Annotated in this window: 63 protein-coding genes, 5 pseudogenes and 1 riboswitch; of the genes and pseudogenes, 8 read left to right on the forward strand and 60 right to left on the reverse strand. The window is 41.9% G+C overall.

The features are described from left to right. Nucleotides 1–474 precede the first annotated feature (474 nt). The 28 genes and pseudogenes from AB5217_RS18385 to AB5217_RS18520 form a co-directional block, all read right to left on the reverse strand. The gene (locus AB5217_RS18385) at nucleotides 475–1,665 is read right to left on the reverse strand and encodes an OmpA family protein (protein ID WP_032844272.1); all 1,191 of its coding nucleotides are present in this window, start codon (nucleotides 1,663–1,665) and stop codon (nucleotides 475–477) included. 183 nt (nucleotides 1,666–1,848) lie between these two features. Next, on the reverse strand, nucleotides 1,849–4,218 hold the full coding sequence (locus AB5217_RS18390; RefSeq protein ID WP_032844273.1) for a GumC family protein: 2,370 nt from the start codon (nucleotides 4,216–4,218) through the stop codon (nucleotides 1,849–1,851). 16 nt (nucleotides 4,219–4,234) lie between these two features. After that, nucleotides 4,235–5,032, reverse strand: a complete 798-nt coding sequence (locus tag AB5217_RS18395) for a polysaccharide biosynthesis/export family protein (protein WP_032844275.1) — start codon at nucleotides 5,030–5,032, stop codon at nucleotides 4,235–4,237. A gap of 19 nt (nucleotides 5,033–5,051) precedes the next feature. Further along, nucleotides 5,052–6,215 carry a glycosyltransferase family 4 protein gene (locus tag AB5217_RS18400; RefSeq protein ID WP_050486390.1) on the reverse strand — a complete coding sequence of 388 codons (1,164 nt, stop codon included), beginning with the start codon at nucleotides 6,213–6,215 and terminating at the stop codon, nucleotides 5,052–5,054. Then, nucleotides 6,212–7,291 (reverse strand): glycosyltransferase family 4 protein, encoded by a 1,080-nt coding sequence (locus tag AB5217_RS18405; protein ID WP_230596392.1) that lies wholly within the window; start codon nucleotides 7,289–7,291, stop codon nucleotides 6,212–6,214. The genes AB5217_RS18400 and AB5217_RS18405 overlap by 4 nt, the downstream gene beginning before the upstream one ends. Nucleotides 7,292–7,336: 45 nt before the next feature. Beyond that, the gene (locus AB5217_RS18410) at nucleotides 7,337–8,470 is read right to left on the reverse strand and encodes a glycosyltransferase family 4 protein (protein WP_032844277.1); all 1,134 of its coding nucleotides are present in this window, start codon (nucleotides 8,468–8,470) and stop codon (nucleotides 7,337–7,339) included. Beyond that, nucleotides 8,467–9,720 carry a hypothetical protein gene (locus AB5217_RS18415; protein ID WP_032844278.1) on the reverse strand — a complete coding sequence of 418 codons (1,254 nt, stop codon included), beginning with the start codon at nucleotides 9,718–9,720 and terminating at the stop codon, nucleotides 8,467–8,469. The genes AB5217_RS18410 and AB5217_RS18415 overlap by 4 nt, the downstream gene beginning before the upstream one ends. 12 nt (nucleotides 9,721–9,732) lie before the next feature. Next, nucleotides 9,733–10,749 (reverse strand): glycosyltransferase family 2 protein, encoded by a 1,017-nt coding sequence (locus AB5217_RS18420; RefSeq protein ID WP_210404097.1) that lies wholly within the window; start codon nucleotides 10,747–10,749, stop codon nucleotides 9,733–9,735. Then, a complete protein-coding gene (locus tag AB5217_RS18425; RefSeq protein WP_032854298.1) occupies nucleotides 10,746–11,612 on the reverse strand; it encodes a beta-1,6-N-acetylglucosaminyltransferase in 867 nt (288 codons plus the stop codon). Before AB5217_RS18425 ends, AB5217_RS18420 begins: the two co-directional genes overlap by 4 nt. Then, nucleotides 11,609–12,487: a beta-1,6-N-acetylglucosaminyltransferase gene (locus tag AB5217_RS18430; RefSeq protein ID WP_368117377.1), complete on the reverse strand. Its 879-nt coding sequence runs from the start codon at nucleotides 12,485–12,487 to the stop codon at nucleotides 11,609–11,611. The genes AB5217_RS18425 and AB5217_RS18430 overlap by 4 nt, the downstream gene beginning before the upstream one ends. Next, nucleotides 12,480–13,418 (reverse strand): capsular polysaccharide synthesis protein, encoded by a 939-nt coding sequence (locus AB5217_RS18435; RefSeq protein WP_229115759.1) that lies wholly within the window; start codon nucleotides 13,416–13,418, stop codon nucleotides 12,480–12,482. The genes AB5217_RS18430 and AB5217_RS18435 overlap by 8 nt, the downstream gene beginning before the upstream one ends. Further along, nucleotides 13,415–14,347 carry a glycosyltransferase family 8 protein gene (locus tag AB5217_RS18440; protein WP_032844282.1) on the reverse strand — a complete coding sequence of 311 codons (933 nt, stop codon included), beginning with the start codon at nucleotides 14,345–14,347 and terminating at the stop codon, nucleotides 13,415–13,417. The genes AB5217_RS18435 and AB5217_RS18440 overlap by 4 nt, the downstream gene beginning before the upstream one ends. A gap of 81 nt (nucleotides 14,348–14,428) precedes the next feature. Beyond that, nucleotides 14,429–15,214 (reverse strand): glycosyltransferase family 2 protein, encoded by a 786-nt coding sequence (locus AB5217_RS18445; protein WP_032844284.1) that lies wholly within the window; start codon nucleotides 15,212–15,214, stop codon nucleotides 14,429–14,431. Next, a complete protein-coding gene (locus AB5217_RS18450) occupies nucleotides 15,189–15,752 on the reverse strand; it encodes a serine O-acetyltransferase (protein ID WP_032844287.1) in 564 nt (187 codons plus the stop codon). Before AB5217_RS18450 ends, AB5217_RS18445 begins: the two co-directional genes overlap by 26 nt. Continuing rightward, a complete protein-coding gene (locus tag AB5217_RS18455) occupies nucleotides 15,752–16,735 on the reverse strand; it encodes a glycosyltransferase family 2 protein (RefSeq protein ID WP_032844289.1) in 984 nt (327 codons plus the stop codon). The genes AB5217_RS18450 and AB5217_RS18455 overlap by 1 nt, the downstream gene beginning before the upstream one ends. Nucleotides 16,736–16,746: 11 nt before the next feature. After that, nucleotides 16,747–16,932, reverse strand: a pseudogene (locus tag AB5217_RS18460) (DapH/DapD/GlmU-related protein); the annotation flags it as partial. 31 nt (nucleotides 16,933–16,963) lie between these two features. Then, a complete protein-coding gene (locus AB5217_RS18465; protein ID WP_210404099.1) occupies nucleotides 16,964–17,371 on the reverse strand; it encodes a hypothetical protein in 408 nt (135 codons plus the stop codon). Next, complete coding sequence (locus AB5217_RS18470) at nucleotides 17,361–18,860, reverse strand: lipopolysaccharide biosynthesis protein (protein ID WP_050486391.1); 1,500 nt, start codon at nucleotides 18,858–18,860, stop codon at nucleotides 17,361–17,363. The genes AB5217_RS18465 and AB5217_RS18470 overlap by 11 nt, the downstream gene beginning before the upstream one ends. Then, on the reverse strand, nucleotides 18,850–20,100 hold the full coding sequence (locus tag AB5217_RS18475) for a CDP-glycerol glycerophosphotransferase family protein (RefSeq protein ID WP_032844290.1): 1,251 nt from the start codon (nucleotides 20,098–20,100) through the stop codon (nucleotides 18,850–18,852). The genes AB5217_RS18470 and AB5217_RS18475 overlap by 11 nt, the downstream gene beginning before the upstream one ends. A gap of 11 nt (nucleotides 20,101–20,111) precedes the next feature. Then, entirely contained in the window at nucleotides 20,112–20,993 is an 882-nt protein-coding gene (locus AB5217_RS18480; RefSeq protein WP_309559737.1) for an NAD-dependent epimerase/dehydratase family protein, read from the reverse strand. Then, nucleotides 20,994–21,128: a hypothetical protein gene (locus AB5217_RS18485; RefSeq protein ID WP_309559738.1), complete on the reverse strand. Its 135-nt coding sequence runs from the start codon at nucleotides 21,126–21,128 to the stop codon at nucleotides 20,994–20,996. Then, complete coding sequence (locus tag AB5217_RS18490; protein ID WP_032844299.1) at nucleotides 21,125–21,841, reverse strand: IspD/TarI family cytidylyltransferase; 717 nt, start codon at nucleotides 21,839–21,841, stop codon at nucleotides 21,125–21,127. Before AB5217_RS18490 ends, AB5217_RS18485 begins: the two co-directional genes overlap by 4 nt. 30 nt (nucleotides 21,842–21,871) lie before the next feature. Continuing rightward, a complete protein-coding gene (locus tag AB5217_RS18495) occupies nucleotides 21,872–23,443 on the reverse strand; it encodes a formyltransferase family protein (RefSeq protein ID WP_080706891.1) in 1,572 nt (523 codons plus the stop codon). Between the two features lie 5 nt (nucleotides 23,444–23,448). Continuing rightward, nucleotides 23,449–24,144: a WbqC family protein gene (locus AB5217_RS18500; RefSeq protein ID WP_032844291.1), complete on the reverse strand. Its 696-nt coding sequence runs from the start codon at nucleotides 24,142–24,144 to the stop codon at nucleotides 23,449–23,451. Between the two features lies 1 nt (nucleotide 24,145). Then, a complete protein-coding gene (locus AB5217_RS18505; RefSeq protein ID WP_032844302.1) occupies nucleotides 24,146–25,261 on the reverse strand; it encodes a DegT/DnrJ/EryC1/StrS family aminotransferase in 1,116 nt (371 codons plus the stop codon). A 92-nt stretch (nucleotides 25,262–25,353) separates the two neighbouring features. Beyond that, nucleotides 25,354–25,863 (reverse strand): annotated as a pseudogene (locus AB5217_RS18510) (UpxY family transcription antiterminator). Between the two features lie 162 nt (nucleotides 25,864–26,025). Then, nucleotides 26,026–27,003, reverse strand: coding sequence for an NAD-dependent epimerase/dehydratase family protein (locus AB5217_RS18515; RefSeq protein ID WP_032844293.1), 978 nt, complete (start codon nucleotides 27,001–27,003; stop codon nucleotides 26,026–26,028). A gap of 10 nt (nucleotides 27,004–27,013) precedes the next feature. After that, entirely contained in the window at nucleotides 27,014–28,129 is a 1,116-nt protein-coding gene (locus AB5217_RS18520; protein WP_070782940.1) for an MraY family glycosyltransferase, read from the reverse strand. Nucleotides 28,130–28,533: 404 nt separating this feature from the next. Here AB5217_RS18520 and AB5217_RS18525 point away from each other — a divergent pair, with 404 nt between their 5' ends. The 3 genes from AB5217_RS18525 (at nucleotide 28,534) to AB5217_RS18540 (ending at nucleotide 32,536) form a co-directional block, all read left to right on the forward strand. Beyond that, nucleotides 28,534–29,418, forward strand: coding sequence for a helix-turn-helix domain-containing protein (locus AB5217_RS18525; RefSeq protein WP_032845373.1), 885 nt, complete (start codon nucleotides 28,534–28,536; stop codon nucleotides 29,416–29,418). A 657-nt stretch (nucleotides 29,419–30,075) separates the two neighbouring features. After that, the gene (locus AB5217_RS18535) at nucleotides 30,076–31,305 is read left to right on the forward strand and encodes a site-specific integrase (protein WP_004311259.1); all 1,230 of its coding nucleotides are present in this window, start codon (nucleotides 30,076–30,078) and stop codon (nucleotides 31,303–31,305) included. Nucleotides 31,306–31,324: 19 nt separating this feature from the next. Then, complete coding sequence (locus AB5217_RS18540) at nucleotides 31,325–32,536, forward strand: site-specific integrase (protein WP_004311260.1); 1,212 nt, start codon at nucleotides 31,325–31,327, stop codon at nucleotides 32,534–32,536. 64 nt (nucleotides 32,537–32,600) lie between these two features. On the opposite strand, the gene AB5217_RS18545 is transcribed toward AB5217_RS18540, so the two are convergent. Together AB5217_RS18545 and AB5217_RS18550 are read right to left on the reverse strand one after the other, a co-directional pair. Further along, nucleotides 32,601–32,894, reverse strand: a complete 294-nt coding sequence (locus AB5217_RS18545) for a helix-turn-helix domain-containing protein (RefSeq protein WP_004311261.1) — start codon at nucleotides 32,892–32,894, stop codon at nucleotides 32,601–32,603. Nucleotides 32,895–32,906: 12 nt separating this feature from the next. Beyond that, nucleotides 32,907–33,110, reverse strand: a complete 204-nt coding sequence (locus AB5217_RS18550) for a helix-turn-helix domain-containing protein (protein ID WP_032849094.1) — start codon at nucleotides 33,108–33,110, stop codon at nucleotides 32,907–32,909. A gap of 301 nt (nucleotides 33,111–33,411) precedes the next feature. Here AB5217_RS18550 and AB5217_RS18555 point away from each other — a divergent pair, with 301 nt between their 5' ends. Together AB5217_RS18555 and AB5217_RS18560 are read left to right on the forward strand one after the other, a co-directional pair. Next, the gene (locus tag AB5217_RS18555; RefSeq protein ID WP_005651720.1) at nucleotides 33,412–33,576 is read left to right on the forward strand and encodes a hypothetical protein; all 165 of its coding nucleotides are present in this window, start codon (nucleotides 33,412–33,414) and stop codon (nucleotides 33,574–33,576) included. Nucleotides 33,577–33,771: 195 nt separating this feature from the next. Further along, nucleotides 33,772–37,323 carry an Eco57I restriction-modification methylase domain-containing protein gene (locus tag AB5217_RS18560; protein ID WP_032845370.1) on the forward strand — a complete coding sequence of 1,184 codons (3,552 nt, stop codon included), beginning with the start codon at nucleotides 33,772–33,774 and terminating at the stop codon, nucleotides 37,321–37,323. Here AB5217_RS18560 and AB5217_RS18565 read toward each other — a convergent pair. Next, nucleotides 37,295–37,981 (reverse strand): annotated as a pseudogene (locus tag AB5217_RS18565) (transposase); the annotation flags it as partial. The gene AB5217_RS18560 and the pseudogene AB5217_RS18565 sit on opposite strands and share 29 nt — an antisense overlap. 232 nt (nucleotides 37,982–38,213) lie before the next feature. Here AB5217_RS18565 and AB5217_RS18570 point away from each other — a divergent pair. After that, nucleotides 38,214–38,387 (forward strand): annotated as a pseudogene (locus tag AB5217_RS18570) (transposase); the annotation flags it as partial. 3 nt (nucleotides 38,388–38,390) lie between these two features. Here AB5217_RS18570 and AB5217_RS18575 read toward each other — a convergent pair. From AB5217_RS18575 to AB5217_RS18605, 7 genes are all read right to left on the reverse strand, one after another. Continuing rightward, a complete protein-coding gene (locus AB5217_RS18575) occupies nucleotides 38,391–40,583 on the reverse strand; it encodes a hypothetical protein (protein WP_004311265.1) in 2,193 nt (730 codons plus the stop codon). Nucleotides 40,584–40,585: 2 nt separating this feature from the next. Further along, nucleotides 40,586–42,787, reverse strand: a complete 2,202-nt coding sequence (locus tag AB5217_RS18580; protein WP_032845369.1) for a HEAT repeat domain-containing protein — start codon at nucleotides 42,785–42,787, stop codon at nucleotides 40,586–40,588. Nucleotides 42,788–42,793: 6 nt separating this feature from the next. After that, on the reverse strand, nucleotides 42,794–44,968 hold the full coding sequence (locus AB5217_RS18585) for a HEAT repeat domain-containing protein (RefSeq protein ID WP_005651733.1): 2,175 nt from the start codon (nucleotides 44,966–44,968) through the stop codon (nucleotides 42,794–42,796). 30 nt (nucleotides 44,969–44,998) lie between these two features. After that, nucleotides 44,999–46,561: a DUF6850 family outer membrane beta-barrel protein gene (locus AB5217_RS18590; protein WP_004327091.1), complete on the reverse strand. Its 1,563-nt coding sequence runs from the start codon at nucleotides 46,559–46,561 to the stop codon at nucleotides 44,999–45,001. Nucleotides 46,562–46,584: 23 nt separating this feature from the next. After that, a complete protein-coding gene (locus AB5217_RS18595; RefSeq protein ID WP_004312956.1) occupies nucleotides 46,585–47,856 on the reverse strand; it encodes a DUF4876 domain-containing protein in 1,272 nt (423 codons plus the stop codon). A gap of 13 nt (nucleotides 47,857–47,869) precedes the next feature. Next, nucleotides 47,870–50,740 (reverse strand): TonB-dependent receptor, encoded by a 2,871-nt coding sequence (locus tag AB5217_RS18600; protein WP_004311273.1) that lies wholly within the window; start codon nucleotides 50,738–50,740, stop codon nucleotides 47,870–47,872. Nucleotides 50,741–51,650: 910 nt separating this feature from the next. Further along, entirely contained in the window at nucleotides 51,651–53,531 is a 1,881-nt protein-coding gene (locus AB5217_RS18605; RefSeq protein ID WP_004327093.1) for a carboxypeptidase-like regulatory domain-containing protein, read from the reverse strand. A gap of 987 nt (nucleotides 53,532–54,518) precedes the next feature. Between AB5217_RS18605 and AB5217_RS18610 the strand changes: the two genes are divergently transcribed. Then, nucleotides 54,519–54,680 (forward strand): hypothetical protein, encoded by a 162-nt coding sequence (locus tag AB5217_RS18610; protein WP_153862836.1) that lies wholly within the window; start codon nucleotides 54,519–54,521, stop codon nucleotides 54,678–54,680. A 108-nt stretch (nucleotides 54,681–54,788) separates the two neighbouring features. Here AB5217_RS18610 and AB5217_RS18615 read toward each other — a convergent pair whose 3' ends face one another. The 3 genes from AB5217_RS18615 to AB5217_RS18625 all read right to left on the reverse strand — a co-directional run bounded on the left by AB5217_RS18615 (nucleotide 54,789) and on the right by AB5217_RS18625 (nucleotide 56,502). Further along, nucleotides 54,789–55,577 carry a ParA family protein gene (locus tag AB5217_RS18615; protein WP_004311277.1) on the reverse strand — a complete coding sequence of 263 codons (789 nt, stop codon included), beginning with the start codon at nucleotides 55,575–55,577 and terminating at the stop codon, nucleotides 54,789–54,791. Nucleotides 55,578–55,669: 92 nt separating this feature from the next. Next, nucleotides 55,670–56,056 carry a DUF3408 domain-containing protein gene (locus AB5217_RS18620; protein ID WP_008766285.1) on the reverse strand — a complete coding sequence of 129 codons (387 nt, stop codon included), beginning with the start codon at nucleotides 56,054–56,056 and terminating at the stop codon, nucleotides 55,670–55,672. A 29-nt stretch (nucleotides 56,057–56,085) separates the two neighbouring features. Further along, on the reverse strand, nucleotides 56,086–56,502 hold the full coding sequence (locus tag AB5217_RS18625; RefSeq protein ID WP_004327094.1) for a DUF3408 domain-containing protein: 417 nt from the start codon (nucleotides 56,500–56,502) through the stop codon (nucleotides 56,086–56,088). Between the two features lie 121 nt (nucleotides 56,503–56,623). Between AB5217_RS18625 and AB5217_RS18630 the strand changes: the two genes are divergently transcribed. Beyond that, nucleotides 56,624–56,833, forward strand: coding sequence for a hypothetical protein (locus AB5217_RS18630; RefSeq protein ID WP_005829337.1), 210 nt, complete (start codon nucleotides 56,624–56,626; stop codon nucleotides 56,831–56,833). Between the two features lie 583 nt (nucleotides 56,834–57,416). Here the strand turns inward: AB5217_RS18630 and AB5217_RS18635 are convergent. The 19 genes and pseudogenes from AB5217_RS18635 to AB5217_RS18720 form a co-directional block, all read right to left on the reverse strand. Beyond that, a complete protein-coding gene (locus AB5217_RS18635) occupies nucleotides 57,417–57,983 on the reverse strand; it encodes a DUF2284 domain-containing protein (RefSeq protein WP_004289236.1) in 567 nt (188 codons plus the stop codon). Next, entirely contained in the window at nucleotides 57,980–58,738 is a 759-nt protein-coding gene (locus AB5217_RS18640) for an ABC transporter ATP-binding protein (RefSeq protein ID WP_004289235.1), read from the reverse strand. The genes AB5217_RS18635 and AB5217_RS18640 overlap by 4 nt, the downstream gene beginning before the upstream one ends. Further along, on the reverse strand, nucleotides 58,735–59,715 hold the full coding sequence (locus AB5217_RS18645; RefSeq protein ID WP_004311292.1) for a FecCD family ABC transporter permease: 981 nt from the start codon (nucleotides 59,713–59,715) through the stop codon (nucleotides 58,735–58,737). The genes AB5217_RS18640 and AB5217_RS18645 overlap by 4 nt, the downstream gene beginning before the upstream one ends. Then, nucleotides 59,716–60,855 (reverse strand): ABC transporter substrate-binding protein, encoded by a 1,140-nt coding sequence (locus AB5217_RS18650; RefSeq protein WP_004289233.1) that lies wholly within the window; start codon nucleotides 60,853–60,855, stop codon nucleotides 59,716–59,718. 11 nt (nucleotides 60,856–60,866) lie between these two features. Next, nucleotides 60,867–62,945, reverse strand: coding sequence for a TonB-dependent receptor plug domain-containing protein (locus AB5217_RS18655; protein ID WP_004311295.1), 2,079 nt, complete (start codon nucleotides 62,943–62,945; stop codon nucleotides 60,867–60,869). Between the two features lie 18 nt (nucleotides 62,946–62,963). After that, the gene (locus AB5217_RS18660) at nucleotides 62,964–64,064 is read right to left on the reverse strand and encodes a YncE family protein (RefSeq protein WP_004293828.1); all 1,101 of its coding nucleotides are present in this window, start codon (nucleotides 64,062–64,064) and stop codon (nucleotides 62,964–62,966) included. A gap of 28 nt (nucleotides 64,065–64,092) precedes the next feature. Then, nucleotides 64,093–66,183 (reverse strand): lipoprotein, encoded by a 2,091-nt coding sequence (locus tag AB5217_RS18665; protein WP_004311297.1) that lies wholly within the window; start codon nucleotides 66,181–66,183, stop codon nucleotides 64,093–64,095. A gap of 14 nt (nucleotides 66,184–66,197) precedes the next feature. Continuing rightward, the gene (locus AB5217_RS18670) at nucleotides 66,198–67,979 is read right to left on the reverse strand and encodes a PKD-like domain-containing protein (protein ID WP_004293827.1); all 1,782 of its coding nucleotides are present in this window, start codon (nucleotides 67,977–67,979) and stop codon (nucleotides 66,198–66,200) included. 64 nt (nucleotides 67,980–68,043) lie between these two features. Next, nucleotides 68,044–68,961 carry a DUF4465 domain-containing protein gene (locus AB5217_RS18675; RefSeq protein WP_004289228.1) on the reverse strand — a complete coding sequence of 306 codons (918 nt, stop codon included), beginning with the start codon at nucleotides 68,959–68,961 and terminating at the stop codon, nucleotides 68,044–68,046. Between the two features lie 154 nt (nucleotides 68,962–69,115). Then, nucleotides 69,116–69,308, reverse strand: a riboswitch (cobalamin riboswitch). Between the two features lie 386 nt (nucleotides 69,309–69,694). Further along, a complete protein-coding gene (locus AB5217_RS18680; RefSeq protein WP_004289226.1) occupies nucleotides 69,695–70,024 on the reverse strand; it encodes a hypothetical protein in 330 nt (109 codons plus the stop codon). Between the two features lie 46 nt (nucleotides 70,025–70,070). After that, nucleotides 70,071–70,964, reverse strand: coding sequence for a phage integrase SAM-like domain-containing protein (locus AB5217_RS18685; protein ID WP_004289225.1), 894 nt, complete (start codon nucleotides 70,962–70,964; stop codon nucleotides 70,071–70,073). Nucleotides 70,965–71,393: 429 nt separating this feature from the next. Then, entirely contained in the window at nucleotides 71,394–72,236 is an 843-nt protein-coding gene (locus AB5217_RS18690; RefSeq protein WP_230595574.1) for a tyrosine-type recombinase/integrase, read from the reverse strand. A 96-nt stretch (nucleotides 72,237–72,332) separates the two neighbouring features. Then, entirely contained in the window at nucleotides 72,333–72,485 is a 153-nt protein-coding gene (locus tag AB5217_RS18695; RefSeq protein WP_309559739.1) for a hypothetical protein, read from the reverse strand. A 325-nt stretch (nucleotides 72,486–72,810) separates the two neighbouring features. Then, nucleotides 72,811–73,797, reverse strand: a complete 987-nt coding sequence (locus AB5217_RS18700; protein ID WP_371260299.1) for an IS4 family transposase — start codon at nucleotides 73,795–73,797, stop codon at nucleotides 72,811–72,813. Nucleotides 73,798–73,871: 74 nt separating this feature from the next. Further along, nucleotides 73,872–74,033: a DUF4372 domain-containing protein gene (locus tag AB5217_RS24975; protein ID WP_371260297.1), complete on the reverse strand. Its 162-nt coding sequence runs from the start codon at nucleotides 74,031–74,033 to the stop codon at nucleotides 73,872–73,874. A 343-nt stretch (nucleotides 74,034–74,376) separates the two neighbouring features. Further along, entirely contained in the window at nucleotides 74,377–75,363 is a 987-nt protein-coding gene (locus tag AB5217_RS18705) for a DUF4973 domain-containing protein (protein ID WP_032845105.1), read from the reverse strand. Nucleotides 75,364–75,382: 19 nt separating this feature from the next. Then, a complete protein-coding gene (locus AB5217_RS18710) occupies nucleotides 75,383–77,395 on the reverse strand; it encodes a RagB/SusD family nutrient uptake outer membrane protein (protein WP_032854301.1) in 2,013 nt (670 codons plus the stop codon). 8 nt (nucleotides 77,396–77,403) lie between these two features. Next, a complete protein-coding gene (locus tag AB5217_RS18715) occupies nucleotides 77,404–80,460 on the reverse strand; it encodes a SusC/RagA family TonB-linked outer membrane protein (protein WP_032845103.1) in 3,057 nt (1,018 codons plus the stop codon). A 29-nt stretch (nucleotides 80,461–80,489) separates the two neighbouring features. Beyond that, a pseudogene (locus AB5217_RS18720) lies at nucleotides 80,490–81,128 on the reverse strand (DNA-binding protein); the annotation flags it as partial.

Below are 81,128 nucleotides of genomic sequence, written 5' to 3' on the forward strand. Positions count from 1 at the left end.
AAGCAGCATAGCCAAAAGAAAATATAGCAGAACTGTAAAATATAAAAGAGGTTGTGCCAACGTTTTGACACAACCTCTTTTTGCCTATATCCGGTATATCCTTCCCAATATTTATTAGGAAACACGTCCAGATTTGTTATAATATTATATCGTTCAAGTCATCAATTTCATATTCTTTTATCTGTTATTTATTAAAGTGAATGCCTACACTCATACTACAAAGATACAACATTTAAGAGCGTTTGTCAATAGCCTGACGAACTTCTATCAGAAAAATAAAAAGAAGCACCTTTCCCCACCGGGAAAGATGCTTTCACACAAACAAAACAAACAATAGTTACTATCTTCACAGACCGTATATTATAAAGTGACCCTTATAAGAATACACTTTATAATTTTATCAGATGCCTTGCATCTTAATTCTACTAGCGGGTTTATTTAATATGGGTTCATTTCAATTCACTCACCACAAATTTATTTAATCACTGTTATTACAGCACGGCTCACTCGGGGATCATCATAATACATATTATCCACTCCTCCCTCATAAGTCACTCTCAGCTGTGAAGTCGGAACTCCGAACTCTTTAACCAAACAGTTATAGACAGCCTCTGCACGGGCCTTGCTCAATCGCTGATTAAATTCCTTAGTACCTGTTCCTTTATCACAATAACCGATAATCGTGTAAACCGCATTCTTATTCTTTTTCATCAATTCAGCCTGGAAGCCGAGATTGACACGAGCTTCATTGCTCAATATACTTCTTGATATTTGGAAAGTAATCAAACAAGGAGCTGCAAGAATACTGGTTTCCACCACTTTCTCCGGAGTTTTGTTGGAAGCCACCACCAGTTCGTCTTTCAAACGGCTGTTTTCTTCATTCATAGCATTCAACCGTTCACGCATACTGCGCAGTTCTTCATCACTAAACGTAATAGTCTTAACGGTACTACGTCCCCAAGTACGTTTCGGGAATTTATAAGTAATACCCAATGTCACAGATAATAATCCCTCTTCCTTACGCCCGCCGATTTCACCGTCAAATTCATCCTTAGTGGCAGTACCGCGTACATCCAGATTCAAGTCGAACGCAGAACTCAGGCGGAAAGAATTAATCACCCCCAGACTGGCATTAAAGTTACGTGCACGCGGAGTTTCCCAAGTAAGAATCCAACCCACACCAACATAAGGAGTCACAGACCAAAAGCGCTTCTCATTATAACCACAAAGCAGATTAGACGCATTGAACATCACATCCCCGTGAATATTCATAAAGTCGAATTTCTGTTCGTCGAGCCATTGAGAGGCATCATAGACTTTGCCTGTAGAGTGACTTCCGTTTTGAGTGGCCCCTTTGATAGACAATCCACCATACATAGCCCGCACACCGATACCCGGCGTGAACCATTTTCCAAAAGCAATATCCAAAGCAGGACTAAGCCGGTCGCCAAACGCCATCTGCACATTATGGTCACCGAAATACATCTGTGCACCACCCCCGACACTAACAAACCAATTACTCCAGAACCGATTTGTCTCTACCTTATATTTATCAGCATTTTCAACGATTGTAGTTGTTGTTGTAGATTTTGAAAAGTCTTCCTGTGCATAAACGGTAATTCCCATTAACAACAATAAGACAGACATAAGAATATTTTTTTTCATAAATGAATCTTTGCTTTAATTTTCAATATAATCTGATATTCATCGCAAAGAACGAGCTTTTTTTCCATTTTCTCACTAGCAAAAAATGCGATAATACTCACAATTTATACAGAGAAATCCTAAAAATCAGCCGAATAGCCATGAAACAGTCAAAATGGCTCTCCCTGATGCGAATTTATAACATTACCTTTTCATCCTTTTTTTCATCCGGCTCCACCATCCGCTCTTTTCCACATCAATACCGTAGCCATATCCGTAACCATACCCGTAACCTCTGCTACCCTTCTTCGCACCATTCAATACAACTGCCAGATTATTCAATCTATGTTCCTGATACAAACGCTCCAGTTCCGGTAACTGGCGACGATCAAGCTTTCCTACACGTACGATAAACAGTGTCAGGTCGGAAATACGATTCACAACGGAAGCATCCGCCACTACTCCGATCGGTACATTATCCACGATGATATAATCATACCGTCGTCGAAGTTTGACAATCAACTCATCCAATCGTCTGTTCAATAATAATTCAGTCGGATTAGGAGCAATTACCCCGATAGGAATCAGGTCAAGTCCTTCGCCAAAGGCATCATGCAAGATTATGTCATCTGCACTAACCAACGGGTTAGAGAGATAGTGAGCCACACCTTTCACCCGTTTGGCATGAGCAAAATGGCTCAATCTTCCTTTCCGCAAATCCAAGTCAATCATGATAATTTTCTTCTCCGCCTGCACCAGGCTGGCAGCAAGGTTAACGGAAACAAATGTCTTACCCGCTCCCATATTGAAAGAAGCCAGTGTAATCACTTTTTGCTCCTGTGGTTGTGATATCATGAATCCCAGATTGGTACGAAGAATCCGGAATGCCTCGGACAATGGGTCAAGTCCCCGCGCACGTACCATCACTTCCTGTGCATCAGCTTCTGTCTTTGACACTTGTGGAATATCCGCCAAGAAAGGAGCACTGACAGAAGCCTCGATTTCTTTCCGGCTATGTACCCGGGTATCCAGCACTAAGATTAATAACAGAACAACAGTAGGAACAATCACTCCGCAACCCGCTCCCAACAGAACCTTATTATACTTATTGGGCGAGATCGGAATGTTACTTCCCGAAACCGGGTCCAGAATTCTCGCATTGTTATCCACCATCGCCTGATTCAAAGCATTCTCCTCCCGTTTGTTCAACAAAAACACATACAAGGATTCCTTAACTTTCTGCTGACGCTCTACAGACAGCATCTCCCGCTGCTTGCGGGGTACTGCCTGCACTTTCTGACGCACCCGGTTCTCCTGCACCGTATAATCATTCTTTTTCTGCTTCAGACTGGCAGACAGATTATCCAATGCCCGAAAAATATTCTGTCTCATCGTCTGCATGGACCGGTCCAACTCCTGCACGACGGGATTATTACTACTGCTGCCGCTAACCAACCGGTTCCGTCGCAACAATGTTTCATTGTAACGTGCAATTTGACTCTCTATATTGATGTCCGTCAGTCCGATATTACCGGGTATCAGTTCCTCCTCCTTACCGGAATCCTGTAAATACTGACGGATAAACGTTACCAACTGCAACTGGGTATCCAGCTCCTTTATCAACAATTCATATTGCCGGCTATCCTGTATATAAATGCCTGCAACCGTATTAATATCAACTCCGTTATTCGCTCTTTTCAAGTCTTCGATATCAGTTTCCACACTCCCCAGTTCATGCTCAATGATCTGCAGACGTTCTTTAATAAACTCCGCAGTATTCACTGCTATCCGATTTTTGTCCTTAATGGCCTCCTCATTATACACGGTAATCAACATATCCAGAATGTCAGCTGCACGAACCGGAGACCAATCATCCATAGTGATACGTAAAAGGGCTGCATCTCCACTCATTTGCCTGATTGTCAAGTTAGACAGCCAGAAAGACACCATATCTTCCTGCGGATGACTAATCACTTTGACAGCCCGTTCCATCCAGTCTCCTCCATAATTTTCGGCAGCAAAAACAACTAGTTTTCCTAATGCCGTATGAACAGTATCGTTCAGGTTTACCACCCGTCGCAATTCTGTTCCTTTCGAGAATTCTGCCAATTCCACTTGTTGCTGATTTTTAGGAATCACAGACAAAAAACACCTTTCACCCGGTATTGCATCCATAAAAGCCACGCGTATGGGAGCTTCTGTATATAGTTCCCTGGGACGTAAACCGTCATAAACCATATAACTCACATTCGCCTGCAGGCGATCAATCACTTTCCGCATCAGCTCTTTCGATTTAAACTGAAGGATTTCACTTGCCACATTAATCTGCCCCATAAAGTCATTGGAGCCATACAACTGCATCGCAGACCGCGAATTGGTCGGTGTCTTAATCATTACAATCGCCACGCGACTATATACAAACGGAGTCTTACAATAAAAGTACCAGAAACATCCCCCGAACAACAGAATAGAAAGAAAATACCATTTCCAGTGGGCAATCAGATACATAAAAACATCCACAATATTGACAGACTTTTCTTCCTCTGTCAGAGCCAGTTTCCTCTGTTTTTCCATATTTTATAATTGGTAATTACTTTAATAGAACGGCAATGGTTGTAAGCAGACTAAGAATAGACAGTCCGAATGAGTAGAACCCAAGTGTACGCCGTTCTTTCGTAGAAGCTTCCGCATACTTGGGATGCACATACACAATATCATTCTGCTGCAAATAAAAACAGGGAGAATAGAATATATCCGACGAGCGGACATCATGCATATACATCTTACGTTCATTGCCCTCTTCACGGATGACCGCCACCCTGTCTAAAAGTGCATTGGACGTTACTCCACCGGTTCTGGTGACAGCTTCCAACAAAGTAATCCGGCTATCGTCAATCCTCAAGACTTGCGGACTTTTCACTTCGCCCATGACGGTAATCTTTATATTCAAAATATCCACAAATACCAAAGGATCACTAATCAAATTCTCTTCAACCAAACGACTCTTTATTAAAGTACCCACCTGCTTGCAAGTCAAATCCACCACTTTCAGCTTTCCCAGAATCGGAAATTCGATATATCCATTCAAATCCACCGTATATCCTTTCTCCTGTTTCTGGTTATTACCGGTCACCGCCACATCTCCATTAGACGTCACTTGAAAATTGCCTACTGTCGAAATATTAAAAGGCACGGTCAGTTCCGGATTTCTCGAATTGACCACAATACTAATCCGGTCATCCCTCTGAATCCTCATTTCCGGTTGCTGATTCATCGGATAAGAAATATCTTCTTTCATATCTTCCAAATAAACGATTCTCTTGGTATTGATGCAGGAAGTCATCAACAGTGCTGCCAGAAACAACACTACATACATGTTCTTTTTCATACTATTATTTTGTTTTTCTTTATGGTTTCGTAGTGAGATGATATTGGTTCTCTATCCGGACATCATTGTTGCTCAATATCATCCGGTAAAGATTCAGGCAGAGTTCCGTCATCAGCTCTTTGGTAAACATCGTTTCATACCGCTGCCGGGCTCCCTGTGACAATCTTTCGTACAAATGACTATTGGAAAGAACGGTCGCTATCGCCTCGGCCAACGCCTCGGCATCTCCCGGTTTTACATTGATGCCGGAGAACCTGTCCATATTCACCCAATTGACTCCAGATTCAGGGATATTCATAGCAATCACCGGTTTGCCGCAGGACATTGCTTCAATCTGCACAATACCGAATGCTTCTGTTTTCCAGATAGAGCTTAGACAAAACAGGTCACAAGCACCAAAATAATCCGGCAAATGCTGATCGTCGATAAAGCCCAGCAACTTAACTTTATCCGCAACTCCCAGTTCGTTAATCAATGCCTGCAAGTTTTCCCATAATGGTCCTTTGCCTCCGATCAATATGACATAATCATCGGTTAACTGGCGAGCTGCCCGTATCAGATATTCGTAACCTTTATATTCTACCAGACGCCCCAACGAGAATATAATTTTCTTGCCGGCATATTTTTCCTTAACTTGCTCTACCCGTTCGGGAATGGGTTTCATCTTATCCACTCCAATAGGAATACTAGTCACTTTATATTGTATTTCTTCCAGAAAAGGAGATTCCCTTACGTAGACCGGTGTTGTACCGACAATCACTTCCGCTCTGCGCAACAGCCATTTTTGCAAAGGATCATATAATTTCAATAACATCTTCTGTTTCAATATATCACTATGCCAGTGCAATACTACCGGTCCTTTATAACCGGACAGGAATAATGCCAAACATGCCATCGGGTCGGGATGGTGAATGTGAATAATATCATATTCTTTCCGTATCTTACGCAAGCGGTAAATCATGGCCGGAGCCAGCATAGTAGCCGCCACTTTTTTCCACGTGGGTACACACAATATACGTGCATATTTATTCAGCGACAGACTTTTCGGTCGCTGTTGTTCTGCCGAAGCACACAGCATATCGCAATGGACCTGTCTCTGTGACAATCCCACCGTGATATCATACATCACTTTCTCCACTCCACCTCTGATCGGGTAGAACTTACCTATTTGTAGTATTTTCATTTTGATACAGATTTTATAAAGTCAAATAATTCTTGCCAAGACAAGGCACAAGAGAAACGTTCCCCGGAAGTACGAACACTAGCCAGAAAAGAGGTGTCACCTCTCCACAACCGCTTCATCTGTTCTTTCAGTAGTTCAGGAGCCGACAGACTAAAAAATGCAGTCCGCTCACTTCCGCTAGCTGTTTCGCGAGCATAAGGCAGATCAGCCAAAAGCATCGGTTTGCCAGTGAACATAAATTCGGAAATGGGCAATCCCCATGTTTCCACTCTGGAGGGAAACACCAAACAATCTACTGCATGATAGTAGCCGAAGAGTTTTTCCTTACTCATGAATCCGGCAAATTCTATTGAACTCACAGAGCCATACTTTCTATGCAGCCACTTTGAATATTTATTCTCCTGCCCATTAATGGTCAGGACAAGTTTGAATACATCTTTCCCAATTTCCTGTTCCAAGAGAGAAACAGCCTCACAAACGAATTCAAAATTCTTATGACAATCGGGGGTGGAAGCATAAAGGAACGTGAAACAAGATCGTTCTATTCTCTCCGCAACAACCCGACTTTCTTTATGTTCCGGTGGAGCCACTATGAATTTTTCTTCTTTTACCCTCAGTAACCGACTCAATCCGGAGCGTAGCCACTCTTGCTGCACAATCAGGAAATCATTCCGATGCACATTGATCCGATAAGCGAAACGGGTGAATAAAGCAAATAAGACAATTTTATAATCAAACCGGAAATCCCTCCAGTTCCACTTATAAAAAGGGAAAGAAGTCTGGCAGTACACAACCTGTCGTTCAGCTCTCACCCTCGGAGTCGTATCATGAAGAGAAATCCACAGATATACGGGCGCTATTCTCACGGAAATCCGGTTCATCGTCACATACTCACACCACAATCTCCGACTCCAGCCTTTGATAATATCCGGCATTTCAATGTACCGGATACCCGGATAGTCTGCCAGTTCCCTCTTATGCACCAACGCAATGATCCGGTAATGACCATCAACCGCCAGCGTAGAGAGATAACATAAACAATCCCGTAATATTGTCAGTGTCCCCCCTTTCCGCAAACTAACTGCCGAAACAACAATCGTTTTTTCCCGTCACTCATCTATTTATATTGTCAAATTATTGAACAAACCTATCCATCGCTGCATGATTTTCTCTTCCGAAAATGCTTTTGAATGATGATATGCACTTAGTCCCATACATCTGCGCAATTCATCGTCTTCCATTAGTCTCAACATCCTATCGGCTAACATTGGAATGTTTCCTTCTGAAACCAGAAAACCATTCTCTCCTTCAGTTATTACGTCTTTCGGACCACATTTACAAGTAAAAGAAACAGTAGGTAATCCGAATGACTGCGCTTCGAGCAATACCATAGGCAGTCCCTCATAACGGGATGACAGTACCAGTAAGGAGGCACGTCTGTACTCATCTTCGATATGCCGGGTAGGTGGTTTCAAAAAAACACAATGTTCCAATGCGTTTTCTTTAATCTGTTGTTGGAGACGGTTCATCCATTCTCCGTCTCCAATAATATCCAAGGTCCATTCAGGTTGGAAACTGTGAATAATTCTCCAAGCGTCTATCAGATAATCAAACTCTTTCTGATAACCATAGCGTCCAATGGCAATCACTCTCCGGGCTGTCAGAGATGATATATGAGATTGGGGAACAGAATAAGTCAGCGCATTCGGAATGACTGTAATATTGGATAGATTCCTCCAATATGACTGATCTTCGGCAGTCAGTACAACAAAACAGTCATACTTCTTCACTGTCCTTTCATCCATCCAACTTCTCCACCGGTCCACTAGTCTCCAGATTCCTTGGCGTCCATACTGCCGACGTTTGTAACGGGAAAAGTGAATTTCCAGGATTTTCCGACTGCCATCATTCATCTTCCATAATAAAGAGGCGTCATTGCAAAACATGGAGACCGCAATATCCGCATTTGTCTGCTTCAGGCATTCCGACAGTCTCTTTCGATGTTTCCATTGTTTGAAAGGATAATGAACCAGTTTATTCAAGAACGATTTTCCGTTATTTTCCTCATAGTTTATACCTAAATCGTGACATCTAATACGTCTGTCCAAATCGAAGAAAGGTTGTTTTCCACGTTGGTCAGTAGTGATAATAACGACTTCATATCCATGAACGGCCAAATAATTGGCTTTATTAGCCAACACTCGTTCCATTCCTCCGGAATTATAAGTCCCGGCTATGCAATAAACGATTTTCATTCACTTTCCTCCCAAGGTAACTCCTGTTTCCTTTGCCAATCCAAGCAATAAAATAAAGCGTAAATAAAGAAAAGATCAGTCGCTACTTTCATCCATATAATGAAGCTCAAGGCCAAAAGAAAAAAAGATAACAACCGGAAAAAAGGAAACTTGCAGGCAAATACCCAAGCATTATACACAAAAAAAGCGATGAATGTCCCGAATCCGATTAATCCGCAATACAAGATAAAACGACAATAACCGATGTCGGTACTATACACAAAATTGGCAAACAAACCTGTCCCTATCAGCCAACCCTTCAAATTTTCCGGCCAAATCCACATCACGGTGTTCAATTTATCGGTTGAATCGGTCCTCAATTCTCCTGTTTCCACCCAGTTGAAAAAAGCCTCAAAAGCAAATCGGATATTCCTGTAGAAAAAGGGATCATGCTCATATAGATAAACACCCAATATAATGAATGTAATCAGCATCCCTCCCAGAATAGAATAAAGCCTGAAATAACTCCGGCGGATAATCAGACGAAAGATCCCTGTGGAGCATATCAAATACGCAATTCCCAGTAATAGCCCGACAGATGTGGTGCGAGAAATCATGTTACCAATGACTGCTATCACAAAAAAAGCAAAGAGGTAAACAAAGACTTTCCACTTGGCCTGTTTCACATCTTCATTCTCACACAAAAGGTAAGCTATTAGAAGCAATACAATGGAGAAACGTACTCCGGCAGGATCCAGTGCAGCACCAATGCCATACAACCTCCTCACTTCCTGAAAAAATTCCTGTCCCTGGGAGACATAAGTATCTACTAAAAGTTGGAATGCCGGAAACCGGTCTATCAAAATAGCCAATATGCATTGAGAGACACATACAAATGTCAGATAGCCTGTTAACAGACTTAATGTTGCTTTACCATGAAGCATACGTATAGCAAAACAAACAACAAAGGCTCCTCCCAACCAGGTAAAAAAAGAAATAAAATAAGTCACATAGGAATAATCGTCTGTATGGTTATAGTCGGCAGCAATAAAACAGATAAAGGAAAAAACAAAAGCAAAGATTATAGCGCCCAGCAGTTCTTTCGAGAAGGAGATCTTATGCCTCCGGCATCCTTGAAGAACCACCAGAAAAACACCGGTCATTGCCAATGCCATTTTAGTGTTCAGTTGGGGTAAAACAGCAAAGCTGAATGGAAAGTAGTATCCGCTCACCACCATTGATATGAATAACATAGCTAAAACACGAGCCATAGTCCCACTATATTATTTATAAATAATACCATAAATGAATTTGAATACGATCCGATAATAAAATTGCAGCCCCCGGAAGCATCGCTTCACCGCCATCCATTGCAGTAAGCGTGTTCTCACAGGAAGTGTTTTGTTCTGCATTATATATCTATTAGCTTCAGGAAAACATTCCAGCCACTGCTCATAGCGCGATTTATCATCCGTGATGAGGAGAGGAAGCTTGATGTTCAACTTAAGGAAGGAGATACAGGATGGCAACACATCAGCATATAAAGAAGAATGAATATATTTTTCCACCTCATACACATTGCCGGCCACCTGTTCTATATGTTTCTGCGAGTAATTTTTTGTCAACGAACTCAAGTTACCTTGCCGGTAATGATAAAAGGGAATATGAATTATGCCCACTTTCTTTGCACATACAAATAATTTTATCATCACCATCATATCTTCCCCCATATTCATACCCTCTATAAAGCGGATTTTATTCTCCACATATAGAGAACGCCGGACCAAAAAAAGCCATAAGTTCCACCGCATAATCCCACACATCATATTCCGTAAAGCCTTTGCAGGAGTGGTATATGCAGGCTGTTCCATATATCGTTCATTGGACTCAAAAGTCAGATACCATTCGTGTCCTGTTATATCCCAGCCGTGCTCCTCTGCTTCATTCACTAAACACTCCAATGTATCCGGCTCTATAGAATCATCCGCATCTACATAATAGATATAATCCCCTGTTGCACGTTCCAAAGCTGTATTGCGTGCTGCCGCTACCCCCCGGTTTTCTTCATGGCGCAGGATACGGATTGTGAAATCCGGATTCGATTGCTGCTCTACATAGGACATTAGGATATGTAAACTTTCATCCGTACTACAATCGTCTACCAGTAGCAGCTCCAAGTTTCTGTAAGTCTGTCTGTCTAAGGACTCCAAACAGTGAAACAAGGTGGCTGAAGCATTGTACACAGGAATAATCACCGAAATAGTCATAAGTTGCAGTCTCTTATCCAATTCGTCTTTCATTTCACAATCTCATTTAAAATCCGGTTGACCACTCCAATATGTTTGCCGCCAAACTTCCGGGCAAACAAGGCATCCGAACTCATCAATTTTTCAAAATCCCGGTCCTGCCATTCTTCCAACCGGTTGTCTTTCCATCCGATCATCCGTAAACAGCCGCGCCCCTCATCATTGATGTTATAAATTCGGTCGCGAAAAGGTGAATTCCAGCAAATAGTCTGCACAAATATCTCATCCGAACAGAAAGTGTGGCTATAAATCCGCATGACTTCCTCTTGTTGCTGCAGCAAGTACCCGACCAGTTCGGAACTGATACTTAGCCACTGTGTCCCTTTCTTAAAATTAACGTCCTTGTTTCGCCGGATTCGCAACAGAAACTGCATACGAATCCATCCGGCACGCAAGACTTTCCTGCCGATAGACAAGCCTCCTAGTGTATCCTTAAAATGCTCCGGAAACAAATGCCATCTCCGGACCTTCCGATCAATTTCAGTCGTCATGTCTCCTTGATAATATCCGATAAACTCTTTTCCCTTGTTTTCTACAAAGAAACGATGAATATAGTCTTGCGATTTAAGAGGCATATCAACCCCCGACAACAAATGATAATAACTATATCTACCGGATTGGCAGGCCGCCTCAAACAATGCATATTCTGCTTTTACCACGCTTATATCTCCCCAACGGACATCAATACGCTCCGTCAAAATAAAGAGTCCGGCATGGAGCGGCTGAAAGACCGGATAATTTTCCAATTTTCCATCAAAATGGATATAGATGTCATTCCGTTCGTCATCAATAGACTGTATCAATCGCTCCAGAATGACAAACTCATTATGAGCAAGAATTAAATAGGCATGTTTCATCCTTTCACATCCGCTAGTATATGATTCAATATCTTATCGACAATATCCATATCCATGTGACTGACCTTGCGGGCAAAGAGACAACCGGAGTTCACCAGTTCATCATAGTCCGCCAATGTATAAACACGCGGATTAGCCCCTCCCTCAAAATCACATTTCAATAATCTGTCATCATAGTATATCCGATCTTTCAAATATGAATTCTCCAGTTCCGAGGGGATAAAGAACTCATCACCACACAAAGTAAAACGATACTTCCGCAAAACATCCTTTTTAATCTGCAACAGATAGGTGATACAATGATGGGGTACACTTACCCAGTTGGAAGCATTTACATACAGTTGATTCCTGTTCCGAAAAATTCGCAATTCCCTCTGGATACAGATGGAAAATCGCCACAATAATTGATTCAATCTTCTTATAAATAAAACTTGATGCATGAAATTCTTCATAAAGAAGTTATACCGCCGGATTTTAAGTGTAGTCTGATAATCCGAATTAGGGACGTGCATCAACACTACTTTGTTTTTAAGTCTTAAAAAGTATTCGTGTATATCATTTTGAGACTTTAAGGGTAGGTGTACCCCCGAAAGTAAATGATAATAATGGTATTCACCACGTATACCGGCTGTTTCGAACAATAGATATTCCGCTTCAATCTGCGAACAATGTCCCCATCGAATATCAATTCTTTTTTCGAGTATATATAGATTCGAGTAGTGAGCAGTCAAAGATGGACAGTTTCTTACTTTCTTGTCAAAATGAATAAAGATATCATTCCGTTCATCATCAATAGCCTGAATCAACTTATTCAAAATATCAAATTCATGATGGGCTATTATCAGATAAGCATGTTTCATCGGACAATTATACATTCCGGTTCAATTTTAAGATGAGTTTCAAACGTGTCACAGCTGCATCGTCGAAATAAGCCATCTTGTGCATACTAGTTAGTTTCATTGCTTCCCCAAATGATATACGGTCATAATTCCCATTGATTTTAGTCTGTATAATATGTGGGATGCAGTCGTTTACTATAGGACAGTTCTCACTGGGACAATATTTAGTTATCAGTTCATGAAAAAGAATCTGAAAAAAGAAATAATCCGGCACTGAATCCTGTGTCTCCCAAAAATAAAGTAATAAATCTGACAAGATTGAAATAACCTTATTTTCTTTTTGAGCGAAGATTATACTATTCAATACCCTCACTTTGAAATCGGATTCCCAACCAAAATAATAGGCAAAGGCATTCTCCCAATAATCTTTATCTTTTTCATCATCAGACCGTTGAAACATAAAAAAATCGAGTTTCTCATACTTTCCCGGAAGCCTGTTTGTCAACAGAATAGTTGCATCCAACCATACACCGCCGTATGCCTTCAATAAAGCTACCCGAAGCAAATCAGAAAAAAATGTACGATTAAATTGTGCATTCTCCCGCTTTTGACGAACGAAGTCAGGAAAGTCCAGATACTCTGACAGGGTAGTATCCGTCAGACGAATAACCTGATAATCTGCTTTATGCTTGTCTACAGAATCAAAGCAGATTCGTACTATTTCAGGTAAATCATCACTGTCGAGACCCTGTCCCCAGTATTGCCAGATTACTTTCCTGGTATCTAATTCTTTTTTAGGCTTCAAGGCATACCTTTCTATTGTTTCGTTGTGATAAGCGTCAATTATAGGTGTCCAGAAATCTGCCACTTTCTTGTGCTGTTTCAGGATAGACGTTTTACGCTGCACATTCCAGAGTTTTACAGGAATGAACCGTTTGGCTACTCTCATTAGAGTTCGTGCTTTCATCGATATTTCAATTTACGATACAATGACTGAAAGCCATTTATCATCAAAGTTCCCAAAGAAGTTCCATAAAGTCCGGATAAGAAACGAATCTTCTTGTTTATCTGCCACTCTTCTTTTATTTCCTCTGGTAATTGTTCATAATATTGCCACCATAACTGGAATTCCACAGTAAAATGATTCCAAGGTTTAGCTCCGGTATAATGTACCGTACCGTGCTGATGCACCTCTATCCAGTCCTGTTCCGTATACTTCTGTAGGAAGAATCGCTTATATTGTGGCAGATAAAAGGTTCTGATGCTATTACAATAAGGTGGCAAGCCTAATATGCGTTTTTTACAAAGCTGATTTAATACATCCTGATCGGGAAATTCGAGATAATCCGCTTTTGAGGCTTCTATAAATTTCGCCACCATATCGTCTCTTCGCATCAGTTCAAGGTTCATTATCAGAAAACCGGAATTAATATACTCCGACGGGGCACAACCTATCGCTTTCAAATGTTCGATTTGGAAGTCCGCAGGAGCTTCGAATACAGCGGCTAAATAATGTGTTCCTAATTCTGTGGAATAATAAAGCCGGGCTAAATCATTACGGACAATCACATCACAGTCTATATACATCACTTTCTCATATTCCGGTAGCAAGTCCGGAAGCAAAAGACGATAGGAAGCTGCTTCCGTGTATTTAGTATCGACATATATATCCTGTAATCTTCCTTTGAGATTTACAAAGGAGTAGCAGGCACATTCCCCACCTATCTGTTGAATCTTTTGTTTCAAACGTTCAGGCAATTCCTCGCTCAACAGACAGATGATGTGTAGTCGGACTTCCATTTGCATATTCTCAAATATGGAGTAGAGGCAAGTCGCGGCAGGAACAAAATAATTAGGAGTAAAAGCAACCACTAACGGAATCATACCGGTATTCATCTTACTATACTTATCTTACTTTATTTAGTTTAGTCTATTCAACTTAATCAGTTTCTTATGCTCTGTTTATCTCGGTTGTCTTCAATGAGTACTTACCAAGCGTTTAGTCAGAAATAGGAGTAAGCGGTATTTCCTGCTACCTACTTTTAACCTGTTCACCAAGTCCAGAAGTTCATCTGCCTCTATATATCCTAAATAACGGAACTCATTCAGCACTTCTCTCTTTTCGCTATCCGCGTTCTCATGATTGGATGAAATTCCATCGCATCCATAGTAGCAGACAGGCAAATCGACCTTTTTGTAAGTCCGATGATTAACCACGATCTCATAGAATATCTGTTCATAATCGGCGACTATCTGAAAAGATTCATTATATGGACGTAATTGAAGCATGCTCGTACGAATAAACAAGGATTGATGGCATACAGAGAAACGTTGCATGAAGAACAAGACATCTACCGTTTGCGGTGCATCCCATTCCGCCATTCCACCCGCATACTTCAACACTGCATTGCCACAAACAAAATCCGTATCCAAGCAAGGAAGAACTTTCTTCAATGTATCCTTTTCATAAAAGGTATCTCCCGAGTTAAGAAAAAGACAATACTCCCCCCGAGCCACGGAAATTCCTTTATTCATAGCATTATATATGCCATTGTCTGCTTCACTAACCCAATAAGAAATATATTCCGAATATCTCCGGATCACGCAGGCACTACTATCAGTGCTTCCACCATCTATCACAATATATTCCACTTCTTCCTCAAAGGCATTCCCCAGCATCTTTGCATTACCCACAACCGACCGAATCGTCGCTTCGAGTTGCTTGCTATGATTATAGTTAATCGTTATGACAGAAACTTTCATCACTCTTTTTTATGATACTAGCCGGAACTCCGGCAACCACCACTCCGGGAATTAATACCGACTTTGTGACAACGGCCCCGGCACCAATTCTCACTCCATCTGCAATGGTTATCCCGCCCAGAATTTGTGCGTTCTGACCAATATCCACATTATCTCCAATAACAGGAGAGTCATCGGGTAGGACACCTTTACTTCCAATGCAGCAGTTACCATGTATGGTACAATTCCTGCCGATACGAGACTTTGGATTGACAATAATAGAACCATAATGATAAATCTTCAATCCCACACCAAAGCAACCCGCATCAATGAAAAAACCGAGACGGACACCCAGAATGTTTTTTTTCCGGAAGAAATAGTATCTCAATAGCTTATTTTTTTTATAATTCGTATAGTATTCCTCTTTCCGAAGCATGCGTACATATTTCCGAATCCAATATTGTTCCGTTCGCAAAAGGTAATCCAACAGATATCCTTTTGAAAAAGGGGAAAAATAATCCATTCGGTCCGAAGCAAGATATTCTTTTAAAGTCATCATTATAGATAGCGTTTCCACAGTTTGACATAAAGAGCCAACATATTATACATGTCATGTGATACCATTCCATTGAACAGCCTCATCTTCTTTCCTTTCAAAAGGTATTTCTCATCATAAAAAAGATCTTCAATTAAAGGACTGGTACATGATTTTCTTAGTGCCTTTTTTATACCAGAGAAATTATCTTTTGCCAAATGCATGATATACCTGTGATAGAAATAAGCAATAGCACTAAGACGCGTACGAGTCAGATCTAAGGAATATCTTGTTTCAAGACTGGAATAGGTACTTACCAGACATTTCAGTGTGCGTTCTAAATGTTCATAAGAAATTGCCTTTTGAGACAAGTGTTCGCCCATGTGATGTACATAAACGTATCCGGCATAAGAGGAAGTCCTCACTGAGCGAACATACAATAGATACTGGCTTACCCACAAGGTGTCTTCTCCCGAGTACAAGCAGGTATCGAAAAACAAACGGTTCTCTCTTTGAATAGCTGACCGATACAATCGACCAAAAGGCACTGTAAGCTCCGGATAGATGTATTTTGACAAACATTGCCTTATTCCATGCTTCCCCACAAAATAACTATCATCAAATAGATAACTACTACCTGTCGGTTCGGCAAGAGTAGAACATTGAACCAAATCGCAGTCTCTGTACTTCATTAATTCTTCCAAATACTCGCTTTGCACATAATCATCCGAATCAATAAAAAGAAAATGAGTTCCATTATGTTTCTCAAGTCCCAGATTTCTGGCAGCACTGACACCCGAGTTCTCCTGATGAAAGACTCTCACCCGGTGGTCTATCTGAGCATAATCATCACAGATCGCTCCTGAAGCATCCTCACTTCCATCATTTATAAGGAGAAGTTCTAAATCTCTATACGATTGAACCAGAATACTATCAATGCATTTCCTTAGATATTGTGCCGAGTTGTATATGGGTACAATGACAGATACGAACGCCTTATTTTCCATGCTATTCAAGTTTATACAGTATAAAAAGCATTTTCTTTAATCACTTTTGCCGGAACTCCTGCTACAATCGCATGCGCCGGAACATCTCTAGTAACAACAGCACCCGCTGCAACAATAGCTCCTTCTCCGATGGTCACTCCTTTCAATATGATAGCAGACATACCAATCCAAACATTATCTTTTATAATGATCGGGGCGGACATCTTATTTCCTCCGATTATCTGATGATTATCCGAATCTCTGATGATTATCCGAATCTCTGATGATTACATTCTCGGAAATTAGGACCTGATTCCCTACCTCAATGTGATGAAAACAATGTAGTTTGGAGTGAAAATTGATATATCCGGAACCTAGGATCAATCTGCCTCCCGGCAATACTTCCACAGTTGAGCCAACTACATCAAAATTTCCTTTCACTATTAACTCCGAACCGGTGTGAAGTATAAGCCGTCCTTTCTCCTGCGAAGGAATCTTTCCTGTCCATACTTTGCCGACCATCAATTTATGAAGAGGAGACACCTGATACTTACATCCTTTTTCACGATACAGAATTCCGTGCCTGGTGACATAAATACCAGGGTGGACGTATTCCTGGTATTTCCTGTATATTCCAACAATGAAACTAAGCATCATTTTCCATCCTTTCCTGATTGTTCCTTATTCTGTTTTTATAAAAATTCCCTAACATGTGCTTTATCAGCAGATACATCTCATCCCGCTTTATTTTTAATAATAACAGATAGATAAACAAACTCATCGAGCCTCCCAATATCATCTGCAGACCGGCAGATAAAGAACTATATGTCAGCAGATAAGCAGGTATATTAGCCAGAAGAGCTAGAAACAGGTAAGGAAGAAAATCTGTCAACTGTTCCCAATATCCGACATGAAACAGCTTTCCGGTATAATAGGTATTGATAAAAATAGCAATCTGAGTATATATCACCATTGCCCAGCACATTGCCATGATTCCCCACGAAGCACTGAACAAAATCATAGTAATGGAGATGATCTTTTTCACGACCTCTAGTTTTAAGAATAAATCTGATCGCCCCTTAACTTGTAAAAGGGATAAATTGATTGTATTCACAAAGGAAAACATGGAGGAAAAACATAAAACCATCATAATCGGGACACATGGCAGCCATTTATCTGTAAGCAAGAAAACAACCATAGGTTTGGCCAACGCAGCCAGAATGGCCATTCCACCGAATATAAAAGCCGCACAAATCCTGATGTATTTCCGGTAAATTTCAATCAATCGCTCATCTTCATTCTGCAATCTTGATAGAATAGGAAAAACGACCTGCTGTAATACTCCCATTATATTATCACTTGGAAAATTTACATAGCTTTGAGCTCTGGTGTAGTACCCCAGAGAGGCAGAAGAATGAAACTTCCCGATTATTAACGGGGATAACTGGGCATACATAGTATTCAACCAACCGGACAACATCAATTTACTCCCATAACCAAACAACTCCTTAAAAGAGTTCATGGAAAATACCCATAATGGCTTCCAGGAGGAAATCCGCCAAAGATAACCGCAATTCACCAAAGAAGCTACAATCCCCTGACATACCAGCGACCAGACTCCATAATCATTATAAGCCAAGAGTAGTCCTATACTGCCTGAAAGAATAGTAGCCAATATGTTACCTATAGCGATGTCCTTAAATCTTAACTGAAAGTATAGAATATTACTATGCACTGAACATAAAGCTCCTATCGGTATCGTCAGGCAGGCAATTCGAGTTACATCTGTCAATAAAGACTGTTTATAAAAACCAGCAATAAAAGGTGCACAACAAAACAGAATGCCATATACCAGTAGACTCGTCACCAGATTATAATAGAATACGGTAGAACAATCAATTTCCGTGCGATTCAACTTACGTATCAGAGCTGAACCGAAACCACAATCGATAAAGGACCCTGTAAACGCAGTAAATACCCCAAGCATCCCTAGCATACCGTAATCCGACGGTAAGAGCAGCCGGGCCAGAATGAGTCCTAAAACAAAACTAATCCCTTGTGAAGAGAAGCGTCCGATCGAGGCCCATTTGACACCAGAAAATCCCAAAGAACGGATTTCGCTATTTGTTTCTGTCTTATTCTGCATAATGTCCTGTCCCCAGAATGGATTGAATCATATTTTCCGCTGCTGATTGCTGATGCGGAGGTACCAGATAGGATTCAAAGAAAGCCTTTCTTTTTTCCAATAGATAATCAGAGCCTCCCAAAACAATATTCTCAATAAAGTGCCGGATATCCTGAATATCCGCCCCTTTATAATGCAGCGCATAAGCCTCCTTTGCAAAGGAGTTCATCATTCCAGTATGCTCTTTTCCATTGATGAGATACATCACCGGTTTCAAAGTATGATGATATTCTATCGTAAAAGAGCCACAATCATGAATCATTGCGTCCGAAGTCATGAATAAGTCAACATACTCACCAATCTCCAATTGGGTGTTCGGCTGTTTTTCCCATTCCGAGTAATACCAGTCAGTCTTTTCTTTTCCCCAGGAGGAATAATCATACAGTTGGCTTTTCAAAAGCGGATGTGGTTTAAAAGCCATTTGAACTGGTAAAGAGGTCGTTTTCACAAAGTCCAGAATTTCTTCTGCTATGGATAAGAAAGTGGAATAATTCAAACATCCGCCATCAGATATGGAAAAATGAGGCGCCCAAATAATCCGCTTGTACTTTTCATCTGTTTTTTTCCATCTGTCTTCGTGATTTTCATTCAGAAACAAATCCGTAATAGGTAACCCGGTCACTACTATATTGGAAGCCGCTTCCGGATATTTCCTTTTCAAATCAGTAAAGGCTGATTCATTCTCATAATAGTTCTGCCACACCAGTTGAAAGAAATCATTCTTATTAGCCCAGTCTGCCAGAAGACTGTGAAAAGCATAATTTGTATAGCAAAACAAGGCATTCAGATTTCTACGATATAGAAAACTTTCAGGATAATAGGTATAAGGCTTCTGATAGAAAATGATATCCGGATTCAGTGCTTTCCGAATGTTAATCAGTTTGCCATTTTCATAAGGATAGCTACAAGTATATCCTTTGTTATGAAAAAAATCAAAACAAGTATCCACTCCCTCCCGTTTTAAACTCTCTTCCTTTTGCTCATCCGGCAGGACCAGGATTAACGGTGTGAATCCGGGATGCATCAGCATCGCCCTATAAAGGCTATCATTTTTCCAAGTCGCACTCTCTGCTACAGCAAATAATACTCTTATCGTTTCTTTTCGTCTGATTTTACGGATCTTGTGGTTCAGAGTACACAGATAGAGGTATTTGAAGTACCCTCGCCTGCATGAAGACAGTAATCGATGAATTTTTCTCATCAAACAGTTTTTTAGGTCTCAACCAAAGTGTTAAGTGTATGCGAAATTCCCTCTTCCAAGCTCCATTGAGGATGCCATCCCAAGTCGTTTATCTTTTCAGTAGCAAAAAAAGCCTGTGATATGATGGGATTCTCCCTCGTTTGGCCAGGTAATTCAAATACAACCTCCAATCCACCTTTCGATGCGATCATTCCTGCAAACTCGCGGATGCTGACATTCGCTTGGCTATCAGCAATATTATAGGCATTCCCATTTTCTCCTTTCAACAAGACATGGAGAATAGCAAAAGCACAATCCACAACATAACACCAGGAACGTTGTTGCAATCCGGGACTTTTCAATACGATATTTTCTCCGGCTACTACATTCCGTATAAATTGTGCATAAGCACGATCATCCTTAGGGGTAAAAAAAGGACCATAAATATGACAAGGACGCACGATAGAAGTTTCTATCTGATATTGGGAGGCATAAGATACACATAACGTTTCAGCAGTCCGTTTTGCCGACGGATAGCATGCTCTTAAAGAAAACCAGTCAAAAGCACCACTATCCTCTTCACGGAAAGGAGTACCATTCCCTTCTCCGTAAACTTCACCGGAAGAGACATACAAAAGCTTCCGCAAATGATGTTGTATTCCATAAGAAAACAAATGATCGACTCCCCCAATATTCGCCGTGATAACCCCCACCGGATCATTCTTAAATGCGCTAGGAGCAGCATAACTCGCCGCATGGATGATATAATGAAAATCCATATCAAATGGCATCGGCATTACTACATCATAGGAAAGAATAGTAAAAGCAGCCTCATCCTTATACTCTGCAAAGCAATTCTGCGCATAAACTAAATCACGTGCTCCTGCATAAAGATGAAAGTTTCTGTGCGGCAACTACATCAGTACATCCACCAATGCTCTCCCTATTAATCCCGTAGCGCCGACAATCAAAATATTCGTCTCAGCCAGAGTTTTCCACGGTAAATCGAGGTCTTTCACTCCTCTGATATCTTCATAATAAGTACTCATTTCAGCCAATCCTCTTTTGATGTCTGCATCAGAACCTTAAATATCTCGAGGTCTTCCGTAGTGGTAATCTTGATATTTCGCTCTTCTCCCGGAACGATGTGCATTTCATATCCTCCCAATTCTGCCAGAAGAGTACACGAAGATACAGAGTTCCGTATTCCTTTTTGTCGTGCTTCCTCATGGGATTTTATGATGTTCGTTAATCGGAATGTCTGGGGGGGCTGTGTCCTAATTAACTTGTCACGAGGAATACTCGTTGTTGAATAAAAGCCATCATCACTCTCCAAAATAGCCTCCCGACATTGGATTCCGGTAATGGCATATCCATACTGTTTGCAAATAGCAATATTAGAGGATATGATACCTTGTGACACCAAAGGACGGACAGCATCGTGAATCAGAACCAGATCATCTTCTTTCACACCATTCTCCTTTAATCCATATATACCATTGGCTATTGATTCCTGCCCATTACCACCACCGGGAAATATCCAGTGCAATTTTGTCACATTATACTGATGGGCATACGAATGCAAAACAGTTTCCCATCCACACAAACAGACAACTGCAATAGAAGTTATATCCGGATGTTTTTGAAAGGCCAGCATGGTATGTACAATGACAGGACAATTATTCACATGTATAAATTGTTTAGGAATATCCTGTCCCATCCTGTTACCGGAACCTCCTGCTATAATCAATGCTATATTCATCTTCCAGAAATTTGTTTTATTAGACACATACTACCTTCTTCTTTTTTTGCTTTTACTGAAATCTTCTATCTGATTCAACTCATTCACACATAATCTTTTATTCAGGAATAATCTGTTAAACCACATTCTCGATATACAGCATACTCCAAAATGACTGATGAGTATCTTTGTGAGTTTTACAAACAGACCGCATCTTTTTAGAATCAAAGTTCGCCCCATCGGACGGGAGAACTGTGATAAAACGAATAATGCCGCTTCATCTGTCCGTTCAATATCATAAATTATTCTCCTCGCTTTTATAGAGAATAATCGCTGATTATTCATATCAAGACCAGACCATACCCCAGTATCATGTACCCTGTATACAGCCATTACATCAGGCATACAATATCCTTTCCCTTTTTTCAGGAGGGTATAGAATAAAATAGCATCGATGCTCATTGCATATTTTGAATATGCATCCAAATCCAGCACCGATTTCCGGAAAACAACGCTCAATGGATGGGCTACCCATCCTCCGCGCACCAGAAAAGATAAATCAAAAGAGATTCCATCTGACAAATGAGCGATAGGAGTAATTTCATCATTCATCCTCTGTTCTTGCTGAAAATAGATTCTGTATCGATGTGAACACATCACATAATCAGGATAGCTCTCCAGAAAATCCACCTGCTTTTGTAGTTTCTGCGGGTCTGTCCAGTAATCATCTCCTTCACAAAGTGCTATATATCTGCCCTCGGCACGAAAATAATTATAGGCTTCTACCATTTTTCCTTTCGAATACTGATTCTCTGCCTGATATTGGGGTTTTATAATATCCGGAAACTTTTCCTCATACTCCCGAATGATATCCTGTGTTCCATCCGTAGAGGCGTCATCATGAATCAATATCTCTATCGGAAAAGTTCTTTCCTGCATCATAAATCCATCCAGGCATTGACGGAGATAAGGAGCGTGGTTATAAGTCAGGCAACAAATACTGACTAATGGACTCGGTTTCATATCTGAAACTGCATCTAACGCAAACCGAAGTTGTTCTTCACGGATCTTTTTTACAGCTAACGGAAGTAACTTTATTTCTTCATTGAAAACTCTCCCTCCCAATTCCCAGGCCGATTCATTTTCTTGTACGTATATTCTTTTTTGAAATATGATTTCTCCGGTGTCTATCCCTGCATTTACATAATGAACCGTACATCCGGCGTACTTCTCACGATTCTTCAAAACTGCTTCCTGCACTTTAACCCCGTACATTCCCTTACCACCATATTCGGGCAACAATGATGGATGTGTATTGATTATTTTCCGCTCCCATTTATCACAAATGCATTGAGGAATAATAGGAAAGAAACCAGCCAGAACGATCAGATTGGTATCTGGAGGAATCGCTTTGGCGAACTCTTCAAAAAAGGAATCACCTAGGAATTTCTTCTCCAAAACAATACAGGGAATATTATTTTCATTCGCTACGTTGATAGCTTTGCATTCTCTGTCTACAATTAGCAATGAGATATGATAGTCATAACTCGACTGATGATTTATTAACGAACGAAAGTTTCCCCCTCCTCCGGAAGCACACACTACGATATTAAAAGATTTCATTCTTCTCAAGATCCAACTCGATAAACATCCAACAATCTATTCACATCGTCTTTTGTATTATTCATCAGTATATCTATCATCGATAAATTAGAAACAAAATCATTCACATGCAATTGAGGATATGGTTGGACTACCGGATACACAAAATTTAATATAATACCCTGCTTCTTGAATTCTTCTTTATCATAAAGGTTCCGACCACCAATAGCGTTATAGTAAACGTCCGTACCTAGTATCTTACATATATGCATTATTTTATCTTTTCCTCTCAATGAATTGTCTTTAATAATACTTGAGGACATTAATAATTCTGTATCTATGGATAAATACTTCAATATTTCTTGAAAACTATTGGCTACAAACACCGCCAGTTGTTTATCTGGGAAAGATATAATTCTTTCCATCAATGTCATAGTCTCATCAAAGTTAATGGCTTTAGAGTAGTTCATTCGGAGCATCTTCATCAATTTCTCAAAATCATCACCTATCACTATCTCATTAAACAGCTTATTCTGGCTTGCTTTCTTCAAGGTAATCGTGAACATCCTTTTTTCTCCATTCACCAGTATATTGTTACGATTGACCCAACCACGCTTAATATAATTCACATCATCATAAACCACGTACCTATCAACGGCTTTCATTAACTGAAAATAGCCTATATAAGGCATAAAATAGGGTTGCATTATACCAAGTGTCATATTAATCTTTGTTCTCAATCACCCACAATATCCGTTCTATATCCTCCCCACTCAATCCAGAATACATGGGCAAACAGATTACCTGTTCCGCAAGTTTTGTTGCAACTAGCAGATTTTCTTTCCGCGCTGATTGTAAACTGCGATAAGTGGGAAAACTACTAATCAATGGATAAAAGTATCGCCGTCCCAATATATGATGTTTTTTCATTTTGAAGTAAAGCTCGTCGCGCGTCATCCCATATTTCTCTGCATCGACAAATATGGGAAAATAAGAATAATTATGCCGGACTCCTTCCACATCTTTCATAAAGGCAATTCCCTCTACCTTGCATAACGCTTTTCGATACATATCAGCGATATGCCGACGGTTGGAGATAGCAGCATCTACCTGCTTCAAATTTAACAGTCCATAAGCTGCTCTGATTTCATCCATCTTACCATTAATCCCCGGAGCAACGACCTCGGTTTCACCGGCAAAGCCAAAATTTTTCAGATGATCTATCTGTTTCTTGGTCTTTTCATCCCTCACAACAATAGCTCCCCCCTCAATTGTGTTATACACTTTTGTAGCATGAAAGCTTAATATACTCATATCACCAGCCTCCAATACAGACTTGCTATCCACTTCCACCCCAAATGCATGAGCCGCATCATAAATCACTTTCAAGTTATATTTATTGGCAATCGCCTGGATAGCTTCCAAATCGCAAGGCATCCCATATACATGCACCGGCATTATAGCAGTGGTCTTAGGAGTAATGGCAGCTTCTATTTTACCTGGATCCAGATTGCAGGTCACAGGGTTAACATCTACAAACACCGGTTGAATACCATTCCACCATAAAGAATGGGAAGTCGCTACAAAACTATATGGAGTGGTTATCACTTCACCGGTAATCCGTAACGCCTGTAAAGCAGTGATTAGAGGTAAAGTGCCATTTGTGAACAGACTGATATACGGGACTTTTAAATATTCAGCCAATGCTTTCTCCAACTGATCATGATAACAACCGTTATTCGTTATCCATTTGCGCTGCCATATATCTTGCAGATAGATATTGAATTCCTCCAATGAAGGCATCAAAGGTGACGTAACGGTTATTTGACTCTCATTCATAAAACTCATGCACTAATTATATATACTTCATCAACAAAAGCTGTTCCTTCAACTGTACAAAATGTATCAGGCAACCTACGCATCAAGCGTCATCATAACCTTTCTACAAAGCCGACCGGCACTTCTACCAGTGCAGCTCCCAACATATTGATTCTAACCGCCACTTTACTTTTCCCATCCATCGTCATCAATTCTCCGGTCAGCCCTGTAAGCGGACCTTTAATAACTTTCACCTATTCTCCTGGCTGAAGATGTTCGGAACACATTTCAACTGCCTGCTCCGAATAATCGAGCATAAAACGAAAACGTTCCATTTGAGAATCCGGGATTAAAGCAGGAGTACTCTCTCCACGCAATACCATAAAGCGATTCACAGAAGGAAGCCGCAGAACCTGGATATATTCGGTAGAAGCCAACCGTGCAAAAACAACCATAGGAACAACTACCCGCCGTACTTTCTTGCTACGGTCACTCCAACGATGTATCTCTTCCTGCAAAGGAAGAAAAGCTTCGAAGCCCAGTGCCGTAAGACGCTCATAAGTCTTCTTCTCCCTGTTACTCTGTACACATACCACTAGCCAGTTCCTTACTTTTTCACCCATAATAACTATTTCAATTACAACGATTCATACCTGTAAAAAGAGGTAACCTCCAAGCGCGCTCCGCTCCCGCCAGTCACATAATGGATGGCTACCTCAAAAAAACATATATTTATATTCAGTCCTTTCCGCCTGTCTTTCAAGACGAAAAGTCCAATTTGTCAATCAATAACTTTTCTTATCCTCAAAACCAAATTCATATTGCAACGTACGGGTCAATCCCTCTTCCAATGTAAAAGTTGGTTTGAAGCCAGATTCCTGCAGCCTGACAGAATCAAATTGTGTTACTGCACAGAACTTTTTTACACGAACAGAACTCACCGATAGTTTTTTCCTTGTGATCCTAGCAAACAGATCGAAACCATAACCACCCAACACCCCCAGCCAATAAGGAAAACGCACAGTAGGAATATGCTTGTTCAACGCATTTCCAACATGATATATCAGATCATTCATTGTAAAATCCGGTTTGTCAATGTAGTTGAACACGTTATATCCCTGTCTGCTATTCTCAATCAGGAAAGTTATAAAAGAAACGACATTACCGACGTATGCCATTGATTTCCGATTTTCACCAGTACCTACCATCAGAAAGCGTCCTGAAGTTATCTGACGGAGCAGGTTATATACATTCCCTCTATTATCCTCCCCAAAAATGACCGTAGGACGCAGGATATTAATATTCCAATCCTGATGAGTAGTATACCACCGCTGCAATGCACACTCCGCCTGCCATTTACTATGACCATAGTCATTAAATGGATCAGTGGGATGCAATTCTGTAGGATTGCTCTTATTCAAACCATAAACGGCTACAGAACTGGTAAATATTAACCGGGAAATGCCATTACTTTTCATCGCATGAAGTGTATTATGCATTCCCTCCACATTTACCTTGTAATAAAGTGATGTAGGAGTCACATCATCCCGGTGTTCGGCAGCCAATAAAACAACTACTTCTATTCCCACCAGCAACTCCGTCAACTTCCGTACATCAAGTACATCTGCTATTTCTGTTATGTCTGGACAGAGCTTGCTCGGTTGCTTGTCAATATTCAGCAACTTACTATCGGGAATAGTCTGCAACAGACTTATTAAACGACTTCCCACAAATCCGGAACCACCAATAATAGCTATTCTCATATCACTTATCTTAATTATTTGCTATTCCATGTTTTGCACGAATCAACTCCAACCTGTCCATCCACAAATGAAAAGCAATCCATACTATAATGTCTATAAAAATCACGATATTATTACTTATGCACTGCACCGCAATAATATTGAAGAAGCTGAATAAAAGTGCCAGAATCAGAATAAGTATCATCGCAATATGATGAGATACGCCCAGTCTTAAAAACTTGTGATGTATATGATTCTGGTCGGGCATAAAAATAGGTTTATGATGACGATAACGTATCCAGACGACACGTACTACGTCAAAAAGAGGCACTATCAATGTAGCAAAAGACAATACGATCGCTCCTTCAGAGAAAGGTTTGATCAATGGATTATTCATCGCATAACTAATTGCTAAAAAAACCATGGAAAGCCCTAATGTCAGACTACCCGTATCCCCCATAAAAATCCGCTGTTTACCTTTTGACTTACCGAACACATTATAATAAAAGAAAGGGCACAACACCCCTGCCGTGATAAAAGCAAAAGCTGCATGCAACCACGCACCACCATAAATAAACAAAAAGCCGAAAATAAGGGCACCTATCGCTACCAGTCCGGAACAAAGCCCGTCTATACCATCTATCAGGTTAATAGCATTTATTATAAAGACAGTCACAAATATTGTCAATGGAACACCAATCCAGGGAGACAAGAACGTAATCCCCAACAGACCGTATAAATCATTTATCCAAAGACCGGAAAGCGGGAAAAACGAAGCACTAATGATTTGAGCCATAAATTTCTTGCGATAATCAATCCTAATCAAATCATCCACAATACCAACCATAGACAGAATCAGCAATCCGGTCATCAATAACAGAAATTGGAAAAGTATGGTAAATGGATCTTGGGCATAGACTGTTATACCTAACTTATATATGAAAAACATAGAAACCACCAATAAACAGCATTGTATCGGAGCAAATACAACCCCACCCAAACGAGGTATAACACCATTATGAACCTTACGACTACCTACAGAATCAAACAGACGTTTTCGAAAAGCTATCAATAAAATTTGTGGAGTGATAATCCACCCCATAAAAACTGCAAAAATAAATAGTACCGCTATTAAAAAATAATTCATTTTTTCTCTCTACTTTTCTCAACAAACAAATATCCTCAAATACCTATCCTTTATTAAATATTAAATGTCTATTCAGACATTTTCCTTACATACCTTTGGCTATAGCTATCTAGTTAATCTATTAACAAACAACACATTAAGCCATATCATGTTTACCCAGACTATTCATCTCTATTTTGTAATAGAGATTAAGGATTTATAAAATAGCAGTATTTATCTGATTAATAATGATTTATATGAAGATAAGTTCTTTATATAATGCTTCATACTACAAAAACAAACAATAGGATGAAATCATTTAAATCATAATACTCTGAAAACAATTATCTTACATAATAATATACTGAACAAATTATGAAGCATATCAAACTAAGATCGCTTCTGTACTATTAAAAAAGAAGGATATGAAAACAAAACAATCAACCAATGGATTACTTTACTTTAGGGAGCATTTGTCATGCGAAAATTACATGACAGACACATCTACCGGATTCAAATATATTAAATTTGATGAGGGGACAAGCATAGAAGAAGAGTATGCTCACAAGAATTATCTTTTGTTTTTTTTAAAAGGTGATTTCTTCGTGTATTGTAATCAATACTGTAATCATAGATTTCATAGCAATGAGATGGTGATATTACCCAAATCATCCATGGTAAAGATTTCTGCAAAAGCCAAGTCACAGATGTTGGCCATGGCGTTTGATATGCCCCAAAGTAACTGCGATAAGTTGTTGTTTCAGGGTTTAACTTCTATCTGTGCGGATATGGAGTATAATTTTGATCCTATTCCTATTCGTTATCCGTTAATGCCTTTTTTAGAGACAGTCATTCATTGTTTAAAAAATGAATTGAACTGTAAACATCTGCACGATGTAATACAACGTGAATTTTTCTTTTTGCTCAAAGGTTTCTATAAAAAAGAAGAAATAGGTACTCTTTTCCACCCTATTGTTGGAAAAGAATTAGAATTCAGGGATTTTGTCATGCAGAACTATACCAAAGTAAGCAATTTAGATGAACTGATTACACAATCTAATATAGGAAGAACCAGATTCTTCATCAAATTCAAAGAAGAGTTTGGAATGACTGCTAAGCAATGGATGATGAAACAACTAAATAAGCGTATCTTGGGGAAAGTCACAGAACCGGGTATATGCGTGAAACAACTAATAGAAGTATGTAATTTCGAATCAGAGGCTCAACTATATCGCTACTTCAAACAGCAGTTCCAATGTACTCCAAAACAACTAATAAAGCGTCACCAGGCAGAAATATGTGATTTATGAGAAGAAAAATCAATACTGTATAAAAAGAGAATATTATCGTACTTTTTGATAGTGTTTATTTGCGATAAATGGCCTTATTTTGCAGTATCACTCTCATTAAATCACTGATATACTCTCTATTACAAAATAGATACGGTCCACAAATATAGATTATAAATATGAACTATGCAAAATTTAAAGAACAAATTTTCATTCTATATCATAACAAATTCGTAACAATACGATTCACCTTCGCCAGAGTCTCCTGATCGAAATCCTTCAGATATACCCTCGTCATCTCTTCTGAAGTATGCCCTAATCCAGCACTAATAATAGATATGGGGGCACCACTCTCCCTTGCCAACGTTGCCCAAGTGTGTCGGGCGGTGTAAGTAATATTTAGAAATGCAATAAAAAACAGAATGACGATAATTAAACGTAAAACGTTTATAATTAAGCATTTTGCGAGAATTGCAGAACAGACAGACCTGCAAAAGAAAACAAAATATTGCGACGTTTCAGTTACCAGACTGTTAGCCGCCTGTTTCGGAAACGACGGCAGGTAACCGAATTTTTACCGATAAGAACAAAGCGGATTTGTATTCACTGTTTCTCAATGTTTTGCATGCCAAAGGACGCTTTTCAAAGGAGTATTTTTACAACCTAAAAAAGAGCGTTATGAAAGTGGAAAAATTCAAGGTGCTGCTCTACCTGAAAAAGAGCGAGCCGGACAAGACCGGCAAAGCCCCGATCATGGGACGGATCACCCTCAACCGCACGATGGCGCAGTTCAGCTGCAAGCTCTCCTGCACCCCCGGGCTGTGGAACGCGCGTGAGAGCCGGCTGAACGGCAAGAGCCGGGAAGCGGTGGAGACCAATGAAAAAATAGAAAGACTGCTGCTTGCCGTACACTCGGCCTTCAATTCCCTCATGGAAAGAAAAAGGGATTTCGATGCCGCCGCGGTCAGGGACATGTTCCAGGGCAATGCGGGCATGCAGATGACCCTGCTCAAACTTCTCGACCGGCATAACGGGGAAATGAAGGCCCGTGTCGGTGTGGACCGTGCGCCCACCACACTCTCGACCTACCTCTTCACCTACCGCACGCTTTCCGAATTCATCAAGGCGAAATTCAAGGTTCCGGACCTTGTCTTCGGGCAGCTCAACGAGCAGTTCATCCGCGACTATCAGGATTTCATCCTTCTGGAAAAGGGATATGCCGTGGACACGCTTCGCGGCTACCTGGCCATCTTGAAAAAGATCTGCCGCATCGCCTACAAGGAGGGCCACTCGGAGAAATACCATTTCTGCCACTTCAAGCTGCCCAAGCAGAAGGAGACAACACCGAAAGCACTCAGCCGTGAGAATTTCGAGAAGCTGCGTGATCTGGAGATACCGGAAAAACGCAGGTCACATGTCATCACCCGGGACCTCTTCCTCTTCGCCTGTTACACCGGCACCGCCTATGCCGATGCGGTAAGCATCACCCGGAAGAACCTCTTCCGGGATGACGAGGGCAGCCTCTGGCTGAAATACCAGCGAAAGAAAACCGACTACCTCGGACGTGTCAAGCTGCTTCCGGAAGCCGTCGCGTTGATTGAGAAATACCGGGACGATACCCGCGAGACTCTTTTCCCGCCGCAGGACTACCACACGCTCAGGGCCAATATGAAATCCCTGCGCCTGATGGCAGGGCTGAGCCAGGACCTTGTCTACCACATGGGACGGCATTCTTTCGCCTCGCTGGTCACGCTCGAGGAGGGAGTGCCGATAGAGACCATCTGCAAAATGCTGGGACACTCCAACATAAAGACCACCCAGATATACGCGCGCGTAACCCCGAAGAAGCTGTTCGAGGACATGGACAGGTTCGTCGAGGCAACCCGCGATTTGAAACTTATCCTTTAATCCCTAAACAATCATTATCATGCGCAGTACATTCAAGCTCTTATTCTACATCAACCGTAACAAGGTGAAATCGGACGGCACGACCGCCGTCCTCTGCCGGATCAGCATCGACGGAAAGAAATCGGCAGTCACGACAGGCGTCTATTGCAAACCCGGGGACTGGGACAGCAAGAAGTGTGAAATCAAAACAGCCAGGGAGAACAACCGCCTTGCCGCCTTCCGCAGCCGGTTGGAAGAGGCGTACGGGAACCTGCTGAGGAACCAGGGAGTGGTCACGGCCGAACTGCTCAAGACCACCGTGTCAGGCGCCAATTCCGTACCGGAATACCTCCTGCAGGCCGGAGAGGTGGAACGCGAACGGCTCAGGGTCCGCTCCAAGGAGATCAACTCCACTTCCACCTACCGCCAGTCGAAGACCACCCAGCTCAACCTCAGGCAGTTCATCGAATCCCGCGGGATGAAGGACATCGCCTTTTCGGACATCACCGAGGAGTTCGCCGAATCGTTCAAGGTCTTTCTCAAGAAGGAGCTGGGACACAGGAACGGACACGTGAACCACTGCCTGTGCTGGCTCAACCGGCTCATCTACATCGCCGTGGACCGGGAAATACTAAGAGCCAATCCGATAGAGGACGTGGCATACGAGAGGAAAGAAACACCTAAACTAAGGCATATCAGCCGCAGTGAACTGAAGCGGATGATGGAAACCCCGCTGCCCGACCCGATGATGGAGCTGGCACGCAGGACGTTCATCTTCTCCTCGCTGACCGGTCTGGCCTACGCGGATACGAGGGCTCTCCATCCCCGTCACATCGGAACGACTTCGGAAGGAAGAAGGTATATCCGCATCCGCCGCGCCAAAACGGACGTGGAGGCGTTCATCCCGCTGCATCCCATAGCCGGACAGATACTGGAGCTTTACAACACCACGGATGACGACAGGCCGGTATTCCCGCTGCCGGTCCGCGACGTCCTCTGGTATGAGGTACATGGAATGGGCGTGGCATTAGGCATGAAAGAGAACCTGTCCTACCACATGGCCCGGCATTCGTTCGGGACCCTGACACTGACCGCAGGTATTCCGATAGAGAGCATCGCCAGGATGATGGGCCACACGAACATCGACAGCACGCAGGTCTACGCCCAGGTCACCGACCGGAAGATATCCTCGGACATGAACCGGCTGATGGAAAGAAGAAAGCCCGCGGCCGGCAAGGAAGCTGCAGGCTAAATAAAAACTGCCGCCGGAATCGTAAATGCAATTCCGGCGACAATCCTTAAACTTAAATACGATATTATACCAATGCAGGGTGATAGTTCTCCTCCAGCAGCCTCTCGATGTCCGACTGCCTGTACAGGATCTTCCCGCCAAGCTGGATATAGGGAATCCGTCCTTGGTCCCTGTAATCCTGCAGGCACCTGCGGCTGATCTTCAACATCCCGGAAAGCTCCCTGTCGGTCAGGAACCGTTCCCCGTTGAAGGGAGGACGGTTGTCACGGGCAAGACGTTCCACTTTTTTCTCCATGTCGTCCAGCAGGGCAAAGAACCTGCGGACACGTTCGTTCTCCTTGTCGATAATGCCTTCCATCTCTTCCGCTCTTTAAAGGTTTCCGTTCTTCCTTCTTTCTCTCACCTCCTTCTCCTTGCGTCTGATGCCGACGTAGACCATCAACTTCTCCACATCCCCGGGCTTGTAATAGAACTTGCGCTGGAGGCGGGTGAACGCCAGCCGTCCGGTATCGCGGAGAGTCTGCAGGGTACGCGGCGAGATGTCAAGGCGCAGGCAGACATCCTGGCCGTCCAGTCACTCTCCGGGTTCCTTACAGCGGTTTCTCTCATACAATCTGTCCACACGTGCGGACAGGTTCTCGGCGCGCGCCAGCATCCTCTCAAGGACACCGGCCTCGATGTAGCATATTTCCATATTTTCAACTCGTTTAAATATCAGTGCGAATATAAGGGAAGAAACCATGAGAGGCAAGCACGACCGGCACACTGGCAGGAATAGTCATGGATAGTCGGTTTTTGTCATATGGGAAGGAAAAAGAAAGCCGAAGCAGGTCTGGATCCACTACCCCCTTTGGGTATGTGAAAGGAACGTTGTGGTGAAAGAAAAAACTCCTTTTCACACATGGATGAGGCAATGCCGGAAGTCCGGCAATAAAAAATGTGGCTTCTCTATCCGGGTAAATGCCATGATTACAGACTTCTTCCTGTTCCTATACCATCAGGTCGGTTACCTTCAGGTTAACAACTTATCCAACCTGTGATAGATCCGGATGTGAAAAGATTACTTTGGCTGGCTATTACAATATAATAAGTAGAATCATGTCAAATCTACTGCTGCTATTGTTTGTTGATAATGGCTGGCAGTAGAACAAACTTTCGTTAAACCAATACGTTCATTCTTTATTATCAAGTTTTTAGACTACCTTTGTATTTTATTAACTCATTTACCAAACATTATGGGACTACTCAAACCGAATCAAGTTTTGAACAAAGCATATAGACAGGTTGCGATTGAAACAACAGATTTTGACTTATTCAAAAATGCCCTTCGCACATTGAGAGACAATATTGTGGATGGGCAAAGAGAACACACGCAAAAAGAACATTTACGTAATTTTCTGAGTGAAACGTTCTACAAGCCATACTACATGGCTCCCGAAGAAGATATTGATTTGGCTATCCGATTGGATAAAACTATCAAGTCCAATATAGGGTTATTGATTGAAGTAAAGAGTACCACCAACAAAGGTGAGATGATTTCTAATGACAATCTTAATCGTAAGGCTTTGCAGGAATTATTGCTATACTATCTTAAAGAACGTGTCAATAAGAAGAACAATGATATTAAATATCTCATCGCTACTAATATTCATGAATTCTTTATTTTTGATGCCCATGAGTTTGAACGCAAATTCTATCAGAACAAACAATTACGTCGTGAGTTTCAAGACTTTGTGGATGGACGCAAAACCAGTAACAAAACCGATTTCTTCTATACTGAAATTGCAACAACCTATATTGAGGAGGTGAAAGATAGCCTTGAATACACTTACTTCAACTTACAAGACTATCAACACCTGCTTGATAGAACAGACAGTAGCGCTTCACGCAAACTTATCGAACTTTATAAGATATTCAGCGATACACATCTTTTGAAGCTATCGTTCCAAAATGACAGCAATTCGCTCAACCGTGGATTCTACACTGAGCTGCTACACATTATTGGTATTGAGGAACGCAAAGAGAATAATAAAACCGTGATTGTACGCAAAGCTGTGGAACGGCGTGACGAGGCTTCATTACTAGAGAATACTATTAACCAACTGGATGCAGAAGATTGTTTGCGTCACATAAATGGTCGTTTGTATGGGAATGATTATGAGGAACGGTTATTCAATGTTGCAATGGAATTGTGTATTACTTGGATGAATCGTATCCTTTTCTTGAAACTGTTGGAGGCTCAGATGTTGAAATACCACAATGGAGATGCAATCTATAAATTTCTTTCAATAACTAAGATTCATGACTATGATGATCTCAACACACTCTTTTTCCAAGTGCTTGCACGTGACATGGGCAGCCGCACACACTCCATTATGCGTGATTTTGCTTACGTTCCCTATCTTAACAGTTCTCTTTTCGAGGTGACAGATTTGGAAAGTAAAACAATTAAGATAAACAGCCTTTCACAACGTACGGTACTTCCTGTCTTGGCGAGTAGCGTATTACGAAATAAAAAACGCAATCTACAAGTCAACGCATTACCCACCCTGCAATATTTGTTTGCTTTTCTCGACGCTTATAACTTTGCGAGCGAAGGCAGTGAAGAAGTGCAAGAAGAGGCTAAAACACTCATCAATGCTTCTGTTTTAGGGCTTATATTCGAGAAAATAAATGGTCACAAGGATGGTTCAGTATTCACTCCAGGCTTTATTATCACTATGTTCATGTGCCGTGAAGCAATCACCAAGACCGTGTTGCAAAAGTTTAATGGTTATTATGGCTGGAATTGTACCACCCGTATAGAACTATACAACCATATTGACAATATAGTCGAAGCTAATGAACTAATTAACAGTTTGCGACTGTGTGATCCAGCTGTTGGTTCGGGTCACTTTCTTGTGTCTGCTCTCAATGAACTGATACTCTTGAAATACGAATTAGGTATTTTGGTAGATGCTACCGGTAAGCGTATCCGCAAAGCGGACTATCAACTTGCCATTGAAAATGACGAGCTGATTGTTACCGATACCGAAGGTAATTTATTTGCTTACAACCCACTCAATGCGGAAAGTCGCCGCATGCAGGAAACTCTTTTCAAGGAGAAGCGTCAAATCATTGAGAACTGTTTATTTGGCGTTGATATTAACCCCAACTCTGTGAAGATTTGCCGCCTACGACTGTGGATTGAATTGTTGAAGAATGCTTACTATACGGCTGAAAGTAATTACACTTATTTAGAAACCTTACCAAATATCGACATTAACATCAAATGTGGAAATTCTTTGCTTCACCGATTCGCTTTGACAGACAGTATTCAGACCGTACTGCGAGAGTCTAGTATCAGCATCAGCCAATATAAGGAGGCTGTAGCTAAATATAAAAATGCCCAAAGTAAAAGCGAAAAGCAGGATTTGGAAACGTTTATAACAGAAATCAAGTCGAAACTGAAAACAGAGAGCAACCGCCGGGATGCACGATTGGTTAGATTGAACAAACGCCGCTCTGAGTTGGCAAACTTACAAGCGCCTCAACTGTTTGAACCGACAAAAAAGGAAAAGAAAGCGTCGGACAAGCGCATTGCCGATTTAAAGAAAGAAATTGCGACTTTAGAAAATATATTTGAGGAAATACGCTCCAACAAAATTTATCTTGGTGCATTCGAATGGCGTATAGAGTTTCCAGAAGTACTCGATGCCGAAGGCAACTTCTTGGGATTTGACTGTATCATTGGCAATCCACCTTACATTCAGTTACAATCTATGGGTAAGAGTGCCGATGTATTAGAATGCATGGGTTACATAACTTATGCACGCACTGGTGATATTTACTGCCTCTTCTATGAGTTGGGTATGAACCTGCTTACTCCCAATGGTTTTCTTTGCTATATCACGTCTAATAAATGGATGCGTGCAGGGTATGGTGAAGCCTTGCGAGGTTATTTCGCAAGCAAGACCAATCCTATTATGTTGGTAGATTTTGCAGGTATAAAAATATTCGATGCAATAACGGTAGAAGCAAATATTCTTTTATCTCAAAAAGCAGCAAATATTTTTAACACACAAGCTTGTTTGGTACAAGATTCGAATGGCTTGAATAATTTGAGCGATTTCGTGCAGCAACAAGGCGTGAAGTGTAACTTTGCAGATTCTATCCCATGGGTGATATTGTCTCCCATTGAACAGAGCATCAAGCAGAAGATTGAGTCTGTGGGAATACCCTTGAAGGATTGGAACATCCAAATCAACTATGGGATAAAAACTGGTTTCAATGATGCTTTTATCATTTCTACCGAAAAGCGTGATGAGATACTAGCGAATTGTCAAACAGAAGATGAACGTGTTCGGACGGCTGAACTTATACGACCGATTCTTCGTGGCAGGGATATCAAGAGATATGAATATGAATGGGCGGACTTGTGGATTATAGCCACATTTCCTTCGCGGCATTATGATATAGAAAGTTATCCTGCGGTGAAAAATTATCTTCTGTCAATTGGCATAGAGCGTTTAGAACAAACAGGAGAAACTCATATTGTTAATGGCAAAAAAATAAAAGCCCGAAAGAAAACTAGTAACGAGTGGTTTGAAACACAAGATAGCATCAGTTATTGGGAGGATTTTTCTAAGCCAAAAATTGTATGGAAAATAATCGGAAACCAAATGGTTTTTGCATATGATGCCAACAATTATGTAATGAACAATGCCTGTTATATTATGACAGGCGATCATTTGGATTATCTGTTGGCAGTATTGAATTTTCCAATAACTGAAGTAACCTTCGTGTAATCATACGAGTCTGTGATTTCCTGCGTTTACGCAGTTTGCTATAAGCAAGATAGGCACGGCGTACATCAAGATACTTGTTACGGGGACGTTGTATGTGCAAGGTCTGGCAATGTTTGCACAGATGACGATGAAGCCATACAATACCTTCCCATAAGAGTTTGGTATCAGTAGGAAAACGCAGATGACTTTCATAACAGGTGGCATCGGTCATACAGACATGAAGGTTCTCAAGATAAGGTTTCCAATGCTCGGCAAGAATGAGCTGGAGGGGCTCAACGTCAAGGCGATGCGCTAGTTCCTGACGAATTGCACTAACGATTTTAGGATTGGTTAGTGGATGAAGCGGATCAATCTGAACACCACAAAACAACTGGTAATGAATATTACCGTTTAAATGCTCAATCAGTTGTGCATCGGAAAAGTTGGTATAGGACTTCAAGACCATCAAGGCTATTTTACCTTCGGGAGAAAAATAACTTTTACGACCCAAAGCAGAGGACTTCAAATGCATTTGTCGGGCCAGTTCCGAGAAAGGAAACAGAGCATGGAGGCGACCTAATTCACTCGTTGCAAAACTTTGACGATATTTTTTTAGCATATCGAACTCGGTAAAACCTAAACGAGGTTCGATTTCTGAGATTTTTTGTATCTTTACCATGTGTTTTTATTTTAGATTACCCCCGTTTTGGCCGTCAAACCGTTTTTTGGGGGGAATGCTTAAAGATACAAAAAAGGCAACTAACTCGCAATGAATTAGTTGCCTTAAATTTTATTATTTTAGGAATATCCCTGTTTTAATGATTGGTGTCTGGAACTGGTTGAGGAGTTATACTATAGACATTTACTGAATGTCCCTGTATAGTGTCGATAATATTAAAGAAAAACTTGTTATCTCCCTATATGCCAAAGGAATGAGCGTGTCAGACATAGAAGAGGAGATGCGTGAAATCTATGAGATAGAACTGTCCACATCAGCTATTTCCATCATCACGAACAAAGTCAACCAGGCTGCTCAGGAATGGCAGAACCGCCCTTTGGATCCGGTCTATCTCATCGTTTGGATGATTCTACCTATTTTGACTTTTCAGCCTATTAATTGTTTTGGTAACTTCGTTCATTAGCTTTTGATTGGAAGTTCTAAATGTGTTAAGTTCTTTGATTATATCTGCTTTATTATAGTATAAATTATACCAGCCTAATGTTTCAGCAGCCAATATGCGAAGTTCTTCTTCTTGGCTTTCATTTTTTATAATGTTCAGTAATGGCTCAATAGCTTTAGCAATAGGTTTATTTCGGAACCTACTTATTTCGCTTTGTATCTGTTTGGTAGTACTTTCCGGACTGTCAATAAGTGCAAAATCTCTTTCAAGTCCTTTCTTTTGGCGAGGAAGGTATTCTAACAATTCATTCACATAGGAAGAATCGTAGAAAGACCAATCGGCAGCCTGTTTCTTCAATTCATTCAAAGCCATATCATGGTCGAACGTGTTGATAGCACTAAAAATTCTGAAACGATGGCGGTTTTCATGTCCGCGTAATAAATAGCTTTCTATCCATGCCGGCAACAATTCCGGATTGCAATTCTTTTCAACGTATTCCACCGCATAACGACGGATCAGTTCATAACTGTCGTTCATGGCTGTCTGCAATACATCGGCAACCTCTGTCGGATAGTTCAAAGCTAATAGGCGTAATGCTTCCAACCGCACAACGAAATAGTTCGATTCGTGGTAACTTTTCTTCAGCAACTCAACGAGACCACTATAATTTGCCATTGACAATTGACGGAGCGCCATTGCCTGCATGTCAGCCATAGGGGAATTCAGCTGTTTTTTCCAGAATGTAACATTTCCTTCCTGCGCAACTAAAGCTTGGTTGATGTCCATATCCAGCCCGGCATTATTGGTGAAGTGAAAAGTCGGGTCACCGATCAGATGATTTTCCAAGAAGCAGGTAAAACGAGTGAACTGCCCGATGCGCATACCGGCAGCTAACAAGCCGAGAAATTCATCCGGCCATTTATCTTGAATGGTGTTAACCGTACATCCCATAGTAGCAATGGTCTTACCCTTATTGAATATATAAGAGCCTACAATGTTGTCATCCAAATGGAAAGAACCGTTGAAACAAGCATCGAACAATATAAAACGCGCATTAGGAGTCAAAAGACGAATATCTTCAGTATAGATATCCATATTACGGTTTACAATGGAATCCGATTTTATTTTCTCCTCATCGAAAGCTTCCGCACACCAACTTTCAGGCACCCCATACTGCTTGGCATATTCTTTGATAGCAGCTTCACGCCCATGTTTCTTGGCGTATGAAGGCACTTTGCTTCGCAAGAATATTTTGGCATTCTCAATACTCAAATTAATACCGGAACCATTTTCATAGCCATTGATATACTGCATGGTGGGGCCACCGTGGTGATGGAATAGCATGACATCTAATCCTTCGCGCTGAATCTCGTTCAAGTATAATGGTTTCATCGGATAGCGCATGTTAAAATCATAGAACTTCACTGTATTACCCGATTTGAATATTTGCGGCAATTGCTCACGTAAGGCTATTTGCTCACCGCTCCATGCCAAAGGATCTTCAGAATTGTAACCATGGCCACGGGCCATAGTCAGTTGGTCAAATGCATTTTGCTTTGCTTTTTCGGCAACTGCCTTTTTTAAGTAATCGCGTAGCATCTGATAACGGTTCTCACCTTCTAAATGTAATGGACGGATACGGGCCGAATAAATATCCGGTGAAATATACTGTTTAGAATCAGCACGCAATGTCATATAATGATAGTCAGGTATCAAACTGTCTTGTTTAATATAATCAAATTTTAATCCGAAGTCATCATAATAACGGTCGGAAGGAACGCTTGATTTCTGCCAATTGGCTTTGGGAGACCTTTTGAAAGCCGAAGATAGATGATGTGCATCACGAATCATTGGAATAGGGATGTCACCTATAAATACGCAACCCTCCAAAGGCGTTTTCTCATTCTCATGCAATTTGACAAGTTGCTCACGAATAGGTTCGGGCCTTTTCCAATCATCAATTAGCAAGTAAGTACCTAAACCTTCTTTTTCTATACTGGTACGATAAGCATCAATTTCACTTTTCGCTTCATCATAACTTTTCTGATCGACTACAATTGCAAAAGTAGTCTTTGTTTTTATACTAGGATGTACAACTGTTTGCGCCTGCATATCCTGTAAGCACAAAGCGGTAATTGCCAAAAGGATGTATTTATTCATATTTATAAACTTAATCTTTTGATTGTCTGTTCAAGCTCTGCTTTTAAATCTTCCGGAAGATTGGCTGTTTGTTGCATCTTCTTTATTTCTTCAAGAATGTGTGGCCGTTGTACAGAATTAGTAAACCAACCTAATGCTTCGGCCATTACTACACGTACTTCCTGTGGATTACCGGCATCACGAATTACATTCAAATAATCATCCACGTGGAAATGGAATGTATAGTTACGCACATTGCGGATTGCACTGATACGTTTTGCTTCCGGTGCAGCTACATCCATCAAGGTCTGATGGACTTTTGCCTCTTGTACAAACATTCTTTCCAGGCTTCTTAGTAATCGTTTTTTCTCTTCGTTTTCATTCAAACGGTCAACTTTTGCATAAAAGTCTTCTATTGTCTTTTCTACTTTCTCTTTCGGATAAAGGCTTAAAGCCTTGTTGGCACTCATTTGTACGCGTAAGCGTTCATTATGTTCGACCAATGCTTCCACAATAGCGGGCAATAAGGAATCGTCACCTACAAATCCAGCATAAATGGCACTTTGGCGAGCTACCATTTCATAAGTATCGTTCAAACCTTCGCGTAATGCTTCGATGAAGTTGTCGTCCTGATAACGGCTCAACAACTTGATAGCTTCCATACGAACCGTATTGAAGCCACTTTCCCGGTACTTCTTCAGGAGCAACGGAGATAATTCCTTTTGGGTATCGGCGTCAGCCAGCATACGCATGGCCAAACTTTGTACATCAGCGTATGGGCTGTTTAACAAATTCTTCCAATAGGCTTTGTCATCTTTGTGTATTGTTATATCGGTACTTAAAGTATTGGCTTCGATAGGAGCAAAACGGAAAGTGGGATCACCAAACAAATGACCTTCAAGTGATACGATTAGCTTATTGTATTGCCCGGCTCGTACACCATGGGACAACAAACCAATCATTTCAATAGTCCAGCGGTCTTGCAATACGTTACGGGTATTTCCTTGTGCTACTAATGTCTGACCGTCATTAAAGATATATTGTCCTGCTATATAGTCGTTTTCGTGAAAAGAACCGTTGTAGCACGCATCAAACATTATCATCTTCGGATTAGTGGAAAGATTTCTCTTCATTAAATCTTCCGTTACGATACGTTCATCAGCGTAGTGAAGAGAGTCTGCTTCCCAGAACTTAGGATTGTCCAGGTCTTTAAAAAACACCTCATTCACTTGTCGTTTTTCCTGCATCTGAATACGTAAGGTGTCTTTGTCACGTTTTCCAACATGGGACATGACTGCATTATAAAGTGTACTCTTCAACATTTTATAACGATTATTGAAATCAGTGCATGCCAATTCATCATTAATAAGCTGCCCTGTTGGCATTCCATGTTCATGAAACATAAATAAGTCAAGGTCCTTTCGTTGCAATTCGCTGAATAACTTATATTTCATAGGGTGTTTCATTCGGAAGTTCCAATGTTTGAATCCCATTTGACGACCAAAAGCTAATGGAAAGTTCTCCATATAAGCTTTTTCGTCATCCATCCATACAATCAGGCAATCGGAATTGTAAGAAGCACCATTGAATGAGAATACCCGATCTAATTGATTATGCTTATCTGTCTTGGCAGCAGCAGCTTTCTTCAGATATGAGGCAATGGCCGCATATTTATCCCCTTCCTTTTTTTCCGGATACTTGATACGAGCTGAATAGAAAGTAGGATTTAGCCGCTGGGGACTGTCTTCTGTCAATTTGTAGTAGAAATGCTGATGATTTACTGAGTCTTGCCTGATGAACTCAAACTTTAAGTTCAGATCATCATAAAAGCGGTCGGTAGGTACGGAAGACTGATCCCAAGGAAAGGCTTTCTCATTCATTTTGAATGCAGTAGTCATGTGTTGCGCATTACGTACCAATGCGACAGGCACATCGCCGATTAAAACCAGACCTTCCAATGAAGGGCATTCTTGATATGTTTTGATGATTATCTGTTTGACTTGATCTGGATTTTGCCAGTCACCGCTGATCAGATAAGTTGCCAAACCATCATCTTCAACCGCAGTTTTGTACTGATGCATGGCATCTTTGGTATTTGCATAAGTTTGGTTATCTGTTATGATAGCAAAAGCGGTAGGTTGTTTGACCAATGGCTTTATGACTGTTGTTTGTGCATTTCCTGCCAATGGCAAAAGAAATGCCAGATATATTATTTTTTTAATCATGGCCAATTAATTTTTAAGTCTGTAATATGTACGGTCGGCTTCTTCACGAAGGTTCTCGGATAAGCTCTTATCTTTTCTCAGTTGATCGCATACCCGAAGGATGTCAGGCTTCCGATAAGAATGAGTGAACCAAGCAAAAGCCTCCAATAAACAGGTTTTTAGCTTTTCACTTTCACTGGAGTCGGTAAGTAAAGCCAAGAGGCCGTCTACACAGGCATGTGCCATATGATTTTTCAGAGAATTGCAATAAAGGATGCGCCAACGTTCGGAAGTTTCTTTGCTTAATAACTCTTTTTGCATGCTACGACTATTATTGGCATTCTCCAAAACCTTACGCATCTCCTCCTTGTCTTGCAACACATAGGTCTCAGCCATTACTTTATCAATTGCCGCCTGTACGGCTGCCTGATCAAAGACTTGAAGCCCCAAACTCACATTAAATGCCACACGCTCGGATAGGTTGTCTTCTACATAGGCTTTGATTTGCGGATAAACATACTCGTTCAGTCCCACATGTTGCATCATACGAACAGAGGTGCGACGAATAAATTCATAGGAATCCGTAATGGCCAAGTGTAAGACTTCCCGGAAGTTTTTGTCACTAATCTTCTCAAGCAATGCCAAGCAGGTGAAACGTACCATCATGAACGAGGAAGTTTCAAAAGTTTTTCTTAATAAATCAGAAATACCCGGATAGTCATTGCGATAAAGGTTGTGCAAAGCAAAATTCTGTATGTCGGCATAGGGCGACTGTAATAACTCCAACATGCGGGACTCGCTATATGGTTCTTTGAACAAAGCATTGGCATCTACCTCATTGATAGATTGAAAACGTAGAGTAGGGTCACCGGTAATGTGCGATTCGAGAATATTCGTCAATTTAGCCCATTGCCCCACTCGTGCTCCCATACCTAACAGGCCGAGCATCTCGTTTGCCATTTTATCTTGCAGTACATTGACTGAATTGGCAAAAGTAGTTACGCATTTTCCTTCCGACATGATATAACGTCCGGCAATGTAATCTTTTTCCCGGAAATCACCATTATAGCATGCATCGAAAATTACCATACGGCTATTAGGCTTAAACTCTGTAACTTCCGACAGGATAATACCGGTGCGCAGGTCTAGTAAAGAATCTTCTGCAATTACTTTGGGATCATCATAGCCTGCAATCCAAGTAGTGTCCAAACCGTATGTGTTTTTCATCATATCCAGCATTTCGTCGAAAGACTTTTTGTTGTTTTGCTTTCTACGCGCTAAACCACGATAATAGTACTTCATTGCATCTACATGAGCATTCCACCTATTAGTAGCGGGACTACCGGAAAGATATTGACGTTCGGGCATACCATGCTCATGAAAAATAGACAAGTCCAGATCTGTGCGTTTCAGCATATTAATGACATCGTCCTTGGGATAATCGCTGAAATTATAACGGATGAAACGGGCCCGTCCCTCTTTATCGAATACGCCCGGCATTTGTTCGCGAATAGTAAAGGTTTCCGGTGTCCATGCAGTCAATGAGTTAGAGTAAGAGCCATCACCTGTATAGGAGAAGAATTGGTCTAATTTATTGTTTATCTGGTGCTCAGCCACCACTTTTTTAAAATAGCGGCTGATTTGCGCATGCGGTTCTTCGCCGTTATCAACAGCTTTGACACGTGCAGAATATATGTCACACCGAATTTGCTGTGGAGATTTTATAGCCAAATTATAATAGAAGAAATTATTTTCGACACTGTCCTGTTTCAAAAAATCGAATTGTAGGTCGAAATCATCGTAGAAACGGTCGCTGGGCACTGAAGAATCTCTCCAGTCATTGTTTTTCTCATCCATTTTAAAAGCGGAAGTCATATGCTGGGCTTTGCGGAGCATTGGAATAGGGATATCACCGACAAATACCACTCCTTCCAATTTATCCTTTTTGTAGAGCTTAACAATAACTTTCTTTACATCTTCCGGTTTATTCCATTCATTGTATACGATGAACGTAGGCAACCCTTCCATTCCTAGAATCTCCTGATAGGCTTTAAGCTCGGCTTCACAAGCCTGAAATGTCCCTTTATCTGTAATTACAGCAAAAGAGGTGTCCTTTACTTTCACAGCCGGTTTAACAAATGTCTGTGCCCGCAGAGATAATATGCTGCAGAGCATCAAACTTCCAGTTATTAATTTACGCATGTTTTGTAATATAGATTTCGTTATGTAGCATTAAAAATTACATCCTAAACTTATCGATAAATGAGTACGCCCATCATAATCATAGTCAGAGGTATTTACACGATCGAATACAACTTTTGCAAATAAGTTCATACGTCTGTTTTCTCTGACTTGTTGCGAATACGTTATCGACCCGCCAATACGATAGTAATCACAGGTATAATAATTAGTCAGCCCTTGTTGTAATTCGGTTACAGTTGGATAGTCTGCATGGCTGCCACCATATACATATTCACCTCCCAGATTATTGTTATACGCAACATGAACATCTATTAAAAGCCTGCGATTCAAACTATTGCCTAAAACAAAATTTTTTTTGCCACCTAAGCCTAAAGATAAATTTTCTGCATTCTGTACAGAATTAGGCATTAAATATTCATCGTCTTGCTTGGTATAATTCACATTTAATTCTGCTTTCCAACTATATTCATTCCCGCGGTTTCTGCTTAATGCATAATTAAGAGAAGCGGTTTGTGCCTTGTACGTAGAACGGATGTTATTATATAATTCCACCCAGCCACTTTGTGATTCAGAGTTATCGCGTTGAGAAATATACTGAATACCATCGATGTTACGATTTGTATATGTGGTTCTCATATAATTGGTATAGTCCTTTCCTTCCTGAATCATCGTTAAAGAAACATGAGCAGTTTTATCTTTTACACCGGCTATTTTTTTAGGAGTCGTATAGCTCTGCTGAACAGTTTCCGCTTTTACATCGTAACTGCCCTCAAGCAGTAAATTGAAAGAGGGCATACTGAAGTTGTACTGGAGAGCTCCACCGAAACGGTCTCCAATATAATTGCTGGTTACACCGCTGCCTATTCCTTTTATGGCTGTTCCCAAACCGTATAATATATAATAGTCCTGATCCACATAAGAGTTGACATTACTCATTCTTGAGTCTTCCTTGATAGAACTATACTTGAAACTTGCACCAAACTTGTGTGAATTATTCAACTTGTAAGTAATCCCCGGCGTCAGTCCCAGCGTATAAAAACGGGTATCCACACGCGGGTCGCGCTGTTTGGCAGCTAATGTAGCTACATAATTACCTTCCAACCCCAATGCCCAATGATTACCAAGTAAAGGAGTAGCTGCACGAAACTTCAGATCGTAATATTGATTTCTCCATTTGCTTAAGTGCTGGTCTGCGACATAGTAAGGCATTCCCCTGAATGGATCGGCAATGGAGGCGTTATATCCGGCATCTGTCAGATTTTTTTGTGCAAAATTAAATGCTCCCCACACATATGCATTTTTCAGATTGATAAAGCCTTCACTGGATACACCTACGATAGCCTCTTTCTGCCCCTCTTGCGGACGGCAATAGTTTCCGTCCTGTAAGTCATATCCCAATATAACATTCGAATAATTCTGAATATCATCGAATGGCATACCGGCAGCATTCTGTGAATGAGACCATAGTCGTCTTGTTTTCAATTGTTCCATAGCGGCGGGAGAGAAGCCCTGTGCCGCTCCCACCATACTTACAAGGCAGGCTATCATTACCAGCAGGCAGCTTTTCATATAGTTCATATATTGTTTTTTCATTGTTCTGTCTTTTTAGTTAATTATTACAATGTGTGATTCCATGAAGGCATTTTTGCTCCATTACGACGCATTACAGGAACAACGCCACGTTCAAAGTCATCCGTACTGTTGTTTGTATCCTGATATATATATGTACCTGTTTCTTCGCGAATAATAGGATTACCTTCTTCGTCTGTGGACAATTTGCGAGCAATACCTAAACCGCAATAAGTAGCTCCTACCCAAGTAATACCTGCATCAAGTACACCGGGGACACGTTTTGCATTCATCTTTGACTCATTGTTTACTGCTTCAACAGCATCCAATACATATTTAATAGGTATTTTTGCATAATAAACATTGCTGTTCGGTTTGCTAAGATCTGTTGTCTTCATATTTTCATCGTTGACCGGATCCCAAGCTTCTCCTTCAGGAACACGAAAAATCACATAAGCACCTCCGAATACGGATGTCAAATATTGTGGTATACTTCCCATCTCTGCTTTTCCTTGGTAGAAAACATGTTGCATATCATAAGCTGCCTGGTCAGGGAAGTTTGGATTATTCATATTAAACTCAAACTCAGAACTACTGCCGTCTATAGGACTTTGAGGGTTATAGATGTCCAACTGATGGTTAGCGGCAAATTGAGAAATGATGCAAGATTCACCTGGCGCTAACGGATATTCGGTTCCATTTCCTGGAAATTTCCACACACGTTCTCCATATGCATAATTATTACCGTCCGCTTCCGGCCAAATAGGTAATTTAGTGGTAGCTGTACCCGGAGTTAAATTTGCGAAATAAATACCGTCCAAATACAAAATGTCAGCAGAGTTATTGTATATCTCATAGAACTGGTCTCGGAAATAGACTCCTCCTTTTTCCGGACGGCTACCGCAATAATAAATCTCCTTGAATATTAATGGGCTCACTTTAAGCCCTTGTACTTCAATATTCAATGCGCTACCATGCTTAAATAATGCCGCATTTACAGAATTGCCATTGATGTAGTATTCATTGTTTTCTGTATCGATCGCTGTACCGGATACTGTTACCGAATAAATTCCGGGGATAATTCCGTCAACTTTCACACTATTATCAGTTACTTCTTTTACATAATGTAAATCTTCATCGTAATTGTCGAACTTTACAGTCAGATCTTTCAGTGTGGATATATTTTCAACGGTAATATCCAAATATACATCCACTGTGATAGGATTCACTTCTGCTGTGCCAGACATGTCCCTGAACGAATCGCATCCTATCAAAAGGGTACTTGCCAATGTAAACAAATATATTAAATATTTTTTCATAACTTCCTAAACATTATAAAGTGAGTGATAATTCCAGCCCAAAGAAAAATCGGTTATTCAATTGAATATATGAACCCGGATTACGTTTGGATTCTCTGCGCGGATAACTTCTGAACATATTGTTGGCAAAGAAAGAAACACGTAGCATATTGCTAATTTCTTTAGTTACATTCAAGTTAAAACAAAAATAAGGACTGTATGATTCTTTTATAGCATTATTATGACTTACATTATTCAACATATATCCATATCCTGCATCCTTTACTTGCTGGGTAGTGGTATATTTCCCCTTGGGAAACATATTTACAGACGCATCTTCCAATGCTAAATAGCCCACAGGTATAGAATCGTTTCCAAATGTATTCCAATTAGACTGCTGCCAAATAGCTTGTGCTGTCATCGTAACAACAAAACCGATACGCGGGATATTGTGAGTGGCACGTAAAGTCGTTACAAATTGTTGTTTGTAACTTGCATTGCCTTCTTGAGAATAAATGGCCACCGGTTTACGGGCTGAAGCAGCATCTTCGCTATTGTCATAGAAGCTATAACCCTGACGCCAACTCTTAGTACGCATCCATGAGCCATTTATTTGGAAGGCCGTACGGATAGCATCAATACGTCCGATATTCAAATCAAATTCTAAACCTTTAGTTTCTATATTTAAATTATTAGTTGGTTTTGCATAAGTAGACAATACCGGTAGGCTACTACTAAGCTCTATCCCGTTTTCTGTGCGCTGGTATTCATTGTAGATAAATGTATTGAAGGTGTTGAAGGTTTGGCTCATTACATAACCATCCTTCAGACGCTCCTTATAAGCTATTACATTCAGATTGGTTTTACCCACTCGTAAATTAAAACCGACTTCTGCTTTATGATTTTGGGCAATCTTCAAATCTGAGTTATCTACTTGCCGAACTTCTGTGGTAGTCATAAACAAGCGCTGGCTTTCCGGAATATTTTCATTGGTAAGCTCATTTATATTGATATATTCAAAATATGCATTTTCTGGATATAAATAGAGAAGAGAAGGCATCTTTGCAGCAATACCGTAACCTCCCTGAAGACTTAATAGATTCGGAATCAAATCAATGGATGCATTTACACGTGGCGAGAAAATGCCTCCTACTACTGAGGTATGATCATAACGCACACCAGCCTGAATGTTCAAATCATGCGTACCGCTTATGGACCATTTGAAATTATCTTCCACATATGCACCAAATTGGTTAATGAAAGGAATATCCTTATAGTTACGTGGACGGAAAGATGAATTATGACCGTATTGACTACGATAAGGAGGAGTACTTGGGTCATAAGTTTTTCCTTTACCAACGTTACCGTCACTCCGGAAATCCGCACCAATCAAGATGCGGTTGTTTACATGACCGCTCGCCTTGAATAGAGAACTCGTCACTTTAGCAAACAAATTAACTTCACGACTATCGATCTCATAGTGTCCCAAATAGCTGCTTGGTAGATAAACAGCATAATGATTTATGTCTTCCGGTCCAAAATTAGTAATTTGATTACCATTGGCATCATAGATATGCTGACCTGCAAAGTTACTAAGTACCGCACCGTTTGTAGTGGTCATGGAATAAGGAGATGTAGCAGAACTGTATACGGTTTCATAATAACTGTCTTTATCCATATACGTACCTGACAATACATAGCGTAGTGTTTTTAACCAGCCCTTATTTATATTCCATGTACCATTGGTATTCAAAGTAAAACCTATATCGCGGCCTTCCGAAGCTGTTTTAGTTTGTTCATCATCAGGATTACGTTCACGTTGATCCTTACCATAAATAAAATCAAAGCTGGAATTGGTACGTAACTTATTATTAAAGAAAGTATTTGAATAGAGCAACTTTGTTGTGGCACGCTGATAGTGCTGGTAACTGGATATTGGATTATTCGTATTATAAGCATAATCTGCACTTACATTTAAAGCGCCTTTCTTTTTTCCAAGTTCAAAACCGGTTCCCATAGACACCTGATAGATATTGGGATTGGCTTTTGCTTTGACACGTAGCGGCTCACGACCAGCTTTTGTATTAATAATTACTGCTCCTGAGGTCAGATCACCATATTCAACAGAAGGGATACCACGAACGATTTGTATAGACTCTATATTTTCAGTAGAAATACTACGAACATCGGTTCCACCAGCCGGCGAGGCACCTCCGGCCAATGAAGCGGGTGTTTCCGTACCACTTAATACCGTAGGGCTCATCGCAGATAGATTAGCATTATTTGAGATGGGGGCACCATCACGAATTATTGCGGTGCCCATAGCATTCATCGGAGCTTCCGGACCACTGGAACTGGAAACTTGACGGATGTTAATCTGTTGTGCCGAACTCATATCTTGATTCTGTGAAATTCCACCTGGCATCAATGACATTACATCATATAAACTGGTCGCTTGCATATGGTCCATAGCAGAGCGGGAAATGTGAGAAGATGTGGATTTGCCTGAACGGCTGTTGGTTGCAGTTACTGTAACTTCTTTCAACTTAAAATCCTCATTCCTCATTGTAAAATTAAGAACCAAATCCTTATTTACATTTATTAAGGTGTCAATGGAGACTTTGCCCAAATATTGAATTTGCATACGAATTTTACCAGTAGGTACGTTTTCCAGTATGTATCTACCATTTTCATCAGAGGTTGTCCCTAGTGCAATTTCAGGAATAGACACAGCTGCAAATTCTAAAGGCAAACGCTTGTTGTTGTGGTCGTACTCATAAACAGTGCCTGTAAGTTTTACTTTGTAATTGTTTTGCGATTTGATAGGGAGGGCAATTCCTATGCAAATAAGTATAAACAAGTATATAATATTACACCCCAAAATACCTTTTTTCATAAGTAACATCATATTTATTAATAATGCAAAATTATATGTAAATTTTAAATTAAAACAAACCATTGTGTGTAACAAAACTAAAATTATTAAAAATACATGTTGTTTTTGTTGGTGCCGTTGCATAATCTCACAGACCTCAACCGTCTGTTGTCTAACAATATAGCAACTGCATTATATTTAGGAAAATCCAATATATATTAGTACTTTATTTAAGTTCCATACATAGTAATACGGATCTTGAGTGATTAAAAGCAAACTGCAAATCTAAATAAAAAACGGGATGGTTGTAGTTCTGATATGCTATATCTTAATACAACGCAGATAAATACTTATATTTTCATTGATAGATCTAACTAAGTTAAAAAACGGATTTTCTCCAAAATTCTTCTGATAGCTCCGTTCCAGCCTCATATTTATCGCACTTTACAGAAGCCCCAGTTCAAATATAAGGAAACTGTATCTCTCTTCGATAAAAGATCTATTTTAGGACGCAAAATTAGATATTACAAAAGATTATAAAAATACCATTTTTTTGGTATAAAAACGCATCTAATACCTATATATAGGTATTAAATATCATTGGCAATGTATGTTCCATTTCATTAAGCAAACAATTTTTTGTATAAAATACAAATAGTACTTTTTTACCCACTTAAAAAGTGCAAGAATGTATAAAAGTCCATGTGTCAGCTATAATAGGGGCATGAATAGGCATCCGTTCCATACCTGTCCCTATTTGAATCGGTCACCCCACAGTGACCGGACATTACTCACCCAATTCGGATTCTCATTACAGTAGGCAACGAAAATCTGTATCAAGTTCCAAAGCCCGAGAATCATTCCATTAAACCTGGCAGGAATTGTGACAACATGTCTGCTTGAAACAGCTACTATTATGGTATCATGCTGTATTGTTATGCTATATACCATGTTCTAAGTCAAAACTCTTTTTTTTTAGAATTGAAGGTTTAAGGCTCCATCCGAAAGTCAATATCACTTTCTCAAAATTCTTTTCTACAGCACCCTTTGTATAAGTTAGGATGTCTTTCTCTAGAAAATTTTTGAAATCAGATGAACTCATGTCTCTAAAAATGTTTATATATTCTTTTTTAAGAAATTCATTTATGGCATGTGCCGATATCTTTTTTTGCGTGCACTTTTCTATAACATATAAGTTGCTTGGTACCGGTACCATCGTGTCCAGCCCCATGAAGATATTACAGTCTACCATAAGAGTATAAGCGCCGCTCTCGGCAAGAGGTGCGGAAATGCAGTAATTGGCTTGCTCAAGCAGAGAATCCACCAGTTCTTTTGTGGAAGAACTGATACTATTGGCCAATTGTTCATATCCTCTTAGATTCAGTTGGGATATGGTCTTTTCGATAGCCGGGATGAATTTCATTCCTGGACCCAGGTTCAAATCAAATCTTTTGTAATAGACAAGAAGCTCATTCCAATCTTTGTACCGTGAAGGTTTGATGATATTTACATTGTCTATACCATGTTGTTTAAGATACTCGCCGGAGGAAAATGCATCTTCTTTGAAGGTCTGTGTGTTTCCATCCGGGAAACTTAAATAGATGGTCTTATATGTGTCTCCAGTGTTGGTCCTTGCAAAAGCTTTACATTCCTCACCTTTGAGATAATATGCTGTGGTGATGTCAAAACCATTACCGCTGGCATCATTGTCATAGCAACAATTCCACTTTACCTTATCAGATGGGAATATACGGCTTATATTCTCTATTTGGGATTTGGTGACATATCCCCCCGTGCTTATGAATGCGCATGTGGTTTCTTTAGTATAATGGTTTATTTCGTAGAAACTCATTGCGTCAATAGCGGATTCAAAGAGATATATGTCTGTAACCTTGTCAAAAGGAACAAAATTGGCCATCCAACAGCTTTGTGCCTTGTCACCACCCGTGGCAAAGGCTTTATAATTGGTATTGGTCTCTGCAAAATAGTTCCTCATTTCAAAGTTAAGGATTTCCATCTGGGAGGGTTTGCGGAATGGAAAGCCGATATGATTGTTTTTTCCTACCTGGTAGATGAACAGTCTATTGGCGAAATCCTCCACAGTCTGTGGAGAGAGCTTCCTTTGGACGGTCAAATATGGATTATCCTTTTTGATAGGACGAGGATTCCAATAATTCAAATTGGATTCAATATCATTTGGATTCAGTCCCAGCAGAGGATTGTTTACCGTTTCGGTATCTTCATTGGTGATCTGTTGAGTAGGCATTGGTACACCATCAATGACGAAGAGAGGCTGGGTTCCTCCTGTGACGGAGTTGACACCTCTGATTCTGAAAGTCATTCCGCTTGACAATGAACCGTCTGTGGGGATAATCTGTACTCCGCTGATTTTGCCTTGTAGTGCTTGCAACGTCTGCGTAGAACTACTGTTTACAATATCTTTTATATTCACAGAAGCAACGGCGGTTGCAATATCACTTTTTCGCTGGCTACCATAGCCTACAACAACCACCTCATCCATCTCTGTGACTGAAGGGTCTAGAATGATATCAAATCTTCGGTTCTTTCCGATAGTGATAGTTTTGGGCTTATATCCCAGATAACTGATGACCAGTTTTTCAGAAGGAAGTACTTTTATCGTGAACTTTCCTTCTAAATCGGTGATTACTGCATTGGTGGTACCTTCGATATTTATCGTGGCACCGATAAGAGGTTCACTCTTCTCATCCAACACTTGCCCTGAAATAGTTACTTGCTGTGCTAATGCTACAGTGAAATGTAGTATTAGAAACAATGTGCTTAATAGTACTTTTCTCTTCATAGTGCAGATATTAAAGTTTATAATAAGGATTAATACAATTAGATTTAAAATGGTAGTGCAAATAAAGCGAATTATAATATCCATGTTTTGACCTATTGTACTTTTCTCTTGACCAAATTACAGACTTTTTCTTCAAAGGTAATCGCTTTCTATTAATTTCATTTATCACCGCGTAAAATTATTCGATTGGACTTTTTATAGTGAGTATTATCATGGGGAGTATTAAAAAAGATTGGATATGAAAAATAGTATGTTAAATCATTCTGTTTTCTCAAATATGCAGTGGGGTGTGAGCGCAAGGAAAAATATCTGTAGAAATTGATAATAATGTATTTTATTCAAACTTTCCATTTATCCAAACTCTATCAGTTATCTGCACTTAAATCAGGCTTTGATATTTCAAGAGTTTGGATAAATGATTAAGGATTCAGTCTGCATTAATACCGAACATAGCAGTCAGTGAACGATTGATACCTTACGTTCGCATCGTGCGAAGTCTATTCCTTTCCACACGGTTTTGCGTCCGGCTGAAGATGCACACTCGGCTTGCGCCTTGTTCCTTTGCTGTTTCTTTATACTTGAAGTTCTACAATTCGTTTCACAAAGAATTACCCTGTGGAAGTCTGCCCGCTTTCGCGTAGGGTGACGTTGAAACCTTTATCCAGGGCATTACACCATGGCATTCGCTTTCTCCACAATCCTTTACCCGCACCTCATTCGGCCGCTCTTACAATTGGCCACCCATCGGTTATTGGCTGACGGGAGAGATACGGGCTTACCAAGTTTCGCACAAATAACTGACGACCGACTTAGACTCCGCCTATCCACCAGCAGTGCGACATCCGTGTAGCACGATGTAACAGCGTACTATCCTGACTGCTTGCCTTTTGGAATGGCCCATAAATATCCGTGAGCTAATTCATAGTCACGATGGTACGGCGATTCACTTAGGTTACTCATATCAGTCAGCTTTGACATTCTTCGCCTATGATGCTTAGGTTGGAACGTCGTTGTCAAGAGGGCTTCGCACCCGACCGTTGCCAGTCACGTACGCCTCTTCAGGCTACTATTGATGGAACAATAGGTTCAGACACGATGCTGAACAATTACTTGTGTGACCTCTTGGCGCACATTACACTACTAAGGTAATGCTTTTATAGGAGAAGTCACATCTGTAAAAAACTTATTATCATGCAATTATCTTACTTTATCTTAGGCTAAAAGCCCTTATTCAAGGTGTCTGTATCCTATCATCCGCTACCGCTCGGTATCGGATTCCTCCAGACCGATGGCATGGCATATCTCCTCCACCAGTTCAGGAAGGCCGGAGTCTTTCTCCTGACGGGGATCGGGTGGAAACAGCGTGGAACGAAAGACACCCTTACAGACAGGGTCCGCCTCCTTGTTGTAGCGGAGGGTGTTCGGAATGTGTGAGGACAGCAGCCGCAGCCCCATCCTGTGGATGACCCGGTTCCAGGCATCATACAAATTCTTCCGTCCCCTTCTATCCACCATGTTCCAGAACAGCCGGATTCCTTTCAAGTTGCAGTTCCCCTTGGCGATCAGCTCCTCTTCCAGCACCTTGGTAAACTGCAGGGAACTCTGCATGACGATATTGTCCGCCTTGAGCGGGACAAAGATATAGTCCATCGCGGCAACGGTATGAACCACCCCCTCGCTGCGGAGCGTTCCGGGAAGGTCGAAGAGCACGATATCGAAAGTCTCCCCTTTTTCGTCCATATAACGCCGCAGGTCTTCCACCCCCTTTTCCGGGTCGCTTTTGATGACCGGATAGGCAGGCTTACGGATTCTTTCGTACTGCCGGTACAGGTTCACCTTCAGGTCGTCATTTTTCATGACATTCTCCATGTCCCTCTCACGCATCAGGGCGATGCTGTGCTGCGGGGAGTCACAGTCCACAACCGCCACACGCACGTCTTTGCGGTAATGCAGGACACTGGCCAGCAGTACCGTAAAGACGGATTTTCCCACGCCACCCTTCTGGCTGGCGATGGCAACCAACAACTCTTTTTCTTTTTTCATCATACTTCTTTTTCATTAAAAGTTAAACACTATTGTTTCAGAAACAAAAATAATGCTCCCATCGGGGGAGATCCCCTGTCATGGGGGACGAGCCTTTATGACCGGCCGGGCAGGGACTCCTCCAGAATCATGTCCGTCGTTTCCCTGTATTCTTCCAGATGCCGCGAGACAAGGTGGTTGATGAACCCCTCCAGAGTGACCTTTCCGTTTCTCGAGGCTCCCGCCAGGATGGACAGTTTCCGGTGCAGGGCGGCGGGAATATGCAGCGACCGACGCTGCACGCCCGCAATGCCATGCAGGTATTCCTCCCCGTAGACGGACGGTTGCATGGGGCCATTTTTCCTTGCGGGACGTATAATGTCGTTACCGGACGTTCCACGTCTCTTCCGGGGACAGGCAGGCGCTTCCCCCATGATCTCACGGATGCGGTCCGCGTCCATCCCGCCAAGACCAATCCGCTCTTTTACGTTCTTTCCTGTCATGATATGCCTTCTTGGACAATGACAACGTTTTATCGGCGAGGTGTTCCTCCCGGCTGTCCGTCCTCATCCCAGGGACGGTAGACCTCACCGAGCAGGGAGGCGATGTCCTCCCTGTGTTCCTCCATATGGAGTTCCAACAACCGGATGATAAAACCGGAGATGCTGCCGCAGCCGGCGGCCCTGACCAGCATGGCGATCCGGCGGTGCAGTCTCCCATCAATGTAGGCGGTCTTCCACTCAGCGGCTCTGGGAGCGGGAACCAGAAACCTCCTCTTGTATTCCTCCGGACCTGTCACTTTCCCTGCCCGGACCTGACTTCCATGACTTGGTATCTCCACCACTGGTTCCAGGGATGGGGAAACGGGAGCTGACAGAAGGTTCCCCGTGAGTCCGACCCTCTCGAGAACGATATCGGAAAGCCGGTTCTTTTCCTTTTCTGAATCCATATTTTAAAATCTTAAATTATTAAATTACACAACTGGTATTGTCTCGGAATACAAAATAAAGGAAGAAGAGAACAGGATGAAACCACCTGTCACTTATAGTCATCCAAAGTCAGTTATTGTCATGATACACATGACGGGGGGGACGGAGATGCCGTTCCGTTCGGACGGTTCTTCCTATGCGGAGGCGACATCAGAGGCCCGTAGTGGTGTGGAAAAGCGAGCGGGATTCCGTTTCCTTGTCCACCGTTCCTTTTTAATCCTTATGGGCAGGCGTGAGAGCGCGCATCCGTCCGGATACGGATTCTTAAATTATCGGTCTATGGGAGTGTAAAAGTATTAATCCGTTAATGGAGAATTATGAAGGAAGACCATAAGGTGTACACGGCTACATTCTCCATTTGCAGAAGTGTAGAAGTAGTAATCCATTAATGAAGATAATGCAGAAAAACCATAAACCATATACGGCTCACTGCCGCTCTCCATTTGTAGATGTGTAGAAGTAACAATCCATTAATGGACAATAGGGCATGTAAAGGGCAGATTTCCCGTATATTCGCCTCCTTATTCCCGAATTATGGACGTAAGTCATATGATTATGGAGAGATATCCACCCTTTTATGGGGAGAGCAGCCGGCAAACACCTGATGGAAATGCCTCGTAAATCACAGGAGAATAGCCATACAATGGGCTAATACACAATAATTATTGGATAAATGTGGTCCGCTCCTGCGGACAGCAAGTTGTGTTTTCGTTTAACGAAAACAGGACGGTTTAACGGAGAATACACCGATAAACCGTTACTTATTTCAAGCTCCAGCGTCGCTTTTTACATATCTAACTATAATTCATTTGAAATCACAAAACAGATTGAACCGAATGTGGTTAGTTTGTCTGTTTATTTCATGTCCGAATCATTAGTATGCTATGTTGCAAAGTTCGTATTCATTATGAAAAAATCCGCTTACGAGAACAAGATATTCAGGTAATTTGCCATCCTTTCCCCAAAGAAGTTCGATGTTAAAAAGTTCAGAAAGCGTTTTGGCTATGTCAAATCCGAAGGCTTCGAGTGACGGACGCACTTTTTCCGGGTGTCGGCATGGTGTGCCGCAGTTACGCGTACACTCGTTATCTGAGCAGTGAAGACATTTACCTATATAGGCAAATGAACGCCCTCCATATTTCCGTTCCATATCCAATAATTCGCTCTCGATTCGTATCCGTTCCGGTAAAATGAGTTTTTGTGTATATTCAATCGGAATATCTTTGTCTTCAGGGATTATCTTCGTTGCCATAAGATGTGCATACTTGTATTGTCGGAGAAACGATTCCGTATCAAAATCAAATGGAGGACACCCCCAACTTTTACCGTAATTGGTACATTGTTTGCAAAGTTCAAGAAAATGTGGTTCGTCACGGAATTCGGCGATGTATCCTTCAACAGTGATGTCTGAAGTAAAATTTTCTACAGTGTATATACTCATTGTTTCAAAATCATTGTACCGCATAAGGAGTCGAAACGGATGTTTTCATTTTGGAAAAGTCTGTCAATGTATCCGCTTTTCTGCATTTCAGACGCGGTCAAGCAACTTAAATTCGGGGTATCTAACAATGCTATCGAATCGCACATGGACAACGCGATGTCAAGTTCATGTGTCGAGAACATGATACATTTTTTCTCGTCGTGGACAAGCCTACGAAGCAACGCCACAAGTTCGTAGCGATTAGGCATGTCAAGAAAGGAAGTCGGTTCATCAAGGAGAATGATAGGAGTATCCTGTGCCAATGCACGAGCAATCATCACACGCTGGCATTCGCCATCCGACATTTTATCCATCGTGCGGTTTGCATAAGCCTCCATTCCCACCGAAATGAGCGATTGCATGACTATCTCCTTATCTGTTTCTTGCATCCTACCTATCCAGTTGGTATAAGGAGCACGGCCTATGGCTACGACATCCTTGCACCGCAGGTTGGCGATGCGCGTGCGCTCGGTCGTGACGACAGCCAGCGTTTTTGCCATATCTTCGGTTTTCATGCAGGCGATGTCGTGCCCGTCGAGAATGATTTTTCCGGAATAACACCGGTTCAGACCGGCTATGGCGCGGAGCAACGTCGATTTTCCTGTCCCGTTTCTTCCGATAAGGGCTGTCAGTTGACCTTTTTTTATCGTGGCATTTACCTCGTGGAGCAACGAGTTTTCTTTGTAACCTATGGAAAAATGCTGTAATTCTATCATGCGGTGATGGATTTGTTGCGTAAAACCACCCATACGACGATTGGGATTCCCAATAGAGCTGTAATGGCGTTGATCGGCAAGGTGAATATTTTAGAAATGATGTCGCAAAGAAGCAATATCGATGCTCCCGAAAGAATTGTTCCGGGCAGAAGGACATGATGATCGCTATTTTGGAAAAGCATTCTTGTGACATGAGGCATAGCGAGACCTATGAAACCTATCGGACCGCAAAAAGCGGTTATCGTTCCGGCGAGCAGCGTTGTCGAGAGAAACAACAGGCTGCGTGAACGCCGAATATTCAGTCCCATTGTTACGGCATATTCCTCTCCGAACAGCAGGAGGTTAAGCGGTTTGATGGTCAGTACCGCCAACAGCAGTCCGGCAAACACCGATGGAACAAGAATCAGAAGTTGTCCGGAGGTGACGTCACCCAAAGCCCCCATCGTCCAAATGACAAAGGCTTTCAGCGATTCCTCTTTGCTGAGGTACTGCAATATCTGCACGACAGCACCTACGCCCGATGAGAACATCATGCCCAGAATCAGGATTACCATGATGTCTTTTATTCGCTGTCCGACGGCAGTTATCACGAGCAACACGACAGCCGCACCCACCCACGCTGCTCCGGCAATGCCTATTGATGAACCGATCCCGGCAAGTACCACAAGTGCCACACCGAGACTTGCACCGGAACTGATGCCAAGGACATAGGGACCGGCAAGAGGATTACGGAAGAGGGTCTGCATCTGAAGACCGCTGACCGATAAGGCAGCCCCGGCCAACAGTGCCACTATAGCTTTTATGAGGCGTATGTTGAGTACGATTTTTTCCGTGGCACGGGAACAATTTCCCCCGGTCAGTGCTGCCCATACATCGCGGATCGGAATGTTGACAGCTCCCACGGCCAAGTCCAGTAAAAAAAGACCGACCGTGAGCGTAATCAATATGGAGAATAATATAGTCGAACGGGAACGCATCTATTTCAGTTGCTTGTAATACACACACTCTTCCTGCACCAGTTCAGGATGGAATATCTTCACGAGGTCGCGGAGCACGATGTCAGGATTCACGACGGCAGACTCGTAATAGTCGTTACCCCCGGCTGTGTTGGTACGGGCGTTGTTGTTATACACCTCTCCATTTTTGAAACATCGGGTATCGGTGAATTTCGGACATGATGCCTTCAAGTCGTCAAGGGAGTTCGCCATTCCCACGTTCAACCACATGTCCGCATCCGACGCGAGCAGATATGCTTCTTCTAAGTCAATGGGGATAGAAGCGTTTCCCGTGTTCTTCTGGTAGATATAGCGGCCTCCCGCATCAGTAATCAAGCGGGCTACATAACTTTGGGTTGAAGGCATGAACCACGAGTCGCCATAGGGAACATTAAGCATAACCGAAGGAGTGCCGAGGGTACTGTCGGCCACTTTCTTTTTCAAGGCGTTGTATCTGACCGGGATTGCGGCAAAGGCTTTTTCACCCTTCTCACGTTTTCCTGTGACTTCTGAAAGCACTACCATCCATTCGGCCTTGCCGAGAGGCGACTCTTCAAGATAATCGCCGACATACATGAACGGTATGTCGAGTTCTTCGAGTTTGCTTTCCATTGCGCTTGCGCCGTTCACCCCATAGAGCAGAACGAGGTCGGGATCGAGCGAGAGCAGCAACTCGTAGTTGATGTTCCCTTCATAGCCGACATCGCCAATACTGTCGCGGCGGGCTTGGATGTCTGGGTTGGAAATGTAGTCGATTCCCGAAACGCCGGTTATACACCGGACTTCACCGATTGCGTCAAGCATGGCGATATGAGTGGAAGACATCGCCACGATACGTTTGGCGTCTCCTTTGAGTACCTGTCCTGCAAACCCTTCGGGAACCTCTTCACCGTTGCGGACGATAAACAGCCATGTGGTTACACTGTCCGCTCCCTGCCAGGGATTCCTGACGGTTATCAGTACGCTTTCCTTCCCGCCCGCCCCTTTGATGTCGAAGCCGGAGGCATATTCGGGAGCATAAAGCAGCAGGTTGAAATCATTGATTTTTGAGCTTTTGTTGTGGCAGCCTGTAAATGCCAGAGAAAGCAACAAAATCAGGCTTAAATTCTTTAATGCGTTCATATTGATGCAGATTATCGTTTACTATTTTTGTTTTTTCCGAACTTGGGTGTTATGCCGATGAATATCTCGAAATTGATGCCCGGCATGGGACGGGACAATACGGAAAGGTATTCTTCATCGAACAGGTTGTTGATGCTGCCCTTTAGCGACAGATCGGCCCATCGGAAAGAGAGCTGTTTTTCCAGTGTCACGTTATTCATGAAGTAAGGGGGCAGATAGCCCGTCAGGGTATAGTCATTACTCGACATGGTATAACGCTGGCTGTAATAACACCATTTGTAAAGCAGGCTCCATGTCCGCCATGACAGACGTCCGGTCACCGTTGCGGAAAACTCCGGCACGTATGGCAACTGTTTGCCGACGGATTGGTCTGCCGGACTCATCGGTTCGCTCTCGTTGATCGAGGGAGTCCACGAGAAAGTTCCGTTCATATCCAGTTTCCAGTCCTTTCCGAGCATTATATCAAGGTGGGCGTTGGTCTCTGCCCCGTAAGCATGTACCTTTTTGAGGTTTCTGGGGGAGAAGAATCCCTTGGTTGTGGGTAGCCAGATGATCCAGTCGTCGATGTGCGAATCGAACCAGTTGATACCACCGCTCAAAGCATATACATTTTCTTTCCCCACCGAGAACGACAACCCCACGTCGTATGTGAAGCCGTGCTCGCTTTTCAGGTCGGGATTACCGCCCGGCAGAAAATAGAGGTCGTTCAGCGTGGGAAAACGGTAGTTCCGGGAGATGGATGCTTTCGCCACGATATTGCCTTTTTTCGACAGTACCCCGTCGATGAAGAAAGCCGGGATAACCGGGGCCCATTCCGTACCGAACATATCCTCGCGAAGGACAAGCGAGGCGGCAAAACGATCGACAGGCCGCCATTTCGCAGAAACGGAACCGGAAAACTCGACACGTCCCTTGTCATACCCGACAACAGCCTTGTTACCTTCCTGCGAGATGATATTTTTGTCCGCGCTTTCCACCAAATGCTGGTGTACGGAAACACCGGCCGTGAACAGCCATTTCTCTGAAGGAGCATAATCCCCGTCCGCACTTCCGTAGAACGTGTTAATCTTACTGCGTGAGCGGGTCATCGAAGCCATTTCGCCGTTTCCCTTGTCCCGCTTGTAATCATAGGCCATCCATGTGTGTATATAGCCGCCTTTTACACCGACCTTCCATTTCTCCCGCACGCGATCCCACGAGAGGACGCCGCGAAACGTCTGCTCCCTTTGGCGGTTCTCGAAGTCCATGTCGTTCCCGTAATCCGTGCTGAGCATCGCCAGTTCCCGGTTGGAATTGATATACCAGGCGTTTAGCCCGAACTTGTCGCCTTCGCCCGTGTTATAATAAATTTCCTGCAAGACGTGCAGATCCTTATAAGCCCCGCTGCGGTTGCGTTCCGTCGGGTAATAGGAACCGATGATGTTCTTGTCCTCGTCATAGATGTTTTCCTTCTTGTCCCGGTTTCGGTATTTGTAGTCGTTGGGGGAAGAGGAATACACCACACGGGTGGAGGACTGCCAGTGTTTGTCACCGTAGGTCAGGCGGAGAAACTCGTCGAACGTGCTGAACGACCCCACTCCCTGCACGTACTGCAACCCGAACCCTTCATGGTTGGCCGGAGAAGTGGAGAGCCTGACCAGACCACCCAAGCCGCCGCCCGTTTCGTTTACCGATGACGTTCCGTGCAGCAGCGAGGCATCATCGATAAAGTAAGAAGGGATGGTGGAAAAATCCGTCATGCCCAGCATCGGGTTGTTAATGCGCATACCATTCCACGTCACTTGGGTATGCGAGGGAGAGGTACCCCGGAAAGCCACGGTGGATAACGTGGCGCGTCCGTAGTTCTTGACAAAAACGGATGAGTTGAATGTCAGCACATCGGCCATAGACAAGGCGATGTTCTCTTTCATGGCGATGGAATCGAAACGGGTTCGTTGCACGCCTATATCCTTCATAGGTCGTTTGCCCACCACCGTAACCTCCGGAATACGTAGTACCCTTTTGGTAATGCTGACGGAATTTTTCTGCTGGGCGGCAAGCAGAAAGGGCAGGCTTACCCCCACGAACAATAGAATAAGATGTCTTTTCATTTTTGTCCTCCTTCCTCGTTATTTCCAGCAGAAAGCTCCCGGAATGATTCCCACGTAAAATTCATCGATCAGCTTGCCTTGCGGCGAATAGCGATACACGATACCTTGTTGCTGGTAATCAATAGCGTCGGCCACATATACCTCCCCGTTGTTGGGATTGACCGTAAGGCCGTAGTATTTGGTGTCCCGAAACTCCAGAAAAGGCCGGACGGGAACACGGTCGGCTTCCACCGGCATTCGCCAAATATCGTTGTTGATCCAGTAAAGTGTATCCCGTGTACCGTTGAGCTGGACTTCCGAAGGCCAGTCGCCCAGCTTAAACTTGAACTGTTTCTCTACGGTGAAAGTCTCGGCGTCTATACGATAGAGAGACGGTGCCTCGTAACCGTATGGGCTGCCCTCGTAACCGCCATCCGTGATGGTCCACATCTTGTTGTATTTGTCCATGACCAGCGAAGTAGGTTGTATGCCGATGGTCAGTTCGTCCACGACCTTGTCCGTCTCCGTGTCGATTTTCAGGATGCGGTTCTGGTACGACCAGCAGTTCACATAGACGTACTTGCCGTATTGTACCATTTGTTCGGTGGAACCCGATTCCATGTCCATGTCTGGACATTCGATATAGCCGGTAATCTCGTATGTCTTGGGGTTGATGATGAAGATACGGTAGTCCCATATCTGCGTCACATAGGCTTTCTCATCCGACAGAAAATGGATATACCGGGGTGAGGTGAAACCTGTGATACGGCCCACTTCCTTGAAAGTATTGATGTCGATGGCGAAAATCACATGCGAGTTGTTCACCACGATCCAGCCTATACCGTCCCGGATAACCATAGACTGGGCCACATCGCCCAACTTGAACCCGTTGGCACGGTAAAACACTTCATTCTCCACTTCGCACGTGGCGGGATCGTAGTAGGAAAGCGTGGCATTGCTGTACTGGAAATTCCCCTCGTTGGTAATGAAAAGACCAGAGGCCGATACAGAGAAATCTTCCATCTCTCCGTAATCCCATTTCATGCAACTGCCGAAAACTGGCAGGCAGAAAAGAAAAAGGCAAATCCGTTGTATTGTTCTGCTCATTGTCATTCGGATAAAAAAGAGTACCCGAATCATTACGGGTACTCTGGTTAAGGTATAAGGTTTAATCCTGCTGCGTATATTGTTTGTCCTTCATATTTTGGAAGGTTGGGTTATACCCACATTTCGTCACGCTCCAACTTTCCCCCGTAATCATTCCGTTTTCTATAAACTTGCCGAAGAAAGTGTAGTCGGTAAATTTCGTCAAACCGTCAAAAACAACCCCATGCAAGGTCTCCAACTTCTCCATGGAAAGTGTTTCCTGAGAAAGAGAAGTCGCACTTTTTATCTGTAGCGTACCATCTATAGTCTGTAATTTATCACAAGTAATGCCTGTTGCTTTATTAACGAACAACCCTTCACCTCCTACGTGAAGCAATTCCGGAATATCCAGCGATTTACTTTGTAAAGATATTGCTAACGAACCCTCTCCCTCTTTATAATATACAGGAGAAGCTGAACAACAAACTTTGGATAGTAAGGGCAAGTTACAACTGGTAAAATTTCCAGATAAATAGAACTGTCCTCCCACTTCTTTCAAGACTGGCATTGTGATTGAAGCAAACATGGGGATTTGGATATATCCATATCCATCTATGATTTCCAAGTCGGGAAATTTGGCATTGCTTCGCATTTGGCCTGTCACATTTAGATTTCCATATACATGTTGAATTGTCGATATGGTATAATCGGTATTGTTGGTGGTTGGCTTACAAGTGAAGTCTTTGATATTCTTGAACGTGATTTCAGGGAACTTATTATTCGTGAGACTGGTGATGACAAAATTTACATTTGACAAATCTTCGGCTGTTTCAATTTTGGAGAGCTGCACCTTGTTTATAATTTCAATCTGGGGCGCTGTTTCTCCGAAGGTTTCAAATCGGGCGTTCGGCAACAGCAGTGTTCCGCTCACATCTTCAAGATAATCCAGCGTGATGCTTCCAAGTGTGGTGATCTTGCTCCAGTCGGGAAGTTGTTTGAGTGCCGTGAAATTCTTTATCTTTATCTGTCCCTTTATCGTTGTCAGTTTGTCCATTCCACCGAAAGCCTGAAGCACGTCATTTCGTTGGGGAACAAAACTACCGGTAGGAGGAGCTTCCATATTGGCTTCCATAATAATACTTCCGTTTACTGTTTCGATTTCCGGAAGGTTGATGGTTTCCAACATCACGGGGACGGTATGGAAATCAAGGCCACCGGTCTCTTTCAGCTTAAGGAAGCTCATGGAAGTCAGCTTGGCAAGATTGTTTACGGACAAGACCCCTCCGACACTTGTCAGTTCCGGTATTTCCAAAGACGCAATCGAACCGGCTGCTGTGTTCTCTTCATTGAGTCCTTGAAGATTCAGATCCTGACCTACAGTAGTCAGAACCGGAAACTCAAAACTCTGTAACGACGACGCATTGAACATCACGCTTCCTTCAATAGTTGCCAGTTTCTCGAATAGGACATACGTCACTTGGTCGTTATATACCGATATGTCTCCGGAGAGCGTTTCCAATGCTTTCATGGAAATCATGTGAAGTTCCGTAGCTTTCGAGGCGACATCGGTCGAACCTACCTGTAAACCTCCGGCAGAAACGATATTATCCAACCCTGTCAAGTCTGCACCGTTGTAACTGTTACGAATGACAATGTTGCCAGTAACCTCTTTCAAAGATGCCAATGCAGATATGTCAGTGATTTTTTCTGCCTCTTCCGCATCAGAGCCGATAATCAGGTTCCCTTTGACAACGGTTGTTTTGGTTGCGGCAAAAGAAGCTACCTCCTCGGTGGTCTTCAACTCCACATCTCCGTCAGATTCTATCTCGCTTTTCACGACCTTATAGGTATATTCGCGGGCATCTCCGTTATAGGATGTCACCCGGAAGGTTCGTTCGTTATCCCAGTCCGTTACCGTTTCAGGATCAGGTATGATTGTTGCAGAAGTTGTGTACTTGAATTCCACTTCGGCGTTGTTCAGCGATACCGTATAGGGAACGGTTATTGTTACTGTATTGTCCGTAATGTCGGCCGTGTACGATTTCCCGTCCACGGTCATCACGACCGATGTGATGAAATTTTCATCTGCATCTTCAGGTATAATTTCATCGTTTTTGTCACACGCTCCCAAAAAGAACAAGGATAGGAGCATGGGAAGAAAATAAATTTTCATACTTGTAATTTTTATTATTTGGTTAGATCCTCAAAAGAAAATACCTCCGTAGAAACTTCGCCCAGCCAGCCGCTTTTGGCCAGAACACCGCATTGTATTTTGATAAAGTCAATATATTGCAGATTGGCTTCCGTTCCATCGGCATGGATGGCATTGGAAATTTTGAAACCGTTCCTTTGTCCGCTTCCATCCACCGTACTGCCGCCTTCTATCTGGTCGTTTCCGAAATTATCCACGTACCCCCAGTCATAACTCTGATTATCCCAATAACCGGTTTGAGAATCTTGGGTGTTGCGGGCGGCCAGACAAGTGCCTGTCAGGGTATAACTGTTTTCCGAAATCCAAGCCGGATAATAATAGTCTTGTGTATGATAAGCGGACAGATAGTCTACCCAGCCGTTTCTACCGTCGGAACTGATCCATTGGACATCCATTTTTTTGCCTTCCGGACGGTAATAGGTCACTTCAAAATTCTGTATTGTTTCTTCCTTGCCTGCTTCAGATCCTTTCAGTTCGTACCACTCGTCATCCGGCAATCCGTTTCCGTTTATATCTTGCATGACCCATACGATACCCGGTTCGGAACTGCCGTCAAAGGCGTTCCCCTGAACACAGAAATCATATTGGTTACCCGAATTGGGAATACTGTGGTCGAAGCCGACGATGATATAACCCCCGAAAGAACCTAAAGAGACGTGCAGTTTGTCTTTCAAACGCTGTGTTGCCCATGCGACAGCCGCTTCAGGGGATGTTTCGTTGCCGGTCATACCGCCTATCGTGCTCGTCTCGTTGATAAATTGGCCGGGAGCTGGGGTATATTCATAGACTTTATTCCAGAGCTTGGAACTTCCCGAAGCCCGGAAGCCGTCTTGTTCCTTTTTGTCCACACAAACGACTTTTACGGTGGCAGTGACAGCCGTTTTCCCTTTGTCGATATTCCTGCTTATTTTTTCCGTCGGTGTGTCTTCCGACACAGTACAGGAGACGGTGTATTCTCCGGGTGCGGACGGCGTGAACTTGAACATGCGTTCCACTTCTCCTTCCATGACCTGACCGTCCACACTCCACTCAAAACGGGGATTGTCGAAATACTCCAACAACGGACGCAGGAAAACAGGACGGTCGGCAAAAGTGTACCTGTCCGTGGATGTTTGCAGGTAAGACGGGGTCGGGAATTTGACAACGTAGGGCATCGTTTCCACGACCTCTACGCTTACGTCTTTCGTTGTTGTCCCATCTATATTGGAAGCGTTGATTGTCACCGTATAAACACCGAGTTCTTTTTCATTGAAAGTATAAGTATTCTCGGTGGAAACGATTTTTCCTTCCCGTACCCATTCGATTTTGAACCCTTCGACATCCGAATGCTGAATATCGGGAGTAAATGTGTAATCGGTATTCCGGACGACTTTTAGCCCCTGCGAAGGTAGTGCCAGTGAGATGACCGGAGGGGTGAGTTCTTTCACTTCTACTTTCAGTTCCTCTTCGGCATAGCCTTCCGCATTGTCTACTCTTAGTTTGACATAAAAATCCCCGCATTCATTCCATGTACGTTGAAGAGACGGACCCGAAGAAACCAGCGTACCGTCTATCGTCCAAGCAAAAAGAGCATCTTCAACATTCTGGTATGTCGGGGCGATAGTCAATTCGTGATCGACCTTGACAGTGTAAATACCGGTCTCGCTGTCAAGTTCTATTATAGGTTGTCCTCCTACTTCTTCGGTAATGACTTCATCCTTGTTGCAGGAGGTGAACAGCATACAGGCAGAAATAATAAAATAGTGAAAACGATGCATGATGTGTGGATTTTAGAAAAATAACAGGGATACCCCCGACAGAAGGGATATCCTTGTATTCTTTTTATTGTATGGTGATATCATCAATACAGATATAAGCCGGAGTATTCAAACCGTATGCTCCCGAATCCGAACCCTCGAAGTTGAATTTCACACTTTGCACCCCTTCGGCATTGATTTCCCAATAATCCCATGTCGTGATAGGATCAACCTGTTGTTGGCCGTTACGATAATCGGCTAAAAGACGTTTGTAAGTGCGGATCAGACCGCCATTCGCATCATAACATTCCAGATTCACTTGGAAATACCCTTTCATCTCTTTCAGAGGAGTCGCTACCCCCGTAGAACCGAACTGATTACCATAAGTAATGACACCATAAGTGTATGAGGTGTTGCAGATCCACAGGCCGACCAATTTCCGGGGAACATTGAAATAAAATTCTGGTTTAGCCATCCATGCCTGATTGTAAGCATCCACATATCCGTAAACGACACCGAAATTGGAACCGCTGTGCCCGGCTTCCTTATTCTGTCCTTCCGCTTCCACCGCAGTGTTATAGACAGAACATTGGTTTAGATAAGAATACCACCAGTCTCCGGTATTTCCCGACTGATTGGAGCGGATGTTCCAGTTGGAAAGTGCGATGCCGCCGCTGGAATACTCTGTGCTTCCACCTACAGTATTAAACATTGAAAGGAAGAGATATTCTTCCGGAGTATTGTCGTAAATGGTGGTTACTTGAGGATACCCTTGGTACGAATAAAGATTTTCTCCGGCCGAGGTAGGTCCTGCTAACATGCCGGGATCGAAATCATCGAAAGTGATAGTTAAAGTACCGTCCGAATTTGTCACAGCACGGGTTTGCGAAGTTCCGGAATCAACCGGGTCCATCAAAAAGTCATCGTCCGAGCTACAGCCAGAGAACAAGGCGGTTGCGGTAAATAGACAGGCACCTGCCAGAAAGCGTAATTTTCTTTTCATAGGTCACTCATTTTAATGTAAAACATATTATTAACAAACACAAAAAATTCCCGTTCGTGCGGACTTACACGAACGGGAATATGTCTGTCTTCAAATATTGAATGGCCGATGAGCTATTCCTTATTTGATTACGACCCGTATATCCCGCAGGTGTAAATCTCATTCCGGTCATGGCAGGTCTTCTGACTCGTCCCGGTCATCGTGCCTTCCCGGTATTACACCAGTGGCAAAAGTTCGATGTCCGTTTTTGTGGACTCACAGCAGCGGGTACTGTCCCGGATTTTCACCGGGTTCCCTTTTCATTCGGAAGGCGTAAACCTCCCGAAACCATTTCCCGACTGCAAAATTATCTATATTACATATCAATTCCAAATAATTCATAATATTTATAATAAAACACACAAAGCATGACAACCGTACTGTTTTAATTAGAGCATTCAAGTTTACGACAAACGAAGACGGTAATTATCATACACAATATCCATAAACCAACAAAACAGCTTGCCATTTTCCATAACAATGCGTTCTGGAATAGATAACTGTTAGCTGCAATTATGCAAGCAAAAAAAGCAGACAGAATAATGACTATTAATATCATGCACCAGAAATTAATCCTATAAATTTATGGAAAACAAGTAAGGGAATGGAAGTTCCGTTGCCGCATGGATGCAGGTGAAGGACCTTCTCTTTTAACGTTGGATACGCCAATGCACGCCAACGGAAGACTCTGATATTATCTGTTTGGAAAGGATATAGGATGTGCGTTACTTTGTCGCATATTCAGAATCTTAAAAAGAATTTTAGTATGGAACTGACAATTATTGAAACAAGCGCGTATTAGGAGTTGAGAAAGCTGGTCAGCACGCTGGTCGTACAGATGGGCGACTTCCAGAAAAAGATTGCCCCGCCTGCGCCGGACAAGTGAATGGATGCGCAGGACGTATGTGATGGACTTATGCCCAAACACTTTCTGAAGAGTTTCCAGCAGCATCCCCTTGAGTATGGCCAGAACGGCAAATGCGTGGCGTCCGATGTGCGGGGTGACCTCGCCCCGGAGTTGCATTTCCTGCCTATGATTCCAAGACTGAGCCGCATGGCATTGTATTCACCTACCGGAAAGACACATTCGGGGAGTCTTTCTTTTCATCCGTACCCCTATATTTTTCAATCAGTTCGATAGCAATGGGCAATAATTTTACGACATACGCCACTCCCGTTTTTATACGGTTGCCCATCAGCCATGTACCGCCGTCGGAGTCGGTATGGATATTATCGTATGTTATGGCTTTCAAGTCCACATAGGAAAGACCGGTGAAGCACATGAACAGGAACATGTCGCGCATGGCACGCTGGCGTTTGTATCTCGGTTCTATATGGATTATCCTTTGCAGTTCCTCTTCGGAAAGGAAAGAACGCCTCTTGTATTCGGGCATACACTCGAATGATGCGAACGGATGAACCCGTATCCAGCCTTTTTCCTGCGCGATATACATCAGCCACTTCAAGGTATTGACACGCCCGAAGACAGTGGAGTTTGCCAAAGCGCATGTACCGAGCATCCAGTTGTAGTAATCCTCGATGAATGATTTCTCAAGTTCTTCGATGACAATATCCTCTGCATTCTTCTTGCTTTTCATGAAAAGCAGGAGACTCTTGTAATCGGCAACCAGACCGCAGTAGGTGCTTTCGGCTTTCTCTATGCCGATTTTCTTTTTATACGGTTCCAGCTGTTCCCTGAAAAGGTTCATAAGGGTGTGGCATTCCTCTGAGAAGCCGACATAGCGGTTATAGACTTTCTTGGCTGTAACAAAACTGTCGTGGTCGCAGATGTACTGGTAGTGCCTGGTGATTTGCGCCTTGATATTGTCAAGCTCCTGATTGAGTGTACGGGCCTCCTCGGACTTGCCTTTGGCCCGGTTGGTTTTGACGTCCCACAAAGCGAGGGACACTTCTTTCTTACAACTGAAACCGGCTTGGGTTCCATTGATGGTGATACGGCCCATAATCGGTGTCTTTCCGTTTTTTACAGACTGTTTATTCTCAAAACACTTAGCTATACATGGTCTGCGATAAGCTAAGAGAGATTCCCCTTACACAAAAGCATGGCATCTCCTTGTCGTATCTCGCCTTTATACTTTTATGTATAGTAGTCTACCGGATCGAATGAACAAGACCTATCCCATACATAAACCAATTTAGACTGCTATGTTATTTTTGAGGAAGAAGATGGAATGAGACCAGATACCCTCTTTAAGGCTGACTGTAAGTCGATTAAATGTAGAAAAAGATTGCTTTTGTCACAAGTAAAGTGTATATTTGCATTGAAAGAATCGTTCTTTGACAGAGGCAAAAGAAAACAGAATATTGTAATTCGCTCGTTTCTAAATCGTTACCTGACATTAATTAAACAGAAATAACTGTTTAATTTTCAATTAGATAGAGATTGTATGATGTTTCGCCACATAAGTTGTCAGTCGAACATTCATATGCAACCGGGAAGCTATCTTTTTCAGATGCCGGTTCATTCTTCCTAAAGCCAGACGATATTGATCGTACACAGTCGTAGACGAAGAGGGGGTTATCACAGGGAATACATATTCACTGTCATTCGCATATTTATCAATCAGTACCTGCATTTGAGGAGTAATCACAACGTGAATCAACTGATTGGATTTATGCCGCTGATAGCTTAATATACCATCGTGTATATTCTTCTTTTTCAAAAACACAATATCGACAAAAGCCATTCCTTGAGCATAAAAGCCAAACAAATACAAATCGCGTGCAATATCCATCCCCGAATAAACGGGCAGAGATACCGAAGATAATTCCTTCATATCATCTTTATTAATAGCACGCTTTATGGTCTTACAAGGTTTAGTCTGAATATAAGCGAAAGGATTCTCATTTTTAGGTTTGTATCCCTGCCGTATGGCAGAATTATAGATAGTCCGGAAATTGCGCAAGTAGTAGTTGATTGTATTCCTTGCTAACCCTTGCGCATACAAACAATCTTCATATCCGGCAACAAACCGGCAATCCACCTTTTCCATTCCGATATCCGCTTTACGCACCGAAACCATATTCAGATATTTCTTCAAAGAAACACCTGTACTATGATAAGCTGCCGCAATACCGTCTTTCCCTATCGCTTTTTTATATGCGATCTGCATATTTATATACTGAAGAAGATTGTAAGAGTAGCGACTTCTCTTCTTTTCTGATTCTATAATATCATCAACAGAATACAATTCACCTCTCTTTTCCAACTCCACAATCCTGTTTTTCAGCTTCTTATATTCACTCTTTAGCTCACGATTGATTTCTCTTATTTCTTTTATTGAATAGACAGAATACCCACAATATTCAACCTACTTCGATTCATTATTAAACTCTTGCTGAAATACACGATATTTTGTATAGTGAAGTACTTTCCGTCTCCGATGAATTATTTGAAATACTAAAGGAAATCTACCATCATTAAGCATTCTCTGCTTATTAAGTAATAACTTTATAGATGCCATTTCTTTTTACCTTTACATTGTCTAAATTTTAACTCAAAACAGCGCAAAAATATAAAAAGTTCGGTAACAGCCAGATTCTTTAGAATTTAAAACGTTCCGTGTTCTTTTTAGGAACTAATAAAAGGAAAAATTAGCATAAAAACAGACTGCCCGATTAGTAAATGATTGGATATATTTATATACTAACCGGGCAGATATCTACTTTCATAAATGTTCATTTATAACAAATTATTGCTGTCCGATCAAACTCAGATATAGCAAAAACAGATGGATCAGCAGCTGATAGTCAGCGGTCGAGTCTTGTTTTAGCCATATCCAAGCCCTATCAATCAAAAAGTGATGGTTGGAGAGGTTCACCAGTGGTAGTTTTGAGTATGCTTTCCCAGTCTTTTTCCGGGTGATTGAACAAGCTGTAGAAGTCCACATAATACATCAGGTTAATCCTAACCATCGTGGTCAGACCAGAAAAACTCCATAAGCGTGCAAGTCCCCGCTGCATGACCATCAGAAGCAGGTTGGCAATGAGTGTGACCCAGATTTGAATCTTGATTGCGTTTACGCTTTCTCTGTAGAAATACTTCAACGGAAAATTCTGCTTCATCTGCTTGGATAGCAACCCAATCTCCCAAAGCTGACGGTATATGGCTATTATTTCGGCAGGGCCATCATCCATATTGTTGGTCAGTAGGGATATAAGACGATACTTGCGTTCATCCGCATAGGTTATTATGCGTGCGTGGTGCGTAATAGTCTCTCTTCTTATTTGCTTGGTGAAGGTCACATACTGTATTCTCACTTCCATAAGACCGTCATGGTTTTGCCACATACAGTCCTTTTGAATGGAGAACTTCAGAGACTTCTTCATCTCGGTTACGTAGATCACCCCTCTTTGCGTGAGCTGCTCAAACTTCTCATAGTCAATATACGCCCGGTCCATAGCCATGATGTTTCCCTTGTTCAGCGTGGAGGGCTTGAGCATGAATGAATCGTTTGTGGCTGCTGATGTGAACTTTATGTCAGATCCCCCCTCATTGACATAAATAACCGTATGCACCTTTATACCTCTCTTTTTCTTGCCGCTCTTGGGATGTCGTCCAACACCTTTAAATAGCTGGTTGGAAAACAAGGTTATGGTTGTGGAGTCGACTATTTGCAACCGTTTCATACATGTTGGGGGCTTGCGATTCCGGCTGTCCGAAGAAAACACATGCCGATAAGTGCCATATAACTGGCGATATATACTCTCAAATATAACCTCCAGACGACGCTTATTGACATCGGCAAGCGTACTTTTGCCGATTTTGAATGTGATGCCAAGATGATTGAGCTTACACGCTTAGGCAAACAAAGATGCTGTTATCTCACCTAAGGAGTCGAAACGCATTATCACGCATAGAGCATGACGACAAGATGACCCCACCCGTCAAAGCATCTGGTATACCTTTCACCACCATTATTACGGCTGATGTGAAGTATTCTTGACTTATCTGGCAATTTTATTTCCTGGTTATAGAGAGGCTGTCCGATAAAATATGTACTTTTACCCATGGCTAAACTTTAAGTGTGGTAACTCAAAGGTAACCAAAATGGGCTGACTCCTTCAAATGGAATCAATCCTTATTTTATGACGTCAGAAAAAACTTTAGCGGGCAGCAATAATTCTTTTATCTGTTATTTATTAAGAAAGATACAACATTAAAAGCATTTGTCAAGAACCAACTGAATTTCTGCTGAGAAAAACAAAGAGAAAGCTACCTTATATATAATAAGATAACCTTCTCTCTATTTATAAACTGACTTTCCGCTTTATTCTACGGAATATCATCTCACAGTATTTTGTATCAATAGATATCAGCCAACAAGTTCTTACTCTTGTAGCACACCTCCATTTTTACCACTGAATAGCTTGGTCTGTATCAGGAATCAAGCTATTAACTTTTCGTTCCATCAACATACTACCTTCAGCGCGACAAGGTACAACGATATCTTTATCTTCATACGTTGTCACATCATCATACGTATATGACATATAAATCGTCGTGAAATGATGCTCCAAATAAGGAGTTACTTCATCCAAAGACATACTAGTCGTATAAGTAGGTGCATCTCCTATGAGCTGGAAGTTCATAGCATTAGTCGGATCAGCAGGTTCAGCTGTCAACGTTCCATCTTCATTAAAGGTCAACACGATCTTGTATTTATCTCTATCCTTCAATTCTTCACTAATGATTCCTGCATAGAAAAAACATTGGTTCTCACTGACTACATGCAAAGTACGTGTACTTGAAACCATAGCACTCGTATTATCCATCATATATACAAACATATTATTGGCCCCATAAGAGCCCGAATAATCATTAAACGGCATTACACGGAGAAGTGCTTTACGATAATTCTTACGTGGATTCGCATCATACGAGTCACCATCTAAAATAGTCAATGGAAGTACCCATTTATCAACAAGATCCAGTCCGTTAAATTTGAATTTAATATCAAACAAACCTTGACATTCACCAGCCGGAATATGACAAGTAGGAGAGGCAAACTCATAGTGTTTCTTATCTAACAATTGGAAATACAAATCTTCACGTTGTTTCCAGCGAGCTTCATTCAAACCAATCAATGTATCCGGATCCACATCAATAGCAACATCCAGATCTCTTTCATTCATAGTAGAGCCACCCACAATCACTGGCAGCCGATAAGTCACTTCACCGTTCGCTCGGTAACGCAAATATACATCAGTCACTCCCTTACTATTGACAGGAGCTTTCAATCCGACATTTTGCACATACACTTCTTCCACCCATTCATTGTTACATGCACCAGTCAGAACAAGCGTTAATAACAATATAAAATATACGATATAATTTTTCATATTTTTCTATTTAATAAGGTTAATCATAATATGTCCATCCTGGATTCTGAGTCAGACGCAAGTTTCTTCTCAACTGGTCATGAGAAATCGGCCAGAAATACATTTTGCGACTAAAAGTAGTCGGCAAGTTCGAATTGATCACTTGAGTATGAAATAAGTCTCTTTCTTTTTTACTCATATATGCATTGCAACCATACATCTGCTGCGACTCCTCATATTCGGCATCCTTCCAACGGCGCAAATCAAAGTAACGGCTATTTTCTGCAAATAACTCAATCTGTCGCTCATGCTTCAAATGCTTGCGGAACTCATCAGCATTCTCATAAACATCTGATCCAAAATCGGGAACTCCTCCACGAATACGAACTCTAGAAATAGCATAACTCATTTCATTCTTATCACGTGAAATATCATAAGACTGAGTTCCATCCCATGAAGGAATCTGATAAGTACTCGCACCTAATTCATTTAATGCCTCGGCATACCATAACAGCACATCAGCATAACGAATACCAATCACAGGCTTTGAGATAACCCCTCCCTCTGTCTTAAAGTTGTCACGAGAACTAACAAATTTCCTGATCCCAATGCCGGTAGCCAACCAACGATCGCCTGAGTTACTCCAGCCACTCTCTTCACCACGGTAATACCATATGATTAGATTCCGGTCATACGACTGTACAGCATTAGTACCATTCCATAAACAACCATTGTATGCTACCGTAGCATAAAAACGTGGTTCACGATGTCCATATTGTTTGTTTACACCTTCCACCAATGGCGCCCAATCACCACTCGCTGCTTCCTCGGCACTCACATAATTTTCATCCCCCGTCCAGTCTTTCGTCTTATCAAAGGGTTTTCCGGTATTCATCTGGTAGGCGTCACATTGCTTACCTGTCATAGCATGACAATTATAACCTCCGAATGCAATTGGCATCTGATGCTGAATCATCGTATTGATATCTCCGTTGTTCTGTCCGGTTGTAAAAATCATCTCTTTGTTTTCCGAAGGAAAAATCACCCCATTAAAAAGTGTCTCGTAGGATTGTAACGGGTCAATATTCCGCCATCCTGCAGGAAAATCCGCATGAGAATATACCGCATGCGTAGGAGGAGCAATCGTTGCCGGATTATCAATTGTACCAGTAGAGTGAGCTGAAACTGTATGTAGCTCATACACACCCTTACGACCAAGTTCTACCACATCACGAGCAGCCGCTGCTGCCTTTGCCCACTTTTCTTCATTGTATTCTTGAGCCATCAGATAGCGTCCTTCATCATCCACCAAATCCGTAAAACGTTCAGTATCGGTTGGACGCGGATTATTGAGAGGGCTGGCAGCATAAAGCAATGCTTTTGCGCGAGTTGCCAAAGCTGCTCCGCGAGTAGGACGTGCCATATTACGTGTATCACGTTTCAATGGTAAGTCTTTCGCTGCAAGCTTCATTTCCTCTGCAATGTAGTTGACACAATCGTCATACGTGCTACGTGGGATATAAAGATCCTCATAAGCAGCATTATAGTCCATCACACCATCATTAGGTATAATTGGTATAGGCCCGTACTTTTGCAACAACTTCCAGTAGAAATAAGCGCGTACAAAACGAGCCTGTGCCTTATAATCAACAATTTCATCCGGAGTCATTTCTTTATTTCTGTCAATATTATGAATAAAAATCGAGGCATGACGGATACCATCATAAGCTTGTGCCCAGGAGTCTTGTTTCCAATTCTCATCATATTCACAATATTTGAATACACGATATTCAAGATTACGGTCGCTATAACACATATCGTCAGAAAAGTTAGTAATACAGTTATCTTTCGAACCAATATCGATGTTACTCCATGTCAGCCAAGCGTATGCAGTCGCCAACCATTGTTCCGACCATTCTTTATTTTCGAATATATTTTCCAAACTCTGGGTATTTTCTCCCAATTTCCCCTCCACGCTCAAATAATCTGAACAAGAGGAAACCATCATTCCCATACTGATAATGGTGGAAAACAATATATGTTTCTTTTTCATATTTCGTATTATATATTAACAGTTAAACCTAAAGTGAGCATTTTAGACAATGGATACTGCTGCCCGTTAGAGCTCCCCATTTCAGGATCCCATAATTTGAACTTAGAGAATGTTAACAGATTTGTCCCGATAAAGAAGATGCGTACATTATTCATCAAGATTGCACGACTGATGTTCTTTGGAAGTGTATAACCCACCTCTACCGTTTTCAGGCGCAGATATGAACCATCACGCAACCAATATGTCGATTCACGGTTATTGTTACTGTTATTCTGCCAGGTCAAACGAGGATATTTGGCATCAGGATTCTCATTCGTGCCAAGACTCCAGTAGTTTCCTACTACATCCGTAAGAATGTTACCCCAGTCACCACCACTAAATGGTCTGACTCCAAAACCATCAATAAAGAAAGAGGATTTACCAGCACCTTGGAAATGTAGATTCACATCGAACCCTTTCCATGTAGCAGACATACCAAAGCCGTAAATCAAATTCGGACGGGTTGTAGAACCAATAGGTACCCTATCACTATCATTAATCACGCCATCACTGTTCACATCTTTATATTTAATATCACCAGGCATTACTGTTCCCCATTCTGTTTGTTGAGGACTGTTACGTATATCATCATAATCCTTAAATAAGCCAAGAGCTATCAGACCTTTCGCTTGATTGACACGATACCCTGTATCACGTATATAAGGATATGCGCTATTTGCCTCGTCAGCAGCCAGAATCTTATTATTACTATAAGTGAAATTACCGCGTACAGTCAGACTGACATTGCCTATATCCTGTTTGAAAGCCACATTTCCATCAAAACCGGTAGAACGTACCTTACCTACATTCGCACTAGGTGTAAGATAACTCAAACCTAAAGTTCCTGGCAAACTTTGACGCTGCATAAAGATTCCATCACGTGTTTCATGAAAATAATCTACAGTACCAGTAAACCTGTCATCCCATAACGAGAAGTCAACACCTATATCATGCTTAGTAGCAATCTCCCATGTCACACCAGAAGAAGATATCTGCTTATAAATCTGTCCATTATCCACATTAGGAGTATTGTAATCTCCCCAATTATAAGGATTTCTACTTTCAAAAAGCTCCAGATAAGGGAAACGAGTTCCAATATTGTCACTACCTACCTTACCATAAGAATAACGAAGCTTAAACATATTCATCCATTTCAGATTCTTCTTAATAATAGGTTCTTCCGCAATATTCCATGCTACTGAGTATGCAGGAAAGAAGCCAAACTGGTTGTCTGGGGCAAAATTTTCTGAACCATTGTAACCAAAGTTGAAATCAACCATATAGCGATATTTCCATCCATAGGTAATACGACCAGCAAGTCCCATGTGTCTATTAGGTAGCCAATCATAGCCGGCTGTACTTTGTGTGTTGACATATTCATCCTGAGTATATTTCAACGTACCGCCCACCGAATGATCACCGAATCGACGATCATATTGCAAAATAGCCTCCAAAAACTGCCTACGGTTACCTGAAGCAGAAGACTCATGAAACATCAGCTGTTTCTCTGCCACTTTTTTGAAAACGATTTCCCCGTTAGAATCTCGCTGACGTTCGGCTTGCCATTGTTCAGGCCACTGCTTATGATTACGATAGTTATTGTTATAAGTATCAAATCCAAAACGTCCGGTAAACTTCAAACCTTTCGTTATAAAATCCAATTTCTGATCCAAAGTCGCATTCGTTTGAATTACGTTCTGCCACTCCTCATAATAACCGGTTTGTGTAGCAATTACCCATGGATTAGTACGTTCACTTGTTCCTGCAGCCGGAATTCTTCCGTTCGAAAAAATCACCGGCATATTAATAGGTGTTTGTCCCATTACGGACTTCCACAATGCATCAGAGCCAAGTCCCGGATCATTCTGAGTAGAAAGCCAGCCTGAAACACCTACCGTCACCATGGTGGTCTTTGTAACATCAAAATCTACATTCATACGATAGTTCCAACGCTGGTAATTGGCATTTGTATTATAATCTTTCAACTTACCGTCTGTCTTATACATACCTCCCTCGCTAACATAGCTTGCTGACACAAAGTAGCGTGCCACAGAACCACCGCCACTTATATCAAGATTAGCACGATAAGTCATTGCACCGTCTCTTAACAATACATCCATCCAGTCTACATTCGGATACAAATCCGGATCCAGTCCTGTCTGAATCAGTCTCAACTCATCTTGGGAATACATCGGCTGTTGAGAACGAGTTGTACGTGATTCGTTCAGCATGGTAGCGTAAGTATAACCATCTACAAAGTCAGGAGTCATGGTACGTGTATTATAAGAAGTTTCCACTTTCGCATTGATATTAATTTTACCAGCCTTACCTCTCTTAGTAGTAATCAACACTACGCCATTTGCACCACGACTACCATAAATTGCTGTAGCTGAAGCATCCTTCAATACAGAGAATGACTCAATATCTTCCACATTGACTTCATTCAGGCTACGTTCGAATCCATCTACTAAAACCAATGCTCCGGAACCTGCCCCAAAAGTAGAGATACCACGAATCCAGAATTCTGACATATTGGCTCCCGGTCTACCGGAAGTCTGCCTTGCTAACACACCAGGAACATTTCCAGCCAATGCATTTGCCAGACTTGAAGTAGGAGATGACTTCAACACATTCACATCTACTGTAGAAACTGCACCTGTCATTGTTATTTTCTTTTGAGCACCTGTACCGGTGATAACCACTTCATCAATCACACTAGCAGAAGATTCTCGCAATGTGACATCAATCTTAATCATATTATCCTTTATCAGGACTTCTTGTGTTTCAAATCCTATATAAGAAAAGATCAGCGTACTGTAAGGAGCTATTTTAATCTTATACTCACCATCAATGTTGGTGATAACTCCCAAACCTGCAACATTCTTTACCGAAATATTGACTCCAGCCAAAGGTATCTTTTCGGCATCTCTGACCATACCGGTTACCTCTATCGTCTGACTCTGGGCATACATATCAATGACGTAACCTGTTGTCAATAATAATATCATAAATAAAAATTTCCTCATAAAATAAGAATTGTGTGTTAATCATCAATTTACTGTAATGCAATGGTACGAACACGGTGATTACCGTTGTCACCAACATAGAAAGTACCTGTAGACTCTTCATAACAAAGTCCTAAAGGATAGTTGAAACGTGCTGTTTCACGAGGATCACCGTCAATATATCCTGACACGATCTGATCTGTCGAATAACTTCCACGACCGGCAAACGTTGTAACAATACCATCAGGAGTGATCTTACGAATACAATGATTGGCAGCATCAGTAAGATAAAAATCATATATATCCGCACGTTGCTCTGCCACATATTCTTCGTTCAACACAAAACACCCTTGCATTGGATTATCAAAACGGGCAGAATTCTGGGATGCGTCCTTGTAACCATATGATCCGAACTCTCCAGCAAAAGTAATAGGAGTTTCCAGATATTTACCAGCCCAATTATATTCTGCTTTCATCACACATTGCTTGTCACGTGCTATTAAATAGGCAAAATTTCCACTTGGATGAAAAGTAACACATTGGAACCAGCCGCTTGGTCCCATCTTGGCAATCTGCTTCGGATCCCACATTTGTGTCTTCTCATTCCAAACCGCTTTATGAAGCGTAGCATCACGACCACGACACAAAAAGATAGTACCATCTATAGGATGCGTGAATAATGTATTGAA

It is taken from the genome of Bacteroides sp. MSSM.1001136sp1_RTP21357st2_D2_RTP21359_211015 (assembly GCF_040913205.1).
Classification (GTDB): Bacteria; Bacteroidota; Bacteroidia; order Bacteroidales; family Bacteroidaceae; genus Bacteroides; species Bacteroides ovatus.

Bases quoted from the DNA above. Each gene is read 5' to 3' on its own strand.
- AB5217_RS18385 (WP_032844272.1), bottom strand. From the start codon at position 1,665: ATGAAAAAAAATATTCTTATGTCTGTCTTATTGTTGTTAATGGGAATT.
- AB5217_RS18390 (WP_032844273.1), bottom strand. From the start codon at position 4,218: ATGGAAAAACAGAGGAAACTGGCTCTGACAGAGGAAGAAAAGTCTGTC.
- AB5217_RS18395 (WP_032844275.1), bottom strand. From the start codon at position 5,032: ATGAAAAAGAACATGTATGTAGTGTTGTTTCTGGCAGCACTGTTGATG.
- AB5217_RS18400 (WP_050486390.1), bottom strand. From the start codon at position 6,215: ATGAAAATACTACAAATAGGTAAGTTCTACCCGATCAGAGGTGGAGTG.
- AB5217_RS18410 (WP_032844277.1), bottom strand. From the start codon at position 8,470: ATGAAAATCGTTTATTGCATAGCCGGGACTTATAATTCCGGAGGAATG.
- AB5217_RS18415 (WP_032844278.1), bottom strand. From the start codon at position 9,720: ATGGCTCGTGTTTTAGCTATGTTATTCATATCAATGGTGGTGAGCGGA.
- AB5217_RS18420 (WP_210404097.1), bottom strand. From the start codon at position 10,749: ATGAAAGACGAATTGGATAAGAGACTGCAACTTATGACTATTTCGGTG.
- AB5217_RS18425 (WP_032854298.1), bottom strand. From the start codon at position 11,612: ATGAAACATGCCTATTTAATTCTTGCTCATAATGAGTTTGTCATTCTG.
- AB5217_RS18430 (WP_368117377.1), bottom strand. From the start codon at position 12,487: ATGTATAATTGTCCGATGAAACATGCTTATCTGATAATAGCCCATCAT.
- AB5217_RS18435 (WP_229115759.1), bottom strand. From the start codon at position 13,418: ATGAAAGCACGAACTCTAATGAGAGTAGCCAAACGGTTCATTCCTGTA.
- AB5217_RS18440 (WP_032844282.1), bottom strand. From the start codon at position 14,347: ATGAATACCGGTATGATTCCGTTAGTGGTTGCTTTTACTCCTAATTAT.
- AB5217_RS18445 (WP_032844284.1), bottom strand. From the start codon at position 15,214: ATGAAAGTTTCTGTCATAACGATTAACTATAATCATAGCAAGCAACTC.
- AB5217_RS18450 (WP_032844287.1), bottom strand. From the start codon at position 15,752: ATGATGACTTTAAAAGAATATCTTGCTTCGGACCGAATGGATTATTTT.
- AB5217_RS18455 (WP_032844289.1), bottom strand. From the start codon at position 16,735: ATGGAAAATAAGGCGTTCGTATCTGTCATTGTACCCATATACAACTCG.
- AB5217_RS18465 (WP_210404099.1), bottom strand. From the start codon at position 17,371: ATGATGCTTAGTTTCATTGTTGGAATATACAGGAAATACCAGGAATAC.
- AB5217_RS18470 (WP_050486391.1), bottom strand. From the start codon at position 18,860: ATGCAGAATAAGACAGAAACAAATAGCGAAATCCGTTCTTTGGGATTT.
- AB5217_RS18475 (WP_032844290.1), bottom strand. From the start codon at position 20,100: ATGAGAAAAATTCATCGATTACTGTCTTCATGCAGGCGAGGGTACTTC.
- AB5217_RS18485 (WP_309559738.1), bottom strand. From the start codon at position 21,128: ATGAGTACTTATTATGAAGATATCAGAGGAGTGAAAGACCTCGATTTA.
- AB5217_RS18490 (WP_032844299.1), bottom strand. From the start codon at position 21,841: ATGAATATAGCATTGATTATAGCAGGAGGTTCCGGTAACAGGATGGGA.
- AB5217_RS18495 (WP_080706891.1), bottom strand. From the start codon at position 23,443: ATGAAATCTTTTAATATCGTAGTGTGTGCTTCCGGAGGAGGGGGAAAC.
- AB5217_RS18500 (WP_032844291.1), bottom strand. From the start codon at position 24,144: ATGACACTTGGTATAATGCAACCCTATTTTATGCCTTATATAGGCTAT.
- AB5217_RS18505 (WP_032844302.1), bottom strand. From the start codon at position 25,261: ATGAATGAGAGTCAAATAACCGTTACGTCACCTTTGATGCCTTCATTG.
- AB5217_RS18515 (WP_032844293.1), bottom strand. From the start codon at position 27,003: ATGAGAATAGCTATTATTGGTGGTTCCGGATTTGTGGGAAGTCGTTTA.
- AB5217_RS18520 (WP_070782940.1), bottom strand. From the start codon at position 28,129: ATGAATTATTTTTTAATAGCGGTACTATTTATTTTTGCAGTTTTTATG.
- AB5217_RS18525 (WP_032845373.1), top strand. From the start codon at position 28,534: ATGAAAACAAAACAATCAACCAATGGATTACTTTACTTTAGGGAGCAT.
- AB5217_RS18535 (WP_004311259.1), top strand. From the start codon at position 30,076: ATGAAAGTGGAAAAATTCAAGGTGCTGCTCTACCTGAAAAAGAGCGAG.
- AB5217_RS18540 (WP_004311260.1), top strand. From the start codon at position 31,325: ATGCGCAGTACATTCAAGCTCTTATTCTACATCAACCGTAACAAGGTG.
- AB5217_RS18545 (WP_004311261.1), bottom strand. From the start codon at position 32,894: ATGGAAGGCATTATCGACAAGGAGAACGAACGTGTCCGCAGGTTCTTT.
- AB5217_RS18560 (WP_032845370.1), top strand. From the start codon at position 33,772: ATGGGACTACTCAAACCGAATCAAGTTTTGAACAAAGCATATAGACAG.
- AB5217_RS18575 (WP_004311265.1), bottom strand. From the start codon at position 40,583: ATGAATAAATACATCCTTTTGGCAATTACCGCTTTGTGCTTACAGGAT.
- AB5217_RS18580 (WP_032845369.1), bottom strand. From the start codon at position 42,787: ATGATTAAAAAAATAATATATCTGGCATTTCTTTTGCCATTGGCAGGA.
- AB5217_RS18585 (WP_005651733.1), bottom strand. From the start codon at position 44,968: ATGCGTAAATTAATAACTGGAAGTTTGATGCTCTGCAGCATATTATCT.
- AB5217_RS18590 (WP_004327091.1), bottom strand. From the start codon at position 46,561: ATGAAAAAACAATATATGAACTATATGAAAAGCTGCCTGCTGGTAATG.
- AB5217_RS18595 (WP_004312956.1), bottom strand. From the start codon at position 47,856: ATGAAAAAATATTTAATATATTTGTTTACATTGGCAAGTACCCTTTTG.
- AB5217_RS18600 (WP_004311273.1), bottom strand. From the start codon at position 50,740: ATGTTACTTATGAAAAAAGGTATTTTGGGGTGTAATATTATATACTTG.
- AB5217_RS18605 (WP_004327093.1), bottom strand. From the start codon at position 53,531: ATGAAGAGAAAAGTACTATTAAGCACATTGTTTCTAATACTACATTTC.
- AB5217_RS18610 (WP_153862836.1), top strand. From the start codon at position 54,519: ATGATGCTTAGGTTGGAACGTCGTTGTCAAGAGGGCTTCGCACCCGAC.
- AB5217_RS18615 (WP_004311277.1), bottom strand. From the start codon at position 55,577: ATGATGAAAAAAGAAAAAGAGTTGTTGGTTGCCATCGCCAGCCAGAAG.
- AB5217_RS18620 (WP_008766285.1), bottom strand. From the start codon at position 56,056: ATGACAGGAAAGAACGTAAAAGAGCGGATTGGTCTTGGCGGGATGGAC.
- AB5217_RS18625 (WP_004327094.1), bottom strand. From the start codon at position 56,502: ATGGATTCAGAAAAGGAAAAGAACCGGCTTTCCGATATCGTTCTCGAG.
- AB5217_RS18630 (WP_005829337.1), top strand. From the start codon at position 56,624: ATGATACACATGACGGGGGGGACGGAGATGCCGTTCCGTTCGGACGGT.
- AB5217_RS18635 (WP_004289236.1), bottom strand. From the start codon at position 57,983: ATGAGTATATACACTGTAGAAAATTTTACTTCAGACATCACTGTTGAA.
- AB5217_RS18640 (WP_004289235.1), bottom strand. From the start codon at position 58,738: ATGATAGAATTACAGCATTTTTCCATAGGTTACAAAGAAAACTCGTTG.
- AB5217_RS18645 (WP_004311292.1), bottom strand. From the start codon at position 59,715: ATGCGTTCCCGTTCGACTATATTATTCTCCATATTGATTACGCTCACG.
- AB5217_RS18650 (WP_004289233.1), bottom strand. From the start codon at position 60,855: ATGAACGCATTAAAGAATTTAAGCCTGATTTTGTTGCTTTCTCTGGCA.
- AB5217_RS18655 (WP_004311295.1), bottom strand. From the start codon at position 62,945: ATGAAAAGACATCTTATTCTATTGTTCGTGGGGGTAAGCCTGCCCTTT.
- AB5217_RS18660 (WP_004293828.1), bottom strand. From the start codon at position 64,064: ATGATTCGGGTACTCTTTTTTATCCGAATGACAATGAGCAGAACAATA.
- AB5217_RS18665 (WP_004311297.1), bottom strand. From the start codon at position 66,183: ATGAAAATTTATTTTCTTCCCATGCTCCTATCCTTGTTCTTTTTGGGA.
- AB5217_RS18670 (WP_004293827.1), bottom strand. From the start codon at position 67,979: ATGCATCGTTTTCACTATTTTATTATTTCTGCCTGTATGCTGTTCACC.
- AB5217_RS18675 (WP_004289228.1), bottom strand. From the start codon at position 68,961: ATGAAAAGAAAATTACGCTTTCTGGCAGGTGCCTGTCTATTTACCGCA.
- AB5217_RS18680 (WP_004289226.1), bottom strand. From the start codon at position 70,024: ATGCAACTCCGGGGCGAGGTCACCCCGCACATCGGACGCCACGCATTT.
- AB5217_RS18685 (WP_004289225.1), bottom strand. From the start codon at position 70,964: ATGGGCCGTATCACCATCAATGGAACCCAAGCCGGTTTCAGTTGTAAG.
- AB5217_RS18695 (WP_309559739.1), bottom strand. From the start codon at position 72,485: ATGGCATCTATAAAGTTATTACTTAATAAGCAGAGAATGCTTAATGAT.
- AB5217_RS24975 (WP_371260297.1), bottom strand. From the start codon at position 74,033: ATGGGTAAAAGTACATATTTTATCGGACAGCCTCTCTATAACCAGGAA.
- AB5217_RS18705 (WP_032845105.1), bottom strand. From the start codon at position 75,363: ATGAAAAATTATATCGTATATTTTATATTGTTATTAACGCTTGTTCTG.
- AB5217_RS18710 (WP_032854301.1), bottom strand. From the start codon at position 77,395: ATGAAAAAGAAACATATATTGTTTTCCACCATTATCAGTATGGGAATG.
- AB5217_RS18715 (WP_032845103.1), bottom strand. From the start codon at position 80,460: ATGAGGAAATTTTTATTTATGATATTATTATTGACAACAGGTTACGTC.